Annotated in this window: 112 protein-coding genes, 2 tRNA genes and 1 pseudogene (1 of these 115 only partly in view); 44 read left to right on the top strand and 71 right to left on the bottom strand. The window is 64.2% G+C overall.

All coding sequences use genetic code 11. The annotated features are described in order from the left end of the window. The 4 genes from LPW26_RS10270 to LPW26_RS10255 all read left to right on the top strand — a co-directional run. Nucleotides 1–1,131, top strand: partial view of a glycosyltransferase family 2 protein gene (locus tag LPW26_RS10270; protein WP_238734876.1) — the 3' portion only. 819 nt of this gene lie to the left of the window's left edge; 1,131 of the gene's 1,950 nt are visible here — the last part of the coding sequence; the start codon falls outside the window, past its left edge; its stop codon occupies nt 1,129–1,131. A gap of 278 nt (nt 1,132–1,409) precedes the next feature. After that, entirely contained in the window at nt 1,410–2,180 is a 771-nt protein-coding gene (locus LPW26_RS10265; RefSeq protein WP_238734949.1) for an ABC transporter permease, read from the top strand. 4 nt (nt 2,181–2,184) lie between these two features. After that, the gene (locus LPW26_RS10260) at nt 2,185–3,000 is read left to right on the top strand and encodes an ABC transporter ATP-binding protein (protein ID WP_406677356.1); all 816 of its coding nucleotides are present in this window, start codon (nt 2,185–2,187) and stop codon (nt 2,998–3,000) included. Between the two features lie 146 nt (nt 3,001–3,146). Beyond that, on the top strand, nt 3,147–4,160 hold the full coding sequence (locus LPW26_RS10255) for a rhamnan synthesis F family protein (RefSeq protein WP_238734875.1): 1,014 nt from the start codon (nt 3,147–3,149) through the stop codon (nt 4,158–4,160). A 60-nt stretch (nt 4,161–4,220) separates the two neighbouring features. On the opposite strand, the gene LPW26_RS10250 is transcribed toward LPW26_RS10255, so the two are convergent. The 4 genes from LPW26_RS10250 to cysD all read right to left on the bottom strand — a co-directional run bounded on the left by LPW26_RS10250 (nt 4,221) and on the right by cysD (nt 9,482). After that, nucleotides 4,221–5,150, bottom strand: coding sequence for a glycosyltransferase family 2 protein (locus LPW26_RS10250; RefSeq protein WP_238734873.1), 930 nt, complete (start codon nt 5,148–5,150; stop codon nt 4,221–4,223). A gap of 280 nt (nt 5,151–5,430) precedes the next feature. Next, nucleotides 5,431–6,561 (bottom strand): hypothetical protein, encoded by a 1,131-nt coding sequence (locus LPW26_RS10245; protein WP_238734871.1) that lies wholly within the window; start codon nt 6,559–6,561, stop codon nt 5,431–5,433. A gap of 198 nt (nt 6,562–6,759) precedes the next feature. Next, complete coding sequence (gene cysC / locus LPW26_RS10240; RefSeq protein WP_238734870.1) at nt 6,760–8,631, bottom strand: adenylyl-sulfate kinase; 1,872 nt, start codon at nt 8,629–8,631, stop codon at nt 6,760–6,762. Further along, the gene (cysD, locus tag LPW26_RS10235) at nt 8,631–9,482 is read right to left on the bottom strand and encodes a sulfate adenylyltransferase subunit CysD (RefSeq protein WP_238734868.1); all 852 of its coding nucleotides are present in this window, start codon (nt 9,480–9,482) and stop codon (nt 8,631–8,633) included. The genes cysC and cysD overlap by 1 nt, the downstream gene beginning before the upstream one ends. 689 nt (nt 9,483–10,171) lie before the next feature. Here cysD and LPW26_RS10230 point away from each other — a divergent pair. Continuing rightward, nucleotides 10,172–11,578, top strand: a complete 1,407-nt coding sequence (locus tag LPW26_RS10230) for a mannose-1-phosphate guanylyltransferase/mannose-6-phosphate isomerase (RefSeq protein WP_263858985.1) — start codon at nt 10,172–10,174, stop codon at nt 11,576–11,578. Nucleotides 11,579–11,628: 50 nt separating this feature from the next. Then, the gene (locus LPW26_RS10225; RefSeq protein WP_238734866.1) at nt 11,629–13,125 is read left to right on the top strand and encodes a phosphomannomutase/phosphoglucomutase; all 1,497 of its coding nucleotides are present in this window, start codon (nt 11,629–11,631) and stop codon (nt 13,123–13,125) included. 68 nt (nt 13,126–13,193) lie between these two features. Here LPW26_RS10225 and LPW26_RS10220 read toward each other — a convergent pair whose 3' ends face one another. Continuing rightward, on the bottom strand, nt 13,194–13,595 hold the full coding sequence (locus LPW26_RS10220; protein WP_238734864.1) for a hypothetical protein: 402 nt from the start codon (nt 13,593–13,595) through the stop codon (nt 13,194–13,196). Nucleotides 13,596–13,737: 142 nt separating this feature from the next. Between LPW26_RS10220 and LPW26_RS10215 the strand changes: the two genes are divergently transcribed. Then, a complete protein-coding gene (locus tag LPW26_RS10215; RefSeq protein ID WP_238734862.1) occupies nt 13,738–14,082 on the top strand; it encodes a hypothetical protein in 345 nt (114 codons plus the stop codon). Nucleotides 14,083–14,102: 20 nt separating this feature from the next. Here the strand turns inward: LPW26_RS10215 and LPW26_RS10210 are convergent, their stop codons facing one another. From LPW26_RS10210 to msrA, 4 genes are all read right to left on the bottom strand, one after another. Next, nucleotides 14,103–14,381, bottom strand: coding sequence for a hypothetical protein (locus LPW26_RS10210; RefSeq protein WP_238734860.1), 279 nt, complete (start codon nt 14,379–14,381; stop codon nt 14,103–14,105). Nucleotides 14,382–14,552: 171 nt separating this feature from the next. Beyond that, entirely contained in the window at nt 14,553–14,717 is a 165-nt protein-coding gene (locus LPW26_RS10205; RefSeq protein WP_238734859.1) for a DUF3309 family protein, read from the bottom strand. A gap of 119 nt (nt 14,718–14,836) precedes the next feature. Then, complete coding sequence (gene msrB / locus LPW26_RS10200; RefSeq protein ID WP_238734858.1) at nt 14,837–15,250, bottom strand: peptide-methionine (R)-S-oxide reductase MsrB; 414 nt, start codon at nt 15,248–15,250, stop codon at nt 14,837–14,839. A 33-nt stretch (nt 15,251–15,283) separates the two neighbouring features. After that, the gene (gene msrA / locus LPW26_RS10195) at nt 15,284–15,994 is read right to left on the bottom strand and encodes a peptide-methionine (S)-S-oxide reductase MsrA (RefSeq protein ID WP_238734856.1); all 711 of its coding nucleotides are present in this window, start codon (nt 15,992–15,994) and stop codon (nt 15,284–15,286) included. A 222-nt stretch (nt 15,995–16,216) separates the two neighbouring features. On the opposite strand from msrA, the gene LPW26_RS10190 reads away from it, so the two are divergent. From LPW26_RS10190 to LPW26_RS10175, 4 genes are all read left to right on the top strand, one after another. Beyond that, nucleotides 16,217–16,292: transfer RNA gene (locus LPW26_RS10190), tRNA-OTHER, on the top strand. A gap of 171 nt (nt 16,293–16,463) precedes the next feature. Beyond that, entirely contained in the window at nt 16,464–19,793 is a 3,330-nt protein-coding gene (gene carB / locus LPW26_RS10185) for a carbamoyl-phosphate synthase large subunit (protein ID WP_238734854.1), read from the top strand. Nucleotides 19,794–20,018: 225 nt separating this feature from the next. Then, nucleotides 20,019–20,495, top strand: a complete 477-nt coding sequence (greA, locus tag LPW26_RS10180) for a transcription elongation factor GreA (RefSeq protein ID WP_238734852.1) — start codon at nt 20,019–20,021, stop codon at nt 20,493–20,495. Nucleotides 20,496–20,704: 209 nt separating this feature from the next. Then, a complete protein-coding gene (locus LPW26_RS10175) occupies nt 20,705–21,115 on the top strand; it encodes a DoxX family protein (RefSeq protein ID WP_238734850.1) in 411 nt (136 codons plus the stop codon). A 39-nt stretch (nt 21,116–21,154) separates the two neighbouring features. Here LPW26_RS10175 and LPW26_RS10170 read toward each other — a convergent pair whose 3' ends face one another. After that, nucleotides 21,155–21,637 carry an Lrp/AsnC family transcriptional regulator gene (locus LPW26_RS10170; protein ID WP_238734848.1) on the bottom strand — a complete coding sequence of 161 codons (483 nt, stop codon included), beginning with the start codon at nt 21,635–21,637 and terminating at the stop codon, nt 21,155–21,157. A 255-nt stretch (nt 21,638–21,892) separates the two neighbouring features. Here LPW26_RS10170 and trxB point away from each other — a divergent pair, with 255 nt between their 5' ends. Both trxB and LPW26_RS10160 read left to right on the top strand, forming a co-directional pair. Further along, nucleotides 21,893–22,858 carry a thioredoxin-disulfide reductase gene (trxB, locus tag LPW26_RS10165; protein WP_238734847.1) on the top strand — a complete coding sequence of 322 codons (966 nt, stop codon included), beginning with the start codon at nt 21,893–21,895 and terminating at the stop codon, nt 22,856–22,858. A gap of 32 nt (nt 22,859–22,890) precedes the next feature. Beyond that, on the top strand, nt 22,891–23,784 hold the full coding sequence (locus LPW26_RS10160) for a LysR family transcriptional regulator (protein ID WP_238734846.1): 894 nt from the start codon (nt 22,891–22,893) through the stop codon (nt 23,782–23,784). A 403-nt stretch (nt 23,785–24,187) separates the two neighbouring features. Here the strand turns inward: LPW26_RS10160 and LPW26_RS10155 are convergent, their stop codons facing one another. The 6 genes from LPW26_RS10155 to LPW26_RS10130 form a co-directional block, all read right to left on the bottom strand. After that, nucleotides 24,188–24,868, bottom strand: coding sequence for a ParA family protein (locus tag LPW26_RS10155; RefSeq protein ID WP_238734845.1), 681 nt, complete (start codon nt 24,866–24,868; stop codon nt 24,188–24,190). Between the two features lie 150 nt (nt 24,869–25,018). Beyond that, nucleotides 25,019–25,405: a hypothetical protein gene (locus LPW26_RS10150; protein WP_238734844.1), complete on the bottom strand. Its 387-nt coding sequence runs from the start codon at nt 25,403–25,405 to the stop codon at nt 25,019–25,021. Nucleotides 25,406–25,499: 94 nt separating this feature from the next. Beyond that, nucleotides 25,500–25,724, bottom strand: coding sequence for a hypothetical protein (locus tag LPW26_RS10145; RefSeq protein ID WP_238734843.1), 225 nt, complete (start codon nt 25,722–25,724; stop codon nt 25,500–25,502). Between the two features lie 579 nt (nt 25,725–26,303). Next, the gene (locus LPW26_RS10140) at nt 26,304–26,927 is read right to left on the bottom strand and encodes an RES family NAD+ phosphorylase (protein WP_238734842.1); all 624 of its coding nucleotides are present in this window, start codon (nt 26,925–26,927) and stop codon (nt 26,304–26,306) included. Further along, entirely contained in the window at nt 26,866–27,204 is a 339-nt protein-coding gene (locus LPW26_RS10135; RefSeq protein WP_238734841.1) for an antitoxin Xre/MbcA/ParS toxin-binding domain-containing protein, read from the bottom strand. Before LPW26_RS10135 ends, LPW26_RS10140 begins: the two co-directional genes overlap by 62 nt. Next, a complete protein-coding gene (locus LPW26_RS10130; RefSeq protein WP_238734839.1) occupies nt 27,205–28,506 on the bottom strand; it encodes a hypothetical protein in 1,302 nt (433 codons plus the stop codon). 151 nt (nt 28,507–28,657) lie between these two features. Between LPW26_RS10130 and LPW26_RS10125 the strand changes: the two are divergent. Further along, nucleotides 28,658–28,897, top strand: a pseudogene (locus LPW26_RS10125) (helix-turn-helix domain-containing protein); the annotation flags it as partial. Between the two features lie 537 nt (nt 28,898–29,434). Here the strand turns inward: LPW26_RS10125 and LPW26_RS10120 are convergent. The 3 genes from LPW26_RS10120 to LPW26_RS10110 all read right to left on the bottom strand — a co-directional run bounded on the left by LPW26_RS10120 (nt 29,435) and on the right by LPW26_RS10110 (nt 30,720). After that, nucleotides 29,435–29,511: transfer RNA gene (locus LPW26_RS10120), tRNA-His, on the bottom strand. Nucleotides 29,512–29,684: 173 nt separating this feature from the next. Next, entirely contained in the window at nt 29,685–30,116 is a 432-nt protein-coding gene (locus LPW26_RS10115; RefSeq protein WP_238734837.1) for a phasin, read from the bottom strand. 220 nt (nt 30,117–30,336) lie between these two features. Then, complete coding sequence (locus LPW26_RS10110) at nt 30,337–30,720, bottom strand: phasin (protein ID WP_238734943.1); 384 nt, start codon at nt 30,718–30,720, stop codon at nt 30,337–30,339. Nucleotides 30,721–31,067: 347 nt separating this feature from the next. Between LPW26_RS10110 and LPW26_RS10105 the strand changes: the two genes are divergently transcribed. Next, nucleotides 31,068–34,616, top strand: coding sequence for a PAS domain-containing protein (locus LPW26_RS10105; protein WP_238734835.1), 3,549 nt, complete (start codon nt 31,068–31,070; stop codon nt 34,614–34,616). Nucleotides 34,617–34,829: 213 nt separating this feature from the next. Then, on the top strand, nt 34,830–35,540 hold the full coding sequence (locus LPW26_RS10100; protein ID WP_238734833.1) for a Crp/Fnr family transcriptional regulator: 711 nt from the start codon (nt 34,830–34,832) through the stop codon (nt 35,538–35,540). On the opposite strand, the gene LPW26_RS10095 is transcribed toward LPW26_RS10100, so the two are convergent. After that, nucleotides 35,492–35,743 carry a DUF1858 domain-containing protein gene (locus LPW26_RS10095; protein ID WP_238734831.1) on the bottom strand — a complete coding sequence of 84 codons (252 nt, stop codon included), beginning with the start codon at nt 35,741–35,743 and terminating at the stop codon, nt 35,492–35,494. The two genes, LPW26_RS10100 and LPW26_RS10095, sit on opposite strands and share 49 nt — an antisense overlap. A gap of 366 nt (nt 35,744–36,109) precedes the next feature. Here LPW26_RS10095 and LPW26_RS10090 point away from each other — a divergent pair, with 366 nt between their 5' ends. The 4 genes from LPW26_RS10090 to LPW26_RS10075 all read left to right on the top strand — a co-directional run bounded on the left by LPW26_RS10090 (nt 36,110) and on the right by LPW26_RS10075 (nt 40,193). Beyond that, a complete protein-coding gene (locus tag LPW26_RS10090) occupies nt 36,110–36,313 on the top strand; it encodes a hypothetical protein (RefSeq protein WP_238734829.1) in 204 nt (67 codons plus the stop codon). A gap of 153 nt (nt 36,314–36,466) precedes the next feature. Further along, on the top strand, nt 36,467–37,480 hold the full coding sequence (locus LPW26_RS10085) for a Fe(3+) ABC transporter substrate-binding protein (protein WP_238734828.1): 1,014 nt from the start codon (nt 36,467–36,469) through the stop codon (nt 37,478–37,480). A gap of 181 nt (nt 37,481–37,661) precedes the next feature. After that, a complete protein-coding gene (locus tag LPW26_RS10080; RefSeq protein ID WP_249785129.1) occupies nt 37,662–39,323 on the top strand; it encodes an ABC transporter permease in 1,662 nt (553 codons plus the stop codon). A 222-nt stretch (nt 39,324–39,545) separates the two neighbouring features. Further along, the gene (locus LPW26_RS10075) at nt 39,546–40,193 is read left to right on the top strand and encodes a hypothetical protein (protein ID WP_406677335.1); all 648 of its coding nucleotides are present in this window, start codon (nt 39,546–39,548) and stop codon (nt 40,191–40,193) included. Here LPW26_RS10075 and rutD read toward each other — a convergent pair. The 10 genes from rutD to LPW26_RS10025 form a co-directional block, all read right to left on the bottom strand. Next, the gene (gene rutD, locus LPW26_RS10070) at nt 40,176–40,979 is read right to left on the bottom strand and encodes a pyrimidine utilization protein D (RefSeq protein WP_238734826.1); all 804 of its coding nucleotides are present in this window, start codon (nt 40,977–40,979) and stop codon (nt 40,176–40,178) included. The genes LPW26_RS10075 and rutD overlap by 18 nt on opposite strands. 5 nt (nt 40,980–40,984) lie before the next feature. Further along, nucleotides 40,985–41,770, bottom strand: coding sequence for an ABC transporter ATP-binding protein (locus LPW26_RS10065; protein WP_238734824.1), 786 nt, complete (start codon nt 41,768–41,770; stop codon nt 40,985–40,987). Continuing rightward, a complete protein-coding gene (locus LPW26_RS10060) occupies nt 41,763–42,578 on the bottom strand; it encodes an alpha/beta fold hydrolase (protein WP_238734822.1) in 816 nt (271 codons plus the stop codon). The genes LPW26_RS10065 and LPW26_RS10060 overlap by 8 nt, the downstream gene beginning before the upstream one ends. 8 nt (nt 42,579–42,586) lie before the next feature. Beyond that, nucleotides 42,587–43,426: an ABC transporter permease gene (locus LPW26_RS10055; protein WP_238734821.1), complete on the bottom strand. Its 840-nt coding sequence runs from the start codon at nt 43,424–43,426 to the stop codon at nt 42,587–42,589. Between the two features lie 2 nt (nt 43,427–43,428). Beyond that, nucleotides 43,429–43,815 (bottom strand): pyrimidine utilization protein C, encoded by a 387-nt coding sequence (gene rutC / locus LPW26_RS10050; protein ID WP_238734819.1) that lies wholly within the window; start codon nt 43,813–43,815, stop codon nt 43,429–43,431. A 29-nt stretch (nt 43,816–43,844) separates the two neighbouring features. Continuing rightward, nucleotides 43,845–44,531, bottom strand: a complete 687-nt coding sequence (locus tag LPW26_RS10045) for an isochorismatase family protein (protein WP_238734817.1) — start codon at nt 44,529–44,531, stop codon at nt 43,845–43,847. A 14-nt stretch (nt 44,532–44,545) separates the two neighbouring features. Continuing rightward, on the bottom strand, nt 44,546–45,604 hold the full coding sequence (locus LPW26_RS10040) for an ABC transporter substrate-binding protein (protein WP_238734815.1): 1,059 nt from the start codon (nt 45,602–45,604) through the stop codon (nt 44,546–44,548). Nucleotides 45,605–45,705: 101 nt separating this feature from the next. Continuing rightward, nucleotides 45,706–46,620, bottom strand: a complete 915-nt coding sequence (locus LPW26_RS10035; RefSeq protein WP_238734813.1) for a LysR family transcriptional regulator — start codon at nt 46,618–46,620, stop codon at nt 45,706–45,708. 144 nt (nt 46,621–46,764) lie between these two features. After that, nucleotides 46,765–47,415, bottom strand: a complete 651-nt coding sequence (locus tag LPW26_RS10030) for a CoA transferase subunit B (RefSeq protein WP_238734811.1) — start codon at nt 47,413–47,415, stop codon at nt 46,765–46,767. An 11-nt stretch (nt 47,416–47,426) separates the two neighbouring features. Then, complete coding sequence (locus LPW26_RS10025) at nt 47,427–48,143, bottom strand: CoA transferase subunit A (protein WP_238734810.1); 717 nt, start codon at nt 48,141–48,143, stop codon at nt 47,427–47,429. Nucleotides 48,144–48,345: 202 nt separating this feature from the next. Here LPW26_RS10025 and LPW26_RS10020 point away from each other — a divergent pair, with 202 nt between their 5' ends. Beyond that, nucleotides 48,346–50,313 (top strand): AsmA family protein, encoded by a 1,968-nt coding sequence (locus LPW26_RS10020; protein ID WP_238734808.1) that lies wholly within the window; start codon nt 48,346–48,348, stop codon nt 50,311–50,313. 187 nt (nt 50,314–50,500) lie between these two features. On the opposite strand, the gene LPW26_RS10015 is transcribed toward LPW26_RS10020, so the two are convergent. From LPW26_RS10015 to LPW26_RS09980, 8 genes are all read right to left on the bottom strand, one after another. Further along, nucleotides 50,501–51,301, bottom strand: coding sequence for an ABC transporter permease (locus LPW26_RS10015; RefSeq protein ID WP_238734806.1), 801 nt, complete (start codon nt 51,299–51,301; stop codon nt 50,501–50,503). Nucleotides 51,302–51,477: 176 nt separating this feature from the next. Further along, nucleotides 51,478–52,203, bottom strand: coding sequence for an SDR family NAD(P)-dependent oxidoreductase (locus LPW26_RS10010; RefSeq protein ID WP_238734939.1), 726 nt, complete (start codon nt 52,201–52,203; stop codon nt 51,478–51,480). A gap of 42 nt (nt 52,204–52,245) precedes the next feature. After that, complete coding sequence (locus LPW26_RS10005) at nt 52,246–52,866, bottom strand: glutathione S-transferase N-terminal domain-containing protein (protein ID WP_238734804.1); 621 nt, start codon at nt 52,864–52,866, stop codon at nt 52,246–52,248. Beyond that, nucleotides 52,863–53,675 carry an IclR family transcriptional regulator gene (locus LPW26_RS10000; protein ID WP_263858984.1) on the bottom strand — a complete coding sequence of 271 codons (813 nt, stop codon included), beginning with the start codon at nt 53,673–53,675 and terminating at the stop codon, nt 52,863–52,865. Before LPW26_RS10000 ends, LPW26_RS10005 begins: the two co-directional genes overlap by 4 nt. Before the next feature lie 23 nt (nt 53,676–53,698). Then, complete coding sequence (locus tag LPW26_RS09995; protein WP_238734799.1) at nt 53,699–54,895, bottom strand: ABC transporter substrate-binding protein; 1,197 nt, start codon at nt 54,893–54,895, stop codon at nt 53,699–53,701. Nucleotides 54,896–55,146: 251 nt separating this feature from the next. Next, complete coding sequence (locus LPW26_RS09990) at nt 55,147–56,064, bottom strand: ABC transporter permease (RefSeq protein WP_238734797.1); 918 nt, start codon at nt 56,062–56,064, stop codon at nt 55,147–55,149. Between the two features lie 24 nt (nt 56,065–56,088). After that, nucleotides 56,089–57,234, bottom strand: coding sequence for an ABC transporter ATP-binding protein (locus LPW26_RS09985; protein ID WP_238734794.1), 1,146 nt, complete (start codon nt 57,232–57,234; stop codon nt 56,089–56,091). A 123-nt stretch (nt 57,235–57,357) separates the two neighbouring features. Beyond that, nucleotides 57,358–58,164 carry a TrmB family transcriptional regulator gene (locus tag LPW26_RS09980; RefSeq protein ID WP_238734792.1) on the bottom strand — a complete coding sequence of 269 codons (807 nt, stop codon included), beginning with the start codon at nt 58,162–58,164 and terminating at the stop codon, nt 57,358–57,360. Nucleotides 58,165–58,393: 229 nt separating this feature from the next. On the opposite strand from LPW26_RS09980, the gene LPW26_RS09975 reads away from it, so the two are divergent. The 5 genes from LPW26_RS09975 to LPW26_RS09955 all read left to right on the top strand — a co-directional run bounded on the left by LPW26_RS09975 (nt 58,394) and on the right by LPW26_RS09955 (nt 62,914). Beyond that, nucleotides 58,394–59,227: an ABC transporter permease gene (locus LPW26_RS09975; protein WP_238734790.1), complete on the top strand. Its 834-nt coding sequence runs from the start codon at nt 58,394–58,396 to the stop codon at nt 59,225–59,227. Nucleotides 59,228–59,236: 9 nt separating this feature from the next. After that, nucleotides 59,237–60,091 (top strand): ABC transporter ATP-binding protein, encoded by an 855-nt coding sequence (locus LPW26_RS09970; RefSeq protein WP_238734788.1) that lies wholly within the window; start codon nt 59,237–59,239, stop codon nt 60,089–60,091. A 3-nt stretch (nt 60,092–60,094) separates the two neighbouring features. After that, nucleotides 60,095–61,150, top strand: a complete 1,056-nt coding sequence (locus LPW26_RS09965) for an ABC transporter substrate-binding protein (RefSeq protein ID WP_238734786.1) — start codon at nt 60,095–60,097, stop codon at nt 61,148–61,150. 133 nt (nt 61,151–61,283) lie between these two features. Further along, nucleotides 61,284–61,955 (top strand): flavin reductase family protein, encoded by a 672-nt coding sequence (locus LPW26_RS09960; RefSeq protein ID WP_238734784.1) that lies wholly within the window; start codon nt 61,284–61,286, stop codon nt 61,953–61,955. An 11-nt stretch (nt 61,956–61,966) separates the two neighbouring features. Beyond that, complete coding sequence (locus LPW26_RS09955) at nt 61,967–62,914, top strand: carbon-nitrogen hydrolase family protein (RefSeq protein ID WP_238734782.1); 948 nt, start codon at nt 61,967–61,969, stop codon at nt 62,912–62,914. 38 nt (nt 62,915–62,952) lie between these two features. On the opposite strand, the gene LPW26_RS09950 is transcribed toward LPW26_RS09955, so the two are convergent. Next, nucleotides 62,953–65,637: a sensor domain-containing protein gene (locus LPW26_RS09950; protein ID WP_238734780.1), complete on the bottom strand. Its 2,685-nt coding sequence runs from the start codon at nt 65,635–65,637 to the stop codon at nt 62,953–62,955. A gap of 168 nt (nt 65,638–65,805) precedes the next feature. Here LPW26_RS09950 and LPW26_RS09945 point away from each other — a divergent pair, with 168 nt between their 5' ends. Continuing rightward, a complete protein-coding gene (locus tag LPW26_RS09945) occupies nt 65,806–66,921 on the top strand; it encodes an NAD(P)/FAD-dependent oxidoreductase (protein WP_238734778.1) in 1,116 nt (371 codons plus the stop codon). Between the two features lie 258 nt (nt 66,922–67,179). Here the strand turns inward: LPW26_RS09945 and LPW26_RS09940 are convergent, their stop codons facing one another. Further along, on the bottom strand, nt 67,180–67,362 hold the full coding sequence (locus tag LPW26_RS09940) for a YdcH family protein (RefSeq protein ID WP_238734776.1): 183 nt from the start codon (nt 67,360–67,362) through the stop codon (nt 67,180–67,182). Between the two features lie 400 nt (nt 67,363–67,762). Here LPW26_RS09940 and LPW26_RS09935 point away from each other — a divergent pair, with 400 nt between their 5' ends. Further along, nucleotides 67,763–67,969, top strand: coding sequence for a YdcH family protein (locus LPW26_RS09935; protein WP_238734937.1), 207 nt, complete (start codon nt 67,763–67,765; stop codon nt 67,967–67,969). Here the strand turns inward: LPW26_RS09935 and LPW26_RS09930 are convergent. Then, the gene (locus LPW26_RS09930) at nt 67,959–68,693 is read right to left on the bottom strand and encodes a GGDEF domain-containing protein (RefSeq protein ID WP_238734773.1); all 735 of its coding nucleotides are present in this window, start codon (nt 68,691–68,693) and stop codon (nt 67,959–67,961) included. The two genes, LPW26_RS09935 and LPW26_RS09930, sit on opposite strands and share 11 nt — an antisense overlap. A gap of 141 nt (nt 68,694–68,834) precedes the next feature. On the opposite strand from LPW26_RS09930, the gene purE reads away from it, so the two are divergent. Next, entirely contained in the window at nt 68,835–69,323 is a 489-nt protein-coding gene (gene purE, locus LPW26_RS09925; protein WP_238734771.1) for a 5-(carboxyamino)imidazole ribonucleotide mutase, read from the top strand. Continuing rightward, a complete protein-coding gene (locus LPW26_RS09920) occupies nt 69,320–70,429 on the top strand; it encodes a 5-(carboxyamino)imidazole ribonucleotide synthase (protein ID WP_238734768.1) in 1,110 nt (369 codons plus the stop codon). Before purE ends, LPW26_RS09920 begins: the two co-directional genes overlap by 4 nt. A 23-nt stretch (nt 70,430–70,452) precedes the next feature. On the opposite strand, the gene aqpZ is transcribed toward LPW26_RS09920, so the two are convergent. Continuing rightward, the gene (aqpZ, locus tag LPW26_RS09915) at nt 70,453–71,175 is read right to left on the bottom strand and encodes an aquaporin Z (protein WP_238734766.1); all 723 of its coding nucleotides are present in this window, start codon (nt 71,173–71,175) and stop codon (nt 70,453–70,455) included. Between the two features lie 256 nt (nt 71,176–71,431). On the opposite strand from aqpZ, the gene rpsU reads away from it, so the two are divergent. Next, nucleotides 71,432–71,728: a 30S ribosomal protein S21 gene (gene rpsU / locus LPW26_RS09910; protein WP_238734764.1), complete on the top strand. Its 297-nt coding sequence runs from the start codon at nt 71,432–71,434 to the stop codon at nt 71,726–71,728. Between the two features lie 197 nt (nt 71,729–71,925). Here rpsU and LPW26_RS09905 read toward each other — a convergent pair whose 3' ends face one another. From LPW26_RS09905 to LPW26_RS09895, 3 genes are all read right to left on the bottom strand, one after another. Further along, a complete protein-coding gene (locus LPW26_RS09905) occupies nt 71,926–72,807 on the bottom strand; it encodes a hypothetical protein (RefSeq protein ID WP_238734762.1) in 882 nt (293 codons plus the stop codon). Nucleotides 72,808–72,953: 146 nt separating this feature from the next. Further along, nucleotides 72,954–73,241 carry a cupin domain-containing protein gene (locus tag LPW26_RS09900; RefSeq protein WP_238734760.1) on the bottom strand — a complete coding sequence of 96 codons (288 nt, stop codon included), beginning with the start codon at nt 73,239–73,241 and terminating at the stop codon, nt 72,954–72,956. A gap of 113 nt (nt 73,242–73,354) precedes the next feature. Further along, the gene (locus LPW26_RS09895; RefSeq protein WP_238734758.1) at nt 73,355–74,524 is read right to left on the bottom strand and encodes a Rossmann-fold NAD(P)-binding domain-containing protein; all 1,170 of its coding nucleotides are present in this window, start codon (nt 74,522–74,524) and stop codon (nt 73,355–73,357) included. Between the two features lie 18 nt (nt 74,525–74,542). Here LPW26_RS09895 and LPW26_RS09890 point away from each other — a divergent pair, with 18 nt between their 5' ends. After that, on the top strand, nt 74,543–74,920 hold the full coding sequence (locus LPW26_RS09890; protein ID WP_238734756.1) for a VOC family protein: 378 nt from the start codon (nt 74,543–74,545) through the stop codon (nt 74,918–74,920). A gap of 215 nt (nt 74,921–75,135) precedes the next feature. Here LPW26_RS09890 and LPW26_RS09885 read toward each other — a convergent pair whose 3' ends face one another. The 7 genes from LPW26_RS09885 to LPW26_RS09855 form a co-directional block, all read right to left on the bottom strand. Then, complete coding sequence (locus tag LPW26_RS09885) at nt 75,136–76,539, bottom strand: NAD(P)(+) transhydrogenase (Re/Si-specific) subunit beta (RefSeq protein WP_238734754.1); 1,404 nt, start codon at nt 76,537–76,539, stop codon at nt 75,136–75,138. 13 nt (nt 76,540–76,552) lie between these two features. Next, nucleotides 76,553–76,876 carry a proton-translocating transhydrogenase family protein gene (locus LPW26_RS09880; RefSeq protein WP_238734752.1) on the bottom strand — a complete coding sequence of 108 codons (324 nt, stop codon included), beginning with the start codon at nt 76,874–76,876 and terminating at the stop codon, nt 76,553–76,555. Between the two features lie 23 nt (nt 76,877–76,899). Continuing rightward, the gene (locus LPW26_RS09875) at nt 76,900–78,030 is read right to left on the bottom strand and encodes a Re/Si-specific NAD(P)(+) transhydrogenase subunit alpha (RefSeq protein ID WP_238734750.1); all 1,131 of its coding nucleotides are present in this window, start codon (nt 78,028–78,030) and stop codon (nt 76,900–76,902) included. Between the two features lie 193 nt (nt 78,031–78,223). Next, on the bottom strand, nt 78,224–78,376 hold the full coding sequence (locus LPW26_RS09870) for an aa3-type cytochrome c oxidase subunit IV (RefSeq protein WP_238734747.1): 153 nt from the start codon (nt 78,374–78,376) through the stop codon (nt 78,224–78,226). A gap of 463 nt (nt 78,377–78,839) precedes the next feature. Then, complete coding sequence (locus LPW26_RS09865) at nt 78,840–79,235, bottom strand: type II toxin-antitoxin system death-on-curing family toxin (RefSeq protein ID WP_238734745.1); 396 nt, start codon at nt 79,233–79,235, stop codon at nt 78,840–78,842. A 12-nt stretch (nt 79,236–79,247) separates the two neighbouring features. After that, nucleotides 79,248–79,472: an AbrB/MazE/SpoVT family DNA-binding domain-containing protein gene (locus LPW26_RS09860; RefSeq protein WP_238734743.1), complete on the bottom strand. Its 225-nt coding sequence runs from the start codon at nt 79,470–79,472 to the stop codon at nt 79,248–79,250. Between the two features lie 150 nt (nt 79,473–79,622). Next, nucleotides 79,623–81,578, bottom strand: coding sequence for a M3 family oligoendopeptidase (locus LPW26_RS09855; RefSeq protein WP_238734741.1), 1,956 nt, complete (start codon nt 81,576–81,578; stop codon nt 79,623–79,625). Nucleotides 81,579–81,782: 204 nt separating this feature from the next. Here LPW26_RS09855 and LPW26_RS09850 point away from each other — a divergent pair, with 204 nt between their 5' ends. The 5 genes from LPW26_RS09850 (at nt 81,783) to LPW26_RS09830 (ending at nt 88,802) form a co-directional block, all read left to right on the top strand. Then, on the top strand, nt 81,783–82,079 hold the full coding sequence (locus LPW26_RS09850) for a hypothetical protein (protein WP_238734739.1): 297 nt from the start codon (nt 81,783–81,785) through the stop codon (nt 82,077–82,079). A gap of 115 nt (nt 82,080–82,194) precedes the next feature. After that, on the top strand, nt 82,195–82,839 hold the full coding sequence (locus LPW26_RS09845; RefSeq protein WP_238734738.1) for a TerC family protein: 645 nt from the start codon (nt 82,195–82,197) through the stop codon (nt 82,837–82,839). 77 nt (nt 82,840–82,916) lie between these two features. Further along, nucleotides 82,917–84,410: a sigma-54-dependent transcriptional regulator gene (locus tag LPW26_RS09840; protein WP_238734734.1), complete on the top strand. Its 1,494-nt coding sequence runs from the start codon at nt 82,917–82,919 to the stop codon at nt 84,408–84,410. A gap of 310 nt (nt 84,411–84,720) precedes the next feature. After that, on the top strand, nt 84,721–86,889 hold the full coding sequence (locus tag LPW26_RS09835; protein ID WP_238734733.1) for a L,D-transpeptidase family protein: 2,169 nt from the start codon (nt 84,721–84,723) through the stop codon (nt 86,887–86,889). Between the two features lie 263 nt (nt 86,890–87,152). After that, nucleotides 87,153–88,802, top strand: a complete 1,650-nt coding sequence (locus LPW26_RS09830) for a DUF882 domain-containing protein (RefSeq protein ID WP_238734729.1) — start codon at nt 87,153–87,155, stop codon at nt 88,800–88,802. A 243-nt stretch (nt 88,803–89,045) separates the two neighbouring features. On the opposite strand, the gene LPW26_RS09825 is transcribed toward LPW26_RS09830, so the two are convergent. Together LPW26_RS09825 and LPW26_RS09820 are read right to left on the bottom strand one after the other, a co-directional pair. After that, complete coding sequence (locus LPW26_RS09825; protein WP_119857447.1) at nt 89,046–89,318, bottom strand: DUF2312 domain-containing protein; 273 nt, start codon at nt 89,316–89,318, stop codon at nt 89,046–89,048. Nucleotides 89,319–89,529: 211 nt separating this feature from the next. Further along, nucleotides 89,530–89,823: a DUF1244 domain-containing protein gene (locus tag LPW26_RS09820; protein ID WP_238734728.1), complete on the bottom strand. Its 294-nt coding sequence runs from the start codon at nt 89,821–89,823 to the stop codon at nt 89,530–89,532. Between the two features lie 183 nt (nt 89,824–90,006). Between LPW26_RS09820 and LPW26_RS09815 the strand changes: the two genes are divergently transcribed. Further along, on the top strand, nt 90,007–90,621 hold the full coding sequence (locus LPW26_RS09815) for a DUF1036 domain-containing protein (protein ID WP_238734727.1): 615 nt from the start codon (nt 90,007–90,009) through the stop codon (nt 90,619–90,621). Beyond that, the gene (pyk, locus tag LPW26_RS09810) at nt 90,618–92,051 is read left to right on the top strand and encodes a pyruvate kinase (RefSeq protein ID WP_238734726.1); all 1,434 of its coding nucleotides are present in this window, start codon (nt 90,618–90,620) and stop codon (nt 92,049–92,051) included. The genes LPW26_RS09815 and pyk overlap by 4 nt, the downstream gene beginning before the upstream one ends. A 169-nt stretch (nt 92,052–92,220) precedes the next feature. On the opposite strand, the gene LPW26_RS09805 is transcribed toward pyk, so the two are convergent. The 4 genes from LPW26_RS09805 to ykgO form a co-directional block, all read right to left on the bottom strand. Next, nucleotides 92,221–92,649, bottom strand: coding sequence for an OsmC family protein (locus tag LPW26_RS09805; protein WP_238734722.1), 429 nt, complete (start codon nt 92,647–92,649; stop codon nt 92,221–92,223). A gap of 43 nt (nt 92,650–92,692) precedes the next feature. Next, nucleotides 92,693–93,658, bottom strand: a complete 966-nt coding sequence (locus LPW26_RS09800) for an alpha/beta fold hydrolase (RefSeq protein ID WP_238734720.1) — start codon at nt 93,656–93,658, stop codon at nt 92,693–92,695. Between the two features lie 70 nt (nt 93,659–93,728). Further along, the gene (locus LPW26_RS09795) at nt 93,729–94,400 is read right to left on the bottom strand and encodes a tetratricopeptide repeat protein (RefSeq protein WP_238734718.1); all 672 of its coding nucleotides are present in this window, start codon (nt 94,398–94,400) and stop codon (nt 93,729–93,731) included. A gap of 98 nt (nt 94,401–94,498) precedes the next feature. Further along, nucleotides 94,499–94,624 (bottom strand): type B 50S ribosomal protein L36, encoded by a 126-nt coding sequence (ykgO, locus tag LPW26_RS09790; protein ID WP_054164123.1) that lies wholly within the window; start codon nt 94,622–94,624, stop codon nt 94,499–94,501. Between the two features lie 316 nt (nt 94,625–94,940). Here ykgO and LPW26_RS09785 point away from each other — a divergent pair, with 316 nt between their 5' ends. Together LPW26_RS09785 and LPW26_RS09780 are read left to right on the top strand one after the other, a co-directional pair. Then, on the top strand, nt 94,941–95,810 hold the full coding sequence (locus tag LPW26_RS09785; RefSeq protein ID WP_238734715.1) for an amidohydrolase family protein: 870 nt from the start codon (nt 94,941–94,943) through the stop codon (nt 95,808–95,810). A gap of 123 nt (nt 95,811–95,933) precedes the next feature. Further along, entirely contained in the window at nt 95,934–96,416 is a 483-nt protein-coding gene (locus LPW26_RS09780; RefSeq protein ID WP_238734713.1) for a YbaK/EbsC family protein, read from the top strand. Between the two features lie 60 nt (nt 96,417–96,476). On the opposite strand, the gene LPW26_RS09775 is transcribed toward LPW26_RS09780, so the two are convergent. From LPW26_RS09775 to LPW26_RS09760, 4 genes are all read right to left on the bottom strand, one after another. Then, on the bottom strand, nt 96,477–96,773 hold the full coding sequence (locus LPW26_RS09775) for a hypothetical protein (protein WP_238734711.1): 297 nt from the start codon (nt 96,771–96,773) through the stop codon (nt 96,477–96,479). Between the two features lie 166 nt (nt 96,774–96,939). After that, entirely contained in the window at nt 96,940–98,262 is a 1,323-nt protein-coding gene (locus LPW26_RS09770) for a methyl-accepting chemotaxis protein (protein WP_238734709.1), read from the bottom strand. After that, complete coding sequence (locus LPW26_RS09765; RefSeq protein WP_238734707.1) at nt 98,237–98,758, bottom strand: PAS domain-containing protein; 522 nt, start codon at nt 98,756–98,758, stop codon at nt 98,237–98,239. The genes LPW26_RS09770 and LPW26_RS09765 overlap by 26 nt, the downstream gene beginning before the upstream one ends. Before the next feature lie 309 nt (nt 98,759–99,067). Beyond that, the gene (locus LPW26_RS09760) at nt 99,068–99,277 is read right to left on the bottom strand and encodes a hypothetical protein (protein ID WP_238734705.1); all 210 of its coding nucleotides are present in this window, start codon (nt 99,275–99,277) and stop codon (nt 99,068–99,070) included. 249 nt (nt 99,278–99,526) lie between these two features. Here LPW26_RS09760 and LPW26_RS09755 point away from each other — a divergent pair, with 249 nt between their 5' ends. Next, on the top strand, nt 99,527–100,897 hold the full coding sequence (locus tag LPW26_RS09755) for a lipopolysaccharide biosynthesis protein (protein ID WP_238734703.1): 1,371 nt from the start codon (nt 99,527–99,529) through the stop codon (nt 100,895–100,897). A 254-nt stretch (nt 100,898–101,151) separates the two neighbouring features. On the opposite strand, the gene LPW26_RS09750 is transcribed toward LPW26_RS09755, so the two are convergent. The 4 genes from LPW26_RS09750 to LPW26_RS09735 form a co-directional block, all read right to left on the bottom strand. Beyond that, nucleotides 101,152–101,940, bottom strand: coding sequence for a 3-hydroxybutyrate dehydrogenase (locus LPW26_RS09750; protein WP_238734701.1), 789 nt, complete (start codon nt 101,938–101,940; stop codon nt 101,152–101,154). 46 nt (nt 101,941–101,986) lie between these two features. Further along, nucleotides 101,987–103,120 carry a DUF3734 domain-containing protein gene (locus LPW26_RS09745; protein ID WP_238734699.1) on the bottom strand — a complete coding sequence of 378 codons (1,134 nt, stop codon included), beginning with the start codon at nt 103,118–103,120 and terminating at the stop codon, nt 101,987–101,989. An 87-nt stretch (nt 103,121–103,207) separates the two neighbouring features. Further along, the gene (locus LPW26_RS09740) at nt 103,208–103,720 is read right to left on the bottom strand and encodes a CAP domain-containing protein (RefSeq protein WP_238734697.1); all 513 of its coding nucleotides are present in this window, start codon (nt 103,718–103,720) and stop codon (nt 103,208–103,210) included. 363 nt (nt 103,721–104,083) lie between these two features. Continuing rightward, nucleotides 104,084–105,118: a glutamine synthetase beta-grasp domain-containing protein gene (locus LPW26_RS09735; protein ID WP_238734695.1), complete on the bottom strand. Its 1,035-nt coding sequence runs from the start codon at nt 105,116–105,118 to the stop codon at nt 104,084–104,086. Nucleotides 105,119–105,545: 427 nt separating this feature from the next. On the opposite strand from LPW26_RS09735, the gene LPW26_RS09730 reads away from it, so the two are divergent. Continuing rightward, nucleotides 105,546–105,758 carry a DUF2735 domain-containing protein gene (locus LPW26_RS09730; protein WP_238734693.1) on the top strand — a complete coding sequence of 71 codons (213 nt, stop codon included), beginning with the start codon at nt 105,546–105,548 and terminating at the stop codon, nt 105,756–105,758. A 103-nt stretch (nt 105,759–105,861) separates the two neighbouring features. Here the strand turns inward: LPW26_RS09730 and LPW26_RS09725 are convergent, their stop codons facing one another. From LPW26_RS09725 to cysG, 5 genes are all read right to left on the bottom strand, one after another. After that, nucleotides 105,862–106,797: a glutaminase gene (locus tag LPW26_RS09725; protein ID WP_238734691.1), complete on the bottom strand. Its 936-nt coding sequence runs from the start codon at nt 106,795–106,797 to the stop codon at nt 105,862–105,864. A 307-nt stretch (nt 106,798–107,104) separates the two neighbouring features. Then, on the bottom strand, nt 107,105–107,614 hold the full coding sequence (locus LPW26_RS09720; RefSeq protein ID WP_238734689.1) for a DUF934 domain-containing protein: 510 nt from the start codon (nt 107,612–107,614) through the stop codon (nt 107,105–107,107). Continuing rightward, a complete protein-coding gene (locus LPW26_RS09715; RefSeq protein ID WP_238734687.1) occupies nt 107,601–109,256 on the bottom strand; it encodes a nitrite/sulfite reductase in 1,656 nt (551 codons plus the stop codon). The genes LPW26_RS09720 and LPW26_RS09715 overlap by 14 nt, the downstream gene beginning before the upstream one ends. An 11-nt stretch (nt 109,257–109,267) precedes the next feature. Then, nucleotides 109,268–109,582: a DUF2849 domain-containing protein gene (locus LPW26_RS09710; RefSeq protein WP_238734686.1), complete on the bottom strand. Its 315-nt coding sequence runs from the start codon at nt 109,580–109,582 to the stop codon at nt 109,268–109,270. Continuing rightward, nucleotides 109,579–111,015: a siroheme synthase CysG gene (gene cysG, locus LPW26_RS09705; RefSeq protein WP_238734685.1), complete on the bottom strand. Its 1,437-nt coding sequence runs from the start codon at nt 111,013–111,015 to the stop codon at nt 109,579–109,581. The genes LPW26_RS09710 and cysG overlap by 4 nt, the downstream gene beginning before the upstream one ends. A gap of 334 nt (nt 111,016–111,349) precedes the next feature. Here cysG and cysP point away from each other — a divergent pair, with 334 nt between their 5' ends. Beyond that, on the top strand, nt 111,350–112,357 hold the full coding sequence (gene cysP / locus LPW26_RS09700; protein WP_238734683.1) for a thiosulfate ABC transporter substrate-binding protein CysP: 1,008 nt from the start codon (nt 111,350–111,352) through the stop codon (nt 112,355–112,357). Nucleotides 112,358–112,497: the final 140 nt, after the last annotated feature.

Raw genomic sequence — 112,497 nt, 5'->3', positions numbered from 1 at the left:
GGCTTCGAAGGAAGCCAGGACTACGATGTCAGCCTTCGTTGCGCCGACGCCACCACACCGGATCGCATTCATCATATACCCGCAATCCTCTACCACTGGCGGCGCAAATACGGCGTTGCCTCGTTCTCCGAAAGCAACATCGAGCAATGCTCGGAAGCGGCATTGAGGGCCGTCAGCGAGCATCTGAAGCGCAACAACGAGGTCGCAACGGTGGCGCCCGATACGAATCTGCCGCACTGGATTCGCGTGCGCCGCTCACCGCCCCAGCCGGCGCCATTGGTCTCCTTGATCGTTCCCACCCGAGATCAGGCTAAACTGCTGGCGATGTGCGCCGAAGGAATTCTGCATCGGACAGATTATCCGGCGCTCGAATTGTTGATCGTCGATCATGAAAGCATCTCGCCGGACACCCAGCGGCTGTTTGCAGAGTTGCAACGCGATTCGCGCGTCCGCATTCTGCGCTTCGAGGGACCGTTCAATTACTCCGCTATCAACAATATGGCGGTGAGGTCGGCACACGGTTCGATCATCGGCCTCGTCAACAACGACATCGACGTCATCAATCCCGACTGGCTGTCCGAAATGGTGTCGATCGCCGTTTTGCGGAATGTCGGTGCAGTGGGGGCGAAGCTCTTGTACCCGGACGGCCGGCTGCAGCACGGCGGCGTCGTTCTCGGTGTGGGAGGTGTCGCCAACCATTTCAATGTTGGGCTGGGCCGTGACGAAGTGGGATATTTCGGCCGCAATCTGCTGGCATCCGACGTGTCAGCGGTCACCGGCGCTTGCTTGGTGGTGCGGAAATCGGTGTTCGAGGAAGTCGGAGGCTTGAATGAAGAGGACCTGCCGGTTGCGTTCAACGACGTCGACCTCTGTCTCAAGATTCTAGCGAAGGGCTATCGCAACGTTTGGACACCGCACGCCGAGCTTTATCATCATGAATCTGCCAGCCGCGGCGCCGAAGACACCTCTGCCAAGAAGGCGCGTTTCCGCCGGGAAGTGCATTACATGCAACGGACATGGTCCGCCACGCTGGCACATGATCGCTTCTACAACGACAACCTCACGATCGCGATGGCGACGCCCTTTGGTCTTGCCTTTCCGCCGCGCCGGCGGAAGCCATGGATGAACTAGCGCCGCAGAATCATTGGCTCCGGGCTGATGTTCCCCCCGGGATCCGTCGGACAACGGCAGCACGGATCGATTGCTCCTTTGCTGTCGATGATATCCCTTGACAGGAACCGGCGGTCATGGCGTTGACAGGCAGACGTCTGCCACAGCCTGTCGCCGACAGGTGATAGCTCAACGCTATCAGCTTTCTACATACTCGGTGCTTCCCATTGAAAACACACCTAGAAATCGATCGCGCCGACCTCCTTGGGAAAGCTGTCCCGCCGTCACCGGTCGAGGTGATGGTGCAGGACCTGACCAACGGCCTTGCGTTATGGCCTCTCTGGGTGCGCCTGGGATGGAACGACATCCTGCAGCGCTACCGCAGGTCGATGCTGGGGCCGTTTTGGCTGACCGCCAGCATGGCCATCATGGTGGTTGCGCTGGGCATTCTCTACAGCGAACTGTTCAACACGCCGATCCACGACTTCCTGCCCTATTTGTGCGTCGGACTTCTGGTCTGGACCCTGATGGCCAGTTTTGTGACCGAGGGCGGGACATTATTCACAGGCGCCGAATCCTACATCAAACAAATCCGCCTGCCCTATTCCGTTTATGTCTATCGTTCGACGTGGAGCAAGTTCGTCATCTTCCTCCACAATTTCGTCATCTACTTCGGCGTGCTTCTGTATTTTCAGCTCTGGCCGGGTTTGACGGCACTCTGGGCGATCCCTGGTCTGCTGCTCGTGATCTTGAACGGCAGCGTTCTCAACCTGTGCATCGGCATCGTCTCGGCCCGGTTTCGGGATATTCCGCAGGTGTTGAATTCGGCCATCCAAATCGTCTTCTTCATCACGCCGATTTTCTGGAAGCCGGAACTCCTGAAATCCAGAACCTTCATCGTGGATTTCAATCCGTTCTTCCACTTGATCGAGATCGTGCGGGCGCCATTGTTGGGCAATATGCCGACGATGAAGAACTATGCGGCCGTGCTGCTCATCACGATCGTCAACCTCGCGATCGCCGGAGCGGTGTTTTCCCGTTTCCGCGCCCGCATCGCGTATTGGGTCTGATCGCATGAAAATCATTCCAATGCCCTCGGCGGTGGATGCCGAGCTGACGCTCCGCAACGTCAACGTCTCGTTTCCGATTTATCATGGTGGATCGAGATCGCTTAAGAAGAGCCTCTTGTTCCGCGGCTCGGGCGGCCATCTCGCCACCGATGCCAACCAGCGGATCATGGTCGAGGCGCTGCGTGACATCTCGCTCCAGCTGAAGGCGGGCGATCGGGTCGCGCTGATCGGATCGAACGGAGCCGGCAAGACCACGCTGCTGCGCGTCCTCGCCGGCATCTACGAACCGATATCCGGCACCGTGACGACACGCGGTCGGATCTCTCCGATGTTCGACATCGCACTCGGCATCGACAGCGAAATTAGCGGGTACGACAATATCCGCCTTCGAGGCATGATCCTCGGTCTGAGCGCAAAAGAGATCGACGAGCGGATCCCGGACATCGTCGAGTTCACCGAACTCGGCGACTATCTCAACCTTCCGGTCCGAACCTATTCGTCCGGCATGATGACCCGCCTGACCTTCGCCGTCGCCACCTGCTTTGCGCCCGAGGTCCTGCTGATGGACGAATGGATCATGGCCGGCGACGCCACCTTTCTCAACAAAGCACAGGCCCGCATCCAGTCGTTCGTGGAAAAAGCGAGCATCCTGGTGCTCGCTTCCCACAGCATCGACACTTGTCGGCGTTTTTGCAATCAGGCGGTCTGGATGGATCAGGGTCACATCAAGGTCGCAGGTCCCATCGACGAAATTCTCGACGCCTACACCGCCGGGATCGACAACTCAGAGGCGGATTCGTCAACGAGCGCCAGCCGCTGAGAGAACAATCGCGTAGCATTTGATCGGGCGACCGACTCTGCATTCAGTCCAGGGCGTTCAGGGTCGTCACCGGCCTGCTCGCTGACGAGGGCATTCCGTTCAAGGCGCGCTCCGCGCGCTCGCAAGACAGCCGACGGGAGTTCGCGGTGAGCCAGTTCAAGGACTTCGCCAGATCGCTCCGGTCGTCGTACTATATCGTCCAGGACGCCATCATCCGTCCGGCTGCCCGGATGTGGCGTCGTCACAGCCTGATCCGTGAAACCATCTCCGGCGAGGCCTCAAAGGTCGGATCCCGCCAGGTGGCCATCTATGTTCATTTCGACCGGGATGGCCTGATCCACGACTACGTCGTTCATCAACTGCGCGCGTTGGAAGCGGCCGGATATCGCATCACGTTCGTCACCAACTCACAGAGTTTTCCGGCTGAAAGCCGACAGCGGGTCGCTCCGCACTGCCATGCCATGTTGTGGCGTTTCAACACCGGTTACGACTTCGGTGCCTACAAGGACGGCATAGCCTCGGTTGGCGATCTCCATGAACTCGATGCACTGGTGCTCATGAACGACAGTGTTTACGGGCCATTTTCGGATCTGGCTGGGATGTTGTCGGCCGTCGACCGCACCCGCGCGGATTTCTGGGGCATCGTCGACAGCTGGGAGCTTCGCTACCATGTCCAGTCGTTTTTCCTGCTGTTTCTGCCGACAGCATTGCGGTCGACAGCATTTCGCGAATTTTGGCAGGCGATGCCCTACGTCGACAACAAGGGCTGGGTCATCCGCAACGGCGAAGTCGGGTTGACCCAAGCGCTCGCCGCACAAGGTTTACGCGGCGGTGTGCTCGCGCCGTATTGGACGGTCGCCGAAACCATGAAGGACAGGCTGGCCAATCTCGACACGCGCCACATGCGCCCCGAACAAGCTCACAGCCTGCGACGACTGCAATCCATTCTGATGCACGGCCGCCCGATCAACGCGATGCACTTCTTTTGGGATTCGCTGATCACCGACTACAAATGCCCGTTCATCAAACGCGAACTGCTGCAGTCCAATCCGACAGGGATGCCGATATCGGCCTGGCGCGACGTCATCCAGTCTGCAGGCTCATTCGACGTTGCGATGATCGACGATCATCTGAACGCACTCGCCGCGGCCCGTCGCTGAAGCCGGCTCATTCCCGCGTCTACTGATGCGCATTGACGATGACGACGTCACACCCGGGGCTCAGATCCGGCCGAGCAGAGCGCCCAGATACAGACCGATGGTTTCGACGGCTTTTTGCCGGTAGACGCCGGCGCGCCACAGCCAATAAGGCCTCATCAAAAAACCGGCGCTGCGTGCCTGCGCGAAGCGGTCCAGCACACGCACATGATCGGGGTGCAGCAGATGCCGCACGCTGTTGAGCGCAGCAATATTTGTGGCATTCCAGCCGATCACCCGGCCGCCGGCAAACGCAACCAGGCGCACGAGGCGCGCGCGTAGGCCGACATTGGAGCCGACCAGATTCTGCCCGTGCTGGCGATATTTCAGGCTGGGCCACGGATCATAATGCGCGATCCCTCCCGCGCCGGTGATCAGCTGGTAGGCCCACCAGTCATGCGACACCAGCGCCACATCGTCGGGCGTCTGCGCAAGCAGCCGGCGGGCGGCATCGTTGAACACCATCGTGTTGCCGCCGCCAATGTTCTGCACCAGCGCGTTCTGGAAGATCGGCGCACGTCGAAACAGTGGCGAGAGCCCGAGCGCGGCTCCGTCGCGAGCGATCAGTTCAGTGCGCGAAAAATACAGCGCAGGACGCTCCGGCGGCACGGCTTGAAGCCACGCAACCGCCTTGGCGAGTTTTTCGGGCAGCCAGACGTCGTCCTGATCGCTGAATGCAAAATAGCCCGCCGCGATCTCGCCGCGCGGAATCAAAGATAGAAAATTGCGCCAGAAGCCGGCGCCCGCACCCGCCCGGACCACGACGCGCTGATCGACGGACGCCGCGAACGCTTCGACGATAGCGACGCTGTCGTCGGTCGAACCGTCGTCGGAGACATACAGTTCCCAATCGCGATGCGTCTGCGCGCGAAACGATTCAAGCTGCTCCCCGAGAAATTCGGCGCCGCAATAGGTCGCAAGCAGAATGGCTACTTTTGAAGGCGCGGGCGACATCGCTCCACAGATCATCTGACAAGGCGGCCCAGCACGATCCCGTGCCGCGACTGCCTTCTAGACGATTTGGCTGCAGAGCGAAACCACCGAACTCGAGACTAGATCGTGCACAGACCAGCTCAACTCCGCCAGAGGCAACCCCGCAGGTCGCAAAGGTTTAGGCAAAAGCTGCATCGGCGGCCCGTGCCCCGGCCCCACGTTTTGACCTTGCTTAGGCGAAGCGCCGAACCGAGGCCGAGCTTCGTAAGTTAACGCTCCAGTCGTCAATCCTCCCGAGAGATCACAGCTCAGAGTTCAGCACACGCTGATAAAGCGCCAACAGTCGCAACCCGGCGCGAGATAGATTGAGGTGATTTCGGGTAAGGCGGGTTGTTGCCACACGCGCGTCCTCACTACCGTGGGATAACTGCGTGCCGATCCATTGCGGCGCATCGGGATTTTCGATGTAGCGCCAAGTCAGTACATTTGCCGCCAAGGCGAAATTGGCTGTCACGCATTGCCAGAAATTGCTGGCCGTTACGGCCGGACCTGCAATCCCTGCATCCCATAGGATAACGTGTGCCCCACTGGCCAGGGCCTCAATGGCCGATCTTCCGACGGCAAAGATGACATCGAACTGCGGCAGCAAATTCTCCGGCTCCGTGGTGGGCGTTCCGCCCTGGCCCAAATGCTCCAACTCCAAGCCGTACCCTGCGAGCACGGACCGCAACTTCTCTCGGTGCTGAGGCGTGGTCCGGCTCGAATAAAGAAGCGCCCGACCGAACCGCGCAGGATCTCCTGTGGACGTGAAACGGCGTTCGTCGAAGGAATTCGGCAGGATATCGATGTCCGGCCATGGGGTGTTAGTCAGGATATGAACCTTTGCCTTGGCATGGATAGATACCGAACAATAACGATCGACGTTCTCATTCCCGGGAAGACCGGGACGGGGCAGCAAACCGTGGATCATGTTCACGATCCGAGCATGGCCGACGAGGCGATCAACGAGAGGACGCACCGCCTCGAAGTGATTGACATGGAGCACCGATGGACAAAAGTCGACGACCTCCTCAACGGACGAGGTGACGAAGATGCCGCTTTCGGACAAGAGCTTTGCGACCCGTCCGATCCTGGGCGAGTATACGATAACGGCGGCGCCAGCGGACGACAAAAACTGCGCGGCTTCAACCGTCCACAATTCCGAGCCTGTGAACCCATCAAGGGCGACATTGCTGAGAGCGACCCGCAGTGCTCCACCTTCCAGGTCGCAAGCCTCCCTCTTTGTCAACTTCAATTTGAGCTGATCAGTTTCGATATCGAACCGCTGTGCGATCAATGGTGTGAGAAGGCCAGACAGCTCTTCGTTCAAAAGGTATTTCGCCGTGTCAATATCGCACAGTCTATTAGCAAACAACGCATGATAGCCGGTCATCTCTTTGACTCCGTATCATCATCCTGCGGCACGGCCAGACCTATAGATCGCGATCTCGCCGATGGCGTTGATCCGCGTACTTCTGGCTCGACAATAGCGCACGCTTGTGGCCGCAACGTAGTATCCAAACGCGTCGACCAGCGGCGACTGGTCATCGACGGAGGCAGCCGGATCATCTCGGCTATCCTGGTCCGCTTGTCATGATCGGCCGACCAGCCCGCGCGACGCCAGCACGCCCATGACTTGATCGGCGAGTTCCCCAGGATTCGATCCAGCCGTCCTCAGATGAATCTCCGGAGCCTCCGGCGCCTCATACGGCGCATCGACGCCGGTGAAATTCGTCAATTCGCCGCTGCGGGCATGGCCGTAGAGGCCTTTCGGATCGCGAGCCATGCAGGTCTCGATCGGCGTGTCGATGAAGATCTCGACGAACTCGTCGGGTTGGAACAGCTCCCGCACCTTCGCTCGCTCAGCGCGGTACGGCGAGATGAATGCGCACAGCACGATAAGACCGCTTTCGAGCAGCAGCTTGGCGACCTCACCGGCGCGGCGAATATTCTCGATCCGATCATCGGCAGTGAAGCCGAGATCGCGATTCAGCCCGCCCCGCATCTGATCGCCGTCCAGCAGCATCGTGTGATGACCGGCAGCATGAAGGCGGGCTTCCACAAGTCGGGAAATCGTCGATTTGCCGGCTCCCGACAACCCGGTAAACCATAGCGCCGCCGGCTTCTGCCGCTTGAGCGCAGCGCGCACGGACTTGTCGACGACCGGTTGGCTTGCCTGCCGTTCGTCCCGCCGATCGAGATTGAAAGCGATCATTCCGGCGCCGACGGTGCGATAACTGTGGCGATCGATCACGACGAACGCACCCATCTTCGGGTTATCAACGTAAGGATCGAAGGCTACGGGTGCAGCGGCGACCAGATTGCAGAACGCCACTTCGTTCAGGCCGATGCTGCTGCCCGGCGACCGCGCACGCGTACTGATGTCGATCTTGCAGTCGATCGAAATCGATGCGGAGATCAAGCTGGTTCCGATCCGACACAACACCGAGTGGCCGGAGATCAGCGGCTCGCGATCCATCCAGAGTATATGCGCCGCGAACCGATTGGTGACCTCCGGCTGCTGCGACGGCGAGCACAGTACGTGGCCGCGCGCAATGTCGATGTCGTCTTCCAGGGTGAGCACGATGGCACCGCCGGCTTCGGCAGCATCTTGTGAGGCCCGATCGCTGATGATGTCCTGAATACGCGACGTTTGGCCGGATGTCGGGACGACAACCGCGTCCCCTTTGGCGATGCGACCTGACGCAATCGTGCCGGCGTAGCCCCGAAACTCGGAATTCGGACGATTCACCCATTGCACCTGGAAGCGGAAAGGCTTCGAGAGCGCGTCGCTATAGACGTCCACGGTCTCCAAATAAGGTAGCAGCGCCGGGCCGATGTACCAGGGCGTGCGCGCGGATCGTGCAATGATGTTGTCGCCGTCGCGGGCGGAGATCGGGATGACGTGGACGGATCGAAAGCCGAGCGGGGCGGCAAAGTTGTGTGCCTCTTGGAAGATGCGCGAGAACGCATCTTCGGAGTAACCGACGAGGTCGATCTTGTTCACGGCGAATACGACGTGCTTCAGACCCAGCAATGAGCAGATGTAGGTATGCCGTTTCGTTTGCTGCAAAAACCCCTTACGAGCATCGATCAGCACCACCGCGAGCTGGGCCGTCGAGGCACCGGTCGCCATGTTCCGGGTGTATTGCTCGTGGCCCGGCGTATCGGCAACGATGAACGCCCGCCGCGGAGTTGAAAAGAAGCAGTAGGCCACATCGAGGGTGATCCCTTGCTCGCGCTCGGCCTGAAGCCCGTCCACCATCAGGGCGAGATCGACGTCGCCTCCGTTCGTGCCATATCGGCGTGAATCATCGGCCAGCGCGCGGAAAGTGTCTTCCCTGATCAGCTTTGAATCATGAAGCATGCGGCCGATCATGGTCGACTTGCCGTCGTCGACCGATCCGCAGGTGATGAACCGGAGCAGATCCTTGACCGGCCCTTCGCAGGGCTTTGCACTCACTAGAAGTATCCTTCGCGCTTCTTCTTCTCCATCGACCCCACCTCATCGGCGTCGATGAGCCTGCCCTGACGTTCCGAGAACCGCGTTGCCGCCATTTCGGAGATGATCTCGCTGACGGTCTCCGCCGCAGATTCGATTGCACCGGTCAACGGATAGCAGCCAAGCGTCCGAAACCTGACGCGCCGCATTTCCGGGATTTCGTCGGGACCAAGCGGAAAACGAGCATCGTCGACCATGATCCAGCTATCCGAACGGCGGACCACCGGACGGACTGCCGCGAAATACAACGGAACGACAGGGATCTTCTCGAGACCGATGTAGGTCCAGATGTCGAGCTCCGTCCAATTCGACAGAGGAAACACCCGAATGGACTCGCCCGGATGGATCAACGGATTGAACAGATTCCAAAGCTCCGGCCTCTGATCGCGAGGGTCCCACACCTGGTCCTTCGAACGAAACGAGAAGATTCGTTCTTTCGCGCGACTCTTCTCTTCATCGCGCCTTGCACCGCCGAGTGCGGCGTCGAACTGATAGTTGCTCAGCGCCTGCTTCAGCCCTTCGGTTTTCATGATGTCCGTATAGGTCGACGAGCTGGCAGAGAACGGATTGATGCCCTTCGCGAGCCCATCCCGATTGACGTGAACCCGCAGATCCAGCCCGTGGGTTCGCGCCTGCTCGTCGCGAAACGTAATCATGTCGCGAAACTTCCAGGTCGTATCGACATGAAGCAGCGGAAACGGTAGCGGCGCGGGATAGAATGCCTTCAGTGCCAGCCGGAGCATGACACTGGAGTCCTTGCCGACCGAATAGAGCATCACCGGGTTACGGAACGTCGCGACGACGTCGCGCATGATCTCGATCGACTCGGACTCGATTCGCTTCAGGTTAGGCGGTAGCTTGGTAGTTAAGGGGCAGTCCGACTGACTATCCAAAATGGATTATCCCGATACTGCTCGCGCAATCGGCGGCGTCATCGATGCATCTATGGATCGCATGTAACGTACAAGCTAGCAGCCTTCAAGGATCAGCTATCCGCCCGGTTCACGTAGTCCCGTCCCTCAGCTCAGCGGGACAAGAATTTCTGTAAGTGCGAGGCATTTTCCCGCACGCAGCGACGCTCTATGTTGCATCGTTCGAACGGCCACACTCGAGACGGTCGCAAGCTGGTATCGATCCACAGCTTGTTACGAGGGAGCTCAACAATTGCGAACTCGCACGATGTGTATCCTCGCGAAGAATACCGACCCGAACTGCTAAGAGGTGCTATCGCCGGATTTCAGTCGATAGCTCGAGACCAGTGCCGTTCGGGACAAACGATGGCGGGCTGTCCCGGACAGGTCTATCCCTCGCCAGGCAAAGCAACTCAAAATCCCCAGCTGCAGGGACGCATCGCACGCCGCTTGAGGAGAGATGACGTTGCAACCCCACCTGCTCCTCACGGCTGACCATCGACCATCTGCGTCGCCCTGCCGTTGCAGCGCGTCAAATTGCCCGCCGGGGTCGATCATGCTAGGGGACAGGCAAACCTACGGAGGCCCGATTGCGAATATTTCCGCTTATCATGTGTGGTGGGGCCGGGACGAGACTTTGGCCAGCGTCACGCGAAGGGCGTCCAAAGCAATTCCTTGCGCTCTTCGGCAATCGCTCGACTTTTCAGAACACCATGCTGCGGGTTTCCGACCCCGAGCTGTTCGAGCGGCCGATCGTCATTACAAATCTGGCCTATCGCTTTCTCGTCCGTGAGCAGCTCGCCGAGATCGGGCTGGACGCGGATATCTTGCTCGAGCCGGTCAAGCGTGATTCCGGTCCGGCGATCGCTGCTGGGGCAGCGTTCGCGGCGCGGCGAAATCCAGAGGCCGTGGTCGTCGCGCTCGCCGCCGACCATGTGGTGGACGATGATTCCGCTTTTGTTGCCGCGTGCCGACAAGGTCTGGGCGCCGCAGAGGCTGGCCGTATCGTCACGTTCGGCGTTCGTCCGGAGGGGCCGTCGGTCGAATACGGCTACATCAAACCTTCCCCGGAACAGCAAAATGGCGTGATGCCGGTCGAACGCTTCGTGGAAAAGCCCGATCTGGAGACGGCGAAACGCTACGTCTCGGACGGCTACCTTTGGAACACCGGCAATTTCATGTTCCGCGCCGCCACCTTGCTGGACGAATACCGAGCTGTCGATGCCGACAGCATCGAGAACGTCGAGGCGGCCGTGGCCAAAGCGACCGAAGATCTCGATTTCTGCGTCCTCGACCGCGCATCGTTCGATGCCGCCAAACCAATCTCGATCGACTATGCCGTGATGGAAACGACCTCGCGCGCATCGGTGATCGCAGTTTCATACGGCTGGTCGGATGTCGGCTCCTGGCTAGCAATCTGGCAACTGTCGGATAAGGACAGCGACGGCAATACCGCCCGGGGCAACGCGGTATTCGAAGATTCTCACAACTGCAACGTTTGGACCGACAAGGCACTCATCGCGCTTCAGGGCGTCGACGATCTGGTCGTCGTCGCCACGCAGGACGCCATCCTGGTGAGCCGACAGAACGGCAGCAACAGCATGAAGACGCTCGTCGGCCACCTCAAGACTGTGGCGCCCAATGTCACCGAGGACCACATCCTGGTGCATCGGCCGTGGGGGTCCTATCAGTCGCTCGACAAGGGCGATCGCCACCAGGTGAAACGGATCGTGGTCAAGCCTGGCGAGCGGTTGTCGCTACAGAAGCACCATCATCGCTCGGAGCACTGGATCGTCGTCCGCGGCACGGCTCAGGTGACGGTGGACGATCTCGTCAAGACGATTCATGAAAACGAGTCGATCTACATCCCGATCGGTGCGACGCACCGGCTCGACAATCCCGGGAAGATCACCCTCGAATTGATCGAGGTTCAGACCGGAAGCTATCTCGGCGAGGACGACATCATTCGGTTCGATGACGATTACCGTCGCACATAGCACGCGTTGAGATCGTCATCCGCCCCCGTCCTTGATCGAGAGTAACCAATATGTTTCCGCGGCCGAAGGCAGCGTTGCTGCCCAACACCTACGCCTATGAATCCGAGCCGATGGTGAGGCCGACCGGCTTTCGCGAGTACGACGCGCGTTGGCTGTTCGGCAAAGAGATCAACCTGATGGGTGTGCAGGCGCTGGGCATGGGGCTCGGCACTCTGATCGCGGAGCTTGGGCGTCCGCAGGAGATCGTCACCGGCCACGATTTCCGCGGCTATTCGGCGTCGATTAAATACGCGCTGATTGCGGGCCTGATGGCGTCGGGTTGCAAGGTGCACGACATCGGGCTGGCGGTCACGCCGATGGCGTATTTTGCGCAATTCGATCTCGACGTGCCGTGCGTCGCGATGGTCACTGCCTCGCACAACGATAACGGCTGGACCGGCGTCAAGATGGGCGCCAACCGGCCACTGACCTTCGGGCCGGACGAGATGAATCGGCTCAAGGAGATCGTTCTCGGCGCTCGGTTCAAGAGCGGCAGCGGCAGCTATGTCTTTCACCAGGATTACCCGGCGCGCTACATCGCCGATCTCACCAAACACGCCAGGCTGAAGCGCAAGCTGAAGGTCGTGGTCGCCTGCGGCAACGGCACCGCGGGCGCGTTCGCGCCGCAGGTGATGGAAGCGATCGGCTGCGAAGTGATTCCGCTCGATACCGAGCTCGACCACACCTTCCCGAAGTACAATCCAAATCCCGAAGACATGGAAATGCTGCACGCCATCCGCGACGCGGTGCTGGACCACAAGGCCGACCTCGGCCTCGGCTTCGACGGCGACGGCGATCGCTGCGGCGTGGTCGACGACACCGGCGAGGAGATTTTCGCCGACAAGGTCGGCGTGATGCTGGCGCGCGATATGTCGGCGATCACCCCCAACGCGCAGTTCGTTGTCGACGTCAAATCCACCGGCCTGTTCGCGACCGATCCGGTGCTGCAGGCGCAGGGCGCCAAGACCGAATATTGGAAGACCGGCCACTCCTACATGAAGCGCCGCACGAACGAACTCAACGCGCTCGCTGGCTTCGAGAAATCGGGACACTTCTTCTTCAACGCCCCGCCCGGCCGCGGCTATGACGACGGCCTCGTCTCGGCGATCGCAATCTGCGAGATGCTCGATCGAGCGGCGGACAAAGCGATGTCGCAACTGAAAGATGCCCTGCCGAAGACATGGTCGTCACCGACGATGTCGCCGCATTGCGATGACGAGAAGAAGTACGGCGTGATTGATGCGGTCGTGAAGCACTTCGAAGCGGCGCAGACAAACGGCGACAAGGTGGCCGGGCAGCCGATCCGCGATCTCGTCACCGTGAACGGCGTGCGCGTGACCTGCGAAGACGGAAGCTGGGGGTTGGTGCGTGCCTCATCGAACAAGCCGGAGCTGGTCGTCGTGGTCGAGAGCCCGGTATCGGAAGCGCGGATGCACGAGATGTTCGAGGCGGTGAACGTCGTGCTGCGCAAGCATCCGGAAGTCGGTGCTTACAATCAGACGATCTGAAGGCTGCAGCGGCAGAACTGCGCGGGCCTGATTGCGCGGGGCCTCGGCGTCTCGAGCCAGCCGCGCGGTCAGAGCCGCTTGTAAGTCTCCCGCGCGCACCAATGATCGGAGCCGACACGTTCGCGGCGTCCGACGTGATTGCGATCGATGTTGACGAGGTATGTCTGAAGCCCGAGTGGCTGTCCCGTCACTCCGACCACCTCGCCCTGCACGCAGGTGTCCCAGCCGCCATACTTGCCGGCAACAGGCGGTGAGAAGCGAAGGTCCGCGGGCGACGATCCTTGCGCGAACACTGCATTAACGTTGGACTTCAGCAAACTGCCGACATCCGGCGGAACGTCGGGAGCCGACGACGCGGGCGGGGCCTGCTTCATGAAATCCGGGGCGAAGCTGAGGTTGGAATCGACAGCGCAGCCGCACAGGAAGGTGGCCAAAATTACCACTGCCGAGTGTTGAGCAAGGCGCTGCATCGCGCCTGTTTAGCCTGATCTGACGGCGCTGAGAACGGGCGAGCCCTTGCTTTTTGTCCGCCTCATCTTCGCCGCGCCGGCGTTGCTATACGAGCCGCGTCGGTTTACTCACTCGCGCCAACAACTTACGAATCGAAGACGAATGCGAACGCTAACTATCATTCTTTCGTCGATGGCACTGGGCGCGTGTTCGGGTATTCTCGAGGGTATTCCCGAGCCCGCCGCGCAGGCGCCGACGATCAAATCCGCGACCGCTGATATCAAGCGCGTTGCCGGCGAGGCGAAGCTAGCAGAGCCCCTTGAAGTGGCGGGGCCAATCGAGGCCAACCCTGTCACGGTGGCACCGTGGATCGTTTGTGTACGCAGCAGTACGCCTGCTCCGACGCAGCAGACCTACGCGTTGTTTTACCGGGACCTCAAGCTGATCTCGTCACGCCCCGCAGCAATTGTCGATCGCTGCGACACGAAGACATTCGCTCGAATGTAGGATCGTGCCCGCGCAGGGTATCAGGCGGCGTCCTCTTTCAGCGCATCCGCGGATTCCTCGACGCGGCGCTGATGGGGGTAGGCCTCGCTGTCGTACAGCTCTCGGATGCCCTTTTGGTCAAACCGCGCTTCGTCGACCTGAAGGTAGGCGCCGTTCAGCGAATCCGCTGGCAGTTCCTCGATAGCGAATTTCACCGCGTCGGCCGCATTGTCGAACCGGCGATAGGTGAAACCGGCGCGCTTCTTCTTCCGGATCGCTGCAGGAAATAATTCGGCGGCAGTTTCGAAGCTGAATGCCATGGTGCAACTAACCTTCTGACGATACGCATGAATTGAACGCTGCGCAGAAAGTCTGCGAGAGCTTCCGGCAGCATGTCTCGAATTTCCTGCCTAATATAGGCACGAACGCCGAAATTGCGACCCCAGCGTTCGAATTGGCCGCTGCGGCCACTTTTCAGGGGCAGACGCGCCTCAGAGCTTCCGAAGCAGCACCATGAGGATGACGACCATCAGGATGACGCCGATCAGGCCGGTGAGGCCCGAGCCGCGGCCGTATCCATAGCCGCCGAAGCGCTGGCTGAAGCCGCCGAGCAGCAGGATGGTCAGGGCGATGATGAGAATAGTCGCGAACGACATGGCACCCTCCCCGGTCGATCCGTGACGTGTACGCCAGCTTCGGCCGCGGACAGATCATCCGCCCGATTTCTTCCTGATTACGCCGCGCCGCAATTGGCGCGGCGTACCAACTCATCGCATCAGCGCGGCTTCAGTTTCAGCGCGGCCGAATTGATGCAGTAACGAAGGCCGGTCGGCCCCGGCCCATCCGGAAATACGTGGCCGAGATGGCCGCTGCAGCTGGAGCACAGCACCTCGGTGCGGACCATGCCGTGGCTGACGTCGCGCTCCTCGTCGACCACCTCCGATTCCGCTGGCGCAGTGAAGCTCGGCCAACCGCAGCCGGAATCGAACTTGGCATCGGATTCGAACAGGGTCTGGCCGCAGCCCGCACACACATAGGTGCCGGGCGTGGTCTCGTATTCATACTCGCCCGAGAACGGACGCTCGGTCGCCTTCTCGCGCAACACGGCGTACTGAATCGGCGTCAGTTCCTTGCGCCACTCCGCCTCGCTCTTGGTAACCTTGCCGGGCGGGGTCTTGGTATCGGTCATGACAACTCCTGAATGTGTAATCGACCGTCCGCCTCAATTTGTGACCTTGGCACTGCTGACCAGCGTCGGCTTCTGGCGATAGTCGCCCGGGAACAGCTTCTTGAGGTTATCGATCTTCGGCAGGTCGTTGTAGACAATATAGGGCTGGCTGGGGTGCAGCGTCAGGTAGTCCTGATGATAGGCCTCCGCGGCATAGAACCGTTCGAGCGGTCCGACCTTGGTGACGATCGGGCTGCCGTACACCTTTGCGGCGCCGAGCTGCGCCACATAGGCGTCGGCGACTTTCTTCTGCTCGTCGTTCACGGTGAAGATCGCCGACCGATACTGCGTGCCGCTGTCGGGGCCCTGCCGATTGAGCTGGGTCGGGTCGTGCACGACCGAGAAGAAGATCTGCAGCAGCTTGCCGTAGCTGACCTGCTTGGGATCGTATTTGATCTCCACCGCCTCGGCATGGTCGGTGGCGCCGGTCGACACCATCATGTAGTTCGCGCTGGCCTTGCTGCCGCCAGCATAGCCCGAGACGGCATTGACCACGCCGGTGGTGTGCTGAAACACGCCCTGCACGCCCCAGAAACATCCGCCGGCGAACACCGCGGTTTGCAGCCCCTCCCCGGCCTTGGCATCGATCGCCGGCGGCGGGATCACCACGGCTTCCTCGGCGGCACGACCAGGCGTGAAGCTTGCGAAGAAGGCCAGCGCGCCGAGGGCGGCGGCGCTGAGGGCAAAGCGGCTGATGATGCGCATGGGTTTCCTCGGGTTCGACGTTCGATCGCTCGGCACCGCGGCCGGACGTCATCCAGCGCAGCACCCTCCGGTGACAAGATACGGCGAGACCGGGAAAGTGTTACGCTTGACGGCACACGAATGCGTGAGCGGGTGTCGTCCGTCAGTGTTCCTAGAACCGGGATTTAACGTTAACCCTCAGTCGGGCTGGATTGTCGCACCCAGAAGGGTCACACTGCATGCGGCCCGGTGGCGGAAGATCAACGCGGGGGCGGTGCAACGCTCTTTTTTCCTGGTTCAAGTCCAGGCTGGGCCTCCAGGACCCCAAATTGCCGGTTGACGGGTGTCGTTAAACCCTTTCGCCGCTGCGGAAACTGGTCTAAGACACGCCCGCGCGCCTGGGGAAGCCCGGCGCTGAACAGCAAGGGACGCGCGACAGCGCGCCCTTTTTTTGTGCCCGATTTCCGCCCGCCCGCGTCAGCGAGATTTGATGCCCAAAAGAACCGACATCTCCACGATCCTCATCATCGGCGCCGGTCCCATCGTGATCGGCCAGGCCTGTGAGTTCGATTATTCCGGGACCCAAGCGGTCAAAGCCCTGAAGCAGGAGGGCTACCGGATCGTTCTGGTCAATTCCAATCCAGCTACGATCATGACCGATCCGGAACTGGCCGACGCGACCTATATTGAGCCGATCACGCCCGAGATCGTCGCCAAGATCGTCGAGAAGGAACGCTACGTCATTCCCGGCGGCTTCGCGCTGCTGCCGACGATGGGCGGCCAGACCGCGCTGAACTGCGCGCTGTCGCTGCGCAAGCTCGGCACGCTGGACAAGTTCGACGTCGAAATGATCGGCGCCACCGCCGACGCGATCGACAAGGCCGAGGACCGCGAGCGTTTTCGCGAGGCCATGACCAAGATCGGCCTGGAGACGCCGCGCTCCCGCCAGGTCAAGAATCTGCCCGACGCGCTGCGCGCGCTCGACGAGATCGGCTTCCCGGCGCTGATCCGGCCGTCTTTCACCATGGGCGGCACCGGCGGCGGCATCGCCTACACCAAGGCCGAATTCATCGAGATCGTCGAGAGCGGCATCGACGCGTCGCCGACCAGCGAAGTGCTGATCGAAGAATCCATCCTCGGATGGAAAGAATACGAAATGGAGGTTGTCCGCGACAAGAAGGACAACTGCATCATCGTCTGCTCGATCGAGAACCTCGATCCGATGGGCGTGCACACCGGCGACTCGATCACGGTGGCGCCGGCCCTGACGCTGACCGACAAAGAATATCAGATCATGCGCGACGCCTCGCTGGCGGTGCTGCGCGAGATCGGCGTCGAAACCGGCGGCTCGAACGTGCAGTTCGCCGTCAATCCCGAGGACGGCCGGCTGGTCGTCATCGAGATGAACCCGCGGGTGTCGCGCTCCTCGGCGCTGGCGTCGAAGGCCACCGGCTTTCCGATCGCCAAGGTCGCCGCCAAGCTCGCGGTCGGCTACACGCTGGACGAAATCGCCAACGACATCACCGGCGGCGCGACCCCGGCGTCGTTCGAGCCGACCATCGACTACGTCGTCACCAAGATTCCGCGCTTCGCCTTCGAGAAATTCCCCGGCGCCTCGCACAATCTGACGACCTCGATGAAATCGGTCGGCGAGGTGATGGCGATCGGCCGCACCTTCCAGGAGAGCCTGCAGAAGGCGCTGCGCGGCCTCGAAAGCGGCCTCACCGGCCTCGACGAGATCGAGATCGACGGCCTGGGCCGCGGCGACGACAAGAACGCGATCCGTGCGGCGCTCGGCACCCCGACGCCGAGCCGGCTGCTGCAGGTCGCCCAGGCGATGCGGCTCGGCTGGTCGGACGAGGAGATCTTCAACTCCTGCAAGATTGATCCGTGGTTCCTGGCGCAGCTTCGCGGCATCGTCGATATGGAAACCCGGGTTCGCAGCAGCGGCCTGCCGGAGCACGCCTTCGGTATGCGCACCCTGAAAGCGATGGGCTTCTCCGACGCCCGCCTCTCTGTGCTCGCCGGCACCACCGAAGCCGACGTCAAGGCCAAGCGCCGCGCGCTCGACGTGCGCCCGGTGTTCAAGCGCATCGACACCTGCGCGGCCGAGTTCGCCTCGCCGACCGCCTACATGTACTCGACCTACGAGTCGCCGTTCGCCGGCCCGGTCTCGGACGAAAGCCGGCCCTCGGACAAGAACAAGGTCATCATCCTCGGCGGCGGTCCGAACCGGATCGGCCAGGGCATCGAGTTCGACTATTGCTGCTGCCATGCCTGCTTCGCGCTGCATGACGCCGGCTACGAGTCGATCATGGTGAACTGCAACCCCGAGACCGTGTCGACCGACTACGACACCGCGGACCGGCTGTATTTCGAACCGCTGACGGCCGAAGACGTGCTCGAGATCATCGACACCGAGCGCAGCAAAGGCAGCCTGAAGGGCGTCATCGTGCAATTCGGCGGGCAGACACCGCTGAAGCTGGCGCGTGCGCTCGAAGCTGCCGACGTGCCGATCCTCGGCACCTCGCCGGACGCGATCGACCTCGCCGAGGACCGCGACCGCTTCAAGCGAATCCTCGACAAGCTGCGGCTGAAGCAGCCGAAAAACGGCATCGCCTATTCGGTCGAGCAGGCCCGCCTGGTCGCGGCCGAACTCGGCCTGCCGCTGGTGGTGCGCCCGTCCTACGTGCTGGGCGGCCGCGCCATGCAGATCATCCGCGAGGACAATCAGCTCAGCGACTACCTGCTCGGCACCCTGCCCGAGCTGGTCCCGGCCGACGTCAAGGCGCGCTATCCGAACGACAAGACCGGGCAGATCAACACCGTGCTCGGTACCAACCCGCTGCTGTTCGACCGCTATCTGTCGGACGCCACCGAGATCGACGTCGATTGCCTGTGCGACGGCAAGGACACGTTCATCGTCGGCATCATGGAGCACATCGAGGAAGCCGGCATTCACTCCGGTGACTCGGCCTGCTCGCTGCCGCCGCATTCGCTCGACGCGCCAATGATCGCCGAGCTCGAGCGGCAGACCCGCGAGCTCGCGCTCGGCCTCGACGTCGTCGGCCTGATGAACGTGCAGTACGCCATCAAGGACGGCGAGATCTATGTGCTCGAGGTCAATCCGCGCGCGTCGCGCACGGTGCCGTTCGTCGCCAAGGTGATCGGCATGCCGGTCGCCAAGCTCGCGGCCCGGATCATGGCCGGCGAGAAGATCGCCGACCTCGACCTGCAGAAGCGCACGCTCGACCATGTCGGCGTCAAGGAATCGGTGTTCCCGTTCGCCCGCTTCCCCGGCGTCGACACTGTGCTGGGGCCGGAGATGCGCTCGACGGGCGAAGTGATGGGCCTCGACCGCTCGTTCGAGATCGCCTTCGCCAAGAGCCAGCTCGGCGGCGGCACCCGCGTGCCGCGCAAGGGCACGGTGTTCGTGTCGGTTCGTGAGAGCGACAAGACCCGCATCGTCGACGCGGTGAAGCTGCTGCACGAAGTCGGCTTCAAGGTGATCGCGACCTCCGGCACGCAGCGCTATCTCAGCGACCACGGCGTTCCGACCGAAAAGATCAACAAGGTGCTGGAAGGCCGGCCGCACATCGTCGACGCCATCATGAACGGCGAGGTGCAACTCGTGTTCAACACCACGGAAGGGCCGCAGGCCCTGGCCGACAGCCGTTCACTGCGGCGCGCTGCCCTCTTGCATAAGGTGCCGTATTACACCACTCTTTCCGGGGCTGTGGCGGCCGCAAAAGGAATCCGAGCCTATCTTGGCGGGGACCTTGAGGTTCGGACCTTGCAGAGCTACTTTTCCCAAATCTGATCGTCAGCCGGGCCGTGCGCCCGGCAAACTGATCGGCAAGGCCGGGAACCCGCCAGCTTCAGGTTAGTTTTGTTTGGCCGTTCGCGGCACTCCTGAGCGACCGGCTGGAAGTATTCCTGGACTTTATTGGAGTGCCCGCGCGGCGGTTCGCCATTAGGCAAGCTGACGAGATTGCGGCTGGTCACCATGTGACCAGTCGCGGCGAATATCGAGGATGAAGGCAAGATGGTCGAAAAGGTACCGATGACAGCGGGCGGCTATGCCGCGCTCTCGGACGAATTGAAGAAGCGCCAGTCGCAGGATCGTCCGCGCATCATCGAGCATATCGCCGAGGCGCGCTCGCATGGCGACCTATCGGAGAACGCCGAGTATCACGCCGCCAAGGAAGAGCAGTCGCACAACGAGGGCCGCATCGCGGAGCTCGAAGACAAGCTCGCGCGCGCCGATATCATCGATATCAGCAAGCTATCCGGCGACACCATCAAGTTCGGTGCGACGGTGACGCTGATCGACGAGGACACCGAGAAGAAGGCCGTCTGGCAGATCGTCGGCGAAGCCGAGGCCGACGCCAAGAAGGGCAAGATTTCGATCACGTCGCCGCTCGCCCGGGCGCTGATTGGCAAGACCATGGGGACCTCGGTCGAGGTCAACGCCCCCGGCGGCGCCAAGGCCTATGAGATCGCCAAGGTCGAGTGGCGCTGACAGCGCTCACCATCGCGACATGACGCAAAAGGCCGCCGCGAGGCGGCCTTTTTGCTGTCCGCGGGACAGTGCAGCCCCCGCGGCCAACTGATCACGACCCGCGGAGCCGACTTCACTTGTCCGTGTTGCAGGGTGCGACCAATGGACAAGAGCGCGGAGCGCCAAGTATCCAGCAACCATCGATCATCAACAAAGGACGCGCACCGAACATGGACAGCTTCGCCGCCAAGTGGCAGCCCACGGTCCTGAGCCTGTTTCGCTTCATCACCGGCCTGCTGCTGTTTCAGTACGGCGTGGCGAAGATCTTCAAGTTTCCGGTCGTCCCCTACTTCGCCCAGGTCGAGCTGTTCTCGCGGATCGGCTTCGCCGGCACGCTCGAACTGATCCTCGGCGCGATGCTGATGCTCGGGCTGTTCACGCGGCTGGTCGCCTTCATTCTGTCGGGCGAGATGGCGTTCGCTTACTTCCTCGGCCACATGTTCAAGGGCGAAACGCCGGTGTGGTTTCCGCTGCTGAACGGCGGCACCGCTGCGATCCTGTTCTGCTTCGCCTGCCTGTATCTGGCGACGGCGGGCGGCGGACCGATCAGCCTCGACGCGACGCTGCGTCGCAAAATTTGAGTGCGACGCGCCGGGTGAGCCGGGCCGCGGCCCGGCTCATCAGGTGGCAACCGCCTTCAATTCCAGCGGGACGGCGGCAGCGTATTTCGAATTGCGCAGCACCAGCGAGGTGCGGACGTTACGGACGTGTGGAGCCGCGGTCAGATGCGCCACGAAGGCCTGGAAGGTCGCCATATCGGGCGCGACGCATTTCAGGATGAAATCCACCTCGCCGGACAGCATCCAGCATTCCCGGACCAGCGGCTCGTTGCGGACGAACTCCTCGAAGCCGCGCAAATCCGCCTCGGCCTGGCTGGACAGGTGGACCGACGCAAAGACCGTGACGTCGAAGCCGAGATGGGCGGGGTCGAGCAGCCCGCGATAACCCTGGATGTAACCTTCCTCCTCCAGGGTGCGGACGCGGCGCAGGCAGGGCGGCGGCGAAATGCCGACCCGCTTCGCCAATTCGACATTGGTGATTCGGCCGTCATCCTGGATTTCCTGGAGAATTTTCAGGTCGATCTGGTCGAGGGTCTTGGACACGCGGCGAAATCCCGTGGTGCGGACAGGCAGGCAACGGTCTCCTCATAGCTCAGATGATCAATCCCGAGCAATTTTATTTCGCGATGATCACAACTCGTTTGCCAAAGACGGTGGGAAATCCTGCACAGACGGATTGCAAATCTTGCATAGCTCACCAGATGACATAGAGTTGCGTCTCAAATCTTCCGCCCGTTGGCGATGCCCCTGCCAGGCCATTCCCTGCTTCGCGCCGCCCTATGTTTGGGGAGCTGAAACATGCCCAGTCCAGTCCACGCCAAAGTTGTGATCATCGGCTCGGGACCGGCCGGCTATACGGCCGCCATCTACGCTGCGCGCGCCATGCTCGAACCGATCCTGCTGCAGGGCATGCAGCCGGGAGGCCAGCTCACCATCACCACCGACGTCGAGAACTATCCCGGCTTCGCGGACGTCATCCAGGGCCCCTGGCTGATGGAGCAGATGGAGAAGCAGGCCGTCCACGTCGGCACCAAGATCGTCACCGATCTGGTGGTCGACCTCGACCTGAGCCAGCGCCCGTTCCGGCTGACTTGCGACAGCGGCGACGTCTACATCGCCGACACCGTGATCCTCGCCACCGGCGCCCAGGCGCGCTGGCTCGGCATCCCGTCCGAACAGACCTACAAGGGCTTCGGCGTCTCGGCCTGCGCGACTTGCGACGGCTTCTTTTATCGCGGCAAGGAAGTCGTGGTGGTCGGCGGCGGTAACACCGCGGTCGAGGAAGCGCTGTTCCTGACCAACTTCGCCTCCAAGGTGACGATCGTGCATCGCCGCGACCATTTCCGCGCCGAGCGTATCCTGCAGGACCGCCTGTTCAAGAATCCGAAGATCAGCGTGATCTGGGACAGCGCCGTCGACGAGATCTGCGGCAGCGACAACCCGACCAAGGTCACGCATGTACGGCTGAAGAACGTCAAGTCCGGCGCGCTGACCGAGCTGCCGGCCGACGGCGTGTTCATCGCCATCGGCCATGCGCCTGCGACCGAACTCGTGAAGGATCAGCTCAAGCTGAAGCCGTCCGGCTACGTTCAAGTCGCGCCGAACTCCACTGCGACGTCCGTGCCCGGCGTTTTCGCCGCCGGCGATGTGGCCGACGAAACCTATCGTCAGGCTGTGACTGCAGCAGGCCTCGGCTGCATGGCCGCACTGGAAGCCGAACGCTTCATGGCGATGGCAGCCAGTGAACGCGAGGCGGCGGAATAATCGTGCCTCGAAACCGCGACGGGTTCACCGATATGGATTGGGATAAGCTCAAGGTCTTTCACGCCGCTGCTGAAGCCGGCAGTTTCACCCATGCGGGTGAACAGCTCGGCCTTTCGCAATCGGCCGTGTCGCGCCAGGTCAGCGCGCTGGAACAGGAGTTGTCGGTTTCGCTGTTCCATCGTCATGCACGCGGGCTGATCCTGACCGAACAGGGCGACCTGTTGTTCCGCACTGCCCATGACGTGTTCATGCAGTTGCAGGCGGCGCGCGCCAAGCTGACGGACAGCCGCGAGCGGCCCAGCGGCGATCTGAAGATCACCACCACGCCCGGCCTCGGCATTCACTGGCTAGTGCCGCGGCTCGGCGAATTCACCGCGCTGTACCCGGAGATCCGGATCTCGCTGATCGTCACCGACGAAGAGCTCGACCTCTCGATGCGCGAGGCCGACGTCGCGATCCGCACCCGCAAGCCGACCCAGCCCGACCTGATCCAGCGCAAGCTGTTCTCGATCGGCTTCCACGCCTATTGCTCGCCCGAATACATCAAGCATTTCGGCACACCGCGGACGCTGGAAGAGCTCGACAATCACCGGCTGATCATGCTCAGCGACAATCAGGTGCCGCAGCATCTGCAGAACCGCAGCTGGCTGGTCGACGCCGGCCGCAATGGCGCCGGGCCGCGCGAACCCTACTTCAAGGTCAACAACATCCTGGGCCTGGTACGTGCCTGCCAGCAGGGCCTCGGCATCGCCGCGCTGCCGGACTATCTGGTCGAAGACCCGAACCGGTTGGTGCAACTATTCGACGAGCAGGACTCGATCCAGCTTGATACGTACTTCGTGTATCCCGAAGAGCTAAAGACCGTTGCCCGCGTCCAGGTGTTCCGGGACTTCGTGGTCAACAAGGCGCAGCGCTGGCCGAGCTGAACCTGGTTTTCTGATCGATCAGCCGGCGCGCGCCTCAAGACTTATCTGAGATACCGTGGAACTGTGCTGGGTCTTCGCATGCATGACTGACATGCGGCGCCCCTGGTTGCTGCAAATCGGTTTCGCAGATCAAATGTCTCCATGCTGAGGGTCTGCACTACACATGTCCCCCTCCTCCAGTAGTGCGGAGCTTCAGTTATCCCTCTTGGAAGGTGATTGTGTCGGCCTCTCGAGGCCAATACCTCAGCCGGGTTCCTCGTGAGCCCGGCTTTTTTCTTGCCGCGAGCAAAAGCACGGCTCGACGTGCAGAGCAGGCTCGATAGCCACGGCAGAAAACCGCGGCGCGGCGCGCCACGGTTTGAATCAAAACACGCGGGATCCGCGCGTCTCATTTTCGGAATGTTTAGGCGGCCTGCTTGTGCATCGCTCCGGATGCTGCGCCGGCGCCGCGGATCGCTTTGACCGAGCGTTCGATCGCAGCCCACAGCCGGCTGATCTCGTAGGCGGCGCGTCCTTCTGCCGCATATTCGCGAGCGCCCTGGCCTTCGCCCAGCGCCATCAGCAGGTCGGCGCGATTGGTGATCTGCCCGCCCCACACCGGCGCCTTGAACTTGGCAAGAGCGTCGCGCGCGATGGTGACGATGCGGCTCTCGACCTCGTCGCGCAACGCTGGCGCGCCGTTGACAACCACCGCATAGGGCTTGCGGCTGGAGCGGCAGCTCTGGATCGTCTCCTGCACCGCGTTGACGTCGAATACACCCGGACGAGCCGGAATGATCACCATGGTGGCATGGCGAATCGCATCGTCGACCACTGCGGACAAATTCGGCGGCGTGTCGATGAATACCCAATCGAAGCCGTCGCGCTTTGCGGTCGCGATGATCTCACCGACCGAACGCGTTGCGGTGCGCAGCGGTGGCTCGTTGGTACCACGCAGCTTGTGCCACAGCGTGAGCGAACCCTGCGGATCGGCGTCGACAAGCAAACAGCGTTTCGAAGTTTTGGTGACATGGGCAGCCAAGTGAGCGGTCAGTGTGCTCTTACCTGCGCCGCCTTTACGTGACGCAAAGACGATGACGTTCATACGACGGGCCTCCCGATTGACCATTGATCGACAAAGGTGAATCAGGACGCTGATTCGTGGAAGATAAAACTTCACACGCTAGGCAAAGGCCGCCGCCGATTACAACGCCATGTTGGCTTTTGAATCACACAACGACCTGATGCGAACAGGTTAGGTTCCGACCCGTTTCGCCGGAGATGTTGTGGCAGAATCGAGTGCTTGCTGTTCGGCATTGAAAGGCGTGGCGTCGACACCCTTCTTGCGCTGATGCTCGAGCCATTTACGCTCGAGCCATCCCAACGTTCGCGCTGTCGGCTTTTCAAGCGCCGGGACGTCCTGCGAAATCAGGACAAGACCGAGCGGCAACATCCAAAGCCCGAGTACCGGAAGAAAGCTGAGCACGCCGCCGCCGACCAACGCGACACCGACCGGCAGACGCACATAGCGCGAAGATGGCTTTCGCAGCCATCCGACAAAGTGTGCGGGCTTGGGCGGCAGCTTTGACTCGAACCAGGCCAGATGGCGTTCGATTTCTGCGCGGTGATCGAGGTCGCTCATGGGTTTCTCCATTCGCCTCTACGTATACATCCGTCGCGAGCCGATCCAGAGCAGCAGCCGTTCAACTTCATGAACAATCGGTCATTCAGCAGCGTTACGATTCATTGGCGCCCACGCCGCGCTCATCGAGCAAACTCTGGCCTTTCGCGGTGACTTGGTAGCTCCGCTGTCCCTGGTCATTCTTCACGGCTGTGGCGAGTCCTTGCGAAACCAAGTGGTCGAGCTCGAGCCGCTGGCCGACATTCAGGTCGCGACCGGCGGTCCGCGCGATGTCTACCAGTACGGCAATTGCCTCGTCGCTTGGTTCGAATTCGGCCATGGGTCCCCTCGATCGTCAGTCACTTCGGCGAAGGAACGTACCGCGCGGGGCGTCGTTCCACCTGTCGTCCGGGAAGTTCCTCAGCGCTGCGATCGGCGGCGGGCGGGCCGAAATAACCGAGGCGACGTTCGCCGGTTTCGATTGGCGCTCCGTAGCCTCTTACGTGCAGGCCCGAGAATGTTCGCGCATTGCGGATTGAAGACAACCGCCCATGCGCTAACCCGCGAGCGGAGCGCTCGAATCTCAAGTCACCTAAATCTGCGAGGCAGACCGGCGAAGCCAGGATGAGGAGGTCTGGGCAGCGGAGCCCGCGAGGAACGGCGTGGTACAGTTGGTTGGGAGCCGCCTAGACAATCCATCAGCGCTGATATCGCTAGCGAATTCGCATTCCAAGATGCGCGTCTTGTATCCACATTTTGTATCGACTGGAAGATGTTTGTTGTGTTGGGCAGGCCGCCATACGTGAAGCTTGTTCGCACCCTAAACAGACAGCTGCGACAGCGAATGCCTAACCTGAAGGAACGTAAATCTCTTCATGAAGGAGCGCCCCGCCGTTGCACTGTCTCGGAAAAGCGCAGTCTATCGCGTTCTGGCCGCACGAAGCGCGCGCCACTCGGTCCAATCGATGGCCTTCGGAGCGCTGACCAAGGTCAGATTATCAGGATCGGTCTTCTCTGTGAACGTGACCAAATTGGAGCAATCCCACCGCGCGCTTGGCACAACAAGGCCTTTGAACCCAAGAAACAAAGCAGCGTCTGCGATTTCTTGCGTCCGTCGATACTCGCGAGCCGTATACCGTGTGGTGTCCACGCCTAGTGCGGCCAGTTCGGGCAGGGTCGACAGGGACAATACGTCCTCTAATTCAGCTTGCAGCTCATAGGCCAGCCAACGGAGCTTTGAGGGGAAAACGGGCTGCGAAGAGAGCAGAGAGAAAATTTCAGCGATCGAACCATCCTCCTCGAAAGAGGAGTACAGCGTTTCCATCTGCTCGTGGCCCCAACGGCCTCGGGAGCTTCCGCCCTCTAAGGGGTCTCGTTCCGCCCTCACGGTGCGCCATACTCGGCTTCGGATTGCAACCCTTGGGAGGCGATCCAAAGCGTCCAATAGAGCTATATCCCGAGCTTTGTGCTCTTCAGCCACTTTACGTATAAGCTCCCGCGTCCATGCTCTCGATAACCGCGAGGACGTCTTCCATTCGGTCATCGTTCAAAAGGTCAATAGCTCGCTTTCCCTCCAACATTGGATGGGGCGTGTGCAGCCAAAGGCGCGTCTCGTCCGCAGTGTAAAATTCGGATAGCCGATCCACTAAATAGCCCAGTTGAGCGATCCGTGTTTGCGTCTTGATGTCGGGAGAGGATGTCCCCTTCAGCCAACGGGAGACCGTAGGCGGAGATGCTGAAACGATGTTGGCGATGTCTCGGCCCTGCAGACCGCCCTCGTCTTTCAGTCGTCCGAGGATCCTTGCTACTGCCGTGGCCATTTAAAGTCTCTCATCTTGAATTATTGAACCGCCCTCCTGAGGCCTAGCCTCAGCGAACGCTCTTACTCTGGTAGCGTCTACTTCCGTTTTCTGAAGGTTTTCCAGTACATCTCCCATCCGCTCAAGCCGCAGCGCATTTTTGGTCAAGGTTTCGCTGAGCTTTTCATCGCCGGTTTTGAGCTTCGCAACCTGCCGTGCAGTCCTTGAAGCTGCCGCGAGCATCTTTTCTATGAAATGCTTTGGCTTAAGGAGATCCTGAACAGCTGAAAGTTCATCGCACTGAAAGGCTCGCTGCCGCAAATAGTGACCTTTTGGGTCCTTAAGGGTGTCTTCGAACCCCGATGGGCAGCAGTTTCGGTTTGGGCAACTGAGCAGTCGCCTTCCGGCAGGCGAACCGATCAACGCCTGCGCTTCTTCCTTTTTCAATAGCCGATCCACACCTGGCAGAAGAACCGAGTATGCGTTTCCGCCGCTGCTTTTCTTGTCCGGACGAGGCTTATTCCAAGCGGACGCGTCGAAACGTTCCTTCTCTGCCACACCGTGGCAAAGCCCGCTTGCCGCTCCAAAGGCAGCAACGGCCAGCCCTACCATTCCCCCGGCTCCGTCCGCCACGAGCGGCAAATCCAGCACGTGAAATTCCCGAATCGCGCTGATGTATTTGCTCACGCCCGCCGGTGTTGCATCGGCCCCAAATCGGGAAATTCGGAGCCAAAGGCTTTTAATCGGAAGACGTGCGAGAGCTGGAATAATGGCCGTTCGCTCAGTCGCGTCATTCAGCGTGGCGGCGCTGATCATCAGCGGATAGTCAATGTCGATATCCTTTCCGCCTTCCATGTCGAGCAATTGCCGAAGCCGTAAACACGCCTCAAGGTCGACGCGGAACCAAGGGTCCTTGACCCCTCGTTCCAAGAAGTGGGTTGGCGCCTGAATCCGGTTAAGACCGTTCTCAACAGCAAATCGTGCCACCTTGGGAAGCAACCATGCTTGGTTGCCCAGCACATCGCTCTCTGTGATGGGCTTGTCCGCAGGGGCCCACGGCGCGGTTCTAACGGCGCCCTGAAAGCGCCCGACAGCAGACAGCTCAGCGACGTTTGTATCCAGCGATAGCTCACGCCCAGCCCGCTTCAGACCTGCAACCAAGTCGCCTTGTCTGGAAAAAGCCGACGCGTCGAGAACGAGACGCTTGGAAGGCAGCTTGCCCGACATGAGAAGCGTTTCAAGCTGACGATGGCCCGACCCCCCGACCCGCAAAAAGGCAGCGACCTGGTCGGGAGCGCGGCGCAAGTAAACAACGTTGCTCATGGCACAGCTCCGATTCCACTATGATTTCACGATACTACTCTCATGAAATCATTCTGCAATCGAAAGGTTGAACCCTGAGATCCTGGTACACTCAGATCCGCCCGAACGACGGCGCACCCTGGTACAGGCTCAAGTTTTGATGCGCCGCGGGGCGAGACAGTGCTTCTTGGACATGCTCGGTGTCTTCGCTGGGTTCGAAACCAACCTTCGCAGGGAACGGCAATTGGAGGGCATCGCAGAGGCCAAGGCGCGCGGGGTCTACCAAGGTCGCAAGGCGTCCATTGATGCCACAAAGGTCAGGGAGCTGCGCGCGCAGGGCATGGGAGCTTTCGCCATCGCCAAGGCGCTGAAGATCGGCCGCGCTTCCGTTTACCGCGCTCTTGAGGGCTGAGGGGGCCGCCAATGCTCTGTAACTTCTTCGCCGGCCTTGCCGTGCTTGCCGTCTCACTGGAAATGACCGTAGCCGCTGCGGTGCTCGGGACGATTGCCCTCTGCTGCGCGGGCTCTGGTTGACCTCTTGAGTCCCCGCGGCCTCTAAGTTCTACGGGTCCCCTTTCGAGCACCGAGCCCTTTTTGGCCGACCCCGGCCCCCGGCTTCAAAATGCCGAGCCGAAAGGGCGGCGGCCTCCGCTTAAGTGGAAGCAGCGCGGAAAGACTGTTGAAGATGTCTACCCAGTCGAGTGGCCATTAGGTCTGACAACGGCACCCTGTGTTCTGTTGCGTCTCCCTCGGAGCCTCAGGTTGCATTGCCCGCACCACAGTGCCCTCGTTTCTCGTATCAGGATCGCCTTCGCTTCATGGCGCCCGTCACTCGATTTGTTCAGCTCGACCATTCGCAACGCCATTTGTGAGCCCTTTTGTATTTAAGGCGCGCAAATACGTCAGATCTATCAGCAAGTTATTGGAAGGAAGGGAGTTTTCCACCAAGTGGTACAGTTGGGTGGGCTCGAACCACCGACCTCCTGTTCCACAGACAGGCGCTCTAACCAACTGAGCTACAACTGCATCCGGCGCGGAGCTTGGCCGCGAACGGGCGGAAACTAGGTGCAACGCCGTGCTTTGGCAAGACCGCGATGCGCCCTCAGACCAATGTCGAGGTGTGGATCGACAAAAAAGCCCGGGACAGGTCCCGGGCTTCGAAATTCGCGTCTCCGGACCGGCTCAGCCGGCGGACCGGCTCAGCCGGCGGTGTTGAAGATCTTCGAGGCGTTGGCCTTGATCGGCTCGACGGTCTCGGCCGCAACCTTCTGCGACAGCTCGGTGAGTTCCTTGGTCTGCGAGGTCAGCACTTCGACCTGCTTCTTGGCGTGCGACGTCCACATTTCCAGCACTTCCGGCAGCGTCTTGGCACCGAACAGGCTGTGGGCGAAGTCGAAGCTGGCGCTGGTGTTGGTCTTCACGAAGTCGAACACCTTCGACGAATAGTCGGTCGCGCCCTTGCTGGCGGACGAGAACACAGCTTCGATCGTGCCGTTGTTGCTCTCGGCGACATCGCGCAGCTTGCTGTAGCTCTCGCGCGCCTGGGAGACGCCCTTCTCGGCGAATGCGCGAACCTGCTCGGGCATTTGGAACGGGATAACGGTGGAGAACGGATCGTTCGAATCGGCCATGGGGCGCCCTTCCTGATGGAAAATCAAAGTCACCCGCGCAAAGGGCCAAACTGAAATATGGGGCCGAGTGCCGGGCCTAAACTGGATTGACCGTTTTCGGTCATCCTTTAGTGGAGATACTAACACGAAATTTGTGCAATGCAACATAATATTGCATCGCACTGCCACATTGTGCGTCAATTAGGACAACTCTAGGGCTTCGGCGACAATTTGATACCGCTCAGGTTTTGGGCTTGGCGGCGTCCTGAGCGGCTTTGCTCACGGTCTGGCCGAGCTCCGCGGCTTGTTCGGCGAGGGCCTTCATCTGCGCTTGAACGTATTCGCTGTGCAGCCGCATCACATCGCTCAAATCCTTGGCATGGACGAGCTGCTGGGCGTAGTCGAGCGCCGCCGAGATATTGCGTTCGGCAAAGCTCACGGCCTTGCTGGTGATGTCCTTGGCGTTGGACCGCACCACGGCGCCGCGATCTTCGATCGTCGTTGCGGTCTGCTGCGCATTGGAAAGCATGTGCTCGAAGGCCTTGCGGGCCTGATCGAAGCTGGCTTCTGCGATCGAGCGCACTTCCTTGGGAATTTCGAACCGGTCCCGCCCATCCTGATCCATGGTCCACTCCTGTTCCGCAGGGGCCTCCATGGCCCCATCCGAGCCTGCCGTGACGATAACGCCGGCTCGCATCAGCCGTGTGACCGTCAGCACCGTCATCGTGACCCAACGAGGGATTTTTGCAACCTTACACCGCCGAGCATCCTGACAACGCAAATGTCCGCACCAAGGTTCAGCCTCCGACCGCCGAATTAAGGTTATCGGTGCTTAGCTTGGGACAGCGCAGCGGCAATCGTGGACCTGGCGGCGCGCGACAGCGATAATGAATTGTTAAGGTTCTTGACCGGCCGCAGCGGCGAGCTGCTGCGGCCCACGAGCCGGACCGAAACCGCCGCGCACGGGCATCGATGACCAGTTGGGATTTTCAGTTGCGAGGGGTCGACGATCCCCGGCTTGCGGCCCACGCCGTCCGTGCGCTGCCGGTCTGGCTGTGGTCGGTCGACGGCACCCGTGTGCTCTGGGCCAACCCAGTCGGCGCGCGATTGCTCGGTGCCGATAACGCCTACACGCTCGGCATGCGACGATTCGGCCCCGCCGATCCGCACCGGCGCCTTGTCTCACATCTGGCTGGCCGCCTTCCGCCCGACGGCGCCACGCGGTTGGAGCGGCTGCGCGGGTTCGGCGCGCGCCTCGGGGCGCTGGTCACCTGCGCCTGCGCGCGGCTGGACTTCGCCGACGGCAGGGCCGGCATCCTGATCGCTGCTGTCGCGCAGGTCGGGCGCCCGATGCCGCTGGTCGAACGGCTGCGCGGGCTGGTGGAAGGTCTCGAAACCCCGATCGCGGCCTTTGCGCGCGACGGCCTGTTCGTCGGCGCCAGCGCCGCCGCACAAACCCTGCTCGGCTTCCGGAACCTCACCGAGGCCGGGCTCGACGAGGCACGCGCCGAAGCGCTGCGCACCGGCCGTGCAGAGACCCCGGTCGGGATCGGCCGTATGGTGCTGCAACGCGTCGGCAGCGGCGACGATGTCGGTCTGGTGGCGTTGCTGGTGCCGAACGCGCCAACGCCCGATCCGGCTGCGCAAGCCAAGCCAAAGCCCGCTCCGGCACAACCGCTATTGCCACCGATCGATCTGCCGACAGTCGACGATGCGTTGACGGCCGAGACCTCCGAACCGATCGCATCGCCGCAAGCTGAAGTCGCTGCGGCCAAGCCCTCGCTTGCCGACTACGAAGCGCTCGAAACGCTGACCGAAGCGCCGGCGGAATTCGCGCTGCTCGGAGAGACGATTCCGGCCCCGAGCGAACCAGCCGAAGCCGCCCCGCACGACCCTCAGGACCTCGCATCGCATTCCGAGAGAGCTGATCGTCCGGCTCAAGCGGACCTCGCGCACGCGGAGCACGCGACCACTGAAGAACCGTCCCGGTTCGTGGAGCCGGTCGCCGACGAACCTCCGGTGCAAGCTGAACAACCTTCCCCGGACGCCGAGAAGCCGCCGGCCGAAGGCACATCGGCCGACGCGTCACCAGCCATCGCCGCCGTTGCCGAAGGAGCAGTTGCCGGTCACGAGCTCGCGGCGGAGGCAGCCGATGAGCCGACAGAGGCAGTCGGCGAGCCCATCGCTCCGGAGCCATTGCCGCCACGGCGACACCCCCTGCGCTTTGTCTGGCAGCTCGACGGCGATCACCGGTTCACGGTGAAGTCGGACGAGTTTATTCGGCTGATCGGCCCGGAGGCGGCAGGCCGTTTTGGCCAGCCTTGGGCTGAGATCCGGGCGGCGTTCGATCTTGATCCCGAAGATCGGTTCGCCCAGGCAATCGCGCAGCGTCACACCTGGAGCGGCGTCACGCTGCACTGGCCGGCGGACGGCACCAGCCTTCGCCTGCCGATCGAAATGTCCGGCCTGCCGATCCAGAATCGGGACGGTACGTTCGTCGGCTATCGCGGCGCCGGCGTGTGTCGCGATCTTGCTGGCCTCGATCATCTGGCCGCACTGCGTCAGCACGGCGGCGCTCAGATACACCCGCCGCGGTCGCTGTCGGCCGACTCCACTCCGCGTGACGCGTCTCTGCTCGCCCCCGACCAGCCTGTCGCGGCGGACTCACCTCATCAGATTGAAGAAACGGATAGCACCGTGGAACCCCCGAGAAACGTTTTGCCCTTCCGGCCCGCCAACGACGCGCGCTCGCCCGCGCTGACGCCGGTCGAGAACAGCGCGTTCAACGAACTCGCGCGCCAGCTTGCGGAGCGGTTGGAAAGCGAAGCCGCCGGTGCGGCGGATCGAATGTTCGCCCAGGCTTCCGACGACGATCAGCTCAGTGAGCCGTCCGCTGACAACGACCGCATGCAGCAGGCCGACGCATCGCCCGATGCTGAGCCCAGTGTGACCAACGCATCCGCGATGCCGGAGCCTGCAGCACCGCAGGCCGACTGGCTCGCCCCCCCGGCAACGCCGGCTGCTGGTGACAGCGCTCGCGATCGCGTGCTGATGGACCTCATCCCGGTCGGCGTGCTGATCTATCGGCTCGACCGCCTGCTCTATGCCAACGCGGCGTTCTTGCAGCGGATGGGTTTCGCCACCCTCGCTACCCTCGACGAGGCCGGCGGCCTGGACGCGCTCTACGTCGCAGAAGGCACTGCCGGCGCAAGCAGCACCTCGGAAGACGGCGCCCCGATCACCGTCGCGAGCGAGAACTCCGCGCCGGCGACCGGCCGGCTGCACACCATCACCTGGGACGGCGACCAGGCGTTGGCGCTGATCTTCTCCGCCGACGCCCCGACCGTCTCCGCCCCGGAACTGATCGCCCAGGTCGACAGTGCAGATGCCGCCGCGTCGTCCGAAGTCGGCCAGGTCAATGCCGAAGAACTCGGCGCGATCCTCGATACCACCGCCGAAGGCATCTTGATGTTCGACGCCGAAGGCCGGATCAGCGCTTGCAATCGCAGCGCCGAGGCGCTGTTCGGCTATGACGGCGCCGAGCTGGTGGAGCGCTCGCTGCCGGATCTTTTCGCGCCCGAGAGCAACAACGCGGTGATGGATTACTTCGCCAGCGTGAAGTCGGGCAGCGCCGAGAGCCTGCTCGACCACGGCCTCGAAGCACTCGGCCGGGTGCGCGAAGGCGGGCTGTTTCCGCTCACCATGACGCTCGGCCGCACGCGGCCGGAGGGACCGAATTACTTCGCCGTGTTCCGCGACCTGTCACAGGCGCGCCGGATCGAGACCGAGCTGGGCCAGGTGCGCAAGCTCGCCGAGCGCGCCGCCGGCGCCAAGGCCGACGTGCTGGCGCGGCTCAGCCACGAGATCCGAACGCCCGTCAATGCCATCATCGGCTTCGCCGAGGTGATGATCGAGGAGCGCTTCGGTCCCCTCGGCAACGAGCGCTACGGCGACTACCTGAAGGACATCCGGGCCTCGGGAGAGCGCGTAATCGGCATCGTCGGTGACCTGCTCGATCTGTCGCAGATCGAAACCGGCAAGCTTGAACTCGACTTCACCAGCCAGAACCTCAACGAGCTGGTCGAGCAATGCGTCGCGGTGATGCAGCCGCGCGCCAACCGCGAGCGCATCATCATCCGCACATCGCTGGCGCACGCGCTGCCGCCGGTGGTGGCCGACACGCGGGCACTGCGGCAGATCCTGATGCACCTGATCGGCACCTCGATCCACCTCGCGAATGCGGGCGGCCAGGTGATCGTCTCGACCGCGCTGAGTGATTTCGGCGAAGTCGTCCTGCGCGTGCGCGACACCGGCCATCGCCTCAACGACGACGAACTCGCCGCCGCACTGCAGCCGTTCAGCACGCCGGCCCCGAGCGACCGATCCGAAGCCGCCGGCGTCAGCCTGTCGCTCACCAAGGCGCTGGTCGAAGCCAACCGAGCCCAGTTCCACATCAAGAGCGCGCCGCAATCCGGCACGCTGATCGAAGTGGTGTTTACCCACACGCCCGCGCAAGCATGACCGCGACGCCACGAGCGAAGTAACAATCAGCATGAGCTGCCGCGGGCACCGATGCGTCGCCCGCAAATCCGAATTGCGTGACCGGACGGCTCGGGGCGCTTCCCCAACGGCACCATGCCGAGGAAGGCCGGAGCGCCGAAAGGCGCTCCCTCTTGCTCTCCGCCCACACGCGCGATTTAGCTGGCCGGACGCAAACCAACCGCGAGTCATCGCATGGCGACGATCGACACCTCCCTCGTTTCGAAGCTGCCGCTGTTCGCCGGCTGCAGCGCCGACGAGCTCGATGCCATCCTGCAGGAGGCGCGGTCGATCCGGGTTCCCAAGAACGGCAAAGTGTTCGAGCAGGGCGAGGACGCGCATTCGTTCTTCGTGCTGCTGCACGGCCATGTCCGCGCCAGCAAGGTGACGCCGGCCGGTGAGCAGATCGTGGTTCGCTACGTTTCGTCCGGCGAGACGCTGGGCGTGGCGATGGCGATCGGACTCTCGCGCTATCCGGCGACGGCAACGGCGGTCGACGACAGCATCGTGCTGGCTTGGCCGACCACCGCGTGGCCGCGATTGGTGAAGCTCTATCCCGCGCTCGCCACCAACACGCTGCGCACCGTCGGCGGCCGGCTGCAGGAAACCCATTCGCGCGTCATCGAGATGTCGACCCAGCAGGTCGAGCAGCGCGTCGCCCACGCGCTGCTGCGGCTCGCCAAGCAGAGCGGCCGCAAGGTCGAGAACGGCGTGCAGATCGATTTTCCGATCAGCCGACAGGACATCGCGCAGATGACCGGCACCACGCTGCACACCGTCAGTCGCCTGCTCTCAGGCTGGGAACAACGCGGGCTGATCGAGAGCGGCCGGCAAAGGATCGTGCTCCGCGAGCCGCATCAGCTCGTGATGCTGGCCGAGCAGGCGCCCGACGGCAAGCAGCCCTGATCGACAGCGCGCACCACCGCAGCGCGTAGCGCCGCCACGAAGGTCGCCTCCTCGATGCCGTGCTCCTGGCACGAATCCGCGACAGTGTGAAACGTCGCGATCGGGCAACCGACGCAGGCCAGTTGGAAATCCAGGAAGGTCCGGATCGTCGCCGGCCAATCGCGCATCACGTCTTCAACGACACTGCTGCGGTGAATGAGCATGGTCCTCTCCATCTCACCAGAATGCGTGGCCGCGCGGGCGCAATCGTTGTCCCGCAACAACGTTTCGGACGGATCGCAGCCCTTCGACCTCCGCGAACATCTCATCCGATGAAGTACGGATGCGCGCTTACACGCGCTCCGCGTCATTGCGAGGAAGTGAAGTCGACGAAGCAATCCAAAGGCGCAGTATTCGCGCGGGCGCCGCCTGTGAACTGCATCGCGTGCCGCATCCGGATAGCGGTAGCCGAAGATTGGGTTAACGAGATTCCACGGGGGAAGGCGCGATTCGCTAGCAATAATCGCATTTGCCTTCCCCCGCAGACTGTGTGCTAGACTATTTCGCAGACGCGAGATGCGGGGGACGCTATGGTCGCGAACTATCACGTCGCTGTCGGCGATCAGAATGCGCTGGGACAATATCTGGTCGACCGCACGGTCAGCACCGACAAGCGTCCGCATCTGCGGATCGCCTGCATCCATTGCGGCGAAGAATATCTGGCGGCCGACGTCAATTTCCACAATTGCAAGTGCCCATCCTGCCAGAGCGGCGAGGATGCGCGACTGTTTTAAGCGGCTCGACCCGCGACGATCGCGTCGCCACGCCGCCAACTCCCTCGATCCAAAGCTGGAATCACTCTAATCGCGACATTCCGTCGCTGCTCGGCCGTGTGCCCCCTAAGCTACTGACACGGGTCCCGTTAGACCTCCCTAGGAGCCCGTCGCATGAGCCGCTTCCGCGCTGCTGCCCTCGCCTTCGCCGCCACCCTCCTGCCGCTGACGGCGGGCGCCGCCGAGCAGGTCAACGTCTACACCTATCGCGAGTCCAAGCTGGTTCAGCCGCTGTTCGACGCCTTCACCAAGGACACCGGCATCGCCGTCAACGTCATCTCGGCGAGTTCCGGGCTCGAGCAGCGGATCAAGGCGGAGGGCGACAAGAGCCCCGCCGACGTGCTGCTGACGGTGGATATCGGGCGGATCGACGAGGCCGTGCAGGCCGGCATTACCCAGCCGATCGGTTCCGCGGTGATCGACGAGACCGTGCCTCCGCGCTACCGCGATCCGAACGGGCACTGGGCCGGCATCTCGATGCGGGCGCGGGTGATCTACGCCTCGAAGGATCGCGTCAAGCAGGACGCGATCACTTACGAGGAACTCGCCGATCCGAAGTGGAAGGGCAAGATCTGCATCCGCTCCGGCCAGCACATCTACAACAACGCGCTGTTCGCCGCCTACGTGGCCAAGCACGGCGAGGCGAAGGCCGAGGAATGGCTGCGCGGGCTGAAGGCCAATCTGGCGCAGAAGCCATCGGGCGGCGACCGCGAGACCGCGCGCGACGTTGCGGCCGGCAAATGCGACATCGGCATCGGCAACACCTATTACTGGGCGCTGATGATGAACAACGATCCCGATAAGAAGCCGTGGGCCGAAGCCACCAAGGTGATCCTGCCGACCTTCCAGGGCGGCGGCACCCACGTCAATCTGTCTGGCGTGCTGCTCGCCAAGAACGCGCCCAACAAGGCCAATGGCGTCAAGCTGATCGAATGGCTGGTCGGCGAGAAGGCACAGCAGATCTACGCCGACGCCAACTACGAATACCCAATCCGCCCCGGCGTGCCGCTGAACCCGACCATCGCCGGCTACGGCAAGCTGACCGCGGATCCGCTGCCGATCGCCCAGATCGCCGCCCAGCGCAAAACCGCCTCGACGCTGGTCGACAAGGTCGGGTTCGACAACTGACGATGATGAAGATGCGCTCTTCTTCCCTCTCCCCTCGTGGGAGAGGGTGGCTCGAATGAGCGAAGCGAATTCGAGACGGGTGAGGGGGCGGGACGAGGCGCTGCGACGCGGCCCCTCACCCGCCCTCGCTCCGCTCGGGCACCCTTCCCCACAAGGGGAGAGGGAAGTAAGCGGCGCGGCTCTGCCCACTCACTCGCGCGCGCTTCGTCGTCTTTCATCCCGCATCGAACGCATCGCTCTGGCCATTGCCCTGCTCACCGCGCTGATCGTCGCCGCGCCGGTGATCAGTCTCGCGGTCACTGCGCTCCAGCCGGCCGAAGACATCTGGCCTCACCTTCTCGCCTACGTCCTGCCGCAGACGCTGCGCGACACCGCGGCGCTGCTGCTCGGCGTCGGCATGCTGACGCTGCTGATCGGAACCTGCGCCGCATGGCTGGTGTCGTCGCACGATTTCGCCGGCCGCACGCTGCTGCTTTGGTTGCTGCCGCTTCCCCTGGCGGTGCCGACTTATTTGTCCGCTTATGTGTATGTCGATCTGTTCGAGCCGCTCGGCCTTGCGCACCGCCTGCTGACTCTGGCGATGCCGACCACCGACGCGGTGCGCTGGCTGCCGCAGCTCCGCTCGCTGCCCGGCGCCGTGCTGCTGCTGTCGCTGGTGCTGTATCCCTACGTGTATCTGTCGGCGCGCGCGGTGTTTCAGGCGCAGAGCGCGGATCTGACCGAGGCGGCGCGGACGCTCGGCGCGTCGCGCTTCACCATTCTGCGCCGCGTGGTGCTGCCGATGGCACGGCCGGCGCTCGCGGTCGGCGTCGCGCTCGCCGCGCTGGAAACACTGAACGACATCGGCGCCAGCGAGTATCTCGGCGTGCGCACGCTGACCGTCTCGGTGTTCACCACCTGGCTCAATCGCGGCAGTCTCGCCGGCGCCGCGCAGCTGTCGCTGGTGCTGCTCGGCTTCGCGGCGCTGCTGATCGCCGTCGAGCGCCTCGGTCGCCGCCGCGTCAGCACCGAGCTGTCCGCCGAAAATCCGCGGCTGCGTGCCCGCCGACCGCTGCGCGGCGGCAAAGCCATACTGGCCGGTGCTGCATGCGCCGTCCCGGTGTTACTTGGCTTCGTGATCCCCGCGGCTTATCTGCTCGGCGAGAGCCTGCGCCGCGGTCTCGCGGGGCGGATCGAGGATACGCTGTGGCGCGACGCGCTGCATACGGTGACACTGGCGTCGATCGCGACGCTGCTGGCGCTCGGTCTGGCGCTGATCGTGATCCTGGCCGCGCGCTGGCGCCCGGGCCGCAGCTCCGCCACTGCTGCGTCGGTCGTGCAACTCGGCTACGCGCTGCCGGGCCTGGTGCTGGCGCTCGGCCTGCTGGCGCCGCTGCTGGCGCTCGACGGCGCGATCGCCACGGCCGCACAGTCGCTCGGTCTCGCTTCGCCCGGCCTGTTGCTGATGAGCTCCGGAGGCGCGGTCGTGGCCGCCTATGTGATCCGCTTTCTGGCGGTGCCGACCGGCCTGTTGAAGGCCGGCTTCGACCGCATCCCGCGCGACTACGACGACTCGGCCCGCGCTGCCGGCGCCTCGCGGCTGGTGACGCTGGCCAAGATCGACCTGCCGCTGCTCAAGCCGGCGCTGGTCGGCGCTGCCATCCTGGTGTTCGTTGATTGCCTCAAGGAACTGCCGGCGACGCTGCTGCTGCGACCGCTGAACGTCGACACGCTGGCGACCTCGATCTACCAATACGCCAGCCGCGGCAGCTTCGAAGAAGGCGCCCTCGCCGCCCTGATCATCGTCGCTGCCAGCATCCCCCCAGTGATCTGGCTGACGCGTTTTTCCGATCAGGCGGAGTGATTTTCCTCGTCCTGTAGGGTGGGCAAAGGCGCGCAGCGCCGTGCCCACGCGGAAGCTGAGCATTTTATAGAGGCTGATGGTGGGCACGCTTCGCTTTGCCCACCCTACGGGCGAGGTCACGCTCCTGCCCTCTTCTCCGCGAAGATGGAACCGGCCCGCCGATGCGGCGATGCGCAGCACCGGCTGGTTTCGGCCTGAGCGCGCGCGTATAATTTGCCGGCCATGATGGACGCTCAGATGTTTCGCCCTGCGATCAGATTAAGCCTCGCCGCCGCCGTGCTCTGCCTCGGCGCGCAAGCGGCGTCGGCGCAGTCCGCGCCGATCCGCTATTGGGTGGCGGGCGGACCGTTCGGCTTCGGCGGCGGCGCCTCGGAAAGCTGGCAGCCGCTGAGCTGGGGCGACGTGCCCGGCTTCACCGCGTCCGAACCGGACGAGGACGGCTTCCGCACCGGCTTCGTCGCGCGGGCCTACAGCACGCCGGTCAGTGCCTTCAGCAGCGGCCTCAACTGGCGCGGCGTGGGCGGAATCGGCGGTGCCGGTGCGTTCGGCAATTTCGGTTCGCTGGCGATGGAAGGCTCGCAGTACGGCTACAACTTCAAGGGGGTCGGCGGCCTGCCGATGACGCTGTTCGGCGGTGTCGACCAGCTGAAGTATCAGCCCGACGTCTTCACCTCGCTGACCTCGCCTGGCTTCTCCAGCAGCAACACCGCGGCGACCGCGGTGCATGCCGGCGTCGAGATCCGGCCGACCTCGAACCTCAGCCTGTCGTTCTCGGCCGGCTACGTCCAGCCCAATGGAGCCGTCGACAGCGACATCCGCTCCAACCTGCTGCCGGGTGAGTCGCCGATGTTCTCAGGCGGACGACGCTAGGAAATCGACGACGATTTGGTTGAACGCAGCCGCGTCCGTCACGGTCACGCCGTGGCCGCCTTCCGGCATCACCACCAGCTGCGCATCCGGCAAGCCGGCCGCGAGCTGCTGCGAACAGGTCCACGGCACCAGTGTATCGTCCTTGGTGGCCAGCACCAGCGTGCGGTGACCAATCTCGCCGAGCCGGGCCGCAACGTCGAAACGTAGCAGCGCCGCGATCCGGCGCTCGATATTGTCGGCGCCCTGGAAGTGCTTGACGCCGTGCGCCTCCTCTTCCGCCACGCGGTCGACGTTCTGCACCAGCCAGGCCGGTGGATACAGGAAGATCGGCTGCGCCCGGACATAGGCCTCGACACCGACATGGCGCAGCAAGTCGCGGCGCACGTCGAAGCAGCGTTTGCTATGCGGATTGGGTGCCGCCCAGGCGTTGACCTGCACCAGCCGATCGAGCATGTCCGGCGCACGCAGGGCCAGCTCGAGCCCGACGAGACCGCCGAGCGCGTGGCCCATGAAGTGACAGCGATCGATCTGCAACGAACGCAGCATCGCGATCAATTCGTCCGCCATGTCGCCGATGCTGTAGCCGTCGGGCAGCGCGGCCGGATTGCGGCCGGTGCCGCGATGATCGTACAGCACGACGCGGAACTGCTTGGTAAGCGCGGCGAATTGCGGCTGCCAGAACGCGCCGGCGCCGCCGAGGCCGGCCGACAGGACGATGGTCGGGGCGTCCGGCTCGCTGCGGCCGATGATCTCCGCCGTCAGCACGGCGTTATCAGTTGCATTCATATTGCTCACGCCGCCAGATCGATACCGAGTTCGGACCAGATGGTTTCGTACAGCGCGGTGAACTCCGGCAGCTTGCGGATCTTCAGCGGATGGCGCTGCTCCGCCGCGATGTTGACCGGGTGGATCGATTTCACCCGGCCCGGACGGCTGGTGATGACGACGATGCGGTCCGCCATCGTGATGGCCTCGCCGACATCGTGGGTCACCAGCACGACGCTGCACTGCCGCTCGCGGATGATGCGCAGCACGTCGCTCTGCAGCACCAGCCGGGTCTGGCTGTCGAGCGCCGAGAACGGCTCGTCGAGCAGGATCACGTCCGGGCTGAAAGCCAGCGTGCGCATGAACGCCACGCGCTGCCGCATGCCGCCGGACAGTTCCGACGGATAGCTGTGCTCGAAGCCCTTGAGCCCATAGTTCTCGATCAGCTCGTGCGCGATCGCTTCGGCCTTCTTGCGCGGCGTGTTGCGCACCTGCAGGCCGAGGATCACGTTGTCGATCACCGTTCGCCACGGCAGCAGCAGGTCCTTCTGCAGCATGTAGCCGACATGACCGGTGGCGCTGTGAACCGGCTCGCCGTTGACCTCGACGCGGCCGTCGGTCGGCTTCAGCAGGCCGGCGATGATGTTGAACAGCGTGGTCTTGCCGCAGCCGGACGGCCCGACGATGGCGACGATCTCGCCGCGGTGGACCTGGAAGCCGATGTCGGCAATCGCCGTCACCGGCGCCGCATTGGCGGCCTCGAAGGTCATTCCGACCTTCTCCGCATTGAGCACGATGTTGGCGTCAGACATGAGCATGGGTCCCGATCGGATGAGCGGCAAGGAAGTCGAGCGTCAGGCTGTTGAACGCAGCCGGCTCGACGCGGGAGAAAGCGTGGCCGCCGTGCGGCACCTGGACGAGTTCGGCGCCGGCGATGCGCGCGGCGATCAGCTCGGACGAATAAGGCGGCGTCAGGATGTCGTCCCGCGCCACCAGCACCAGCGTCGGGCAGCAGATGTCGTCGAGATAGCGCAGCCCGTCGAACGCCATGATGCCGGCCGCGCGCGCATCCATGATGCTGCGTGACGGAGTCGCGGCCACGGCTGCGGCGATCTCACGCTCGAGATCGGCCTTGTGGTCGCGCACATAGGACGGCGGATACAGGAACAGCGGCGTGGCGCGGTGATACTCCGCCTCGCCCATGCTGCTGAGAATGCGCCGGCGCAGGCTGAGACACTGCTCCATCTGTGCGTCGAGCTCGGCCCAGGTGGCGTACAGCACCAGGCTGGCGATCCGATCCGGCGCCCTCGCGCCGAGCACGATGCCCATCGCGCCGCCGGTGGAATGACCGACCAGATGCGCCTTCTCGATCTTCAGCTGATCCATCAGCCGCAACAGATCGTCGGCAAGCAGCTCGACCGAGTAGTCCATCTCCGACCGGGTACTGCCGCCAGTGCCGCGATGATCATGCAGCACCACCTGATGACGCGCCGCGAAGGCCTCGACATTCGGCGCCCAGTAGCCGGCCGAGCCGCCGAGTCCGGCGACCAGCAGCACCGGCTCGCCGGAGCCGACAATCTCATAGCGCAGCGCGACGTCCGACAATTGAGCGATCGGCATGGCCGGCCTCAGCGCCACTTCATGCGGCGTTCGACCCAGCCGACCGCGCTGTCGAGCAGCACCGCCAGCAGCATCAGAGCCAGGATTCCGCCCCACACCGCGTTGAGATTGTAGAGCGTGCCGGCGTAGTAGATCTGGTAGCCGAGGCCCTGATCGGCCGAGATGTATTCGCCGACCACCGCGCCGATCATCGCGAAGCCGATGTTGAGGCGGAACGCCGAGGCGATCCACGGCAGCGAGCCGGGCACGATCACCATGCGGAACATCTGCAGCCGGCTGGCGCCGAGCGCCTTGAGCATCTTCAGATAGTCGCCGTCGATTTCCTGCGTGCCCGCATAGCTGGTGATCATCGCGACGATGAAGGTGATGATCGCGGCGACGGCGATCTTGGATTCGATGCCGACGCCGAACCAGACCACGATCAGCGGCGCCAGTGCGATCTTCGGCAGGCCGTTCAGCGCGATCAGCAGCGGCCGCAGCACCGCCGCCGCGGTCGGCGACAGCCACAGCAACAGTCCGGCCGCGGACCCCGCGATGCTGCCGATCAGGAAGCCTATCACCGACTCCTTGGCGGTGACCCAGGTGTCGTTCAGCAGCGTGCCGGTAGTGAAACCCTTCACCAGCTCGCGCCAGATGCCGGTCGGCTGGCCGTAGAGATAGACCTTGATCCACTCGGCGCGGATCGCGACTTCCCACAGCAGCAGGAAGCCGCCGATCAGCAGCAGCTGCAGAACAAGGATCCTGCCCCGCGCGAACCAGGGCGCGGAGATCGAGCGTTGCGAGGCTTTGGCCGGCTTCCGATCGGCTGTCTGCTCGGGCATGCGATCCACGATCTCCGCATTGGCCATGATCAGGTCCCGACGTAGGCGGTGGTAGCGATCTCGACGAGGAATTCCGGACGCACCAGCGGGCTCTGGATGCAGTAGCGCGCCGGCGGAGTCTCGGGGAAGTACTCCTTGTAGACAGCGTTCATGGCCGCATAGTCGGACAGATCCTTGAGGAAGATCTGGTTGAACACCACGTCTTTCATGGTGCCGCCGCCGGCCTCGATCACCGACTTGATCGACTCCAGCACGAAGCGGGTCTGCGCGGTCGCGTCGCCGGCGCCGACGGTCTCGCCCTTGGGGCCGATCGCCAGAGTGCCGGAGACGTAGATGAAGCCGCCGGCTTTGGTGCCGGGGCTGTAGGGCGCGAGCGGCGGCGGCGATCCGGGCGGAATGATAACTTCGAACGGCATGGACACTCCTTGGTTGTCAGAACCGAAAATCAGGCGGCGATGCTGGAGGCGAGCGCATGGGCGACGTCGTCGACGGTCGAGCTCCACCCGAAGAAGCTCTCGACGTTGTAGATCGTCGCCTGCTGGCAGAACTCCGGCCCGGCCTGATAGCAGGCGTCGCGCACCAGAATTGGGAAGTACTCCTTGAAGAACGCGTCGCGGATGGTGGATTCGACGCAGACGTTGGTGGCAACGCCGCACACCAGCAGCGTGTCGATCCGCCGGCTGCGCAACAGGCTGTCGAGCGCGGTGCCGGCGAAGCCGCTGTAGCGCGGCTTCGGCACGACGAGATCGGTCGGCTCCGGTGCGAGTTCCTTGACCAGCTCGTAGTCCCAGCCGCCGCGGGTCAGCAGCTTGCCGGCGAGCTCGGGACGGCTGCGCATCAGCTTGAGCGAGTTGCCCTTGCGCTGATTGACCGAATGCGGACCGCCGGCTTCCTTCAGCTCCGGATCCCAGCCGTTCTGCAGCCAGACCACTTGAATGCCGGCGCTGCGCGCGGTCGATACCAGCCGCGCAATCGCCGGGATCACTTTCTGGGTCGGCGCGAGGTCGACGCCCAGATGCGAGAAGTAACCGCCCGGCGAGCAGTAGCCGTTCTGCATATCGACGACGATCAGCGCGGTGGCGGCGGCGTCGAGATCGACGGCCTCGGGACGGGCGGACAATTGCTTGGACATGATGCTCTCGATCTTCAGCCGGCCTTGCCGACCTTGGCGGTCGCCTTTTCGGCGAAGCTGTTGTCGACCATCTCTTCGTAGGGCCGGCCGGATTTGATCGAGCCGCCGGCGAGTTCGAACGCCATGTCGGCGTCCCACTCGGCCTTGGAAATGGTCGGGTTCTTCGGAATTGCGGCGGAGTGGTCGAGCAGATTGCCGGCCGCGGAGCGGATCACCGACTCGCCGACCTGCGGGAATTCGGCGACCGAAGCTTTGACGAACAGCTCGCGGTCGGTGTGCAGCGCCGCCTGGGCCTCGGCCAGCGCGTCGCAGAACGCCTGCACCATCGCCGGATCCTTCTCGATCACGCTCTTCTGCGTCATCGCGGTCGTCCACGACAGCGGGCCAATGATGTCGGCGAAGGCGAACACCGGCTCGAGGCCGAACTTTTCCTTGGCGATCGAGACGTCCCATTCGAACATCGTGGCGAAGTCGGCGCGGCCATCGAGAACCGCCTGGGCCTGCGCGCCCTGCGGCAGCTGCAGAAATTTAACGCCGCTCGCCTCCGGGTCGAACCCGCCGCGGTCCTTCATGGCGAAGGTTGGCGTCTGGATGGTGGAGGACGGGAAGCGCAGCGTGGCGATGGTCTTGCCCTTGAAGTCGGCGATGCCGCCGACCTTGGTGCCGGGCTTGGCGACCGCCCACATCGCGACGCCGCCGACTACCTTGGCGATGTTGCTGACCTTGGCCCCCTCGTTTACGGCGTTGACCGACATGCCGGCGCCGGTGACGGCGAAGCTGGCATTGCCCGACAGCACCACCGGCAGCGCCAGCGCGATGCCGCCCGCCGAGCTGACCGCGACGTCGAGGCCGTGCTTCTTGAAGAAGCCGCCGTGCTTGGCCGCATAGACCGACACGTACATGCCGAGATGGATCGCCTCGGAGACCTTGATGGCCTTCAGCGACTGCGCGGCGGCGGGACTGCCGAGACGGTCGAATGCCGCCACCATGGCGGCCGCGCTGGCCCCCAGCAAGACGGTGCGCCGCGAGGCGGCGCCTGTGAACAGCTTGTTGCCTTTGCGCTCAGATGTCACGACGTGTCCTCCGTTGGGGCCTGTGACACCAGACTAAGGAGGGAGCGTGTGCTCCGAAAAGTCGAGAATCGGTCATGCGACCCTGCCGAAAAGGCAACACCTCAGCGGAGCTTCTTCCTTTTCGAGAGGCCGCGGATGGCGTCCGCCAGGGCCTTGAGGAATTCCTGTGGCGCGTGGGGCAGCGGCCGGTCGCGATGGATGCTGATGCTGGAGCGCGCAGCCGCGAACGCCGGATCGGCGATCGGGATCGCCCGCAGCGCGTCGGAATGCAGCTCGGTGATCACCGTCAGCGCCGGCATGAAGGCGATGACTTGGCCGGTAGCCGCCATCCGCTTCGTGAGCTCCAGCGAGTTGGTCGTCACCAGCACCTGCGGCGAGCGCTGCCGCTTGGCGATCGCCCGCTCGAACACCTGGCGCAGGCCGAAACTGTGTTCGGGCAGCGCGATGGTCTGGCTGCAGATATCATCGAGCGTCAGCGAAGTGCGATTGGCGAATTCGTGCGTCGGCGCCACCAGGCAGGCGATCGGTTCGACATGCTCGGCGATGACTTCGATCTCCGGCCGCGGGATCGCGTTGAAGGTGATGCCGATGTCGGCTTCGTCCTCGAGCAGCGCTTCGATGATGCGGTCGGTCGATCCGGTCTGGATGCGGAAGGTGACGGCCGGATAGCGGTGATGAAAATTGGCGAGCAGATCGGGTAGCAGTCCCGATACCAGCCCTTCGATCACGTACAGCGAGACCTCGCCGCGACGCAGCCCGCGCAGGTCGTCGATCTCGTTGCGGGCGCGGGCGAGGTCGCGAAAGATCCGGTTGCTCTGGCGAGCGAGGACCTCACCTGCCGGCGTCAGCTGCACGCCGACCTTGGAGCGCTCGAACAGCACGGCATCGAGTTCGTGTTCGAGCTGCGCGATCTGGCGGCTGACTGCCGACGGCGCGACGTGCAGGCGATCGGCTGCCTTGCGGATCGAGCCGAGCTTGGCCACCTCGTTGAAATAGCGCAGGGTCAGGAAGCGCACGCGACCTCATCGAACGGCTCGAGATCGTAGGGTGGGCAAAGCGAAGCGTGCCCACCACATACGCACTCATCAAAACCACCCGCTCGCCGCGCATGCGGCGCGTGGGCATGGCGCTCCGCGCCTTTGCCCACCCTACGTCGGCAACTACGCGTTCTTCAGCGCGACGCGGAAATCGGCTTCGGTCTTGGACTTGACCTCGTCGAGGGTGACGCCGTCGGCGAGTTCGATCAGCGCCATGCCGTCATTGCCGTGCTTGTCGATGGTGAACACGGCGAGATCGGTGATCACCATGTCGACCACCTTCTCGCCGGTGAGCGGAAGGTTGCAGCTCTTCAGCAGCTTCGGGCCGTCCTTGGCCGAATGCTCCATCACCACGACGACGCGCTTGACGCCGGCGACGAGATCCATCGCGCCGCCCATACCCTTCACCATCTTGCCGGGGATCATCCAGTTGGCGAGGTCGCCGTTCTGGGCGACCTGCATGGCGCCGAGGATCGACAGATCGATGTGGCCGCCGCGCACCATCGCGAACGAATCCGCTGACGAGAAGTAGCTGGTCGACGGCAGCTCGGTGACGGTCTGCTTGCCGGCGTTGATCAGGTCGGGATCTTCCTCGCCCTCGTACGGGAACGGGCCCATGCCGAGCATGCCGTTCTCACTCTGCAGCACGACGTCGACGCCGTCCGGGATGTAGTTCGACACCAGCGTCGGAATGCCGATGCCGAGATTGACGTAGAAGCCGTCGCGCAATTCCTTGGCGGCGCGGGCGGCCATCTGTTCGCGGGTCCAGGCCATCAGATGTCTCCTCAGCTCGCCGCGGTTTCGGGGCGCTTGCGCGTGGTGCGCTGCTCGATGTGTTTCTTGGCGGTGCCGACTTCGATGATGCGCTGGACGAAGATGCCCGGCGTATGGATGTGGTCGGGATCGATCTCGCCGGCCGGCACCAGATGCTCGACCTCGGCGATGGTGATCTTCGCCGCGGTGGCCATCATCGGATTGAAGTTGCGCGCGGTCTTTCGGTACACGAGATTGCCGGCGGTATCGCCCTTCCAGGCGTGCACGATCGCGATGTCGGCGAACAGGCCACGCTCCATCACGTACTTCTCGCCGTCGAATTCGCGCACTTCCTTGCCTTCGGCCACCAGCGTGCCGACGCCGGTCTTGGTGAAGAACGCCGGGATGCCGGCGCCGCCGGCGCGGATGCGCTCGGCCAGCGTCCCCTGCGGGCAGAATTCGAGTTCGAGTTCGCCGGCGAGGAATTGCTGCGCGAACAGCTTGTTCTCGCCGACGTAAGACGAGATCATTTTCTTGATCTGCCGGGTCTCGAGCAGCCTGGAGAGGCCGATGCCGTCGACGCCGGCATTGTTCGAGACGACGGTGAGATCCTTGACGCCGGACTCGCGCAGCGCGTCCGAGAGAGTCTCGGCGATGCCGCACAGCCCGAAACCGCCGGACATGATCATCATGCCGTCCCGCAGGATTCCGGCGAGTGCCGTTTCGGCGTCGGGATAAACCTTTTTCATGGAGCAGGGACCTGATGAGAGGAGCTGTTCTGCGAGTGGGTCTATTCAGCAAAATCGGCGCGAGCCGTCAATTGCGCCCACAGGCTACGGCCCGGAAGGCCTTGAAACAGACAAGAAAACCGATCAAGTTGCCGGCCGACCGAGGGCCGGCGGGGGCCCTGCCCTCATCATGCCCACAAATCGATCCGGATAGTCATTGGCGATGGCCCAAGGAATCAGACGCCTCGGGATATCGGTGGCGGCGCTGATCGCCATCGTGGTGATCGGCGCGCTCGCGCTGTCGCTGCTGATCGACCGGGGATCGATGCGCCAGGCCGTCGAGTCGCAGCTGCGCGCCGCGACCGGGCTCGATCTTGCGGTCGACGGCGATATCGACGTTGCAGTGTTTCCGCGCAGTTATGTCACCTTCAACGCAGTCCGGCTGAAGGGCAACGGCGACGGCGGACCTGAAACCGCCCTCAGCGTCGAGACACTCACGGCCAATCTGCGATTATTGCCGCTGCTGCTGCGCCGCTTCGAGATCGCCGACATCGCACTGATCCGGCCGACCATCCGGGTGGTCCGCGATGCCGACGGTGGCAGCAACTGGACGCCTTTCATCAAGAGCCTGACGCGGACGATGAAGCCGGGGCTCGACGATCAGGTGTCGTTCTCCGAAATCCGGCTGCAGGACGGCACGCTGACCTATCGGGACGACGCCAGCAACGTGTTGGAGCACATCAGCGACATCGATCTGGCGCTGGCTTGGCCGTCGATCTCGCGCACCTTCGCGGCCGCCGGCCAGTTCGACTGGCGCGGCGAGCGCATCGACGGCAGCATCAGCGTCAATGACTTCATCGCGGCGCTGGCGGGGGAGCGCTCCGGCCTCAAGCTGCGGCTCGCCGGCGCGCCGATGAAGCTCGCGTTCGACGGCGCGATCGCCAATAAGTCGAGCCTCGTGCTCGAAGGCACGCTGTCGGCCGACAGCGCCTCGCTGCGCAACGCACTGCGCTGGGCCGGCCAGGAACCGCCCGGCGCCGGCGGCTTCGGCCGTTTCGCCATGAAGGCGCGCGCCAGCCTGGTCGGGCCCGCCGTGGCGCTGACCAACGTCAATATCGAGCTCGACAAGAACGTCGCCGAAGGCGTGATGACCTACACCATCGCCGGCGGCCATCAGGGCCTGCAGGCGACGCTCGCCGCCGGTTCGATCGACGCCACGCCCTACATCTCGACGGTCCGGCTGCTCGCCAGCGGCGCCCGCGACTGGAACAGGCAGCTGTTCGACCTCGGCTCCACCAACCCGATCGACCTCGACGTACGGCTGTCGGCCGCCAAGGTCGTGCTCGGCTCCTCGACGCTGGGGCGCACCGCGCTCAGCGCCAATCTGCGCGGGGGCGCGCTGGCGCTCAGCGTCGGCGAGGCGCAGATCTATGGCGGCATCGTCCAGGGCACGCTCGGCGTGTCGCGGCGCGACAACGTTGCCAACATCAAGACCCAGTTCCAGTTCAGGGACGTCGATCTCCAAGCCTGCGCCTCCGACCTGCTCGGCGTGCGCAATCTGTCGGGCCGCGGCAATCTTGGTATTTCGCTGGAAGCCACCGGCTCCAGTCCGTTCGGGCTGGCGCAGTCGCTCGACGGCTCGGCGCTGCTCACCGGCCATGACGGCGCCATCACCGGCTTCAACGTCGAGCAATTGCTGAAGCGGCTGGAGCGCCGGCCGCTGTCGGGCGGCGGCAATTTCCGCAACGGCAAGACGCCGTTCACCACCCTCAACGTCGCAGTGCGCTTCAGCGACGGCGTCGCCACCGCCGACGACATCCGCATCGACGGCCCCACCGCGAAAATCTCGCTGACCGGCACGGCCTCGGTGCCGTCGCGGGAATACGATCTTAAAGGCGTCGCCAGCCTCGCCAACGCCTCCGGCGCGGCGGCCGGTTTCGAACTGCCGTTTATCGTCGAGGGCCCCTGGGACGATCCCCTGATCTTCCCCGATCCGGAAAGCCTGATCCGCCGCTCCCCCGCCTCCGCGCCCCTGCTCGACGCCGTCAAGGACAAGAAGACCCGCGACGCCGTCCGCTCCGTGCTCGAGCGCATCACCGGCGGCGGCCGCAAGAGCGAGCCGGACACAGCAGCCGAGCCCCCGGCAGCGCCAGCCGCCACCGCACCGGCCACCGAGCCGAAGGCGAATTAGTTTCACCGAACTCACAACGCCGTCATGGCCGGGCTTGTCGAGAGAGCGAGCCCCCTCCTCCGTCATTGCGAGCGAAGCGAAGCAATCCAGTCCCGCGCACTACGCTGGATTGCTTCGTCGCAGAGCCTGTGCTCGGACGGCGCGAAGCGCCGATCCGGGTACTCCTCGCAATGACGGTGGAAAGGCTTCACATCGGCGCGGCGTTGTCGGCCTGGGTCTTCGACAGTTTCGCCGCCAGCGACGCAATCACGATGGCGACCGTCACCACCGCGACGATCAGCGTGCAGATCGCGTTGATCTGCGGCTTCACGCCGAGGCGGACCTCCGAGTAGATCCGGATCGGCAGCGTCGCCGAGCCGGGGCCGGTGGTGAAGCTGGCGATTACCAGATCGTCGAGCGACAGCGCAAACGCCAGCATCCAGCCGGCCGCAATCGCCGGCCAGATCAGCGGCACGGTGGCGCGCAGAAATGCTTCGACCGGGCCGCAGCCGAGGTCCATTGCGGCCTCTTCGACGCTGCGGTCGAGCGCGTGCAGGCGCGACTGCACCACCACCGCGACGAAGCACATCGTCAGCGTGGTGTGGGCGATCATCACGGTCCAGAATCCGCGCTCGGCATTCAGCGCGACGAACAGCAGCAGCAGCGACAGCCCGGTGATCACTTCCGGCATCACCAGCGGCGCATACAGCATGCCCGAGAACAGCGTGCGGCCGCGGAAGTGCCCGGCGCGCGACAGCGCTACAGCCGCCAGCGTACCAAGCACCGCGGCCGCCGTCGCCGAGGCGATCGCCACGCGCAGGCTCATCCACGCCGCGGCGAGCATCGCCTCGTCCTGAAACAATTCGCGATACCAGCGCAGCGACCAGCCGCCCCACACCGTCACCAGGCGCGAGTCGTTGAACGAATAGATCACCATGATGACGATCGGCAGATACAGAAACGCCAGACCGAGCGTCAACGAGACGAGGTTGAAGCGCGAGAGTTTCATGGGTAGGCCGGCCTTCTCCTTCGTCGCCACCGTTTCCAAGTAGCGCAGAAGTCCTCATCTATGTGCGGCCTACTCGCCGGTTTCAAGCGCGTTATCGATCGCTTGAAGCCTCCCAGATCCTCAACTGCGGCCTCGTCATCCTAAGAGGCGGTGTTTCTGTCAGAAGCAGAACCGCGCTAGCTATGCAGTTGACCGAAGCCAGCTTCGACAGTCAGGACCGATCCGATGGTGGACCTCGCGCCGGGACGCGCCAAATAGGCGACCGCGTGGGCAACCTCGTCCGGAGATACCATGTGTCCGGTCGCCTGCCGGGCGGCGAATTCGCTGACGTCCCGACCGGTCTGTGTCGCGAGACCGCGCACGAAATCCGTATCGACCGTGCCGGGATTGACGCAATTGACGCGGATGCCTTCTGAAACCAGGTCTGCGGCCATCGCCCGCGTCAGCGCCTCGACCCCGCCTTTCGTCGCCGAATACAGAGCACGCCGCGCCAGGCCGGTCTGTGCCAGGCACGACGCGATGTTCACGATGGCCGGATGGCGCGACTTCCGCAGGTGAGGCAGCACCAGACGCGAGACCCGCGCCACGCTGATGAGATTGACATCGATCACGCGCGACCAATCGTCCATCGTTCCGTCTTCGATGCTGCCGTAGAAACTGATACCCGCATTGTTGACGAGGATGTCGATGCGGCCTTCGCGCGCGACGATGTCGTCGACCGCGGAGCTGATTGCGGCGTCGTCCGTCACGCTGCCCTGATAGGCGGTCCAATCAGCCGGCACCTTGTCGACGGTGAGATCGAGGATGTTGATGCGGCCGCCCTGCTGCGCGAGCAGTTCGCCTGTCGCTCGTCCGATGCCGGCCGCTCCGCCGGTGATGAGAATGACGCTGTCCTTGAACATGCCGCTCACGATGTCTCCTGTTCGATCCGGTTTCTCACGAGGTTACGCAATGGCGCGAAGTTGCGTCTGCTGCATCGAGCGTCGCTCCGCGAAGCGTGCATACCAGTCGGCAAGCGACGGCACCGTGTCCCGCCAACCCGGGCAAAGCTCGCGAAAATCGATATAGCCGAGCGCACAGGCGACCGTGACGGTCCCGATATCGATCGGTTGCTCCAGATATGCCAGCCAGTCGCGCTCCAGCACATCAAGGCTGGATTGAATTTTCGCGGTCTGCCCGTCGAGCCAGGCCTGCCAGCGCAGCTCGGGCGGGCGCAGTGCATTCTCGAAACGGACCAATACGCCCGCGTTCATGATTCCGTCGCCTAGCGCCTGCAGGCAAAGCGCACGCGCGCGTTCAAGAGGTCCTGCGGGAAGTAACGGCGGCCCATCATGCAACGTGTCGAGATACTGGCAGATCACCCCACTGTCGTAGAGGGCGGTGCCGTCATCCAGAACCAGGGTTGGGATGTGGCCCGTCGGATTGTGGGCGACGACGCTTGCAGCACGTGCGACCGGACTGACAACCGCCGACACCCGCTCGAGCCGATCGGCAAGGCCGGTTTCATGGGCAAGCACCATCACCTTGCGAACGAACGGAGATGCGGTTGAATGATAGAGTTTCATTTGTCAGCTTTCGCCATCACGCGCGTGGCCCGCGCTGCGTTTGTGTCTCGCGGACGGAAAGCGCCGCGCATCTGCTCTTCGAGTTCAGCCTTAGCCTCGAACAGCATGGGAATATAGCGGCGCTCGATATCCTCGAGTGTCGCCAGTGACGCGATGGCGATCAGGTTGATGACACAGATGACTTCGTCGCCGTGTTTGACCGCAACGGCAGCGCCACGGTTGGTCTTCAAAAACTCCTGATCGGAAACCGCGTAGCCGCGCTCCAGCGTGGTCTTGACGATTTTGTCGACAGCCTTCGCGTTGCGCGCCAGCTTCTCGAACGGATCGCTCGACAGACGCAACCTCGCGAGCAAATCGGCGCGTTCGTCCGGCGCCATATTGGCGAGATAGACGCGTCCGGTTGCCGACGCCAGCATCGGCACGCGCGACCCGATCGAGCGATTGCTCGACAGCATGCCGGGTTTTCGGTTGGTGTCGACGATGACCATCTTGTCGAGCTGGAAAATCGCCAGATCGGACGGCCAGCCGAGTTTCAGGCGCAGCCGCTCCATGATCGGCCGCGCTGTCTCCACCAGATGATTTTCGTGAGAGATGTTGTTCGACAAGGCCAGCGCGCGCAGCCCGACCGTGTAGGTGCGCGCCGTCTCGTCGAACGAAAGATACCCCACCTGCCGCAGGCTTTCGAGCAGCCGCAACGTCGTCGCTTTCGGCAGTCCGGTGATGTCGCGGACTTCCGACAGACCGACCGGACCGTAAGCGTTCACGGCTTCAAGAACGAGAAGCCCGCGCAACAGAGCGTTGACGGGCATCTTCGCTGCGTCGGGCAAGGTCGTTAGTTCTTGATGAGAGGACATCCGGACACAGCGATGTCCTCGAAGGCTTCGTTCGCCGGCACGGTACCGACGATCTCGAAGCTGTCGCCCGGCATGGTCGCCGCACCCGGCTTCTTGGCGCGCGCGACGTACATGTCCATGATCACGCGGCCATTGCCCTTGATCGATGCGTTCTGGATCAGCGCCTTGTCGCCGATCGGCAGCTCTTTCATCTTCGCGACCACATCGGCACCCTTGTCCGATCCGACGGCCGCAACGGCCTTCAGATAATGCGTGACCGCCACATAGGTGTTGGCGTGGATCATGCTCGGCATCTTCTTGTGCCGCTCGACGAAACGCTTCGACCAGGCACGCGTGGTCTCGTTGAGATTCCAGTAGAACGGCGTCGCGAAATGCAGGCCTTGCGCGGTCTCCGGCCCCATCGAGTCGACTTCGGGCTGGCTGACATAGAGCGCCACCATGCGGCCGGGAATCGCGAATTCCTTGGCCTGCTTCATGGCGGTGATCAGATCGGATCCGCCCACAGCAAGGGCGACGACATCCGCGCCGGATCCTTGCGCCTGCAGCAGGAACGACGAGAAGTCCGCCGTATTGATCGGATGCTTGACGCTGCCGAGCGTCGTTCCACCCGCGGCCTTGATGGCCTTCACGGTTTCCGGCTCGAGGGCGTTGCCGAAGGCGGAATCCGTCGTCACGAAGAACCACTTCTTGCCGCCTTCGCGGACCAGATCCTTCGCCACCGTGTTTGCGAGTGCGTAGGAGCTGGTGGCCCATTGCGTACCCGACGGGGAGCAAAGAGCACCACTGAAGCCCGGCGCGGTGCCCGCGGTGTTGAGCATCGTCTTGTTGAGTTGCGTCGCCATGCTCTGCGCCGCAAGCCCTGCTGCCGACGTGCCGCCGTCGGTGATGGCGCTGACACCTTCGACCTCGAAGAAGCGCCGCGCGATCTGCGACGCGAGATCGGGCTTGTTCTGATTGTCCGCGACAACGACCTCGATCGTTCGTCCAAGCACCTTGCCGCCGAAATCCTCGACAGCCATGCGCGCGGCAAGCGCCGATCCCGGGCCGCCCTGGTCCGCATAAGGACCGGATTGATCGTTCGAAACGCCGATCTTGAAAGGTTGCTCCTGCGCCTTCGCGCCCGGCATCACTGCGATCGAAACCGTCGCGCCAAGCAGCAGAGCAAATCTCAACATGGTGTTCTCCCCGACGAAGTGAGCCCGGCGTTTCAATGCAGGCTCTTCCGATCGATGTCTTTGCATCCGCTCCGGCGGATGTCAAAAGAAATGAACCGTCGGTCCATCTGATGGACCGATCGGGATTCGCACGGATGCGGACAGGCTGACCACGCGGTCGAGGAAGTCGCTCTGCTATCGATGACTTATCCACCGGGCGGCCGCATTCCGCGTCCGGGGTGAGAGCCGGATGGGCTGAGCCATCGCAGCTATCACCGTCCTCCTTCGAGCTGACGGCGCTGCACGCGTTCGTAGATCAAGAGCGGCAGCAGCAGAACGCCGAGCAGGACGACCGCGATCGCCGAGGCCACCGGCCAGTCGCGATTGGTGAAGAACTCCAGCCACAGCGTCTGCCCGATCATCTGCGAGCCGGAGCCGGCGAGCAGATCGGGGATCACGAATTCGCCGACGATCGGGATGAAGCACAGCAACACGCCGGCGCCGATGCCGGGCAGCGACAGCGGAAACGTCACCAGCCAGAACGCCTGCCGCGGCGAGGCGCCGAGATCGGCCGCGGCCTCGCCGAGCGCATGCGGCAGCTTGGCCAGCGTCGCATACAGCGGCAGCACCATGAACGGCAGATAGGAATAGACGATGCCGACATACATCGCAGTGTCGGTCGACAGCCACACCAGCGGCGCGGAAATCAGATGCAGCGCCAGCAGCGTCTTGTTGAGCAGGCCGTCGTGCTGGAGAATGTTGATCCAGGCGTAGATCCGGATCAGGAACGAGGTCCAGAACGGCACGATCACCAGCATCATCGCGAGCGGCTGCCAGCGGCGCGGCAGCCGCGCCATCGCGTACGCGATCGGATAACCGATCAGCAGCAGGATCGCGGTCGACACCGCCGCCACGACAAGGCTGCGCAGGTAGGACAGCACATAGAGGTTGTCCGAGATCAGCAGCCGGAAATTGTCCAGCGACAGCGCCGCGAACGCCGCCATCAGAGCGTCCCAGCCGGCGGCGAGATCGAACACCGGCGTGTAAGGCGGCTGCGCGATCGCGCTCTGCGACAGGCTGATCTTGACCACGAAGCCGAACGGCACCAGGAAGAACAGCGCCATCCACAGATACGGTGCGATCACCGCGAGCCGCGCCGGTCGGGTGAATATCTCGCGTGCGCCGCTCATCGCCAAGCTCTCATCGCGCTGCCCTCATCTGTCCAGCACCACGCAATCGTCGGGGGCGAACCACGCCACCACATGCTGGCCGGCCTGATACACGTCGCTGTCGAGCCGCGTGGTATTGGCCATCTTGGCATGCAGCACGGCGCCGGCATCGAGCCGCACCTTGTAGCTCGTCAGGCCGCCGACATAGCCGACCTCCACGACCTCGCCACCCAGCCGGTTCATCGCATCGGCATGGCCCGGATCGGTCGCCGGACCGCGCCGCGACAGCTTGATTTTTTCGGGCCGGATCGCCAGCGCGACCGACGCCGCATCGATCGGCTGAGCCGGCGCGGTCGCCGTCACCGCGCCCGCACCGCTTGTCGCCACAGTCAGCCGCCCGTGCTCACGCGACGTGATGCTGCCGTCCAGGATGTTGACGTCGCCGACGAACTCCGCGACCCAGCGCGACGCCGGGGTCTCGTACAGCCGGCGCGGCGTGGCGACCTGTTCGAGCTTGCCGGCCCGCATCACGCCGATCCGATCGGCCACCGTCATCGCCTCGTCCTGATCGTGGGTGACGATGACAAAGGTGGTCCCAAGCTTCTTCTGCAGCGCGATCAGTTCGAGCTGGGTGTTTTCGCGCAGTTTCTTGTCGAGCGCCGCCATCGGCTCGTCGAGCAGCAACAGCTTCGGCCGCCGCGCCAGCGCGCGGGCCAGGGCGACGCGCTGCTGCTGACCGCCGGAGAGCTGGTCGGGCCGGCGCTTCTCCATGCCTTCGAGCTTCGCCAGCGCCACCATCTCGGCGACGCGCTGCTTGATCTCCTTGCGCGGCAGGCCGGCGCGCTTCAGCCCGAAGGCGATGTTGTTCGCCACCGACAGATGCGGGAACAGTGCGTAGTTCTGGAACATCATGTTGACCGGGCGCTCGTGCGGCAGCACCGGCGCGATGTCGTCGCCGCCGAGCAGGATGCGTCCGCTGTCGGGCGTCTCGAAGCCCGCGAGCATCCGCAGCAGCGTGGTCTTGCCGCAACCGCTCGGCCCGAGCAGCGCAAAGAACTCGCCGGCCTTGATATCGAGTGACAGCCCGTCCACCGCGACGAAGCCGCCGAAGCGCTTCTCCACCGCCTCGATCCGCAATAGCGGCGCACCGGCGATCTCGGCCGGCGTGGCATCCCCAGCGTGCTCAGTCATATCCCCGGTATCCGCCCCCATCCTGATCCGATCACAACCGCAAAGCTGTAGCGGCCAATCGCGGGCGGCTCAACAGCCGCGAAGCTCGGGCTCAGTACGCCACGCGACGCCGGCGCGCTCGCGTCAGTCTTCGGTCTCGTCAGTCGCGATCACCGCCTGCGCGTCGGGCGTACTCAGGCTCCACATCGCGTCGAACATCGACGCTTGAAACGCCGCAAATTCGGCGCTGTCGATGATCAGGCCGTAGCTCTCCCGCGCCGACGAGATCAGGCACACCTTGTTGCCGTAGATGAAGCAGGTCATCGACAAGGTGTGCGCCTGCGGCGCGTAGCGCAGCTCGCGGCGGTGCTCCTCACTCGACGGCCAGATCGGCGCGATGTCGCGCTCGGCGGAGCGGATCACCCGCAGCCAGATGCCGCGGCGGGCGCGCTCGATCAGATAGCGCTCTATCTCCTCCAGGCCGGGCTCGGCCATCAGTTCGCGCATCGACAGCGTCGCGCGCAGTACCTTGTCGCCGCCCGACAGCGTATCCCACAGCGTCGTGCGGATGCCCTCGGGCCCCGGATGGAAGCGCACGTTCGGCTGGCCGCTCTCGTGATGATACATCGAGCGCAGCACCGGCATGACGTCTTCCAGCATCTGCCGGCGCGCCTCGAGCCGCTCCAGCAGGATGCCGGGCTCCTGCGCGACCACAAAGCGCCGCTTGCCGTGGTCGACGAAGCGCACCAGCCCCTCGGATTCCAGCTTCGCCAACGCATCGTGGGCCGTGGTCCGCGGCAGGCCGGCCTTGGCCGCAACCGCCGTCACCGACGCGCCGCCGAGGCCTACGGCGGTCAGGTACAGCTTGTACAGCGATCCCGTGATGCCGATCCGGGCCAGTTTCGCTTCGATATCCACCATCATTCCCCACAGCGCCGGCAGGCCGACCATGTCCGATCCGGACCGCTACGTCTATTGTCGGATTTATCCGATACTTTATAGTCATTTCCCATGTCTCTGCGCGCATAGCCGGCAACTGGCGTCACTATGTGCAGTATTTGGTGGGTTATGCCTGAATTATATTCCGACAGCCGCCGATTCAAGATTGACGGAATTGTCCGACATAACCATGCTCCAATGGTGCCTCGTTGTGGAGGGCACGACCAAAGGAGCAGTGCAGATGGAAGCGGAAGCCGATGCGGGCCGCCTGCCGGTCGACGCCACGAGGCCGAAAACCACGATGCTGCAGACCGCCTTTTCGGGCCGGCCGATGCGGGCCGCGGTCGGTCTGACGGCATTCTTTGCAATCTGGCAGGCGGTGACCCAGCTCAACCTGGTCGACGGCTTCCTGCTGCCGTCGCCGGTGGCGATCGCCGAGGCGCTGTGGGAGCTCGCGCTCGACGGCTCGCTGTGGATTCATCTCGGCGCCAGCCTGCAGCGCGTCGCGGTCGGCTTTCTGTTCGCCTGCATCGTCGGGCTGGCGCTCGGCCTGCTCTGCGGCTGGTGGCGCACCGTGTCGGACTATGTGCGGCCGGTCATCGAGGCGCTGCGGCCGATCCCGCCGCTGGCCTGGATCCCGATCACCATCCTGTGGTTCGGGCTCGGCGACGCCGCCTCCTACTTCCTGGTCTTCCTCGGCGCCGTATTCCCGGTGTTCATCGCCACCTACACGGCAATCCGCGGCCTCGACCGCAATCAGATGAACGCCGCGCTGTGCCTCGGTGCCAAGCCCTGGCAGCTGTTCACCGACGTGCTGATCCCCGCCTCGCTGCCGATCATCCTGCCGGGCCTGCGGATCGCCCTCGGCGTCGGCTGGATGTGCGTCGTCACCGCCGAGCTGATCGCGGCCCAGACCGGCCTCGGCTACCTGATCCAGCAGTCGCGCATGCTCTTCCAGATCAACAACGTCGTGGCCGGCATGGTCACCATCGGACTGATCGGCTTCGCAATGTCGGCGATCCTTGAACGCATCGAGCGGCGCGTGAACGCGTGGGCTCCTTCCGAGCGCAGCTGAGGCAATCCCATGACCGCAAATCTCGCATTGGCTATTCCAGCTATCTCCGCTGCCGCGCCGGCCTCAGCCGCCAGTGCCGCAGCCGCCGAAGTCCAGATCGACATCCGCAATGTCGGCAAGGTCTACGACTCCAAGACAACCCACCAGGCGGTGATCGCGCTCGACGGCGTGTCGCTGCGCATCAAGAAAGGCGAGTTCATCTCGCTGCTCGGCCCCTCCGGGTGCGGAAAGTCGACGCTGCTCGGCATCATCGCGGGCTTCCAGTCGGCCTCGACCGGCCAGATCCTGCAGAACGGCCGGCCGATCTCCAAGCCCGACGCCTCGCGCACCGTCGTCTTCCAGGACTACGCACTGTTCGGCTGGATGACGGTGCAACAGAACGTCGAGTTCGGCCTCAAGGCGAAGGGCATGCCGAAGGCGCAGCGTGCCGAGATCGCCCGCGCGCTGATCGCCACCGTGCATCTGTCCGGCTTCGAAGACAAATATCCGCACCAGATGTCCGGCGGCATGAAGCAGCGCGCCGCGATCGCCCGCGCGCTGGCGCCCGATCCCGACATCCTGCTGATGGACGAGCCGTTCGGCGCGCTCGACGCGCAGACCCGCGTGCTGCTGCAGGAAGAGATCGCCCGCATTTCCACCGAGGCCGGCAAGACCGTCATCTTCGTCACCCACGGCATCGACGAGGCGGTGTTCCTCGCCGACCGCGTCGTGGTGATGAGTCCGCGCCCCGGCCGGGTGCGCGACGAAGTGCTGGTGCCGCTGCCGCGGCCCCGCACTGCCGAGATGCGATCCGATCCATGGTTCGTCTCCACGGTCAAAGACCTGTGGGAGACGCTGAAGCCTGAATGGCAAAAAGGGGAATAAGCCGTGACAATCAATCTATCGCGCCGCCGCTTCGGACAGCTCGCCGCCGGCTTTGCCGCCACTTTGCCGCTCGCGGCGCCGTCGATCCTGCGCGCGCAGCAGGGCGACGTCGTCAAGATGGCCTGGTTCAACACCACGACGGTGTCGGCCCAGATCGCCCATGTGCTGATGCGGACCGACATCGCGGAACGCAACGGCCTGAAGATGGAGATGATCCAGCTCGCCGCCTCGCCGGCGATCACCGAGGCGCTGGTCTCCGGCGCCGCCGATATCGGCACACTGTCCGACTTTGCCGCCGTCACCACCATGGCGATCGGCGCGCCGGTTACCACGGTGTCGTCGCAGGCGATCTTCCGCTCGGCGGTGCTCACCACCAATAAGTCCGGCATCACTGATCTCGCCGGTCTCAAGGGCAAGCAGGTGTTCGGCACCTTCGGCATCACCGCGTTCCAGAATGCGCAGGAAGCGGTGTCGAAGGCCGGGCTGGTGCCGGGCAAGGACGTCACTTTCGTCAACGTCGGCCCCGCCGAACTCGCCGACGCGGTCGGCTCGCAGCGCATCGACGCCTTCTTCACCTACGATCCGTTCGTGTCGTTCTTCGAGAACTCCGGCCACGCGAAAGTGGTCTCGCAGAACGTCACCCCGGTGATCGTGCTGGCCGCCAACAACCGCTTCTTCAAGGATCGCCCCGCGGTGCTGAAGCGGATGCTGAAGGCGAACTCCGAAGCGCTGTTCTTCGCCAGCCAGAACAACGATCTGGTCAACGGCTGGTTTCGCACGCTGGAGCCCGCCAAGAACATCCCGGTCGAGGTGCTGCAAAAGGCGTCGAGCTACGATCCGGCGTGGAGCGCCAAGGCTTACACCGACATCAAGGCGACGCTGACTCCGGCGCAGATCGCCAAGATGGAGTTGCTCGCCAAATGGGGCGTCGAGAACAAGCTGCTGCCGCGCGTGCCCGACGTGACCAAGTTCGTCGACACCACGATCGCCAGCGCGGTCGACAAGGAAGCCGCCGCTGAGGGCTTCGACCCCAAGAGCGTGAAGATCACCCGCGCGTAAACGGGCTCAGGCTGCACGTCTGACCTCGTCATGGCCGGCCTTGTGCCGGCCATCCACGCCTTTGAGCGACTACCCCAAGTAAGAACGTGGATGGCCGGGACGAGCCCGGCCATGACGAGAACCGTTAGCCAAAATGCACGACTTGGTATCACCACCGCAGCGTCACTTCGACTTCGCCCAGATGTCCGGCGCGGATCGCTACCGGTTGATGGCCTCGACCATCATGCCACGCCCGATCGCATGGGTCGTCAGCTGTGCGCCCGATGGCTGCATCAACGCGGCGCCCTACTCGTTCTTCAACATGTTCGGCTCTGACCGGCCGGTGATCGCACTCGGCATTTTGGCGCGCCCCGACGCGCCGAAGGATACGGCCGCAAACATCCGCGCGAGTGGCGAATTCGTCGTCAATCTCGTGCCGTTCGGTTTGGTCGAGGCGATGAACGCCACCTGCGTCGAAGCTCCGCCCGAGATCGATGAACTCGATCTCGCAGGATTGGAAACCCTCCCGAGCGTCGCGATCCGGCCGCCGCGCATCGCGGCCTCGCCGGTCGCGTTCGAATGCCGCCGCACGCATTGGCTCGACACCGGCCCCGGCCAGGTGATGGTGGTCGGCGAAGTGCTCCACGCGCACTACGCCCAGCACGTCCTGACCGGCGATCCGGAGCGCCCGCGCGTCGATCCCGCCGCGCTCGATCTCGTCGGCAGGATGCATGGCGCCTCCGCCTACACCCGCACCCGCGATTTGTTCGATCTCGACCGTCCGCTGTGGCGGGACGCGCAGATCACTCCCACCACCGCATCATAAGGACTCATCAGATGGCCAAGTTGAAAGTCGCGGCCGTTCAGGCGATTACCATTCCGTTCGACGCCGCGGCCGCGACCGCCCGCACCGTCGCGCTGCTCGGCGAAGCCGCCGCCAAGGGCGTACAGATCGCGGTGTTTCCCGAAGCCTTCATCGGCGGCTATCCGAAGGGCCTCGACTTCGGCTGCTCGGTCGGTCGCCGTACGCCGGAAGGCCGTGAGGACTTCGCCCGCTACGTCCGCGGCGCCATCGCCATTCCGGGGCCCGAAGTCGACCAGCTCGTCGCCGCCTGCGCCGAGCACGATATCCACGCCGTGGTCGGCGTGATCGAGCGCGAGGGCGGCACGCTGTATTGCACGGCGCTGTATCTGGCGCCGGGCGGCCTGCTCGGCATTCACCGCAAGATCATGCCGACCGGCTCGGAGCGGCTGGTGTGGGGCTTCGGCGACGGCTCGACCCTCACCGTGGTGGACACGCCGTACGGCCGGCTCGGCGGCGCGATCTGCTGGGAGCACTATATGCCGCTGATGCGCGCGGCGTACTACGCCAAGGGCGTGCAGATCTGGGCCGCGCCCACCGCCGACGACCGCGAGAGCTGGATCGCCACCATGCGCCACATCGCCCTGGAAGGCCGCTGCTTCGTGATCGGCGCCTGCCAGGTGATGCGGCGCTCGGATTTCCCGGCCGACTACGCCAGCCGGATCGAGGCGGGCGCGGACGAGTGGATGATGCACGGCCGCTCGGTGATCGTCGGGCCGCTCGGCGAAGTGCTCGCCGGCCCGCTGCTCGACGAAGAAGGCATCCTCACCGCCGACATCGACACCGACGACATTCTCGGCGCCACGCTGGATTTCGACGCGGTCGGGCACTATGCGCGGCCGGACCTGTTCACGCTGCATGTCGATGAGCGGCCGCAGACGCCGGTGGCGTTCGGCAGCAGCGCCGACAAGGCCAAGGCGTGAACTGACAGAGCCGAAGCTGCGCGAAAGCAGGTGGGCGATCAGCTCACCTGCCGCGACCGGGCGACAGAGCTGCCGGCGCGCGGCGGCAATCCGATCAGCCAGGGATAGTCGTCGATCGGTGCCGGGCGGCCGATCAGATAGCCCTGAACCGCGTCGCAGCCTTCGTCGACCAGGAAGTCGAGCTGCTCCTGGGTCTCGACGCCTTCCGCCACCAGCGACACGCCGAGACCGTGGCCGAGCCCGATCACGGCGCGCACGATCGCGGCCGACTGCACGTTTCGGCCGAGGTTCATGATGAAGGCGCGGTCGATCTTGATCTTGTCGAACGGGAACGCCTGCAGATAGGTCAGCGACGAGTAGCCGCTGCCGAAATCGTCCATCGAGACGCGCACGCCGAGCGCCTTGAGCCGGCGCAGCAGCGACAGGCCCCGCTCGAAATCCTCGATCAGCACGCCTTCGGTGATTTCGAGCTCGAGCCGCCCCGGCTGCAGCCCGGTCTCGAGCAGCACGCGATGCACGAAGGTGACGAGATCGCTGTTGAGAAATTGCGCCGGCGAGAGGTTGACGGCGATCTGCAGCGGCTTCGGCCACGACGCCGCCTGCTGGCAGGCCTCGCGCAGGATCCACTCGCCGATCTCGACGATCAGGCCGCTCTCTTCCGCCAGCGGGATGAATTCGGACGGCGGCACGAAGCCGCGGCTCGGATGCAGCCACCGCGCCAGGGCCTCGAAGCCGACGACGTTACTCTCGGCCAGTTGTTTGCTGCTCGACGCCTGCGGCTGATAGTGCAGCGACAGTTCGCCGTTGCGGATCGCGCTCGACAGATCCTGATGCAATGCGCGGCGGCCGCGGATCTGCATGTCCATTTCGGGCGCGAACACGCTGATGGTGCCGCGCGCGCGGCCCTTGGCGCGAAACAGTGCCGCGCCCGCGTTGGCGAGCAGCGAGGCGGCATCGCGACCGTCGCGCGGGAACAGCGCGATCCCGGTGGTGGCGCCGGTGCGGACCCTCTTGCCTTCGATCTCGAAACCGGTGGCGAGTTCGTGCAAAACGCGTTGGGCGAGCTCATAGCCGGCAGCCGGCTGGGCGCCGTCGATCAGCAGTCCGAATTCATCGCCGCTGAGCCGCGCCACCACGCCGCCGCGCGAGGCTGCTTCGATCCGATGCGCGACCTCGACCAGCAGCTTGTCGCCGATGGCGTGACCGAACACGTCGTTGATCTCAGCCAGTCCGTCGAGATCGACGGTGAGCACCGCGAACTCGTCGGCCGAGCAGTCGCAGGCCTCGATCATCTGCGACAGCGATTTCAGGAAAGCCGGCCGGTTGGGCAGGCCGGTGAGGCCGTCATGATACGCCATATGCGCCATCCGCGCCTCGGTCTGGCGGCGGTCGGTGACGTCGACATGGGTCTTGATCAGATAGTTTTCGGCGCCCGCCTCGTCGGCGACCGTGATGCGCCGGGTGACGAACAGCCGGAGGCCGTCCTTGGTGCTGATCGGATGCTCCTCGACCATCAGCCCACCCTTGCGGATCGCGAGGTCGTCGCGCTCGGCGATCAGCCGTGCTTCCTTGGCATTGAAGATCTCGCCCGAGGTCAGACCGAGCGCGTCTTCGCGGCGGCGGTTGAGGATGACTTCGGCGCCGCGATTGGCCAGCACGTAGCGGCCGGTGCCGCTGTTCTGAACGGTGAGCCCGACCGGGATGTTGTCGATCACCAGCTCGAGGAATTTCCGGGTCTTGTCGAGTTCGCGCGCCAGCGCCAGACGGTCGGTGACGTCCTGGAACAGAGCGATGATGAATTCGGGTTCGTTGCGCTCGTTGCGGGCCACGACGCGCTCCGACGCGAGGACGACATTGCGATTGCCGAGTGCGATCGCGAGGTCGGAGCGATACTCGCCTTTACCCGAGGCGAGTGCCGCTTCATCAGCAGCCCGGATCGCCGCCGCGGACTCTGGCGCATACAGATCTTCGGCAGTGGAGCCGATGATCTTTTCGCGCGGCAGCCGCGACAGTCGTTCGAATGCGCGGTTCGCCAGGATGTAGCGCCCGTCTTCGATACTCTTGGCGGCCACGCAAACCGGAATGTTGTCGATCACCGATTCCAGGAACTGGCTGGTGGTCGAAAGCTGCTTCGAGATCCGGCGCAGTTCGGTGCAGTCGTTATGGGTCGAGATCGTGCCGCCATTGGCGAGCTTCGAAAACTTGACCTGGATGAAGCGGCCGTCCGGCAGTTCGCTGATGAGCCCCTCCGGCGTTGCGGCGCTCCTCAGAAACTCCTTGTTGCTGAGATCGAGCATGCCGCGCGCCCGGCGCAGCGCCAGCAGATCGCGACCGTCCATGCCTTGCCGCACGTCGGCGCGGCAGAGACCGTACATCTCCAAATAGGGATCGTTGCAGAACACCAGCCGGCCCTTGGCGTCGATGATGACGACGCCCTGCTGCAGCTTGTTCAGCATGGAATCGACCAGCACGTTCTTGCGACGTTCGGCGCGACGTTGACGGCGGATCACAGCGGTGGCCCACAGCGCGATTCCGCTGGTGGCGCAGGCGAGCACCAGGCCGCCGATCAGCAGTTCCCAGACCAGCTCCGGCTCCAGCGCGCCCACATAGCTGGTCGGCTGAAAGCCGGATTCAGCCAACGCCACGGTGCTGGAGGCGAACAGCCAAGCCACCGCCGCAGCTGACGCTGCCCCGCTGCTTGTCGTCCAAACCCTCGGCACCATGCAACACCCAACAATTTCTGATGGAATCTGGCCTGCAACTCATTTTGAACGCGTAAACACCGCAGGTCTGTCATCCAGATCGTGCCGTCCTTTCATCAATTGACGTCCGATGGTTAATCCTCCGATAACACTCCGCTCTTCTCGAAGCGGTGTGACGGAGCGGCGGTGATGGATACGGTGGAGTGCGTCGTGGTCGGCGCCGGGGTGGTCGGCCTGGCAATCGCGCGGCGGCTCGCGGGCTCGGGACGCGAAGTGATCGTGTTGGAAGCCGCTGAGGGCATCGGCACCGGCACGTCATCGCGCAACAGCGAAGTCATTCATGCGGGAATCTACTACCGCGCCGGCAGCCTGATGGCGCAGTTCTGCGTCACCGGCAAACAGGCGCTGTATTCGTATTGCCGCGAGCACGGCATCCCTCACCGCAATTGCGGCAAGCTGATCGTTGCGACGACGTCGGCAGAAGCGGACAAGCTCGCGGCGATCCGGGCCCATGCGGCGGCGAACGGCGTCGACGATCTCGGCGTGCTCGACGGCGCGGCGGCGCGTGCGCTCGAGCCGGCGCTGACCTGCGTTGCGGCATTGCTGTCGCCGTCGACCGGAATCATCGACAGCCATGCTTATATGCTGGCGCTGCGCGGCGACGCGGAGGATGCCGGCGCGGCTTTCGCCTTCCATGCGCCATTGCTCGGGGCCACGGCCGGCGCCGACGGACTGGTTCTGGAAGTCGGCGGCGAGGCCCCGATGACGCTGGGATGCCGCTTGCTGATCAACGCCGCGGGACTGAACGCGCCGGCGATAGCAGGCGCAATCGCTCCGATGCCGCCGGCGCAGATCCCAACTGCTTACTTGGCGAAAGGCAATTACTTCAGTTGCGGCGTCCGTGCGCCTTTCTCACGCCTGATTTATCCGGTGCCGGAGCCCGGTGGACTTGGGGTGCATCTAACGCTGGACCTGGCGGGCCAGGCACGGTTCGGGCCGGACGTCGAATGGATCGACCACATCGACTACGTCGTCGACCCGGCGCGGGCGGAGCGGTTCTATCCGGCCATCCGCAAATATTGGCCTGGCCTGCCCGACGGCGCGCTGGCGCCGGGCTACTCAGGAATTCGACCAAAGATTGTTCCGCCTGCCGTCGCGGTACAGGATTTTGTCATCCAGGGCCAACGCGAGCACGGCGTGGCCGGTCTGATCAATTTGTTCGGGATCGAGTCGCCGGGCCTGACCGCCTCGTTGGCGATCGCCGATTATGTGGTCGACCTGGCGCAAGCAGCCGATCGCGCCTGATGCGCGAGGGTCAGATCAGCAAATATGAGGAAGATGATCGCGCGAGCCGTTGATCAGCGCGGCCGATGATCGGCCAATTGATCGCCAGGTACTGCACCGTGGCAGATCCCCGGTCGATGCGCCGACGCCGAAGCGTCCCGGATAGATGGCGCAGACCGGAGACCGTCACGTGCCCTGCGAGACCTCGTTAGTTGCGATGCTATCAGCGCCTAAGCGCCGAACATGCGCGCAACGATGCGATGTGCTGCAGCAGTTCGGTCAGTGGATCGTGGCAGAGCCTTGCTTCAGCCGGTTGATTTCGTCCCGTACCATGAGTTTGCGACGTTTCAGCTCGGCGATACGAATATCGTCCGTGGAGGGATGGGCGAGCGCTTCGTGCAGTTGGGACTCTAGAACTTTGTGCTTACGTTCAAGTTCGACGAGATGCGACTGAAGTGCCATACGAAACCTCCTCTGTGAGTGAGACTAGATTCCATCCGGACGAGTGAGTGTACATCTCTCAGCGCGGCTGTCGATGGCTTTGAAATATCTGCGTCACAATTACTCGGCTGACTGAAACGATTCTGGATCAGCCCGGTCGATACGCGCGCGGAGATACACGTGCTGCGACGCACAGCTACACGGTTCACGCACAGTCTCGCCGCGATTGTGGCGCCGGCCATTCTCGGCTGACGGCGTGTTAACGTCTTCGCAATGATTGTTTCGCCTAAGGTCTCGTTCGACGAACGATGCAGCTGCGCCGCTTGCTCACACAGAGCGCAAAGGCGATAATCGGGCGAAACCGTTCCCACTCTCCCGCGATGGTCCGTGCTCCGTGGACCTATCCAAGCTGTTCCAGGTCATGACCGACGAAGACGAAGGCGAGTTCGGTGCCGAGCTCGCGAAGCTGCAGCAGGAACACCGCGATCTCGATGCGGCGATTGATGCGCTGCAACATTCGCCGGCCCCCGATCTGTTGCGGCTGCAGCGGCTGAAGAAGCGCAAGCTGGCGCTGCGTGACCGCATCGCGTTCATCGAAGATCAGATCACGCCCGACATCATCGCCTGACCGATCGGCCGGACGCAGCGCGCCGCTGCGCCTTGCGGACGTACATCGCCCGATCCGCGCTGGCGAGCGCCTCGGCCGCATCCATGTCACCGGTCAGCATCGCCACGCCGGCCGATATGCCGGCCGACACGGTGTGGGCGCCGAACTGGATCGGCAGCCGGTCCACCGCTTCTTCCAACGCCGCCGCTTTCTTGCGGGCGTCGGCTTCGCTGAGGTTCCACAGCAGAAGTGCGAATTCATCGCCGCCGAGCCGTCCGATCAGGTCCGACGCCCGGACGTGGCCGAGCAGCGCCTCCACCACGGCCTTCAGCACGACATCGCCGGCGGCATGGCCGAACCGATCGTTGACCGGCTTGAGGCCATCGACGTCGAGCATGATCAGCGCCCCGCTGGCGTCATAACGCTTGATATAGGCCAGTGCACGGTCGAGCTCGCGCTCGAACCCGCGGCGGTTGGCGATGCCAAGCAGATAATCGGTGTCGGCGGAGGCGCGGAGCTCGTCGATTTGCGCCAGCGCGGCCGCAAGCTGCGCCTTCAGCCGCCGGATCTTCGCCTCGGCGCCGACCGGCGCCCGACCAGACGCCACGCGGCTGCGCGGCGCAGGCTTGCCGGGCGGCTCGGCGAGCGGCTTGGCGGTGCGCGCCGGCTTCTTGGCAGCCGCGCCGGTCCGGGTCTTGCGCCCGGGGGGCCGCGCCGCCAGGGATCGGGGGGGCGTCTTTTTCATCAGAATCAACGTGAGAGCCACCACAACCCTTGCCGGTCTTCACCAAGAAAGGATAGTGCATTCCCGGCGCCTTGGCCGCAGTTGGTGGCCGGCTCTATATTCCCCCTCTTATGCTTCTGGATTCGCGAAAGAATCGCTCGAATGACAGCCCCCATTGCGATCATCATGGGCAGCCAGTCGGACTGGGAAACGATGCGGCACGCCGCCGAAACCCTGACCGCGCTCGGCGTTGCCCATGAGGCTCGGATCGTCTCCGCCCACCGCACACCCGACCGGCTTTACGGCTTCGCCAAAGCGGCGAAAGCCGCTGGTTACAAGGTCATCATCGCCGGGGCCGGCGGTGCGGCGCATCTGCCGGGCATGACCGCAGCGCTGACCGAGCTGCCGGTTTTCGGGGTTCCGGTCGAGTCGAAGGCGCTGTCGGGCGTCGATTCGCTGTATTCGATCGTGCAGATGCCGGCCGGCATCCCGGTCGGGACGCTGGCGATCGGCAAGGCCGGCGCGATCAATGCGGCGTTGCTGGCGGCGAGCGTGCTGGCGCTGGGCGATGATGCCCTGGCGCAGCGGCTGACCGCCTGGCGGACGAAGCAGACCGACGCGATCGCCGAACGCCCGGAGGGCTCGGCGTGAGCGGCCCGACCCAGAAAGTCCTCAAGCCCGGCGACACCATCGGCATTCTCGGCGGCGGCCAGCTCGGCCGGATGCTGGCGCTCGCCGCCGCGCGGCTCGGCCTGCGTTGCCACGTGTTTTCGCCCGATCCGGACTCGCCGGCGTTCGACGTGGTGCAGAACGCGACCTGCGCCGAATACGCCGATGTCGAAGCGCTGGAGATGTTCGCCGCCGACGTCGACGTCATCACCTACGAGTTCGAAAACGTGCCGGCCTCTGCCGCTCTGGTGCTGGCCGCCCGCACGCCGGTGCTGCCGGACTACAAGATCCTGGAGACCACCCAGGACCGGCTGGCCGAAAAGGACTTCGTCAGCAAGCTCGGCATCGGCACCGCGGGTTATGCGGACGTCACCTCGCCGCAGACACTGCGCGCCGCGATCGCCAAGCTCGGCCTGCCGGCCGTGCTGAAGACCCGCCGCTTCGGCTACGACGGCAAGGGCCAGACGATACTGCGCGAGGGAGACGATCCCGAGGCCGCATGGCAGCGCCTTGAAACCCGGGCCGCCATTCTCGAAGCTTTCGTGCCGTTCGAGCGCGAAGTTTCGGTGATCGCCGCGCGCGGCGCCGACGGCCAGGTGGTCTGCTACGACGTCACCGAGAACGAGCATCGCGACCACATTCTCAAGGTGTCGCACGCCCCGGCCCCGGTCAGCGACGCGATCGCCGAAGAAGCCCGGCGAATCGCCACCAGCATCGCCGACGCGCTCGGCTATGTCGGCGTGCTCGGCGTCGAGATGTTCGTGGTGCCGGACGGCAGTGGCGCACGAGTGCTGGTCAACGAGGTCGCGCCCCGGGTGCACAATTCCGGGCATTGGACGCTGGACGGCGCCTCGGTGTCGCAGTTCGAGCAGCATATCCGGGCGATCGCCGGCTGGCCGCTGGCCCAGCCGCTGCGCCACGGCACCGTGACCATGACCAATCTGATCGGCCATGACGTCGACGACTATGCGGAGTGGCTGACGGTGCCGGGCGCGACGGTGCATCTTTACGGCAAGCGCACCGCCCTACCGGGCCGCAAGATGGGCCACGTCACAGTGGTCGAGGCGGACACTTCACACAAGACGTGATGCCTCCGCCTCGATCGTGAAGGTCAGCTCCGATTGCCCTCGATGACGCCGGAGGGCGAATCGGGGCTGAGCCAGCGGTAAAGCAGCCCGCCGAGCACGCCGCCGATCAACGGCGCCACCCAGAACAGCCACAGCTGCTGGATCGCCCATCCACCGACGAACAAGGCAGGACCGGTGCTGCGCGCCGGGTTGACCGAGGTGTTGGTGACCGGAATGCTGACCAAATGGATCAGCGTCAGCGCCAGCCCGATGGCAAGCGGCGCGAAACCGGCTGGCGCCTTGCCGTGGGTGGCGCCCATGATGACGAACAGGAACATCATGGTCATCACCACTTCGCTGACGAGAGCGGCCGTCAGGCTGTAGCCGCCCGGCGAATGCTCCCCATAGCCGTTCGAGGCGAATCCCTTGGCAAGATCGAAACCGGCGGTTCCGCTGGCGATCACGTAGAGGACGGCGCCGGCGACGACGGCGCCGACCACCTGGGCGATGACATAGGGGACGATCTGGCCCGCCGGAAACCGGCCGCCCGCGGCCAGACCAAGGGTCACAGCCGGGTTAAGGTGCGCGCCGGACACATGCCCGATCGCATAGGCCATCGTGATCACGCTGAGGCCGAACGCGAGCGAGACGCCAACCAGGCCGATGCCGACCTGCGGAAAACCCGCTGCAATCACGGCACTGCCGCATCCCGCGAAGGTCAACCAAAACGTACCGATGAATTCGGCCGCATATTTCTGGAAACTCATAATCGGCGCTCCTGCTTTCCCAATCTTTCATCTTCCGCGTGCAATCTGGAACCTTGGGTTCCAATGCCTCTTGGAACTAAAAAAAGATTCGGAAAAGTCTTTTTACGGCTACGAGATACCTTTGACGGGCCCGGGGGCGCTGTGGACATGCCCGGACCTATCTGATATATCCGCGCGCCTGAGGTGAGGGAAACGGCCGATGTCGCCCCCTGCCCGCCAGATTTCACATTCCGGTTGATTGAAAAGAGGATGCCGCGTGCAGGTTCTCGTTCGCGATAACAACGTCGATCAAGCTCTCAAGGCGCTCAAGAAGAAGATGCAGCGCGAGGGCATTTTCCGCGAGATGAAGCTCCGCGGTCATTACGAGAAGCCGTCCGAGAAGAAGGCCCGAGAAAAGGCCGAGGCCGTTCGCCGCGCCCGCAAGCTGGCCCGCAAGAAGCTGCAGCGCGAAGGCCTTCTGCCGATGAAGCCGAAGCCGGCTTTCGGCGCCGACCGTCGCCCCGGCGCTGCTGGTGCCGGCGCTGGCGCTGGTGCCCCGCGCGGCCCGCGCTGATTAATCAGCCGCTCGCCTTCGACGATCCGATTTCAAACGCGGGCCCTGCGCCCGCGTTTTGCGTTTGGGGCACAGTCCATCTGCTTGGCTGAGTGAGCCTGGTTCGCCGCTGTGCCTGGCTCACGCAAGAATGCCCGGGACCAGCCCGGGCATCAGCAGATCAGCAAGCCTGCGAGCGAAGAATCACGCTTCGGAAATCACCGCGGCAGCACCGCGTGGAAGACTGACTTCGCGCCGAACAGCACATCATCGACCACCGACGGCTTCTGCGCCGGAGCCGTCTCGATCGCCGACGGAATGTCGGCCGGCGGCGTGATCCGCGAGGCATCGTAGCTCGCGTCCACCGTCCGCGGCACTGGCGCGGCGCCGACGATGCTCGTTCCGGCGGTCGCATTCGCGGCCGGGCCCGCGACGTTCACCGGGGGCGGCAACGGCTGCAGCGCGCCGGTGCTGCGCGGCGGCTCCTGAATGCGGAGCGCTTCGGTCTTCAACGGCTCGGCGGCCTTGACGGTCTCGGGCGCCTTCAGCGGCTCGGGCGCGCGGGCCGCGACGTCGGTCGCCGGCTTGCTCTGCTCGGCGGCGCGCAGCCGCTCGACCGCGGCACGGACGACGTCGTTGGGATCGCGAGCGGCCTCGCGGCGATCTTCCGAAGCCTTCGGGTCGGGCGTCGCGGTGGCGAGCGACGGCTTCGCCGCGGCCTTGTCGGCGAGCGCCTTGTCGGCCGCAGCCTTGTCGTTAGCCGCTTTATCGGCGGCAGCCTTCTCGGCCGCGGCCTTATCGCGGGCAATGCTGTGACGGAGCGACGGCTTGTCCGCAGCCTTCGCCTTCGCGTCGGCTTTGACCGGATCGGCCTTGATGAAGTCGGCCTTTTCGGCCTCGGGAATCGCGGCGCTCATCGCGGGGGCGGCGGACGCCGGCTTCGCGGGCTCGGCCTTGGCCGAGTCGGTGCGGGTTTCCTGGGCGGCGGGCGCCGTGTTCGGCCTGACGATGTAGACGTTCACGACATAGGCGCCGAGCACGGTGGCGACCACCGACGGCAAAATCTGCCCGATCAGTTTTTCGGTGATGTATTTCAGCATGAACGGGCCTCTTCCCCGTGCGCTTGATGCTCGATATTTGAGGCTGATTCAGGGATCAACTGCGACCTCTCGGTGACATCGGACGCGCCCGCCCGACGCCATCCGCGTCGCGTGTCTATAGCTCTGCCTCGGGCCTTAACGCGCAGTTAAGCCTTGAGCTCGACCTCGAGAAATACGATCTCGGCTGTGGATTCATTGAGCACGTCGTGCTCGACGCCGGCCTTTCGGAAATAGGACTGGCCGGCCTGGAGCTGGGCGGTCGAGCGGCTGCCGTCCGGCGCCACGATGGTCATGGTGCCGTCCGCCACCGGAACGATGACGTAGTCCATGCCGTGGCGGTGGTGACCGGTGGCGGCGCCCGGCGCCAGCCGCCATTCGGTGACCCGCACCTCGTCATTGTCGATCTGAACATCGGACTTGGCGGCGAGTGTCATGGTGTGGCATTTCCCTCATCTTCGGGTTGGCAGCTCGACATCGGTACCATCGAACTTACCAGCCTGAACAGGCCCCACGGCGCATCCGGGGCGTGCCCCGTGCGCAGCCGCCGCTACGAGCCGCGGAGGATCGACGCAAGGCCGTCGCGATAATTGGGGTGACGCAATTGCACGGCGAGCAGCGCTTTAAGCCGGTCGTTGCGAACCCGGCGGCACGCCGAATAGAAGCTCAGCGCCATCGGCGACATAGATTGTCGAGCCAATTCGAACGGGACCACCGGGGGCGGTTTCATTCCCAGCAGCCCGGCGGCGAACAGAATGGGATCTCCCGGCGGCGACGGCAGGTCGTCGGCGACGTTGAATAGTCCGCCGGCCCGCCGCTCGAATGCAGCCTTGATCGCCTGCGCGATGTCCTCGACATGAACCCGATTGAAGACTTGGCCCGGCTTGTCGACGACCCGCGCGTTGCCATTCCGCAGCGTCTCGAACGCGCTGCGTCCGGGCCCGTAAATGCCCGCGAGCCGCAGGATGCTGACACAGGCGCCGAGGCGAGAACCAAGCGCTGACCAGCCCCGCTCGGCCTCGACACGCCTGAGCGAACGGCGCTCGGTGGCGCGGCAGTCACTGCTCTCGTTGACCCAACCGCCATCATGGTCGCCGTAGACGCCGAGCGTCGACAAATACACGATGTCCCGCACACGGCCGGCGCCGACCAGCATGTCCGCACAGCGATCGAGCACCGGATCGCCGTCGTCCCCCGGCGGCACCGAGACAAGAAGTGCGTCGGCCTGTTCGAGCGCTGCGGCCAACTCGGCCGACGGTCCGGCCCCGTCGAATGCGATGGCGCGGACACCGCCGCCGGCCTGCGCGTTCAGCGCAGTCGCGCGCGCCTCGTCACGCACAGTGACCACCACCTCGCGCCACCGTGCGCGATCGGCCGCAAGGTAGTATCGAGCACTGTATCCAAATCCGAAAACAACCAGATCAGACATGTCAGGGCCAATTCCCGCAAGCGCCGCAAAGGGAGAATGCCCACGAGCATCGGCAGAGGGCCGGCGCCCCCACCGTGTCGCAGACGCAGCCATGGTGTCGCGTCCGATGGCGATGGAAGCCCGGATAGTCGCGCACAGGCGCCGATTAGGCAACGGCGCGCCGAAATCCACCAAGGGTTGCGCCCGATCGCAAACGCTGCGTGGAGCATGCCGGCGGAACGGTGCTAAAAGCGAACGGCACGCCATATCCGGCTTGTGCCATTGCCGTCCCACCTCAATGAAGAACTGCAAGAAAAGGACAGGAACGCCATGTTTTCACACGTCATGATCGGCACTAACGACCTCGAAGCCGCCAAGTCGTTTTACGACAAGCTGCTCGGCACGCTCGGCGTGGCGCCCGCTGTGGTCGATAGGCACCGGATCTTCTACCGGACCAAGACCGGGACCTTCGCGGTGTCGAAGCCGATCAACGGCGAGCCGGCGACCGCCGCCAACGGCGGCACGATCGGCTTCCTCGCCAAATCGCAGGAGGAAGCCGACGCCTGGCACGCCGCCGGCGTAGCCAATGGCGCCACCCCCTGCGAGGACCCGCCCGGCGTGCGCGCGATGGGCGAGCGGAAGCTGTACCTCGCTTACTTGCGCGATCCCGACGGCAACAAGCTCTGCGTGATGCACCCGATGGGGTGAGCAACCACGCGCTCCGTCATTGCGAGAAGCACCCGGATCGGCGCTTCGCGCCGTCCGGGCACAGGCTCAGCGACGAAGCAATCCAGAAGCACCGTGCACCGAGCTATGGATTGCTTCGCTTCGCTCGCAATGACGGATGTGGCGTCAGCCATCGCCGAAAAACAAAAACGCCCGGCCTTGCGGCCGGGCGTTGACGTTTTCGCCGTTGCGAAAGCTCAGTGGTTCATCGCCTTGACGATGTTCTCGGTCATCTTCTTGGCGTCGCCGAGCAGCATCATGGTGTTGTCGCGATAGAACAACGGGTTGTCGATGCCGGCGTAGCCGGAGGCGAGCGAGCGCTTGATGAACATCACGGTGCCGGCCTTCCAGACCTGCAGCACCGGCATGCCGTAGATCGGCGACGTCTTGTCGTCTTCGGCAGCCGGGTTGGTGACGTCGTTGGCGCCGATCACGAACGCCACGTCGGCCTGCGCGAACTCGGAGTTGATGTCCTCGAGTTCGAACACCTCGTCGTAGGGCACGTTGGCTTCGGCGAGCAGCACGTTCATATGGCCCGGCATACGGCCGGCGACCGGATGAATCGCGTACTTCACCTCGACGCCTTCCTTCTTCAGCGTGTCGGCCATTTCACGCAGGGCGTGCTGGGCCTGCGCCACCGCCATGCCGTAGCCCGGCACGATGATGACCTTCTGGGCGTTCTTCATGATGAAGGCCGCGTCGTCGGCCGAGCCGAGCTTGGCCGGACGCTGTTCGCCGCCGCCGCCGCCCGCCGCGGCGGTCTCGCCGCCGAAGCCGCCGAGGATCACCGAGATGAAGGAGCGGTTCATGCCCTTGCACATGATGTAGGACAGGATCGCACCCGAGGAGCCGACCAGCGCGCCGGTGATGATCAGCGCCGAGTTGCCGAGCGTGAAGCCGATGCCGGCCGCGGCCCACCCCGAATAGGAGTTGAGCATCGAGATGACGACCGGCATGTCGGCGCCGCCGATCGGGACGATGATCAGGATGCCGAGCAGCAGCGCGACGGCGGTGATCACCCAGAACGCGACTTCGCTCTGCGTGATGACCATGTAGATGATCGCCGCGAACATGATCACGCCGAGCGCGATGTTCACCGCGTGCCGCGCCGGCAGGATGATCGGCGCGCCGCTCATCCGACCCGACAGCTTCATGAAGGCGATCACCGAGCCAGTGAAGGTCAGGGCGCCGATGGCGACGCCGAGCGACATTTCGACAAGGCTCTGGGCGTGGATGTTGCCCGGCTCGCCGATGTCGAACGCAGCGGGCGCATAGAACGCACCGGCCGCGACCAGCACCGCCGCCATGCCGACCAGCGAGTGGAAGGCCGCGACCAGTTCGGGCATCGAGGTCATCGGCACGCGCTTGGCGATCACCGCGCCGATGCCGCCGCCGATGGCGATGCCGGCGATCACCAGCACCCAGCCGAGGAAATCAGCAGGCGGATGGCCGGCCAGCGTGGTGACGATCGCGATCGCCATGCCGGTCATGCCCATCAGGTTGCCCTGACGGCTGGTGGCCGGAGACGACAGGCCGCGCAGCGCTAGAATGAACAAGACGCCGGCGACCAGATACAGAAATGCGGAAAGATTGGCGTTCATCGACGGCCCCTACTCACTTCTGCTTTTTCTTGTACATCGCCAGCATGCGCTGGGTGACAAGGAAGCCGCCGAAGATGTTCACGCAAGCAAAGATCAGCGCCACGAAGCCGAAGCCGCGCGCCCACCACGGACCGTTATCGCTGCCGGCCAGCGACACACCGACCGCGAGCAGCGCACCGACCACGATCACCGAAGAGATCGCGTTGGTGACCGACATCAGCGGGGTGTGCAGCGCGGGGGTCACCGACCACACCACGAAATAGCCGACGAAAACGGCGAGAACGAAAATCGACAGCCGAAACACGAACGGATCGACCGCCTGAACCATATGCTCCATCACAACTCTCCTTAGCGGTCGCGTTAAGCCGACTTGGGCTGGAAGTTCGGGTGGACCACGGCGCCGTCGCGCGTCAGCGCGGTCGCCTTGACCAGCTCGTCGTCCCAGTTCACCGCCAGCGCCTTGCTGTTCTTGTCGACCATGGTCTCGAAGAAGCTCAGCAGGTTACGCGCGTAGAGGCTCGAGGCCGAGGCCGCGACACGGCCGGCGACATTGGTGTAGCCGACGATCTTGACGCCGTCGGTTTCGACCACCTGCCCGGGCTGCGCACCTTCGACGTTGCCGCCACGCTCGACCGCGAGATCGACCAGCACCGAACCGGGCTTCATCGACTTCACCATCTCGGCGGTGACCAGGCGCGGCGCGGGCCGGCCCGGGATCAGCGCGGTGGTGATGACGATGTCCTGCTTCTTGATGTGCTCGGCGGTGAGCGCGGCCTGCTTGGCCTGATACTCTTTGGACATTTCCTTGGCGTAGCCGCCGGCGGTCTGGGCGTTCTTGAACTCCTCGTCCTCGACGGCGAGGAATTTGGCGCCCAGAGACTCGACCTGTTCCTTGGTGGCGGGACGCACGTCGGTCGCGGTGACGATGGCACCGAGACGGCGCGCGGTGGCGATCGCCTGCAGACCGGCGACCCCGACGCCCATGATGAACACCTTGGCGGCGGGCACGGTGCCGGCCGCGGTCATCATCATCGGCATGGCGCGGCCGAACGCCTCGGCGCCGTCGATCACGGCGCGATAGCCGGCGAGGTTGGCCTGGCTCGACAGCACGTCCATCACCTGCGCGCGGGTGATGCGCGGCATCAGCTCCATCGCGAAAGCGGTGACGCCGGCATCGGCCATGCTCTTCAGTGCGGCGTCCGCGCCGTAGGGATCCATGATCGCCAGCACCAGCGCGCCGCGCTTGTAGGCGCCGAGCTCGGCAGCTTCCGGCCGCTTCACCTTCAGCACGACGTCGGCGCCGTTCAGCGCGTCGGCCGAGACGGTGGCGCCGGCGGCGGCGAAATCGGCGTCCGGCAGGCCCGACTTGATGCCCGCACCGGGCTCCACCGCGACCTCGGCGCCGAGCGCTTTGAGTTTCTTCACCGTGTCCGGCGTCGCAGCGACGCGCGGCTCGGCAGGGTCTTGTTCTTTGGCAACAGCAATCTTCATGAGGCCTCCGGCGGCGCGAAGCACGCGCGTGAGCGAGCGAGATCGGCACGCACCCCGCAAAAGTGGGACCGGTTTTGACCCGGAATGCGCGCTCAGTTCAGTGAAGGAGCAAGTCTGGACGGCAACCCGGACACCACGTTGCCGAGACCTGCTCCAGGAGAGCGCCGCGTGTAACGGCGCACTCCAGTACAAATCAAGTCAGGAAAATCGCCATCATCGCCACGATCACGATGACGGCGACGGTGCCGTACTTCACCAGCTTGATAAACCCTTCATAGGTTTGCTCATGCGCGGCGTAGTCGTTACCAGCGGCGGTCGTGTAGGCGACTTCGCGATGCTCTGCCATTCGTCTCTCCGGACAATGTTCGAGAAGCGGGGATGCAATTAGCGCAATCTTATTGCGGGAGCAACGGCACTGCAGCAATTAACAGCCTAGCCACTTTGGGTTCATCCCAAAGTCTATCCGCTCCTCCCATACCGCAGTGTGATCGGAACACGCGAGGAGAACAAGCACTTACGAAGCGCTTGCAACAGCTAGATGATGATTCCGTGGTGCGGTGCGATGAGCAGAAGGAAGACACGAGCCACGTTTCGAGGCTGAGCAAATCCCTCCGGCCCTAGGACGCTCCCCCATTGGCGGCGATTAGCCACCGCCTGTTCCGTCATGCCCGGCCTTGTGCCGGTCATCCGCGCCTCGCTGCTGGAGATGCCCCAAAGGCGTGGCTGGCCGGGCCTTCGCCGCGCCGAAGCGGCTTCGGCCGCGCAGGCGGGACGAGCGCGGCCACGACGAATGCAGTGCACCAATCAGGTCAAGCAGCCGGCCAGTTATCCCTGATCCACTGCGTCAGCGATTGCTCGCTGACTTCGCCGGCGGCGAGGGAGAGGATGATGGAGGTCGCATGAGCCGGGTCCGGCGCGAAGGCGACGCCGTTCTTGTGCAGGAAAACCATCATCGCCATGAAGGCGATCCGCTTGTTGCCGTCGACAAAGGCGTGGTTGCGCGCCAGCCCGAACGCATAGGCGGCGGCCAGCTCCGGCGATTCGGCCTGCTCATAGCGCCATTTGTTGATCGGACGCTCGAGCGCCGACCGCAGCATTCCCTCATCGCGCAAGCCGGCCGCGCCGCCAAAGCGGCGCAACTGCCGGGCATGCATCGCGATCGCCTGCTCGTAAGTGATCCAGAGCGGCTCGGATGGCTCGCTCATCGACAGCCCCCGTCATTTCGCCAGAGCGGCGAGCGTGTCCTTGTATTTGTCCATCACCTCGTCGGCGATCTCCATCGACCGTTCGAAGTCCGGATCGTAGGGCATCGCCTGAAAGCCACCGCCGGGAAGTTCGGTGATGTGCAGCTCCTGCCCACGCTTGAGGTCGAGCCGCTGCATCAGCTCCTTCGGCAGCAACAAGCCGTCGGAATTTCCAATCTTCTTGATCTCGATTTTCATGTGGGCCTCATGGGGTGCGCACAGTTGCGGGGATTGGAAAACCAAGCCGGCTGAAAATCGATCTGAAAATACAAAAGCGCGTGTCATACATCTGTATAACACGCGCTTGGCAATCCGTTCAACATTTGTTTTACGGTATCCTTGTCCGCCCTACCCCATCGCCTCCAGCTCGTCGATCATGCCGGCGATCACCGACAGGCCGCCGTCCCAGAAGCTGGGGTCCTTGGCGTCGAGGCCGAACGGGGCGAGCAGTTCGGAATAGTGCTTGGTACCGCCGGCCGAGAGCATCGCGAGGTAACGCTCGGCGAAGCCTTCCTGGGCGTGCTCGTAGACGGCGTAGAGCGAGTTCACCAGGCAGTCGCCGAACGCGTAGGCGTAAACGTAGAACGGCGAATGGATGAAGTGCGGGATGTACATCCAGAAGCTCTCGTAGCCCGGCTTGATCTCGATCGCCGGCCCGAGGCTTTCGCCCTGCACGCTCAGCCAGATCTCGCCGATCCGCTGCGCGGTGAGTTCGCCGCTGCGGCGCTCGGTGTGGATCGCGCGCTCGAACGAATAGAACGCGATCTGCCGGACCACCGTGTTGATCATGTCCTCGACCTTGCCGGCGAGCAGCGCCTGGCGCTGCTTGGCGTTCTTGGTCTGCGACAACAGCCGGCGGAAGGTCAGCATCTCGCCGAACACGCTGGCGGTCTCGGCCAGCGTCAGCGGCGTCGGCGCCATCAGCGCGCCGTTGCCGGCGGCGAGCACTTGGTGCACGCCGTGGCCGAGCTCGTGGGCGAGCGTCATCACGTCGCGCGGCTTGCCCTGATAGTTCATCAGTACATAGGGATGCGCCGAGGGCGTGGTCGGGTGCGAGAACGCGCCCGGCGCCTTGCCGGGCCGCACCGGGGCGTCGATCCAGCGATCGGTGAAGAACCGCTCGGCGATCCGCGCCATCTCGGGCGAGAACGCATTGTAGGCGGTCAGCACCATGTTGCGGGCTTCGGGCCAGGCGATCGTGCCGGTCGTGGCGAACGGCAACGGCGCGTTGCGATCCCAGTAGGGCAGCTTCTTCTTGCCGAACCAGCCGGCCTTGAGCTTGTAGTAGCGGTGCGACAGCTTCGGATAGGCGGCGCGCACTGAAGCCACCAGCGCGTCGACCACCTCGCGCTCGACGCGATTGTTCAGATGCCGCGAGTCGGCGACGTCTTCGAAGCCGCGCCAGCGGTCGGAGATTTCCTTGTCCTTGGCGAGCGTGTTGGTGATCAGCGCGAAGGTGCGCTCGTTCGCCTTGAAGGTCTTGGCCAGCGCATCGGCGGCGGTCTTGCGCGTCGCCGGCGCGCGATCCTGCAGCATGTTCAGGGTCGGTTCTATCGCCAGCTCTTTGCCGCCGATCTTGAAGCGCAGCGCCGAAATGGTCTGATCGAACAGCCGGTTGAAGGCGCCGTAGCCGGTCTGCGACTTCTCGTGGAACAGCTGCTCGACGCGATCCTCGAGCTGATACGGCTTGTCCTTGCGCAGATCCTCGATCCACGGCCGGTAGTGGCCGAGCTCCGGCGTCTGCATCGCCTGCTCCAGAACCGCATCCTCGACGCGGTTGAGCTCCAGCGTGAAGAACAGCAGATGGATCGACGCGGCGGTCAGCCTCTCGGAGATGTCGCCATAGAATTTCGACTTCACCGGATCGACGCTGTCGCCGGCATGGACCAGGCCCGCATAGGAGCCGAGCCGCCCGGCGAGATCCTCGATGGCCTCGTAGCGCTTCACCGCGCCTGCGAGCCAGGCGCCACCATTTTCCCCGGCGCTCTGTTCGGCGAGCTTGCCTTTATAGTCCAGCTCGAACGACGCGCAGTCGGCGTCGAGCTTGTCGAGATCGGCCGCGACCTCGGGCGCGTCGATCGCCGGGTAGAGGTCGGCGAGATTCCATTCCGGCAGCTTGGCCGGCTTCGGTGCAGCGACCTTCCTGGCCGGCTTTGCCGCGGGCTTGACCGGCGCGGCCTTGCGAACGGCCGCTTTGCCGGAGGTCTTGGCGGCGGTCTTCAGCGACTTGGCCGGCTTGGCGGAGGGCTTCGGGAACTGCTTGGCGGATTTCTTGGCGACGCGGGAGGAGGCTGATTTCGGCATGGAAACTTTCGTCGAGGCTTCAATTGCTTTGCAAAACGCTACCCGCGACAACGTGGCCTCCGCAAGCGGCTGTTTCAAGGCGCAGTTCCATGCGGCGCGATGCTCGCACCCTCGGATTCCCCCTGCGACAAGGCGGCGCGCCCTGCGTCGCTTGAACGCAGTCGGCGCGGCCACTACGACTCCCCGCACGGCTTTGAGGAAGACATGTCTGCAGATCAGGTGAAGCTTGCTGTCGTCGGCGCCCTCGCGGCCCTGCTCGGCCTCACGCTCGCCCTGCGGACGCAGGTCGCCCCGGAAGCCCTGACACCTGCCGTGGTGACCGTGCTGTTCGCGGTCGCCGCCGTCATCGCCATCGCCGGTCTTGCGCTATACGGACGCCGCAATGGCTTCCCGTGGCTCGACGCGGCCGGGTTGCTGGTCTGTGCAGGTGTCGCCGTTTCGATTCTGATCGATCCCGACCAGCTGGTGCGCCTGGTGGCGCCATCCGGCGGGTCTGAGTGAGTTAGTCCCCGGGGCGCCGCCGGCGTCCCGCATTGATAACGTCCAAGGACCGGGCCCCTCTGGCAGTTCTCACGAACTGTGATGTCGGACTGGACGTTCAAACAGAGAGGCCCCGATGAACGAATTGCTCGCCGTCTTTACGCCCGAAGGTCTGACCGCGCTGGCTCAGGTCATCATGATCGACCTGGTGCTCGCCGGCGACAATGCCGTCGTCATCGGCCTCGCCGCTGCCGGCCTGCCGAAGGAGCAGCGCGGCAAGGCGATCCTGATCGGCATCATCGCCGCCACCGTGCTGCGCATCGCCTTCGCCAGCGTCACCGTGCAACTGCTGCAGATCCTCGGCCTGCTGCTCGCCGGCGGCGTGCTGCTGCTGTGGGTGTGCTGGAAGATGTGGCGCGAGTTGCGCACCGAGCATCCGAGCGAAGAAGACATCGAGGCCGGCACCGCCGCGGCGCCGAGCAAGACGCTGGGTCAGGCGGTGTGGCAGATCACCCTCGCCGACGTCTCGATGTCGCTCGACAACGTGCTGGCCGTCGCCGGCGCCGCGCGCGAGCATCCGATCATCCTGGTGTTCGGCCTTGGCCTGTCGATCGCGCTGATGGGACTCGCCGCCAGCTTCATCGCGAAGCTGCTGCAGAAGCATCGCTGGATCGCCTATGTGGGCCTCGCCATCATTCTCTATGTCGCCGGCGACATGATCTATCGCGGCGCGCTCGAAGTATGGCCGCACGCCTTCACGGCATTTTCGAAACTTTCATGAAGCATTAACGCTTTCACGCCCATGGTGCTCCAATTCGGGACAGTTGAGCCCGGAAAAACGTGGGTGTGTGAGCGTAAATGGTTGAGCGCGTTTTGATTGCGGACGACGATCCGGTGCAACGCCGGCTCGTCGAGAACATGGTGCAGAAGTGCGGCTATGAAGCCGTCCTGGCCGACAGCGGCGACGCCGCGATCGCTCTTCTCACCGCGCCGGATGCGGCCGCGATCGACGTGATGGTGCTCGATCTGGTGATGCCGGGCCTCGACGGCCTTGGCGTGCTCGGCAAGATCCGCGAACTCGGCCTCAACGTGCCGGTCATCGTGCAGACCGCGCATGGCGGCATCGACAATGTGGTGTCGGCGATGCGCGCCGGCGCGCACGACTTCGTCGTCAAGCCGGTCGGCATCGAGCGGCTGCAGGTCAGCCTGCGCAACGCCCTCAACGCCAGCGCGATGAAGGGCGAGTTGCAGCGCATCCGCCACAGCCGCGACGGTGTGCTGACGTTTTCCGATATCATCACCCGCAGCGACTCGATGGCCGCCGTGCTGCGCGCCGCCGAGAAGGCCGCGGGCTCGTCCATCCCGGTCTTGATCGAAGGCGAGTCCGGTGTCGGCAAGGAGATGTTCGCCCGCGCCATTCATGGCTCGAGCGACCGCCGCGCCAAGCCGTTCGTCGCGGTGAACTGCGGCGCGATCCCCGACAACCTCGTCGAATCAATCCTGTTCGGTCACGAGAAGGGCGCCTTCACGGGCGCCACCGACCGGCACATCGGCAAGTTCGTCGAAGCCTCCGGCGGCACCCTGTTTCTGGACGAAGTCAGCGAGCTGCCGCTGGCCGCACAGGTCAAGCTGCTGCGCGCGCTGCAGGAGGGTGCAGTCGAGGCGGTCGGCGGACGCAAGCCGCAGAAGGTCGACGTCCGCATCGTCTCGGCGACCAATCGCCGGTTGCTCGACCGGGTGAAGGCCGGGCAATTCCGCGAAGACCTGTTCTACCGCCTTCACGTGCTGCCGCTGACGGTGCCGCCGCTGCGAACGCGGCGCGAGGATATCCCGCCACTGCTCCGGCATTTCCTGGTGCGGTTCTGCGCGGAGGAGAATCGCAACATCGGCGGCATCAGCGGCGAAGCGATGGCCCGCCTGGCCCAGCTCGACTGGCCGGGTAATATCCGCCAGCTCGAAAACGCGGTGTATCGCGCCGTCGTGATGAGCGAGAGCGATCAGCTCGGCATCGACGATTTCCCGCTGGCCAGCGCGCCCTCGACGGTGCCGACCGGCGAAGCCGATGGCGAGCCGCTGATTCTGGAGTCACCGAACGCTGCGCAGTTCGTCGCCGCCAACGAGGCACCGATCGCGCCTTTGTCGACTTACGGCCAGCTACCGATGCTCAGCGGCGACGAAGTGCGGCCGCTCGATGAGCTGGAGAGCGAAATCATTCGCTTCGCGATTTCGCACTACCGCGGCCAAATGTCCGAAGTGGCGCGTCGGCTGAAGATCGGCCGCTCGACGCTGTATCGCAAACTCGACGAAATGGAAGCGGCGCGCGCCGCGCAGGCCGCTAACGACGCGCCTTGAGGAAATTGTGGCACGAACAGGGCGCAAAAACCGCCATGGTCTTGCCATACCGGAACATTTCGAACCGTTGCGGCGTAGTGACAGACAAAGCCGGCAACACGTGTCACAAACAACGGGTCCGGAGCGGCCGCCGCTCCGCGCCGTAGCTCTGCGTTGTCAGTTTGTTGTGAACCAAACCGGCGGGCGCTGGCTGCTGTGAAAAGGCGCTGGTATCGTCCGCGCCGGTAACATGTTGAGCCGCGCCCCCTTCGCGCGGGTCGATCCAGCAACACGAACTGCCTTGCGGCAGCTCTCTCCCAGGGGTGTAAGAATGCGAGATCACTCGACTGGCCGCCGTGGATTCGAAGGTGTGCTGATGGCTGTCGCGGCCACCTTCCTCACCGTGTCGGCAAGCTCCGCGATCGCGCAGTCCACTCCGAAATCCGCCTCCGATCTCGCCATCGATGCCGCCGTGCCGGTACCGCAGCCGGTCGATCTGCCGCCGCCCTCGATCGCCGACTTCAAGCCCGAGACTGTCGCTGCACCGGCAACTTCGACCGACACCAAGACGGAAGCCAAGATCGAGTCCACCCCCGCTTCGGACACCAAGGCTGCCACTACAGCTGCTCCCGAAGCAGCCCCGACACCGGCTCCGACCGCCGCGGCTCCCGAGGCGGCTCCGGCCGCGACCGCGACGGCTCCCGCCACCGAGCCCGCCAAGGAGCCTGCGAAGGAGCAGGCCACCAAGGATCAGCCGGCCGAGCCGCAGAAGGCCGCCAGCACGGTGCCGGCCGCCGATCAGGGCGTCGCCGACAAGCTGCGCGAGACGATCGCCGCCAAGGGCTCGCGCTATTTCGACCGCAAGGCCGAACGCGCCGCGGTCGAGAAGTTCTACGAGGCACGCGAATACGCGCCGGTCTGGACCAGCGCAGGCGCGCTGACCGCCGCCGGCAAGGGCGTGATCGCGCGGCTCAAGGACGCCGCGTCGGACGGCCTCGATCCGACCGATTACCCGGTGCCGGATTTTGCTGCCGCGACATCGCCCGAGACGCTCGCCGAAGCCGAACTGCGGCTGACCGAGAGCATGATGGACTATGCGCGCCAGGCGCAGAGCGGGCGGATGCACTGGTCGCAGGCCTCGGCCGACATCCAGTATCCGGAGCACCCGATCGATCCCGCCGAGGTTCTGGCCAACGTCACCACCGCCAAGGACGCCTCGGCAGCGCTCGACAGCTACAACCCGCCGCACAAGCTCTACAAGGAGCTGAAGAAAAAGCTCGCCCAGCTGCGCGGCGAAAGCGAAGGGCCGGTGGTCAAGATCGCCGAGGGCGAAACGCTGAGATACGTGCCGGCGCGCAAGAAGCGGCAGGCGGTGACGATGGACGATCCGCGCGTGCCGCAGCTGCGCGCCAAGCTCGGCGTCGCCCATAATCCCGACAGCACCACCTACGATGCCGACGTCGCCGACGCAGTGCGCAAATTCCAGCGCAGCGCCGATCTCAAGGCGACCGGCGTGCTCGACGACCGCACCGTGAAGGCGATGAACACGCCGAAGCGTGACCGCACCATCGACACCATCGTGGTCAACATGGAGCGCTGGCGCTGGGTGCCGCGCCAGCTCGGCGCCGCCTCGCTCGGCAACGCCTATGTGATCCTCAATATTCCGGACTACACGCTGAAGCTGATGCAGAACGGCGGGCAGGTCTGGACGACGCGCGTGGTGGTCGGCAAGCCCGGCAAACACGCCACGCCGCTGCTGACGGAGACGATGAAGTACATCACCGTCAACCCGACCTGGAACGTGCCGCCGTCGATCATCAACAACGAGTACCTGCCGGCGCTGGCGCAGGATCCGACCGTGCTCGACCGCATGGGTCTGAAGATGTCGCGCAACCGCGACGGCTCGATTCACATCTCGCAGCCGCCCGGCGAAGCCAACGCGCTCGGCCGCATCCGCTTCAACTTCCCGAACAAATTCCTGGTGTATCAGCACGACACCCCGGACAAGAACCTGTTCGGCCGCGACGAGCGCGCCTTCAGCCACGGCTGCATGCGGGTGCAGAATCCCGATCAGTATGCCGCCGCCCTGCTGAACATCACGATGCCGGAGAAGGACTACACCCCGGCGAAGATCCGTTCGATGTACGGTCGCAGCGAGGTCGATCTGAAATTCCCGACCGCGATCCCGGTCAACATCACCTACCAGACCGCGTTCGTCGACGATGACGGCAAGCTGCAGCTGCGCAAGGACATCTACGGCCGCGACGCGGCGATGATGGCGCTGCTGCGCAATGACAAGGGCAAGAACCTCGAAGCCGTGGTCGCGCACGCCCAGCCGAGCTACGCCCGCCCGACCCGGCTGCCGCCGGGGGTCAATGTCGCCGGCGACTACACCGGCTCCGCCCCGCAGCAGGGACTTAACTTCTTCGAGCGGCTGTTCGGCGGCCAGCAGGCACCGCCGCCCCAGGAATATCGCCGTCAGCAGCGCTACACCCGCTGATCCGCGGTCCCGCCGTTAAGACGAAAAGCTGAAATGGAACAAGGGCTCATCCGCGGATGGGCCCTTTCTATTAACCATTGTCCATCAGGATGCTGGCAGCGGGCTCTCTTTTGCCATAGTCCGCAGCTTATGGTTGACGATCGACTTGGGGAAAACGGGCGTCACTCTCGGTTCGGTTAAGGTTCCGGTGGTGACTGACCCTGTCTCACAAACTTGGGGTTGAGACAGGCTCCCGTTCGATCGTCCTTCTGGTGGGGCTTCTCGTGCTAGCTGGACTTACGCGTCGTCTGAAATCTTTGTCGCTGCCCAAATTCGGCACCGGCGCGGTCCTGACCTCCGCGCTCCTGCTCGCAGGAGCCGGCTCGGTTCAGGATGCTTCCGCGGTGGGCGACACCCGCACGCTGTCCTTCCACCACACCCATTCCCGCGAAGACCTCACCGTCACCTTCAAGCGCAACGGGCGCTATGACGAAGAGGCTTTGAAAAAGCTCAATTATTTCCTGCGCGACTGGCGGAGCCAGGACCAGATCACGATGGATCGGACGCTGTTCGACATCATCTGGGAAGTCTATCGCGACGTGGACGCCAAGCAGCCGATCCAGATCATTTCCGCCTATCGTTCTCCTGGTACCAACGCGATGCTCCGTCGCCGGTCGTCCGGTGTGGCGCGGCACAGCCAGCACACCATGGGGCACGCGATGGACTTCTTCATCCCGGGCGTCGCCCTGGAGAAGATCCGCTTCGCCGGCCTGCGCATGCAGCGCGGCGGCGTCGGCTTCTACCCGACCTCCGGCTCGCCCTTCGTGCATCTCGACACCGGCCGGATCCGCCACTGGCCGCGCATGACGCCCGATCAGCTCGCCCGGGTCTTCCCGGATGGCCGCACCGTGCATGTGCCGACCGATGGCAGGCCGCTGCGCGGTTATGAATTGGCGATGGCCGACATTCAGCGCCGCGGCAGCGGCAGCGGCAGCGACGCCGGCTCGTCCAAGCCGAAATTCCTGGCCGCGCTGTTCGGCGGCAAGTCGACCGACGAGGATGACGAGAGCGCGGCGCCGGCGACCACCGCCGCAGCGAGCGCCAAGCCGGTCGGCAAGCTGCCGGACATCAAGGTCGCCGAGGTTCAGGCGGTAGAGGACAAGCTCGCGGTCAGCGGCGCGGTGCCGATGCCGCGCGCCAAACCGGCCACCCCGGTTCAGGCCGCTGCGGCCCAGACGGTCCAGGTCGCCTCAGCGGGCGACGCCGTGCCGCTGCCGACCGCCAAGCCCGCGGTCAGACAGGCTGCCAAATCGGATTCGTCGAAGCCGCAGACGCCGGCCGACATCATCAATGCCCGCGGCTTCTGGGACGACATCCCGGTGGCACCGAAGCAGGCCAGCCCGGCCCAGGTGGCCGCGATCAGCGCCCGTCAGGCGCTCGAGGCCGCCGATCCGCAATCGCCGTTCAACGCGTTGGCGTTCGCATCGAGCGCCGCCGAAAAGCCCGCCAAGCCGCAGGCGCAATCGCATCCGCACGTCGTTACCGCCAGCGCCCCGATTCCGAGCGGCATGCGCTCCGCCTCGCTGGCCCGCCATCCGGTGGTCTCGACCAAGATCGACACCGTGGTCGGCAAGACCGCTCAGGCCAAGGGCGGCTTGGTCGCGAACTCGGCGCGTATCACCGCCGCCGGCAGCCGCGACAGCGATGTCTGGATGCGCGCGATGATCCTGATGCCGAGCGCCGTTACCACCGCCGCCACCGCGATCGGCGACGCCGACATGACGCTGCTGAGCAAGCACTTCGCCAAGCCCACCGTCACCGTGAAGATGACGTTCTGCGACGACCCGCACCCGGACCTGTTCGCCGACAGCTTCAGCGGCCCCGCGGTCAGCGCAGTGTCCACCACCACCTTCACCACCGCAGCACTGCGCTGAGCGCAGTCGCTTCGCACGTCGCCGCGCTATGAATGGCGCGGGGACATACGCATCCAGCGTCATCGCCCGCGCAGGCGGGCGACACCAGAATTCCAGAGCGCTGATGGACTGAGCAGTCATCGCCGCAACGCTGCTTCGATCAGCGGCGCTCTGCGATACTGGATCACCCGCGCAGGCGGGTGATGACGTTTTTTTGTTATCGGCGAGACTCAGGCTCGCCGATCGTTGAGATGAGGCCTCGCCTCACAGCATTCCGAGCGCCTGCATGTAGGTCTCGAGGATCGTCTCCTGCTCGGCACGCTCGTTGGCGTCCTGCTTGCGCATCCGGACGATGGTGCGCAGCGCCTTGACGTCGTAGCCGTTGCCCTTGGCCTCGGCATAGACGTCGCGGATATCGTCGGAGATCGTCTTCTTCTCTTCTTCCAGCCGCTCGATGCGCTCGATGATGGCCTTGAGCTGGTCCTTGGCGAATCGGGTCGCGGGCTCGTCTTGGACGGCGGCAGCAGTGGTGGCCATCGTTCTCACTCCTGGAAACTGATGATCGGGAAAGGCGGGGGACGGTCGCGTCGCGCCGCGTTTGCGCCGGACAGTCTTCGCCGCGGCCCCTCTCGTCAAGACCCCACGTGCTCGTCCACAGCGACCGCACAGACAAAATCACTCGCTGAGATTCGGCGCTGGACTTCCGCCGCGCATCTCCCAGCGGCGAAACGCGTGCCTCAGGTTTGCCTCAATGATTATGGGTCTTGCTGAAGGCCTCGGCCTGAGCCGGCGTGGCGGCGCCCTGATGCTTCGCCTTCCACTCGTCGTAGGGCATGCCGTAGACCGCCTCGCGACTCTCGTCCTTCGTCATCGCCACGCCCTGCGCGTCGGCTGCATCCTTCAGCCAGTTCGACAGACAGTTGCGGCAGAAGCCGGCGAGATTCATCAGGTCGATATTCTGCACGTCGGTGCGCTCGCGCAGATGTCCCACCAACCGGCGAAACGCCGCGGCTTCGAGTTCGGTTCGGGTCTTATCGTCCATCGCTCTCACCTTCTCGTGCACGCCGCTATCCCGATCAGATGGGCGCTGTCTCCGTTTTTGCCATATCTTGCACCTACAACGGACCGCTCGATCATCCCGCGTTCGGGCCCGGCCGCCGCGGCAACCGTTGACAGGTCCGTCATGTCACGCGAAACAATTCCCTTTCTGTTATAGCTTGCCGGCATGATCAGCACAGATACCCTCCCCTGCACCGCACAACCAAGCCGTGCGCCGACGATCGCCGCGGCCGCGCTGGCTTTCGGCGCGTTGCTGCTGGCCACCTCGCCGGCTGCGGCCGACTTCCGGCTGTGCAACAACACGTCGAGCCGGGTCGGCATCGCCCTGGGCTACAAGGACGTCGACGGCTGGACCACCGAGGGCTGGTGGAACGTGGCGTCGCGCAGCTGCGAGACGCTGCTCCGCGGCACGCTGGTGGCGCGCTATTACTACATCTACGCACTCGACTACGACCGCGGCGGTGAATGGTCCGGTCAGGCCTTCATGTGCTCGCGCGATAAGGAGTTCACCATCAAGGGCACCGAAAACTGCCTGGCGCGCGGCTTCGATCGCACCGGCTTCTTCGAGGTCGACACCGGCGAACAGCGCGCCTGGACGGTGCAGCTCACCGAGAGCAACGAACAGAACTCACAGAAGCTACCGGGATTGCCAGGCGGACCGCCGCCCGGCACCGGCCTGCCTGGCATTCCACCAACGCCGGGCCGCACCGCGCCGGTCACGCCCGCGCCCGTCCCCGGCGACACCGGGGCCAAGCCGGGCGATGCCGGAGCGAAGCCATGAGGCGACTCCGCAGGATCAAGATTCTCGCGACGCTGGGCCCCGTTTCTTCCGACAGCACGATGATTCGGAAGCTGTTCGAAGCCGGCGCCGACGTGTTTCGTATCAACATGAGCCACACCTCGCACGACAAGATGCGGGAGCTGGTGAGGACGATCCGCAACGTCGAGAGCAGCTACGGCCGCCCGATCGGCATTCTGGTCGACCTGCAAGGACCGAAGCTGCGCGTCGGCTCGTTTGCTAACGGGCCGGTCCAGCTCAATAACGGCGCGACCTTCGTGCTCGATTCGGTCAAGGAGCCGGGCGATGCCGAGCGGGTTTGCCTGCCTCATCCTGAAATTCTGTCCGCCCTGAAGGTGGGCGACGCGCTGCTGCTCGACGACGGCAAGGTGCGGCTGATCTGCGAGGAAGCCTCGCCGAGCCGTGCTGTGACCCGGGTTGTGATCGGCGGCAAAATGTCGGACCGCAAGGGCGTCAGCCTGCCCGACACCGACCTGCCGATGTCGGCGATGACCAACAAGGACCGCGCCGATCTCGAAGCGGCCTGCGAGACCGGCATCGACTGGGTGGCGCTGTCGTTCGTGCAGCGCGCCGAGGATGTCGCCGAGGCCAAGCGCATGATCCGCGGCCGCGCGGCGGTGATGGCCAAGATCGAAAAGCCGCAGGCCATCGATCGGCTGCAGGAAATTCTCGACGTCTCGGATGCGCTGATGGTCGCGCGCGGTGACCTTGGCGTTGAAATGCCGCTGGAGCGCGTGCCGAGTCTGCAAAAGCAGATGACCCGCATGGCACGGCGCGCCGGCAAGCCGGTGGTGGTCGCGACGCAGATGCTGGAGTCGATGATCTCGAGCCCGGTGCCGACCCGCGCCGAAGTCTCGGACGTCGCCACCGCGGTCTATGAGGGTGCCGACGCGATCATGCTCTCTGCCGAATCGGCCGCCGGCAAGTATCCGGTCGAAGCGGTGTCGACGATGAACCGCATCGGCGAAGAGGTCGAACGCGACACGTTGTATCGCGGCGTGCTGACCGCGCAGCGACCGGAGCCCGAGGCGACCGCCGGCGACGCGATCGCGGGCGCTGCGCGGCAGATTGCCGAAACGCTCGATCTGTCGGCTATCATCTGCTGGACGTCGTCCGGTTCGACCGCGCTGCGCGTCGCGCGCGAGCGGCCGAAAGTGCCGGTGGTGGCGATCACGCCGAATCTCAACACCGGCCGCAAGCTATCGGCGGTGTGGGGCGTCCACTGCGTCGTGGCGGAAGATGCGCGCGATCAGGACGACATGGTCGACCGCGCCGGCCGCATCGCCTTCCGCGACGGCTTCGCCAAATCAGGGCAGCGCGTCATCATCGTCGCCGGCGTTCCCCTCGGCACGCCGGGCGCCACCAACATGGTGCGCATCGCCTATGTCGGGCCGACGGATGCGGATGTGTAACGCGCGTAGTTAGCCAAACTTATCACCCACAACGTCAACGATCGTCATTCCGGGGCGCGCGAAGCGCGAAACTGGAATCTCGAGATGTTCTGCACTGAGGTGTCATAACCTCTGGATTCCGGGTTCGCGAGCTGCGCTCGCGCCCCGGAATGACGCCCTTGTTTGCGCGTCAGCTCGCCAGCGTCGCGTCCAGCGTGATCTTGGTATTCAGCAGCTTCGACACCGGACAGCCGGCCTTGGCCTTGCCGGCAAGCTCCTGGAAGGTGGCGTCGTCGGCGCCCGGGATCCTGGCGTTGAGGGTCAGATGCACGGCGGTGATGGCGAAGCCGTCGCCCTGCTTCTCGAGCGTGACGTCGGCCTTGGTTTCCATGTGCTCGGCGGTCAGCTTGGCCTCACCGAGAATCAGCGACAGCGCCATGGTGAAACACGCCGCATGCGCCGCGCCGATCAGCTCTTCCGGATTGGAGCCGGGCTTGCCCTCGAATCGGCTGGCGAAGCCATAGGGATAGTCGGACAGCGCGCCGCTCTTGGTCGAGATCGCGCCCTTGCCGTCCTTGATGCCGCCCTGCCATTTGGCCGAACCGGATGTCACGCTCATGAGTCACTCCTGGGTTGGTGGTGGGGAAATCGGTGATGCGACGTTAGCGCATCGTCGCGTGCGATTTGGTGACGGAAGCCGCTGTGAGATTCTCTAATTCGCGTTGCACGAGATCGGACGCGGCGTTCGGCACCATGTGACCAACGCCGGGCAGCACGATGAGTCTCGCGCCGGGGATCTCGGCGGCGAGCGCACGCGAATGGATGTCGAGCGACGCAACCTCGTCGGCATCGCCGTGGATCACGACGGTCGGCGCCGTGATCTGCGCGTAGCGCACGACCTGAGCCCCCAGCTCGGCATTCAGGGCGATGAGGTCCCACGCGTTCGCCAGCATCTCGCGCGGCCGCAACAGCAGCGGCGTCGCGGTCGCGTCGACATAGCCGTCCGGCATCGTCTGGGGCGAGAAAACCGTCCGGGCGCCGGGCTCGACCAGGAAAAGGCCCACCGGCAAGGTCACGGTGTAGGCCAGCAACGGCCCGATCAGCGTTGTCGTCAGAAGCTTGTTGAGCTGGCCGACGCCTCCGCCCGGCCAAGGGTGAGTCGCGCCGGCCAGCACAACGAGGCCGGCGACGCGCTGTGGCTCATCCAGAGCCAGCCGCGTGGCGACGGCGCCGCCGAGCGAATGCGCGACCACAACGGCGCGGGGGATGCCCAGCCGGTCAAGCACAGCTGTGATGGCGTGCGCTTGCGATGCCAGTGACCAATTCTGCGCCGGGTCGCGCGGAGTCCAGCCGTGGCCCGGGCGGTCGATCAAAATGACACGGCGAGTCTTCGCCAGATTGTCAGCGAGCGGCGAGCGCATGGCGTTGAGATTCGAACTCGCGCCGTGGACCATCACCACGGGAAGCTGATCACCGTGCCTTGGTCCGAGGTCGACCACATGGATCGGGCCTGCCGTCGTGGCGAGGATCTCGCCTTGTGGCGGAAACCGGCTGTTGATCCATAGCACGCCGGCCTGCGTCAGCAGCGCCAGCGCGGCCAGCAATGCGAGGGCAGCGAGAGCAATCAAAGAAGAAACCCGGACAGACTTGCGCACCCGACAGCTACGCCGAAGCGGCGAGAATGTTTCCGCGGCCGGATCAGATGTCTCGGCCTTCGACCTTCTCGGACAGCGTCTTGACCAGGTCCGGAACCTTCTCAAGGTGCGGATTGATCATCAGAGCCTTGCGAAAGGCGTCGAGCGCGCGCTTGTCGTCGCCGAGCTCCTGCATGATCATGCCGAGGCCGGCGAGCGCACCGAAATGCCGCGGCTCACGCGACAGCACTTGCTCGATGTCGCCGAGCGAACGGGCGTATTCGTTCTGCAGATAATAGATCGTGGCGCGACGATTCCAGCCTTCGATATAGTCGGGGCGGAGCTTGACGACGGCATCGAGCAACTTCACGGCGACGTCGTATTGCTTGGCGTCCATCGCCACCTTCGAGCGCGCCATCAGCAACGCGGTGGTGTCGCTGGTGGTCTGTGTCCACAGCGCCCAGATCCGAGCCTCGACGTGCTTGGCGCTGGCCTCGTCCGGCGCGGCCTTCAGCGCGCCGAACAGGAAATCAAGCCCGCGGGTCTGATCGCCAGCAACGCGCGGAAGCTTCGCCGGCGGTGTCGGCGGACGCTCGAGCGGCTTTTCGAGATGATGCTTAGGCGGCGCGTTCTTCGGCTGCGAATCGGGCCCCTGCGCCTGCGCGACGAGCGGCAGCGAGACGGCAAACACAGCGACGAGCAGCAGCAACGGGCGAGCAGAGAGGGCTATGACCATCCGCAAAGTCTAGACGCAGCACAACGCGCTGCAAAGCAGCGCGCGCGTCACACAGGCGTGATGGAAAGCGGTGGCCGCCGGGGAACCCGGCGCCCGTCTCAGCCCTGGCGGGCCTTGAACCGGCGCTGCACCTTGTTGATCACGTACAGGCGGCCCTTGCGGCGCACCAGACGGTTGTCCCGATGACGGGAACGCAGCGACTTCAGCGAGTTACGGACCTTCATGGGTCTATCCTGACTGTTTGAAAGGCCGTTTGGGACTGGCCGAAGGTGTAAAACATACCTTACCCGCGGCGGCAGCCCGCCGGGGACGGTCGGTTTCTAACCATCGGGGCCCGGGCTGTCAATCGAGCCGAGCCACCCTTCCCCATCTGCCGGCGAGAAAGTTATCTGCCGGCGAGAAAGTTTCGACTTTGCCAACCTGAGGAGTTGCCGCCGCACTCTATGAACGAGGCCCGCGGTCGCGCTTCACAGCTTCAGAAAATGGTTATAGACCATAACCAATTCTCCCGCCCTAAGACGGCCCTGAAGGAAACGCCCGATGATCAATCCCGACGATCTCGTCGCCATCGACATTCACACCCATGCCGAGGAGCCCTGCGGCACACACCCGGACGACGGCTACGACGATTTCCAGGCGCAGATGGCCGAGTACTTCAAGTCGCCGCACAAGCATCCGCCGACCGTGCCCGAGACGGCGGCGTATTATCGCGCCAAGAAGATCGCCGCGGTGATCTTCCCGGTCGATGCCGAGCGCGAGACCGGATTCCGCCGCTACAACAACGACGAGATGATCGAGCTCACGCGGCAAAACTCCGACGTGCTGATCCCGTTCGCCTCGATCGATCCGCACAAGGGCAAGCTCGGCGTGCGCGAGGCCAAGCGGCTGATCGCCGACTACGGCATCAAGGGATTCAAGTTCCACCCGACCATGCAGGGCTTCTACCCCAACGACCGGATGGCCTATCCGCTCTATGAGGCGATTCAGGAAGGCGGCGCGATCGCGCTGTTCCACACCGGGCAGACCGGCGTCGGCTCGGGCATGCCGGGCGGCATGGGCATGCGGCTGAAATACTCCAACCCGATGTACATGGACGACGTCGCAGTCGATTTTCCCGACCTGAAGATCATCCTGGCACATCCGTCCTTCCCCTGGCAGGAGGAGGCGCTGTCCGTGGCGACCCACAAGCCGAACGTGTACATCGACCTGTCGGGCTGGTCGCCGAAGTACTTCCCGCCGATCCTGGTGCGCTACATCAACGGTCTGTTGCAGGACAAAATGCTGTTCGGCTCGGATTGGCCGGTGATCACGCCGGACCGCTGGCTCGCCGATTTCGCCAAACTCGAGATCCGCGACGAAGTGCGGCCGAAGGTGCTGAAGCAGAACGCCCGCAAGCTGCTCGGGATCTGATATTCGGCTTCGGCACGAGAGAAGCGAAGCGATTCTGAACTATGAAAACTGGATTGCTTCGTCGCTCCGCTGTTGCGATGACGCTCACTGAAAGCCGGCACGCTCGCCGGTCGAGGGTTTGGAATGAGCCTGGACTCCGTTCGCGCATGGTTTGCGCAGCACGCTCCCGACATCACGGTCGAACAATCGGACAAGAGTTCGGCCACCGTGCCGCTTGCGGCGGAAGCCTACGGCGTGCCGCCCGAACAGATCGCCAAGACCCTGTCGCTACGCCTCGGCGAGCGGGTCGTGCTGGTGGTCACCAGCGGAACGGCGCGGCTCGACAACAAGAAGGCGAAAGCCGCCTTCGGTGCCAAGCCGAAAATGCTCGGCTTGGATGAAGTGGCCGACCTCACCGGCCACGAGGTCGGCGGCGTCTGCCCATTCGGATTGAAGCAGCCATTGCCGATCTACTGCGACATTTCATTGCAGGCGTTCGACGTCGTCGTGCCCGCGGCGGGATCTGCCCACAGTGCCGTGCGGATCGCGCCGCAGCGGATGGCCGACCTGGTCGGCGCCGAATGGGTCGACGTCAGCGAGATCCGGTTGGAAACGCCGCAGGCTTAACGTTTCGTCAACGAAAAGCGGGGCCCGAAGGCCCCGCGATCCATTCATGCAACCACGCTGTTACCAACGGCGGTAGCCGCCGTGCCAACGCGGGCCATAGTAGCGCGGGCCGCCGTAGAACCGCGGGCCGTAATACGGACGCGGCCCGTACGCATAGGCGCCGTAGTAGTTCGGGCGCCACCAGCAGCGTCCCCAGGCGTTACAGACATAACGCACCTGATCGATATTGGCGGCCTGGTTCGCGACCGCATTAGCCGCGCCGGCGAGACCGTTGGGCATCGCAGCTGAAGCAGTGCCCGAGGTGAGAGCGACAGCGCCGAGAGTGGCTGCGGCGGCAACAGCTAGTTTGAGTTTCATCGGATCTACCTCCTTCAATCCAACTCCGAAAACTGCGATCAGCTTAAGAAGTTTCAGGTGAATGAGGGCTGACGACGGAGTTCATCTTGATGAACTCTCCGTAAGGTTACGGAGTGTTTGCCGCGACGCTCGCGCGCTACCGCGACGCTCGGCGCGCCGCCAAGTATCAGGCGGCGCGACGCTTGGCCTCGCCGGTGCGTAGCGAGCGCAGGAAGTCACGCACGGCGTCACCGAGCGTGGCAGCCTGATGCGCCAGCGTGCCGGATGCGGTCAACGTGGTTCCGGCGTGCTGTTCGGTGTCGGCGACGTTGCTGCTGACGCTCTGGATGTTGGACGAGATGTCGCGAATGCCCGCGAAGGCCTGCTCGATGTTGCGCGCGACCTCACCGGTCGCGGCGGTCTGCGCCTCGACCGCCACGGCGACCTGACCGGTGATGGCGTCGACCTCGCCAATGCTCTGGCCGATGCTGGAAATCGCATCCACGGCCGCGCGTGTCGTCTCCTGCACTTCGGCAATGCTGACGGAAATGTCGTGGGTGGCTTTGGCGGTCTGCTGCGCCAGCGACTTCACCTCCTGCGCCACCACCGAAAAGCCCCTGCCCGCCTCGCCGGCGCGTGCCGCCTCGATGGTCGCATTGAGCGCCAGCAGATTGGTCTGCGCGGCGATCTCCTCGATCAGTTGCACGATGGTGCCGATCCGCTCGGTCGCGGTCGACAGGCTGCCGACGGTGTCACGCGCATGATCCGAGGCGCTGACCGCAGTTCTGGCGATCGTGGCCGACCGGTTGACGCTGCCGAGGATCTCGTTGGCCGAGGCCGTCAGTTCGGCCGTCGCTGCGGCAACCGACTCCATATTGGCCGAAGCCTGCTCGGATGCCGCCGACACCGCCAGCGCCCGCTCGCGGGTGGCTACCACGCCGTGGTTGAGGCTGCCGGCGGTCTCGCCCATGTTGCTCGATGCGCTTGAAACCGTTTCGATCACCGCGCCGATCGCTCCCTCGAAATCGGCCGTGTTGGCATTGAACGCCGCCACCCGGGTCTCGATCGCCTGCATCGCATCGTTGATGGTGCGCGAGGCGATCAGCAGTGAACCGCGCAGGCCTGCCGGCAGGATGTGACGATAGTACTTGTCGTCCCGGATAGCGCCCATGGCGGCGCTTGCTTCGCGCACGAACGCGTCGCAGCGGTCGATCATGTCATTGAAGGTGTGGGTCAGCACGGCCATCCGACCGCCGTCGCGACAGCCGATGATCCGCGCCTCGAAGTCACCATTGGCGACGCGCTGGCAGACCGTTTCGAGATTGCTCAGCAACCGGTCGATCCGTAACAGCATCAGGCCGAGCAGCGCTGCGGCAAGCAGTGCGGTGCCGAGCCCGACCAGCAGCAACAGCGGCACGCCGGTCACCGCCCCGGCGAATGCCGCGACAATCGATAGTGCGACGGCGATCAGGCAAACGCCCGCGTTAAAGAGAGAAGACGAATTGGTCATAGGAAACGCTCTTCGATTTGACGAAATCGATCATCTGCCGGGTGCTGGCGGCGAGGCCGTCTTTGCCGTTGCGATGCTGCGCTTCGATGTCGGCGAGTTGCTTGTAGACCGGCGCCAGCGCTGCGACGACCTGGCGATCCGGCACCCGCCGATTGGAGTGATAGCCGATCACCTTGCCGGCGGCATCGAACGACGGCGTGACATGGGCGAAGACCCAATAGTAGTCGCCGCGCCGTGTCATGTTCTTGACATAAGCGAAGATCTCGCGGCCGTCCGCGAGCGTGTCCCACAACAGCTTGAACACGCAACGCGGCATGTCGGGATGCCGCACGATCGAGTGCGGCTGTCCGATCAATTCGGCTTCGCTATATCCGCAGATGTCGGTGAACACCTTATTGGCGTAGGTGATGCGCCCTTTGAGATCTGTTTTGGAGACGATGATATCGTCGGCGTCGAAGAAAACCTCGACGCTGGTCGGCGTGACGGACTGGTGCACGGCGATTTCCAGACTGAAAAATTCAAACTAACAGACCGGAAGACCACCATTCCGGCCCCGCACAAATACGAGGCGGAGACTTAATAGTTAGTTCGCTCGACAAATGCCGCTGCTATCCCAAACGAGTTGGAAAGGAAGACTTCAAGCGCCGCGCCCACACCAGAATACAGAAGGCAGGCCGGACTTACCGACGAAAGTCGTTATTCGACGATCAATGATGATTTCCAAGGCAACTGCGTCAGGTATTTCCTGACGTCCGAGGGACTCTGACCGTGAAGACCACGTCCCTCAATTGTTAGAAGACAGACGCTAGCGCTCGTCCTTCGGCCGGCGTCCGATACCGGCGATCAGCAGGAAGGCGACGACGAGGCTGGCGATGTTCAAAGCCGCGATGCGAATCCCATCACTCGGAAAGCCGAGCGCGCTCCGCGTGACCACGTAGAGCAGGCCAGCTGCCGCAATGGCAGCGAGACCCGCGAGGGCAAAACGGCCCATGGTCTGCAAGTTCAGCTTCGGCATCGAACATCTCCTGAATGGGCCGACTGGAGTACCGCTCGATCGATGGCCTGCCGGGCCGAGCGCTGCGTCGAAACCCAACCATGCGATGGGTTCCCGGTTCCCCTCGTGCGAGTGCGAGGCTTCTGCTTTTACCAATTATTGACGACAGCGCGCCCTGCCGTCCAACCGAATCGTAACATCTGGTTGCTAAGTGGATCATGCTACCGCAATGCCCCGCGGTCGCGCGCATTGGGGATCGCTTTGGCTGTCATGGATGCTCCTCCGGCCACATCTCTGCTCGCCGGATTGAAGGCGCGCCTGTCCGGCCTGTTTGGCGGCTCCAACGAGCGATCGCTCACCAACCGCCTCGCAGGTACGATCTTTCTGATCCGCGTGGCGAGCGCTGCGATGGCCTACCTCGCGCAGATCCTGCTGGCGCGCTGGATGGGCGGCTCCGACTACGGCGTCTATGTCTATGTCTGGACCTGGGTGCTGTTGCTCGGCTCGATGCTCGACTTCGGCATCTCGGCCTCCGCCCAGAAGATCATCCCCGAATATCGCGCCAGCGGCGCCGACGACCGGTTGCGCGGGTTTCTCTCGGGCAGCCGCTGGGCGACGCTGGCGGCCTCCAGCCTGGTGGCGCTGCTGCTCGCCGCGCTGGTGTTTGGGCTGTCGGCATCGATCGATCCCGCGACAGTGCTGCCGCTGTATCTCGGCTGCCTGACGCTGCCGGCCTTCGTCGTCGCCAACACCCAGGACGGGATCGCCCGCTCACACGACTGGATGAAGCTCGGCCTGATGCCGCAGTTCATCATCCGCCAGGGCCTGATCATCGGCTTCACGGCGGGGCTGTTCGTGCTCGGCTTCCGGCTCGGAGCGGTCGCCGCGATGGCGGCGAGCTGCGCGGCGGTTTGGATTGCGATGATCGGCCAGATGATCGCGCTCAACCGCAAGCTGCGCGGCCATGTCCCGGCCGGCCCACGCGCCTACGATTTCCGCGGCTGGCTGGCGACCTCGCTACCGATCCTGCTGGTCGAGAGCTTCTATCTGCTGCTGTCCTACACCGACGTGCTGGTGCTGCAGCAGTTTCGTCCGGCCGAGGACGTCGGCGTGTACTACGCGGTAGTGAAGACGCTGGCGCTGGTGTCGTTTATTCACTACGCGATGTCGGCGACGACCGCCCACCGCTTCACCGAGTATCACGCAGCCGGCGACAAGGAGCGGCTCGCCGCCTATGTGCGGCACGCGATCGTGTGGACGTTCTGGCCATCGCTCGGCGCCACCGTGCTGCTGCTCGCGCTCGGCAAACCGATCCTGTGGCTGTTCGGCCCGCAGTTCACCGAGGGCTACGGCATCATGTTCGTCGCTGCGATCGGCCTCGTGGTCCGCGCCGCGATCGGCCCGGTCGAACGATTGCTCAACATGCTGGGTCACCAGAACGTCTGCGCCCTCGCCTACGCGCTGGCGTTCGGCGTCAACCTCGCGCTGTGCCTCGTGCTGGTGCCGAAGTTCGGCGGCTACGGCGCAGCGGCGGCGACGTCAACGGCGCTGACTTTTGAGACCGTGCTGCTGTTCTGGATCGTGCGGCGCCGGCTCGGGTTGCATGTGCTGGCGTTCGGGAAAAAACGCAAAAGCCCGTAGGGTGGGCAAAGCGAAGCGTGCCCACGTCGACCGCACACCGCACGCGTGGGCACGGCGCTGCGCGCCTTTGCCCACCCTACATATGGGGTTCGTTAACTAACTGTTAGTGACCACGTCGTCGCCCGGCCTGACCAGGCGATCCAGTACCCCAGAGACGCGATGCTCTGGGATACTGGATCCTCCGCTTTCGCAGAGAATGACGTTTGATGATGTGGTAGCTCCGATGAATAACCAGGCTGCGCGCGACGGCGCAGTTACGCAGCCGTCCAGCCGCCGTCCATCGACAGATTGGCGCCGGTGATCTGGCTGGCGTCGTCGCCGCACAGATAGACGGCGAGAGCGGCGACCTGCTCGGCCGTGACGAACTCCTTGGTCGGCTGCGCCCGCAGCAGCACGTCGTTGATCACCTGCTCCTTGGTGAGTCCGCGCGCCTTCATGGTGTCGGGGATCTGCTTTTCGACCAGCGGCGTCCACACGTAGCCGGGCGAGATGCAGTTGCAGGTGATCTTGTGGGTGGCGACTTCGAGCGCCACGGTCTTGGTCAGGCCGGCGATGCCGTGCTTGGCGGCCACATAGGCGGACTTGAACGGCGACGCCACCAGCGAGTGCGCCGAGGCGGTGTTGATGATGCGGCCCCAGCCGCGCTTCTTCATGCCCGGCACCGCGGCGCGGATGCCGTGGAAGGCCGACGACAGATTGATGCCGATGATCGCATCCCACTTCTCGATCGGGAAATCCTCGATCGGCGACACGAACTGGATGCCGGCGTTGTTGACCAGGATGTCGACCGAACCGAAGGTGGTCTCGCCGAGCGCGACCATACCGGCGATCTCGGCCGGCTTCAGCATATCGGCCGGCGAGTAAACCGCCTTGACGGCGAAATCGGTCTCGATCGACTTGCGCTCCTTCTCGATCGCATCCGCGTCGCCCATGCCGTTCAGCACCACATTGGCGCCGGCCTTGGCGAAGGCGCGCGCATAGGCCAGGCCGATGCCCGAAGTCGAGCCGGTCACGACCGCGGTCTTGCCCGTGAGATTAGCCATCATCTGCTCCTGTTCGATCGTCTGAAGACGCGGCGTCGAGCTGCCGCTATTTGAACGCATCCCGGGTGAGGTCCCAGGTCACCATGGTCTCGCCGTCCTGCGGCGGACGCTGCCATTCCTGGTGACGCATCGAGACATAGACATCCTGCTCGCCGGATTTCCAGTGCTCGATCATGTTCAGGCGGGAGAAATCGTAGTCCTTGGAAGACGCTTCGTAGTCGCGCTTGCGGTAGATCAGGTGCACCACGGTGACGGCGTTTTCCTTCGCCGCCTCGTGCAGGATCGCATAGGCCGGGTCGTTGCGCAGCTCGTCCGGCAGCCGATCGATCAGATGACGCAGCGCCTTGCGGGTGTTGTGAATCTGCTTGTTCTTGTCGGTGTTGAGCCGGGTGCGGCTGGAGAAGCGGATGTCCTTTTCGCGCTCGGCGGCTTCGAGCAGCGTCTGCGGCAGCCGGCCATGGGCACTGAATAGATCGACCTGGAAGATCAGCAGATCGTCGCGCTGCTCGCTGTCGAGAACGTAGTCGAGCGGCGTGTTGGAGGCGATGCCGCCGTCCCAGTAGTAATGGCCATCGATCTCGATCGCCGGAAATCCTGGCGGCAGCGCTCCCGATGCCATGATGTGCTCGGGGCGAATGGTCATCTTGGTGTTGTCGAAATACTCGAAATTACCGGTGACGATGTTGACGGCGCCGACGCTGAGGCGGATGCCGTTGGTGTTGAGCAGATCGAAATCGACCAGGCGTTCGAGCGTCGCGCGCAGCGGCCGCGTGTCGTAATAGCTCAGCGTTTCCGGATCGGCCGTCGGCATCAGATGCGCCGGCGGAAAGCGCGGCGTGAAGAAGCCCGGCACGCCGAACGTCGCGATCACCGCGGCGCTGGCTTCGTTGAACAGCGAATGCGCGTGGTCGGTGTGCAGCATCGGCTGCCATGGCACCGGGGACGACGCCATCTCCCAGAATTGCTTCAGCTTCTCGACGCGCTTCTCGCGTGGATTGCCGGCGATGATCGCGGCGTTGATCGCGCCGATGGAAATGCCAGCGAGCCATTCGGGCTCAAAATCATGATGGCACAGCGCCTGGTAGGCGCCGGCCTGATACGAGCCGAGCGCGCCGCCGCCCTGCAGAACGAGCACGCGACGCGGTTTAGAACTGGGCTTGGGATGGTGGTGGGACGTCATGAGGCTCGCCGCGGACAGGACGGGCACCGTGGCGCTCCGCATTTGCGGCGTCAATCGCGCGCCCGGTCAAACCCGATCACGCCCGGGTTATCGCGCGGGCTCGGTCGACGCCAGAATCAACGTCCAAAAGACTTTATATTTAGTATTCGGCGCATAGACCGCGGCAATGCCCAGCTTGGTGACGCCGTTCTTCAGCATGTTGGCCCGATGCGGCGGCGAGTCGCGCCAGCCCGAAAAGGCTTCCGCGAGCGTGTGATAGCCGGCCGAGACGTTCTCGACCGCGACCGACGCCGGATAGGCCGACGCGTTGAGCCGCTGCGCCAGCGGCGCCTTGGCGTCGTGGTCGAGCTTGTTGCGCCTCGCCATGTTGGCGGACTGGTCTTCGGCAAGCCGCGTGAGCGCCGGATCGACCACAACCGGTCCGAGCCCGTTGTTCTGGCGATACTGCGAGATCATCGTCGCCGCGGCGAACGAGTCGACCTTGGCGCCTTCACGCGCCATGCTGGCATACATCGACGGCGCTTCGACGGTCGGCGCCACCTCGCCGGCACACCCCGCCAGCAACAAGAGGCCGAGCACGGCCATCACCCCACGCAACATCCAGCAGTTCCCCATCCGCGCATGCGAGCCGACCCCATCGGCTTCGCGGCGCGCGAATGTTGTTGCACATCAAGAGTGGCTGAAAGGTGAAGACGGACGGTGTCATCGGCGACGGAGCGCCTCCGCTCTCTGCCGTCATCCCCGCGCGTGCGGGGATCCAGTATTCCAGAGTCATCGATTGGGCTGCAGCGCTGACACTGCACCTTCTCAGCGGCGCTCTGGAATACTTGGTCGCCCGGACAAGCCGGGCGATGACCGTCATTTTCTGCGGCGGCTCTCCCCCAAACGACAACGGCCCGGACTTTCGTCCGGGCCGTCTGCGGGCGCCCTGGAGGAGGAGGCGCTCGCGTGGTCAAGGCTTCATCAGGCCGCAGCGGCCTTCGAGGTGGGGACTTCCGAAATCGTCTTCAGGATCTGCGAAGCGATCTGGTAGGGGTCACCCATGGAGTTCGGGCGGCGATCTTCCAGATAGCCCTTGTAGCCGTTGTTGACGAACGAGTGCGGCACGCGGATCGAGGCGCCGCGATCGGCCACACCGTAGGAGAACTTGTTCCACGGCGCGGTTTCGTGCTTGCCGGTCAGGCGCATGTGGTTGTCCGGACCATACACTGCGATGTGGTCGTGCAGGTTGGTCTCGAACTGCTTCATCAGCGATTCGAAGTAATCCTTGCCGCCGACTTCGCGCATGAACTTGGTCGAGAAGTTCGCGTGCATGCCCGAGCCGTTCCAGTCGGTGTCGCCGAGCGGCTTGCAGTGCCATTCGATGTCGATGCCGTAGCTTTCGCACAGGCGCAGCATCAGATAGCGCGCCATCCACATCTGGTCGGCGGCGGTCTTCGAGCCCTTGCCGAAGATCTGGAATTCCCACTGGCCCTTCGCCACTTCGGCGTTGATGCCTTCGTGGTTGATGCCGGCCGCGAGGCAGAGGTCGAGATGCTCTTCGACGATCTTTCGGGCGACGCCGCCGACGTTCTTGAAGCCGACGCCGGTGTAGTAAGGACCCTGCGGCGCCGGATAGCCGGCCTCCGGGAAGCCGAGCGGACGGCCGTCCTTGTAGAAGAAGTACTCCTGCTCGAAGCCGAACCAGGCGCCCTCATCGTCCAGGATGGTGGCGCGGGTGTTGCTGGCATGCGGGGTAACGCCGTCGGGCATCATCACTTCGCACATCACCAGGATGCCGTTCTTGCGGGTGGCGTCGTGGAACATCGCGACCGGCTTGAGCACGCAATCCGAGCTGCGGCCTTCGGCCTGATTGGTCGAGGAGCCGTCGAAACCCCACAGCGGCAGTTGCTCGAGCGTCGGATAGACTTCGAATTCCTTGATCTGCGTTTTGCCGCGCAGGTTCGGCACCGGCGTATAGCCGTCGAGCCAGATGTACTCGAGCTTGTACTTGGTCATGCGGTTCTCTCTGTTATGCAAAGGGTCGGGACCCGAAGCGGATACGGAACCGCTCTACCCGGCGGCCGACATCCGGCTGTCACGGAAGCATTTGTCATGCCAACAGCCGGCTTGGCGGCGCAAATCCGTCAAAAGCTGACGCCTGGGAACGGAACTTTGATCCCCTCGCGGCACTTAGGGTTCAAAACCGGGGAATCCAGCCGGAATCGACCCGGCCGCCATTCGTAAACAATCTTAACGATTGGAGCGCAGACTTGGACCAGCAGCCGGATTCGCTGCAGCGCACACGGAAGCTCACCGTCCGGGATGACTACGGGCGAAGCATCCGCCTGTTTGCCTACTTATCGGGCAAACGATGATTTTTCCTTGAGCATATTGCACCCGCCCTAGGCGGGGCCAATATTCTCAAGCCGTGCAATCGAGACGCATGACGGAGCAAAACAAGCGAGAGAAGGAGAACAGCGTGAGTAGCCTGGAGCAGACATCTGCGAAAATCTACCAATTTCCCGTCGGCGGCCGCAGCGGATTGGCTCGGCGCGAACAGAAGGCGACCGAGATCGTCGACCGGGCCGTGGTCGCCAGCTCAAGCTGGTATCACGAAGCCGCAATGCTCGATGATCAGCCGCGAAAGCCGCAATGATCTCCCAGCCTGAGCCGGTTCAGGGCATCGTCGAGACGATCTGACAGAGGGCCGACGTGCGAACGTTTCGGCCCTTCATTTCGCCCGGACCTGCGTCCCCGGCTCAAACGCCGAAGATCGACCAGCCGAGCCGCTTGGTCAGCGCTTCCAGCGCGATCCGGCCGAGATGAGAATTGCCCGCGGCATCGAGCCCCGGCGACCACACCGCGATCGACGCCTTGCCCGGCGCCACCGCCAGTACCCCTCCCCCGACCCCGCTTTTGCCAGGCAGGCCGACCCGATAGGCGAATTCGCCCGAGCCGTCGTAGTGCCCGCAGGTCAGCATCAGCGCGTTGATGCGGCGGGCGCGCTGGGTGGAGACGACATTATGCCCGGTCGACGGGTTACGGCCGTTATGGGCCAGGAAGCGCCCGGCCATCGCCAACTGGCGGCAGCTCATCGCGATCGCGCAGTGATGGAAATAGACGCCAAGCGTGTACTCGACCGGATTGTCGAGCACGCCGAACGACTTCATGTAGTTGGCGAGCGCCGCGTTGCGAAAGCCGGTGCGCTGCTCGGAGGCGGCCACCGCCTCATCGATCACGATAGAGGAGTCGCCCGCCAGGAACTGCATGAACCGCAGGATCTCGCCGAGAGCTTCGCGCGGCAGATGGCCGGACAGGATCAGATCGGTGACGGCGATCGCGCCGGCGTTGATGAAAGGGTTGCGCGGGATGCCGCGCTCACGCTCGAGCTGCACGATGGAATTGAAGGCCGAGCCTGAGGGTTCGCGCCCGACCCGCCGCCACACGCGATCGCCCGATTTGCCGAGCGCCAGCGTCAGCGTGAACACCTTGGAGATGCTCTGGATCGAGAACGGCACGTCGGCATCGCCGCCGGCCGCAACATGACCGTTCGCGTCGATCACGACGAGGCCGAAGCGCTGCGGATCGACGCCAGCCAGTTCGGGGATGTAGCTCGCGACCTCGCCACGGTCGACGCGCTGCGCCATCTCGCCGGAGATCTCGGCGACGATTTGGTCGAGATGATCAGGGTTCATGACGGCGGAGAGAAAGGCAAGGTCCGCGGCAAAGCAAGTTCAAAGAGGAAGCAAGAGGCGGCTGATGATGTGAGACCGTCGTCCCTAGCACGGTCTGCTCCTTCTCCCCGCGTGCGGGGAGAAGGGTGGGATGAGGGGGCGTCTCCACAGGGCCGAGCGCCCGTCAGATGCTGGACAGGTGACGTATCACTGGAAGCGCTCAGACTCGCGGAGGCGCCCCCTCACCCGACCCGGCTTCGCTGCGCTCTGCCGGTCGACCTCTCCCCGCACGCGGGGAGAGGTCGGGCCGTGCTTGTTTTTACGACAGCTAAGTCGCCGCCACCTTGTGCCGCTGCTTGCGCAGCTGCAGGGCGCTGAGGTGGCCGTCGCCGGTCGGCTGATAGAACTCGGTGTAGCGCTGCGTCACCTCGCCGAAGGCGCGGGCGTCGGCGTCCTTCTTGACGTCGAAGGCGTCGAAGCCGTTGCGCAGCAGGAAGGTGAACTGGTCGCGCAGCACCTGACCGGTGGCCCGCAATTCGCCGCGATAGCCGTAGATCTCGCGCAGCCGGCGCGCCTGGCTGTGGGCGCGGCCATCCCTGAAGTTGGGGTAGACCAGCGTGATCAGCGCCAGCCGGTCGAGCCAGGGCTCGAGTTCGGCAACGTCGCGATTGTTCGGCCATGCCACGCCGAGCGGGCGATTGACCTTGCTCAGCGTCTCCGCATCCGCGAGGAAACGCGCCGCGGACATCAGGACCGCACCGTCGGCCGGCAGCTCAGCGTCGTCCGCGACCGTGACGAACTCATCGGCAACGATCTGCCCGTTTTTAACGAGTGGCATAGACGCGCTCCTTGAAGGGCTCGACGCCCAGCCGCTTGACGGTGTCGACGAACAGCTCTTCCGGCCGCTCGCGCAACGCCAGATAAGCCTCGACGATGTCCTCGACCACGTCCGCGACCTGCGCGTATGGCACCGCCGGCCCGATCAGGTCGCCGAGCTTGGCGTGCTCGTCAGCGCGGCCGCCGATGGTGATCTGATAGACCTCCTGATCGTTCTTCTCGACGCCGAGAATTCCGATATGGCCGACATGGTGATGGCCGCAGGCGTTGATGCAGCCTGAGATATTGACGTGCAGCCGGCCAATCAGATTGGCGGTCTCGTGATTGGCGAAACGCCGCGTCAGCTCCTGCGCGATCGGGATCGAGCGGGCGTTGGCGAGCGAGCAGTAATCCAGCCCCGGGCAGGCGATGATGTCGCTGACCAGATTGACGTTGGGCGTGGCGACGCCGATCGCGTCGAGCGCCTTCCACAGCGCCGGCAGATCGCGCTGCGCAACATGCGGCAGCGCCAGGTTCTGCTCGTGGCCGACGCGGATTTCGCCGAACGAGTACTTGTCGGCGAGATCGGCGATCGCATCCATCTGCTCGGCGGTGGCGTCGCCGGGCGGGCCGCCGACCGGCTTCAGCGACAGCGTGACGATGGCGTAGCCGGGCTGACGATGCGGCGCGACAGAATTCTTGCGCCACGCCTCGAACTTCGGATCGGACGCCGCAGCGCGCAGCTCGGCTGGATCAGCCGACAGCTTCTCGTAGGCCGGATAGACGAAGCGCGAGCGGATCTCCTCGATCATCTCGTCGTCGAGCGTCAGCGGCCCTTCGGCGAGCGGCTGCCAGGCCTGCTCGACCTCGGCGGCGAATTTCTCGATGCCGAGCTCGTGCACCAGGATCTTGATGCGCGCCTTGTAGATGTTGTCGCGGCGGCCGTACTGATTGTAGACGCGCAGGATCGCCTCGACATAGCTCAGGATATCGCGGCCGGGGACGAACGATTTGATCGTCTTGGCGATGAACGGCGAACGGCCGAGACCGCCGCCGACCAGCACCTCGAACCCAGTCTCGCCCTGCTCGTTCTTTCGCAGCCGCAGGCCGATGTCGTGCACCTTGATGGCCGCGCGGTCGTGATCGGCCGCCGTGATGGCGAACTTGAACTTGCGCGGCAGGAACGAGAATTCCGGGTGCAGCGAGGTGTGCTGACGCAGCATCTCGGCCCAGACCCGCGGGTCTTCGACCTCGTCGGGCACCACACCGGCCCACTGGTCGGCGGTGACGTTGCGGGTGCAGTTGCCCGAGGTCTGCATCGCGTGGATGCCGACTTCGGCGAGATCGGCGAGCGCGTCGGGCAGATCCTTCAGCGCGATCCAGTTGAACTGGATGTTCTGGCGCGTGGTGAAGTGGCCGTAGCCCCGGTCGTATTTGCGCGCCACATGTGCAAGCTTGCGCAGCTGCGCGGAAGACAGCGTGCCGTAAGGGATTGCGACGCGAAACATGTAGGCGTGCAATTGCAGATAGACGCCGTTCATCAGCCGGAGCGATTTGAACTCGTCCTCGGTCAATTCGCCGGAGAGCCGGCGCTGCACCTGGTCGCGAAATTCGGCGACGCGTTCGTTGACCAGCGTCTGGTCGATATCATCATAAACATACATTGAAAGCAGCCTCAGGCCTGAGCGGTCAGCGCGATGGTCAAGCCGGTCTTGCGGATCTGTTCGCGCAGATTGCCGGGAGTGATGGTGCCGGCGTCGTCAACTTTCACCGGAGCGATGTAGGCGCCAACCGCGCCGACATCGTCGGCAACCGCCTCGGCGAGCAATGCGCGCGCCGGCTCGGCCTCACGCACGATCGCTGCGTCGGCGAGATCCGTCGACCAATCGCCTTTGCCGGTGCGATAGATCACCACGCCGTCGAAGGTGCGGTTGGCGGTCACGACCGAAGGGCCGGTGATCCGAATTTTCTGTTGCAGCGGAGACGTCATTCGGCGGCCACCTGATAGGTCGAAACGAGTTGTTGAAGTTGTTGTCGGCGCCACGGCGCCGAATGGGCGACGACGTCGCCAATCACCAGAATCGCCGGGCCGCCTTCGACCTGCTCGACCAGAGCCGGCAGATCGTCCAGCACCCCCACCGCAGCCTTGGAATCCGGCCGCGTCACACGCGCGAAGACGCCGACCGGCGTCTGCGGCGAACGACCGGCTTGCAGGAGGCCGGCGCGGACGGTCGGCGCGGCGCTCATGCCCATATAGACGACGACGGTCATCTTCGTGTCGGTCAGCGCCGACCAGTCGACCGCCTCGGCGTCCGTGGCCTTGTGCGCGGTGAGGAACGTGATGCGCAGCGCCTCGTGCCGATAGGTCAGCGGCACGTCGAATTGCGCCGCGGCGCCGAAGCCGGCGCTGATGCCGGGCACCACCGAATAGGACACGCCGGCTTCACGAAGGGCTTGCACTTCCTCGCCGCCGCGGCCGAACACGAACGGATCGCCGCCCTTCAGGCGCACGGCGCGCTGGCCGGCCTGCGCGGCTTCGACCAGCAATTTGTTGATCGCATCCTGGCCGATGCCGGGCTTGTTGACGCGGCGGCCGACCGGCACGCGCGCGGCGTCGCGTCGGATGCGATCTAAGATCTCTGGAGACACCAACTCATCGTAGAACACGACGTCGGCATCCTGCAGCGCGCGCAGCGCCTTGATCGTCAACAGATCCGGATCGCCGGGGCCGGCGCCGACCAGCGTGACGTGACCTTGCGCATGGCCGGTTTCGGATGCGCGCGCATAAGCGGACGGATCGGTGATCGCCTTGAGCTGATCTTCGGCGTCGGTGCCTCGCCCTTCGAGCACGGCGGCGCCGATCGGGCCGTCGACCACGCGTTCCCAGAACCGGCGGCGCAGCGGGAATTCGGGGAGGCGCTCCTTCATAGGATGACGCCAGCGTCCGATCAGCCCGGCAAGATCGCCAATCCGGGCCGGCACGACGGCCTCGATCATCTCACGGACACGCCGTGCGACCACTGGCGACGAACCACCGGTGCCGACCGCGACCACCACATCGCCGCGATCGACGATGGCCGGAAAGATGAACGTCGAATGCGACAACTCGTCCATGACGTTGACCGGCACGCCGATCTCGCGGGCCCGGGCCGCAAGCGGCGCGGCCAGATCGCCGGCGCCCGCGCACAGCAGCGCGATCGCGCCGCTGAGATCGGCATCGCGCGGATCACCATCGGCAAAGCTGATGCGCGCGCGATCGGCCTCGCTCACCCCGGACAGGTCGCGATCGCCATCAACGACGTACCAACGGATCGTCGCGCCGGCAGACAGCAGCAGCCGCAATTTGGCGCGCGCCATCTCCCCGGCACCGACCAGCACAACCGGCCCTGCCGCAAGATCGAGAAAGACCGGAAGAAACCGCATGCCCGCTCCGTTGTCCCTTTCGGGTCTGCCAGAATTATTTTCTACGTGGAATTCTTACAAGTCGCGCCGGAAGAAAACCAATCCTTTGCGCCTGCAGCGCGCAGGGGGGAATTTCTATCCCTTCCGAAGGGTCAACGGAGGCAACCATTCTCCGCGCTTCGCGCGCCTCCGAGTCCAACCATTGAAAGCGCGCCTACGTTCCGTCGGCGCCCGCTTCACACTCGTAGTTATCTCGACTATCTGACCACGAAACGCGTCTTTCGCGCACGCCCGTCGCCTTACTCGCGCGGACACGCGCCTGATCGTCATTCAAGGCCATCAATAAGGAGTTCTCGTGAACCGTTTCGCCCTTGTCCTGCTCGCCGGCCTCGGCGCATTGACGACTGCGCTGCCGGCTCAGGCGCAAACGCCGAACACGCTGCTCAATGTCTCTTACGACATCGCGCGGGAACTCTATGTCGAGATCAACGCCGCGTTCGTGCCCTATTGGAAGCAGAAGAGCGGCCAGGACATCACCATCAACCAGTCGCATGGCGGCTCGTCGCGGCAGGCGCGCTCGATCCTCGAAGGCCTCGAGGCCGACGTCGTCACCTTCAACCAGGTGACCGATGTTCAGGTGCTGCACGACAAGGGCAAGCTGATCCCAGCCGACTGGGCAAAGCGGCTGCCTAATAATTCATCGCCCTACTACTCGCTGCCGGCGTTCCTGGTGCGGGCCGGAAATCCGAAGGGCATCAAGGACTGGGACGATCTGGTGAAGCCGGACGTCAAGGTGATCTTCCCCAATCCGAAGACCTCAGGCAACGCGCGCTACACGTATCTCGCCGCCTATGCCTTCGCGAAGCATAAATACGGTAACGAGGCCGAAGCGGACGCTTTCATCAAGAAGCTGTTCGCCAACGTCCCCGTCTTCGACACCGGCGGCCGCGCCGCGACGACCACCTTCGTCGAGCGCCAGACCGGCGACGTGCTGATCACCTTCGAGGCCGAAACCAGCGCCATCCGCGATCTCGCTGGCGCCGACAAGTATCAAGTGGTGGTGCCGCCGACCAGCCTGCTGGCCGAATTCCCGGTGACAGTCGTCGACAAATACGCCGACAAGCACGGCACCCGCGCACTCGCCACCGCTTATCTCGAATATCTGTATTCACCGGAGGGCCAGACCATCCTGGCCAAGGCGTATAATCGCGTGCACGACAAAGCCGTGGTCGAAAAGTTCAAGGACAAGTTCCCCGAGGTGAAGCTGTATCGCGTCGAGGACGAGTTCGGCGGCTGGGACAAGCTGAACGCCGACCACCTGGCGTCGGGCGCGAAGCTGGATCAGTTGTTCGGGGGGCGGTGAGCGGCCGATCCGAACCTCTCCCCGCGCGCGGGGAGAGGTCGACCGGCGCAGCCGGTCGGGTGAGGGGGCGCCTCCGCGCTGCCGAGCCCTTCGGTTAGTCGAGCGTCTTTGCACTGTTAAAGCTACTCACGGCCTCGCGG

The sequence above is a fragment of the Rhodopseudomonas infernalis genome, from assembly GCF_022271405.1.
Classification (GTDB): Bacteria; Pseudomonadota; Alphaproteobacteria; order Rhizobiales; family Xanthobacteraceae; genus Rhodopseudomonas; species Rhodopseudomonas infernalis.
This window is presented reverse-complemented; position numbering and strand designations above follow the sequence as displayed.

Coding starts and splice junctions, on each gene's coding strand:
- LPW26_RS10075 (WP_406677335.1), top strand. CDS start 39,546: ATGATGGACGCTCAGATGTTTCGCCCTGCGATCAGATTAAGCCTCGCC.
- LPW26_RS09720 (WP_238734689.1), bottom strand. CDS start 107,614: ATGCCACTCGTTAAAAACGGGCAGATCGTTGCCGATGAGTTCGTCACG.
- LPW26_RS10105 (WP_238734835.1), top strand. CDS start 31,068: ATGACCAGTTGGGATTTTCAGTTGCGAGGGGTCGACGATCCCCGGCTT.
- LPW26_RS10085 (WP_238734828.1), top strand. CDS start 36,467: ATGAGCCGCTTCCGCGCTGCTGCCCTCGCCTTCGCCGCCACCCTCCTG.
- LPW26_RS09870 (WP_238734747.1), bottom strand. CDS start 78,376: ATGGCAGAGCATCGCGAAGTCGCCTACACGACCGCCGCTGGTAACGAC.
- LPW26_RS10205 (WP_238734859.1), bottom strand. CDS start 14,717: ATGTCGTTCGCGACTATTCTCATCATCGCCCTGACCATCCTGCTGCTC.
- LPW26_RS10055 (WP_238734821.1), bottom strand. CDS start 43,426: ATGGCCAATGCGGAGATCGTGGATCGCATGCCCGAGCAGACAGCCGAT.
- LPW26_RS09930 (WP_238734773.1), bottom strand. CDS start 68,693: ATGAAAAAGACGCCCCCCCGATCCCTGGCGGCGCGGCCCCCCGGGCGC.
- LPW26_RS10175 (WP_238734850.1), top strand. CDS start 20,705: ATGGACAGCTTCGCCGCCAAGTGGCAGCCCACGGTCCTGAGCCTGTTT.
- LPW26_RS09995 (WP_238734799.1), bottom strand. CDS start 54,895: ATGTTGAGATTTGCTCTGCTGCTTGGCGCGACGGTTTCGATCGCAGTG.
- LPW26_RS09985 (WP_238734794.1), bottom strand. CDS start 57,234: ATGACTGAGCACGCTGGGGATGCCACGCCGGCCGAGATCGCCGGTGCG.
- LPW26_RS10135 (WP_238734841.1), bottom strand. CDS start 27,204: ATGGCCACGGCAGTAGCAAGGATCCTCGGACGACTGAAAGACGAGGGC.
- trxB (WP_238734847.1), top strand. CDS start 21,893: ATGCCCAGTCCAGTCCACGCCAAAGTTGTGATCATCGGCTCGGGACCG.
- cysG (WP_238734685.1), bottom strand. CDS start 111,015: ATGCGGTTTCTTCCGGTCTTTCTCGATCTTGCGGCAGGGCCGGTTGTG.
- LPW26_RS10090 (WP_238734829.1), top strand. CDS start 36,110: ATGGTCGCGAACTATCACGTCGCTGTCGGCGATCAGAATGCGCTGGGA.
- LPW26_RS10145 (WP_238734843.1), bottom strand. CDS start 25,724: ATGGCCGAATTCGAACCAAGCGACGAGGCAATTGCCGTACTGGTAGAC.
- LPW26_RS09780 (WP_238734713.1), top strand. CDS start 95,934: ATGAGCCTGGACTCCGTTCGCGCATGGTTTGCGCAGCACGCTCCCGAC.
- LPW26_RS10115 (WP_238734837.1), bottom strand. CDS start 30,116: ATGGCCGATTCGAACGATCCGTTCTCCACCGTTATCCCGTTCCAAATG.
- LPW26_RS10000 (WP_263858984.1), bottom strand. CDS start 53,675: ATGCCCGTCAACGCTCTGTTGCGCGGGCTTCTCGTTCTTGAAGCCGTG.
- LPW26_RS09755 (WP_238734703.1), top strand. CDS start 99,527: ATGGATGCTCCTCCGGCCACATCTCTGCTCGCCGGATTGAAGGCGCGC.
- LPW26_RS09730 (WP_238734693.1), top strand. CDS start 105,546: ATGACGGAGCAAAACAAGCGAGAGAAGGAGAACAGCGTGAGTAGCCTG.
- LPW26_RS10030 (WP_238734811.1), bottom strand. CDS start 47,415: ATGGCCTGGACCCGCGAACAGATGGCCGCCCGCGCCGCCAAGGAATTG.
- rutD (WP_238734826.1), bottom strand. CDS start 40,979: ATGAATGCAACTGATAACGCCGTGCTGACGGCGGAGATCATCGGCCGC.
- LPW26_RS09860 (WP_238734743.1), bottom strand. CDS start 79,472: ATGAAAATCGAGATCAAGAAGATTGGAAATTCCGACGGCTTGTTGCTG.
- LPW26_RS10265 (WP_238734949.1), top strand. CDS start 1,410: ATGGTGCAGGACCTGACCAACGGCCTTGCGTTATGGCCTCTCTGGGTG.
- LPW26_RS10010 (WP_238734939.1), bottom strand. CDS start 52,203: ATGTTCAAGGACAGCGTCATTCTCATCACCGGCGGAGCGGCCGGCATC.
- LPW26_RS09875 (WP_238734750.1), bottom strand. CDS start 78,030: ATGAAGATTGCTGTTGCCAAAGAACAAGACCCTGCCGAGCCGCGCGTC.
- LPW26_RS09825 (WP_119857447.1), bottom strand. CDS start 89,318: ATGGCCACCACTGCTGCCGCCGTCCAAGACGAGCCCGCGACCCGATTC.
- LPW26_RS09840 (WP_238734734.1), top strand. CDS start 82,917: ATGGTTGAGCGCGTTTTGATTGCGGACGACGATCCGGTGCAACGCCGG.
- LPW26_RS09855 (WP_238734741.1), bottom strand. CDS start 81,578: ATGCCGAAATCAGCCTCCTCCCGCGTCGCCAAGAAATCCGCCAAGCAG.
- LPW26_RS10100 (WP_238734833.1), top strand. CDS start 34,830: ATGGCGACGATCGACACCTCCCTCGTTTCGAAGCTGCCGCTGTTCGCC.
- carB (WP_238734854.1), top strand. CDS start 16,464: ATGCCCAAAAGAACCGACATCTCCACGATCCTCATCATCGGCGCCGGT.
- pyk (WP_238734726.1), top strand. CDS start 90,618: ATGAGGCGACTCCGCAGGATCAAGATTCTCGCGACGCTGGGCCCCGTT.
- LPW26_RS10065 (WP_238734824.1), bottom strand. CDS start 41,770: ATGTCTGACGCCAACATCGTGCTCAATGCGGAGAAGGTCGGAATGACC.
- greA (WP_238734852.1), top strand. CDS start 20,019: ATGGTCGAAAAGGTACCGATGACAGCGGGCGGCTATGCCGCGCTCTCG.
- LPW26_RS10045 (WP_238734817.1), bottom strand. CDS start 44,531: ATGTCCAAGCAATTGTCCGCCCGTCCCGAGGCCGTCGATCTCGACGCC.
- LPW26_RS10160 (WP_238734846.1), top strand. CDS start 22,891: ATGGATTGGGATAAGCTCAAGGTCTTTCACGCCGCTGCTGAAGCCGGC.
- msrA (WP_238734856.1), bottom strand. CDS start 15,994: ATGCGCATCATCAGCCGCTTTGCCCTCAGCGCCGCCGCCCTCGGCGCG.
- LPW26_RS10260 (WP_406677356.1), top strand. CDS start 2,185: ATGAAAATCATTCCAATGCCCTCGGCGGTGGATGCCGAGCTGACGCTC.
- LPW26_RS09750 (WP_238734701.1), bottom strand. CDS start 101,940: ATGGCTAATCTCACGGGCAAGACCGCGGTCGTGACCGGCTCGACTTCG.
- cysD (WP_238734868.1), bottom strand. CDS start 9,482: ATGCGCGACGTCGTCGCGACGTTCCGTAACCCGGTGATGCTCTATTCG.
- LPW26_RS09775 (WP_238734711.1), bottom strand. CDS start 96,773: ATGAAACTCAAACTAGCTGTTGCCGCCGCAGCCACTCTCGGCGCTGTC.
- LPW26_RS10095 (WP_238734831.1), bottom strand. CDS start 35,743: ATGCTCATTCACCGCAGCAGTGTCGTTGAAGACGTGATGCGCGATTGG.
- LPW26_RS09980 (WP_238734792.1), bottom strand. CDS start 58,164: ATGGTCGGCCTGCCGGCGCTGTGGGGAATGATGGTGGATATCGAAGCG.
- LPW26_RS09935 (WP_238734937.1), top strand. CDS start 67,763: ATGACCGACGAAGACGAAGGCGAGTTCGGTGCCGAGCTCGCGAAGCTG.
- LPW26_RS09725 (WP_238734691.1), bottom strand. CDS start 106,797: ATGAACCCTGATCATCTCGACCAAATCGTCGCCGAGATCTCCGGCGAG.
- LPW26_RS09850 (WP_238734739.1), top strand. CDS start 81,783: ATGTCTGCAGATCAGGTGAAGCTTGCTGTCGTCGGCGCCCTCGCGGCC.
- LPW26_RS09815 (WP_238734727.1), top strand. CDS start 90,007: ATGATCAGCACAGATACCCTCCCCTGCACCGCACAACCAAGCCGTGCG.
- LPW26_RS09900 (WP_238734760.1), bottom strand. CDS start 73,241: ATGACACTCGCCGCCAAGTCCGATGTTCAGATCGACAATGACGAGGTG.
- LPW26_RS09950 (WP_238734780.1), bottom strand. CDS start 65,637: ATGGTGCCGAGGGTTTGGACGACAAGCAGCGGGGCAGCGTCAGCTGCG.
- LPW26_RS10130 (WP_238734839.1), bottom strand. CDS start 28,506: ATGAGCAACGTTGTTTACTTGCGCCGCGCTCCCGACCAGGTCGCTGCC.
- LPW26_RS10215 (WP_238734862.1), top strand. CDS start 13,738: ATGCGAACGCTAACTATCATTCTTTCGTCGATGGCACTGGGCGCGTGT.
- rutC (WP_238734819.1), bottom strand. CDS start 43,815: ATGCCGTTCGAAGTTATCATTCCGCCCGGATCGCCGCCGCCGCTCGCG.
- LPW26_RS09880 (WP_238734752.1), bottom strand. CDS start 76,876: ATGGAGCATATGGTTCAGGCGGTCGATCCGTTCGTGTTTCGGCTGTCG.
- LPW26_RS10155 (WP_238734845.1), bottom strand. CDS start 24,868: ATGAACGTCATCGTCTTTGCGTCACGTAAAGGCGGCGCAGGTAAGAGC.
- LPW26_RS09845 (WP_238734738.1), top strand. CDS start 82,195: ATGAACGAATTGCTCGCCGTCTTTACGCCCGAAGGTCTGACCGCGCTG.
- LPW26_RS10140 (WP_238734842.1), bottom strand. CDS start 26,927: ATGACCGAATGGAAGACGTCCTCGCGGTTATCGAGAGCATGGACGCGG.
- LPW26_RS09745 (WP_238734699.1), bottom strand. CDS start 103,120: ATGACGTCCCACCACCATCCCAAGCCCAGTTCTAAACCGCGTCGCGTG.
- LPW26_RS09770 (WP_238734709.1), bottom strand. CDS start 98,262: ATGACCAATTCGTCTTCTCTCTTTAACGCGGGCGTTTGCCTGATCGCC.
- msrB (WP_238734858.1), bottom strand. CDS start 15,250: ATGACCGATACCAAGACCCCGCCCGGCAAGGTTACCAAGAGCGAGGCG.
- LPW26_RS09760 (WP_238734705.1), bottom strand. CDS start 99,277: ATGCCGAAGCTGAACTTGCAGACCATGGGCCGTTTTGCCCTCGCGGGT.
- LPW26_RS09955 (WP_238734782.1), top strand. CDS start 61,967: ATGGCCAAGTTGAAAGTCGCGGCCGTTCAGGCGATTACCATTCCGTTC.
- LPW26_RS09785 (WP_238734715.1), top strand. CDS start 94,941: ATGATCAATCCCGACGATCTCGTCGCCATCGACATTCACACCCATGCC.
- LPW26_RS09865 (WP_238734745.1), bottom strand. CDS start 79,235: ATGAGCGAGCCATCCGAGCCGCTCTGGATCACTTACGAGCAGGCGATC.
- LPW26_RS10060 (WP_238734822.1), bottom strand. CDS start 42,578: ATGCCGATCGCTCAATTGTCGGACGTCGCGCTGCGCTATGAGATTGTC.
- LPW26_RS09835 (WP_238734733.1), top strand. CDS start 84,721: ATGCGAGATCACTCGACTGGCCGCCGTGGATTCGAAGGTGTGCTGATG.
- LPW26_RS09890 (WP_238734756.1), top strand. CDS start 74,543: ATGTTTTCACACGTCATGATCGGCACTAACGACCTCGAAGCCGCCAAG.
- LPW26_RS10020 (WP_238734808.1), top strand. CDS start 48,346: ATGGCCCAAGGAATCAGACGCCTCGGGATATCGGTGGCGGCGCTGATC.
- LPW26_RS09905 (WP_238734762.1), bottom strand. CDS start 72,807: ATGCTGAAATACATCACCGAAAAACTGATCGGGCAGATTTTGCCGTCG.
- LPW26_RS10110 (WP_238734943.1), bottom strand. CDS start 30,720: ATGGATCAGGATGGGCGGGACCGGTTCGAAATTCCCAAGGAAGTGCGC.
- ykgO (WP_054164123.1), bottom strand. CDS start 94,624: ATGAAGGTCCGTAACTCGCTGAAGTCGCTGCGTTCCCGTCATCGGGAC.
- LPW26_RS09885 (WP_238734754.1), bottom strand. CDS start 76,539: ATGAACGCCAATCTTTCCGCATTTCTGTATCTGGTCGCCGGCGTCTTG.
- LPW26_RS10150 (WP_238734844.1), bottom strand. CDS start 25,405: ATGAGCGACCTCGATCACCGCGCAGAAATCGAACGCCATCTGGCCTGG.
- LPW26_RS09740 (WP_238734697.1), bottom strand. CDS start 103,720: ATGTTGCGTGGGGTGATGGCCGTGCTCGGCCTCTTGTTGCTGGCGGGG.
- LPW26_RS10025 (WP_238734810.1), bottom strand. CDS start 48,143: ATGAAAAAGGTTTATCCCGACGCCGAAACGGCACTCGCCGGAATCCTG.
- LPW26_RS09715 (WP_238734687.1), bottom strand. CDS start 109,256: ATGTATGTTTATGATGATATCGACCAGACGCTGGTCAACGAACGCGTC.
- LPW26_RS10220 (WP_238734864.1), bottom strand. CDS start 13,595: ATGCAGCGCCTTGCTCAACACTCGGCAGTGGTAATTTTGGCCACCTTC.
- LPW26_RS09710 (WP_238734686.1), bottom strand. CDS start 109,582: ATGACGTCTCCGCTGCAACAGAAAATTCGGATCACCGGCCCTTCGGTC.
- LPW26_RS09945 (WP_238734778.1), top strand. CDS start 65,806: ATGGATACGGTGGAGTGCGTCGTGGTCGGCGCCGGGGTGGTCGGCCTG.
- LPW26_RS09990 (WP_238734797.1), bottom strand. CDS start 56,064: ATGAGCGGCGCACGCGAGATATTCACCCGACCGGCGCGGCTCGCGGTG.
- LPW26_RS10245 (WP_238734871.1), bottom strand. CDS start 6,561: ATGACCGGCTATCATGCGTTGTTTGCTAATAGACTGTGCGATATTGAC.
- LPW26_RS09940 (WP_238734776.1), bottom strand. CDS start 67,362: ATGGCACTTCAGTCGCATCTCGTCGAACTTGAACGTAAGCACAAAGTT.
- LPW26_RS09795 (WP_238734718.1), bottom strand. CDS start 94,400: ATGGTCATAGCCCTCTCTGCTCGCCCGTTGCTGCTGCTCGTCGCTGTG.
- LPW26_RS10250 (WP_238734873.1), bottom strand. CDS start 5,150: ATGTCGCCCGCGCCTTCAAAAGTAGCCATTCTGCTTGCGACCTATTGC.
- LPW26_RS09975 (WP_238734790.1), top strand. CDS start 58,394: ATGGAAGCGGAAGCCGATGCGGGCCGCCTGCCGGTCGACGCCACGAGG.
- LPW26_RS10210 (WP_238734860.1), bottom strand. CDS start 14,381: ATGGCATTCAGCTTCGAAACTGCCGCCGAATTATTTCCTGCAGCGATC.
- purE (WP_238734771.1), top strand. CDS start 68,835: ATGACAGCCCCCATTGCGATCATCATGGGCAGCCAGTCGGACTGGGAA.
- LPW26_RS09970 (WP_238734788.1), top strand. CDS start 59,237: ATGACCGCAAATCTCGCATTGGCTATTCCAGCTATCTCCGCTGCCGCG.
- LPW26_RS09805 (WP_238734722.1), bottom strand. CDS start 92,649: ATGAGCGTGACATCCGGTTCGGCCAAATGGCAGGGCGGCATCAAGGAC.
- LPW26_RS09735 (WP_238734695.1), bottom strand. CDS start 105,118: ATGACCAAGTACAAGCTCGAGTACATCTGGCTCGACGGCTATACGCCG.
- LPW26_RS09960 (WP_238734784.1), top strand. CDS start 61,284: ATGCACGACTTGGTATCACCACCGCAGCGTCACTTCGACTTCGCCCAG.
- LPW26_RS10015 (WP_238734806.1), bottom strand. CDS start 51,301: ATGAAACTCTCGCGCTTCAACCTCGTCTCGTTGACGCTCGGTCTGGCG.
- aqpZ (WP_238734766.1), bottom strand. CDS start 71,175: ATGAGTTTCCAGAAATATGCGGCCGAATTCATCGGTACGTTTTGGTTG.
- LPW26_RS10005 (WP_238734804.1), bottom strand. CDS start 52,866: ATGAAACTCTATCATTCAACCGCATCTCCGTTCGTTCGCAAGGTGATG.
- LPW26_RS09820 (WP_238734728.1), bottom strand. CDS start 89,823: ATGGACGATAAGACCCGAACCGAACTCGAAGCCGCGGCGTTTCGCCGG.
- LPW26_RS10225 (WP_238734866.1), top strand. CDS start 11,629: ATGTTTCCGCGGCCGAAGGCAGCGTTGCTGCCCAACACCTACGCCTAT.